At 44.9% G+C, this 115,343-nt stretch carries 115 protein-coding genes, 8 tRNA genes, 1 rRNA gene and 1 other annotated feature (1 of these 125 running past the window's edge); of the genes, 102 read left to right on the top strand and 22 right to left on the bottom strand.

Annotated elements, in window-relative coordinates:
• The 3 genes from desA to AC3AQ9_RS14345 form a co-directional block, all read left to right on the top strand.
• Window positions 1-291, top strand: partial view of a Delta(5) desaturase DesA gene (gene desA / locus AC3AQ9_RS14355; protein ID WP_488308170.1) — the 3' end only. 729 nt of this gene lie to the left of the window's left edge; 291 of the gene's 1,020 nt are visible here — the last part of the coding sequence; its start codon lies off the left edge, out of view; it ends in the stop codon at window positions 289-291.
• 97 nt (window positions 292-388) lie between these two features.
• Entirely contained in the window at window positions 389-1,525 is a 1,137-nt protein-coding gene (locus AC3AQ9_RS14350; protein WP_488308169.1) for a sensor histidine kinase, read from the top strand.
• Window positions 1,522-2,121: a response regulator gene (locus tag AC3AQ9_RS14345; RefSeq protein WP_488308168.1), complete on the top strand. Its 600-nt coding sequence runs from the start codon at window positions 1,522-1,524 to the stop codon at window positions 2,119-2,121. The genes AC3AQ9_RS14350 and AC3AQ9_RS14345 overlap by 4 nt, the downstream gene beginning before the upstream one ends.
• Window positions 2,122-2,167: 46 nt before the next feature.
• Here AC3AQ9_RS14345 and AC3AQ9_RS14340 read toward each other — a convergent pair whose 3' ends face one another.
• The gene (locus AC3AQ9_RS14340; protein ID WP_488308167.1) at window positions 2,168-2,533 is read right to left on the bottom strand and encodes a DUF2188 domain-containing protein; all 366 of its coding nucleotides are present in this window, start codon (window positions 2,531-2,533) and stop codon (window positions 2,168-2,170) included.
• A 109-nt stretch (window positions 2,534-2,642) separates the two neighbouring features.
• Between AC3AQ9_RS14340 and putP the strand changes: the two genes are divergently transcribed.
• From putP to hflX, 3 genes are all read left to right on the top strand, one after another.
• Window positions 2,643-4,136, top strand: coding sequence for a sodium/proline symporter PutP (gene putP / locus AC3AQ9_RS14335; protein WP_488308166.1), 1,494 nt, complete (start codon window positions 2,643-2,645; stop codon window positions 4,134-4,136).
• Window positions 4,137-4,303: 167 nt separating this feature from the next.
• The gene (locus AC3AQ9_RS14330) at window positions 4,304-5,026 is read left to right on the top strand and encodes a VOC family protein (protein WP_488308165.1); all 723 of its coding nucleotides are present in this window, start codon (window positions 4,304-4,306) and stop codon (window positions 5,024-5,026) included.
• A 210-nt stretch (window positions 5,027-5,236) separates the two neighbouring features.
• Window positions 5,237-6,508 carry a GTPase HflX gene (gene hflX, locus AC3AQ9_RS14325; protein WP_488308164.1) on the top strand — a complete coding sequence of 424 codons (1,272 nt, stop codon included), beginning with the start codon at window positions 5,237-5,239 and terminating at the stop codon, window positions 6,506-6,508.
• Between the two features lie 321 nt (window positions 6,509-6,829).
• Here hflX and AC3AQ9_RS14320 read toward each other — a convergent pair whose 3' ends face one another.
• A complete protein-coding gene (locus tag AC3AQ9_RS14320; protein ID WP_488308163.1) occupies window positions 6,830-8,551 on the bottom strand; it encodes an ABC transporter ATP-binding protein in 1,722 nt (573 codons plus the stop codon).
• A 265-nt stretch (window positions 8,552-8,816) separates the two neighbouring features.
• Between AC3AQ9_RS14320 and AC3AQ9_RS14315 the strand changes: the two genes are divergently transcribed.
• The 9 genes from AC3AQ9_RS14315 (at window position 8,817) to AC3AQ9_RS14275 (ending at window position 17,031) form a co-directional block, all read left to right on the top strand.
• Entirely contained in the window at window positions 8,817-9,683 is an 867-nt protein-coding gene (locus tag AC3AQ9_RS14315; protein ID WP_488308162.1) for a DUF6612 family protein, read from the top strand.
• A 334-nt stretch (window positions 9,684-10,017) separates the two neighbouring features.
• Window positions 10,018-10,968: an ABC transporter permease gene (locus tag AC3AQ9_RS14310; protein ID WP_488308161.1), complete on the top strand. Its 951-nt coding sequence runs from the start codon at window positions 10,018-10,020 to the stop codon at window positions 10,966-10,968.
• The gene (locus tag AC3AQ9_RS14305) at window positions 10,961-11,908 is read left to right on the top strand and encodes an iron chelate uptake ABC transporter family permease subunit (protein WP_488308160.1); all 948 of its coding nucleotides are present in this window, start codon (window positions 10,961-10,963) and stop codon (window positions 11,906-11,908) included. The genes AC3AQ9_RS14310 and AC3AQ9_RS14305 overlap by 8 nt, the downstream gene beginning before the upstream one ends.
• Window positions 11,905-12,666, top strand: a complete 762-nt coding sequence (locus AC3AQ9_RS14300) for an iron ABC transporter ATP-binding protein (protein ID WP_300991247.1) — start codon at window positions 11,905-11,907, stop codon at window positions 12,664-12,666. The genes AC3AQ9_RS14305 and AC3AQ9_RS14300 overlap by 4 nt, the downstream gene beginning before the upstream one ends.
• A gap of 20 nt (window positions 12,667-12,686) precedes the next feature.
• Window positions 12,687-13,640, top strand: coding sequence for a siderophore ABC transporter substrate-binding protein (locus tag AC3AQ9_RS14295; RefSeq protein ID WP_488308159.1), 954 nt, complete (start codon window positions 12,687-12,689; stop codon window positions 13,638-13,640).
• Window positions 13,641-13,728: 88 nt separating this feature from the next.
• On the top strand, window positions 13,729-14,037 hold the full coding sequence (locus AC3AQ9_RS14290) for an antibiotic biosynthesis monooxygenase family protein (protein ID WP_488308158.1): 309 nt from the start codon (window positions 13,729-13,731) through the stop codon (window positions 14,035-14,037).
• A 153-nt stretch (window positions 14,038-14,190) separates the two neighbouring features.
• The gene (locus tag AC3AQ9_RS14285) at window positions 14,191-15,258 is read left to right on the top strand and encodes an ABC transporter permease (protein WP_488308157.1); all 1,068 of its coding nucleotides are present in this window, start codon (window positions 14,191-14,193) and stop codon (window positions 15,256-15,258) included.
• 3 nt (window positions 15,259-15,261) lie between these two features.
• A complete protein-coding gene (locus tag AC3AQ9_RS14280) occupies window positions 15,262-15,939 on the top strand; it encodes an ABC transporter ATP-binding protein (RefSeq protein ID WP_488308156.1) in 678 nt (225 codons plus the stop codon).
• 477 nt (window positions 15,940-16,416) lie between these two features.
• A complete protein-coding gene (locus tag AC3AQ9_RS14275; RefSeq protein WP_488308155.1) occupies window positions 16,417-17,031 on the top strand; it encodes a phosphatase PAP2 family protein in 615 nt (204 codons plus the stop codon).
• A gap of 45 nt (window positions 17,032-17,076) precedes the next feature.
• On the opposite strand, the gene AC3AQ9_RS14270 is transcribed toward AC3AQ9_RS14275, so the two are convergent.
• Together AC3AQ9_RS14270 and AC3AQ9_RS14265 are read right to left on the bottom strand one after the other, a co-directional pair.
• Window positions 17,077-18,357 carry an ammonium transporter gene (locus AC3AQ9_RS14270; RefSeq protein WP_488308154.1) on the bottom strand — a complete coding sequence of 427 codons (1,281 nt, stop codon included), beginning with the start codon at window positions 18,355-18,357 and terminating at the stop codon, window positions 17,077-17,079.
• Between the two features lie 12 nt (window positions 18,358-18,369).
• A complete protein-coding gene (locus AC3AQ9_RS14265; protein WP_488308153.1) occupies window positions 18,370-18,711 on the bottom strand; it encodes a P-II family nitrogen regulator in 342 nt (113 codons plus the stop codon).
• A 130-nt stretch (window positions 18,712-18,841) separates the two neighbouring features.
• Here AC3AQ9_RS14265 and AC3AQ9_RS14260 point away from each other — a divergent pair, with 130 nt between their 5' ends.
• The 21 genes from AC3AQ9_RS14260 (at window position 18,842) to AC3AQ9_RS14160 (ending at window position 41,229) form a co-directional block, all read left to right on the top strand.
• On the top strand, window positions 18,842-19,486 hold the full coding sequence (locus tag AC3AQ9_RS14260) for a uracil-DNA glycosylase (protein ID WP_488308152.1): 645 nt from the start codon (window positions 18,842-18,844) through the stop codon (window positions 19,484-19,486).
• Window positions 19,487-19,585: 99 nt separating this feature from the next.
• The gene (zupT, locus tag AC3AQ9_RS14255) at window positions 19,586-20,395 is read left to right on the top strand and encodes a zinc transporter ZupT (RefSeq protein ID WP_488308151.1); all 810 of its coding nucleotides are present in this window, start codon (window positions 19,586-19,588) and stop codon (window positions 20,393-20,395) included.
• A 203-nt stretch (window positions 20,396-20,598) separates the two neighbouring features.
• Window positions 20,599-21,816, top strand: coding sequence for an MFS transporter (locus AC3AQ9_RS14250; protein ID WP_488308150.1), 1,218 nt, complete (start codon window positions 20,599-20,601; stop codon window positions 21,814-21,816).
• A gap of 161 nt (window positions 21,817-21,977) precedes the next feature.
• Window positions 21,978-22,832: a GNAT family N-acetyltransferase gene (locus AC3AQ9_RS14245; RefSeq protein WP_488308149.1), complete on the top strand. Its 855-nt coding sequence runs from the start codon at window positions 21,978-21,980 to the stop codon at window positions 22,830-22,832.
• A 221-nt stretch (window positions 22,833-23,053) separates the two neighbouring features.
• On the top strand, window positions 23,054-24,697 hold the full coding sequence (gene abc-f / locus AC3AQ9_RS14240) for a ribosomal protection-like ABC-F family protein (protein WP_488308148.1): 1,644 nt from the start codon (window positions 23,054-23,056) through the stop codon (window positions 24,695-24,697).
• A gap of 79 nt (window positions 24,698-24,776) precedes the next feature.
• Window positions 24,777-25,745, top strand: coding sequence for an ABC transporter ATP-binding protein (locus AC3AQ9_RS14235; protein WP_488308147.1), 969 nt, complete (start codon window positions 24,777-24,779; stop codon window positions 25,743-25,745).
• Between the two features lie 35 nt (window positions 25,746-25,780).
• Window positions 25,781-26,380: an ABC transporter permease gene (locus AC3AQ9_RS14230; RefSeq protein WP_488308285.1), complete on the top strand. Its 600-nt coding sequence runs from the start codon at window positions 25,781-25,783 to the stop codon at window positions 26,378-26,380.
• Between the two features lie 17 nt (window positions 26,381-26,397).
• Window positions 26,398-27,300 (top strand): glycine betaine ABC transporter substrate-binding protein, encoded by a 903-nt coding sequence (locus AC3AQ9_RS14225; RefSeq protein WP_488308146.1) that lies wholly within the window; start codon window positions 26,398-26,400, stop codon window positions 27,298-27,300.
• Window positions 27,301-27,456: 156 nt separating this feature from the next.
• Window positions 27,457-28,605 (top strand): thiolase family protein, encoded by a 1,149-nt coding sequence (locus tag AC3AQ9_RS14220; protein ID WP_488308145.1) that lies wholly within the window; start codon window positions 27,457-27,459, stop codon window positions 28,603-28,605.
• 17 nt (window positions 28,606-28,622) lie between these two features.
• Window positions 28,623-29,393 (top strand): 3-hydroxyacyl-CoA dehydrogenase, encoded by a 771-nt coding sequence (locus AC3AQ9_RS14215; protein WP_488308144.1) that lies wholly within the window; start codon window positions 28,623-28,625, stop codon window positions 29,391-29,393.
• Between the two features lie 14 nt (window positions 29,394-29,407).
• Window positions 29,408-30,556 (top strand): acyl-CoA dehydrogenase family protein, encoded by a 1,149-nt coding sequence (locus tag AC3AQ9_RS14210; RefSeq protein WP_488308143.1) that lies wholly within the window; start codon window positions 29,408-29,410, stop codon window positions 30,554-30,556.
• The gene (locus AC3AQ9_RS14205) at window positions 30,557-31,531 is read left to right on the top strand and encodes a CaiB/BaiF CoA transferase family protein (RefSeq protein WP_488308142.1); all 975 of its coding nucleotides are present in this window, start codon (window positions 30,557-30,559) and stop codon (window positions 31,529-31,531) included.
• Window positions 31,532-31,581: 50 nt separating this feature from the next.
• A complete protein-coding gene (locus tag AC3AQ9_RS14200) occupies window positions 31,582-33,213 on the top strand; it encodes a long-chain fatty acid--CoA ligase (RefSeq protein WP_488308141.1) in 1,632 nt (543 codons plus the stop codon).
• A gap of 280 nt (window positions 33,214-33,493) precedes the next feature.
• Window positions 33,494-33,726 (top strand) — a binding site (T-box leader).
• A gap of 62 nt (window positions 33,727-33,788) precedes the next feature.
• Window positions 33,789-34,781, top strand: a complete 993-nt coding sequence (trpD, locus tag AC3AQ9_RS14195) for an anthranilate phosphoribosyltransferase (RefSeq protein ID WP_488308140.1) — start codon at window positions 33,789-33,791, stop codon at window positions 34,779-34,781.
• On the top strand, window positions 34,778-35,551 hold the full coding sequence (trpC, locus tag AC3AQ9_RS14190; protein WP_488308139.1) for an indole-3-glycerol phosphate synthase TrpC: 774 nt from the start codon (window positions 34,778-34,780) through the stop codon (window positions 35,549-35,551). The genes trpD and trpC overlap by 4 nt, the downstream gene beginning before the upstream one ends.
• The gene (gene trpB / locus AC3AQ9_RS14185) at window positions 35,548-37,344 is read left to right on the top strand and encodes a tryptophan synthase subunit beta (RefSeq protein WP_488308138.1); all 1,797 of its coding nucleotides are present in this window, start codon (window positions 35,548-35,550) and stop codon (window positions 37,342-37,344) included. Before trpC ends, trpB begins: the two co-directional genes overlap by 4 nt.
• Window positions 37,341-38,111: a tryptophan synthase subunit alpha gene (gene trpA / locus AC3AQ9_RS14180; RefSeq protein WP_488308137.1), complete on the top strand. Its 771-nt coding sequence runs from the start codon at window positions 37,341-37,343 to the stop codon at window positions 38,109-38,111. The genes trpB and trpA overlap by 4 nt, the downstream gene beginning before the upstream one ends.
• A 23-nt stretch (window positions 38,112-38,134) precedes the next feature.
• Window positions 38,135-38,725: a DNA-3-methyladenine glycosylase gene (locus AC3AQ9_RS14175; protein ID WP_488308136.1), complete on the top strand. Its 591-nt coding sequence runs from the start codon at window positions 38,135-38,137 to the stop codon at window positions 38,723-38,725.
• Window positions 38,726-38,795: 70 nt separating this feature from the next.
• Window positions 38,796-39,317, top strand: a complete 522-nt coding sequence (locus AC3AQ9_RS14170; protein ID WP_488308135.1) for a type 1 glutamine amidotransferase domain-containing protein — start codon at window positions 38,796-38,798, stop codon at window positions 39,315-39,317.
• 274 nt (window positions 39,318-39,591) lie between these two features.
• Window positions 39,592-39,921 (top strand): ArsR/SmtB family transcription factor, encoded by a 330-nt coding sequence (locus tag AC3AQ9_RS14165; RefSeq protein ID WP_488308134.1) that lies wholly within the window; start codon window positions 39,592-39,594, stop codon window positions 39,919-39,921.
• 9 nt (window positions 39,922-39,930) lie between these two features.
• Window positions 39,931-41,229 carry an arsenic transporter gene (locus tag AC3AQ9_RS14160; RefSeq protein WP_488308284.1) on the top strand — a complete coding sequence of 433 codons (1,299 nt, stop codon included), beginning with the start codon at window positions 39,931-39,933 and terminating at the stop codon, window positions 41,227-41,229.
• 38 nt (window positions 41,230-41,267) lie between these two features.
• On the opposite strand, the gene AC3AQ9_RS14155 is transcribed toward AC3AQ9_RS14160, so the two are convergent.
• Window positions 41,268-42,065 (bottom strand): GNAT family N-acetyltransferase, encoded by a 798-nt coding sequence (locus tag AC3AQ9_RS14155; protein ID WP_488308133.1) that lies wholly within the window; start codon window positions 42,063-42,065, stop codon window positions 41,268-41,270.
• 341 nt (window positions 42,066-42,406) lie between these two features.
• Between AC3AQ9_RS14155 and AC3AQ9_RS14150 the strand changes: the two genes are divergently transcribed.
• The 4 genes from AC3AQ9_RS14150 to AC3AQ9_RS14135 all read left to right on the top strand — a co-directional run bounded on the left by AC3AQ9_RS14150 (window position 42,407) and on the right by AC3AQ9_RS14135 (window position 46,517).
• On the top strand, window positions 42,407-43,333 hold the full coding sequence (locus AC3AQ9_RS14150) for a manganese-dependent inorganic pyrophosphatase (RefSeq protein ID WP_488308132.1): 927 nt from the start codon (window positions 42,407-42,409) through the stop codon (window positions 43,331-43,333).
• A gap of 89 nt (window positions 43,334-43,422) precedes the next feature.
• Window positions 43,423-44,130, top strand: a complete 708-nt coding sequence (locus AC3AQ9_RS14145) for a DsbA family oxidoreductase (RefSeq protein ID WP_488308131.1) — start codon at window positions 43,423-43,425, stop codon at window positions 44,128-44,130.
• A 93-nt stretch (window positions 44,131-44,223) separates the two neighbouring features.
• On the top strand, window positions 44,224-44,853 hold the full coding sequence (locus AC3AQ9_RS14140; RefSeq protein ID WP_488308130.1) for an FMN-dependent NADH-azoreductase: 630 nt from the start codon (window positions 44,224-44,226) through the stop codon (window positions 44,851-44,853).
• Window positions 44,854-44,963: 110 nt separating this feature from the next.
• Window positions 44,964-46,517, top strand: a complete 1,554-nt coding sequence (locus AC3AQ9_RS14135) for an FAD-dependent oxidoreductase (RefSeq protein ID WP_488308129.1) — start codon at window positions 44,964-44,966, stop codon at window positions 46,515-46,517.
• A gap of 62 nt (window positions 46,518-46,579) precedes the next feature.
• On the opposite strand, the gene AC3AQ9_RS14130 is transcribed toward AC3AQ9_RS14135, so the two are convergent.
• Entirely contained in the window at window positions 46,580-47,101 is a 522-nt protein-coding gene (locus tag AC3AQ9_RS14130; RefSeq protein ID WP_488308128.1) for a YceI family protein, read from the bottom strand.
• Between the two features lie 203 nt (window positions 47,102-47,304).
• Between AC3AQ9_RS14130 and murB the strand changes: the two genes are divergently transcribed.
• From murB to AC3AQ9_RS14105, 5 genes are all read left to right on the top strand, one after another.
• A complete protein-coding gene (gene murB, locus AC3AQ9_RS14125) occupies window positions 47,305-48,222 on the top strand; it encodes a UDP-N-acetylmuramate dehydrogenase (protein WP_488308127.1) in 918 nt (305 codons plus the stop codon).
• 93 nt (window positions 48,223-48,315) lie between these two features.
• On the top strand, window positions 48,316-49,791 hold the full coding sequence (locus AC3AQ9_RS14120; protein ID WP_488308126.1) for a potassium/proton antiporter: 1,476 nt from the start codon (window positions 48,316-48,318) through the stop codon (window positions 49,789-49,791).
• A gap of 107 nt (window positions 49,792-49,898) precedes the next feature.
• Window positions 49,899-52,265, top strand: coding sequence for a penicillin acylase family protein (locus AC3AQ9_RS14115; RefSeq protein WP_488308125.1), 2,367 nt, complete (start codon window positions 49,899-49,901; stop codon window positions 52,263-52,265).
• 34 nt (window positions 52,266-52,299) lie between these two features.
• Window positions 52,300-52,653 carry a fluoride efflux transporter FluC gene (locus AC3AQ9_RS14110; protein ID WP_488308124.1) on the top strand — a complete coding sequence of 118 codons (354 nt, stop codon included), beginning with the start codon at window positions 52,300-52,302 and terminating at the stop codon, window positions 52,651-52,653.
• Window positions 52,650-52,979 carry a fluoride efflux transporter FluC gene (locus tag AC3AQ9_RS14105; protein ID WP_488308123.1) on the top strand — a complete coding sequence of 110 codons (330 nt, stop codon included), beginning with the start codon at window positions 52,650-52,652 and terminating at the stop codon, window positions 52,977-52,979. Before AC3AQ9_RS14110 ends, AC3AQ9_RS14105 begins: the two co-directional genes overlap by 4 nt.
• 44 nt (window positions 52,980-53,023) lie before the next feature.
• Here the strand turns inward: AC3AQ9_RS14105 and AC3AQ9_RS14100 are convergent, their stop codons facing one another.
• The 3 genes from AC3AQ9_RS14100 to AC3AQ9_RS14090 form a co-directional block, all read right to left on the bottom strand.
• A complete protein-coding gene (locus tag AC3AQ9_RS14100) occupies window positions 53,024-54,007 on the bottom strand; it encodes a DmpA family aminopeptidase (protein ID WP_488308283.1) in 984 nt (327 codons plus the stop codon).
• Window positions 54,008-54,202: 195 nt separating this feature from the next.
• On the bottom strand, window positions 54,203-54,622 hold the full coding sequence (locus AC3AQ9_RS14095; RefSeq protein WP_488308122.1) for a universal stress protein: 420 nt from the start codon (window positions 54,620-54,622) through the stop codon (window positions 54,203-54,205).
• A 12-nt stretch (window positions 54,623-54,634) separates the two neighbouring features.
• On the bottom strand, window positions 54,635-56,107 hold the full coding sequence (locus AC3AQ9_RS14090; protein ID WP_488308121.1) for a SulP family inorganic anion transporter: 1,473 nt from the start codon (window positions 56,105-56,107) through the stop codon (window positions 54,635-54,637).
• 254 nt (window positions 56,108-56,361) lie between these two features.
• Here AC3AQ9_RS14090 and AC3AQ9_RS14085 point away from each other — a divergent pair, with 254 nt between their 5' ends.
• Genes AC3AQ9_RS14085 through AC3AQ9_RS14075 form a run of 3 tightly spaced genes read left to right on the top strand, consistent with a single transcriptional unit; the run spans window position 56,362 to window position 59,923 of the window.
• Window positions 56,362-56,733 (top strand): ArsR/SmtB family transcription factor, encoded by a 372-nt coding sequence (locus AC3AQ9_RS14085; protein WP_488308120.1) that lies wholly within the window; start codon window positions 56,362-56,364, stop codon window positions 56,731-56,733.
• A complete protein-coding gene (locus tag AC3AQ9_RS14080; RefSeq protein WP_488308119.1) occupies window positions 56,711-58,780 on the top strand; it encodes a heavy metal translocating P-type ATPase in 2,070 nt (689 codons plus the stop codon). The genes AC3AQ9_RS14085 and AC3AQ9_RS14080 overlap by 23 nt, the downstream gene beginning before the upstream one ends.
• 24 nt (window positions 58,781-58,804) lie before the next feature.
• A complete protein-coding gene (locus tag AC3AQ9_RS14075; RefSeq protein WP_488308118.1) occupies window positions 58,805-59,923 on the top strand; it encodes a GNAT family N-acetyltransferase in 1,119 nt (372 codons plus the stop codon).
• A 53-nt stretch (window positions 59,924-59,976) separates the two neighbouring features.
• Here AC3AQ9_RS14075 and AC3AQ9_RS14070 read toward each other — a convergent pair whose 3' ends face one another.
• Window positions 59,977-60,132 (bottom strand): lmo0937 family membrane protein, encoded by a 156-nt coding sequence (locus AC3AQ9_RS14070; RefSeq protein ID WP_488308117.1) that lies wholly within the window; start codon window positions 60,130-60,132, stop codon window positions 59,977-59,979.
• Between the two features lie 162 nt (window positions 60,133-60,294).
• Between AC3AQ9_RS14070 and mntR the strand changes: the two genes are divergently transcribed.
• From mntR to AC3AQ9_RS14040, 6 genes are all read left to right on the top strand, one after another.
• Window positions 60,295-60,717: a transcriptional regulator MntR gene (gene mntR / locus AC3AQ9_RS14065; RefSeq protein WP_300991293.1), complete on the top strand. Its 423-nt coding sequence runs from the start codon at window positions 60,295-60,297 to the stop codon at window positions 60,715-60,717.
• Window positions 60,718-60,734: 17 nt separating this feature from the next.
• Window positions 60,735-61,595, top strand: a complete 861-nt coding sequence (locus AC3AQ9_RS14060; protein WP_488308116.1) for a CvfB family protein — start codon at window positions 60,735-60,737, stop codon at window positions 61,593-61,595.
• Between the two features lie 53 nt (window positions 61,596-61,648).
• Window positions 61,649-62,536 (top strand): DUF1002 domain-containing protein, encoded by an 888-nt coding sequence (locus AC3AQ9_RS14055; protein WP_488308115.1) that lies wholly within the window; start codon window positions 61,649-61,651, stop codon window positions 62,534-62,536.
• 196 nt (window positions 62,537-62,732) lie between these two features.
• Window positions 62,733-63,701 (top strand): ring-cleaving dioxygenase, encoded by a 969-nt coding sequence (locus AC3AQ9_RS14050; RefSeq protein ID WP_488308114.1) that lies wholly within the window; start codon window positions 62,733-62,735, stop codon window positions 63,699-63,701.
• 18 nt (window positions 63,702-63,719) lie between these two features.
• On the top strand, window positions 63,720-64,001 hold the full coding sequence (locus AC3AQ9_RS14045) for a GNAT family N-acetyltransferase (protein WP_488308113.1): 282 nt from the start codon (window positions 63,720-63,722) through the stop codon (window positions 63,999-64,001).
• A 385-nt stretch (window positions 64,002-64,386) separates the two neighbouring features.
• On the top strand, window positions 64,387-65,100 hold the full coding sequence (locus AC3AQ9_RS14040; protein WP_488308112.1) for a DUF4064 domain-containing protein: 714 nt from the start codon (window positions 64,387-64,389) through the stop codon (window positions 65,098-65,100).
• Between the two features lie 20 nt (window positions 65,101-65,120).
• Here AC3AQ9_RS14040 and AC3AQ9_RS14035 read toward each other — a convergent pair whose 3' ends face one another.
• On the bottom strand, window positions 65,121-65,645 hold the full coding sequence (locus tag AC3AQ9_RS14035) for a GNAT family N-acetyltransferase (protein WP_488308111.1): 525 nt from the start codon (window positions 65,643-65,645) through the stop codon (window positions 65,121-65,123).
• A 63-nt stretch (window positions 65,646-65,708) separates the two neighbouring features.
• Here AC3AQ9_RS14035 and AC3AQ9_RS14030 point away from each other — a divergent pair, with 63 nt between their 5' ends.
• Both AC3AQ9_RS14030 and AC3AQ9_RS14025 read left to right on the top strand, forming a co-directional pair.
• On the top strand, window positions 65,709-66,161 hold the full coding sequence (locus tag AC3AQ9_RS14030) for a GNAT family N-acetyltransferase (protein ID WP_488308110.1): 453 nt from the start codon (window positions 65,709-65,711) through the stop codon (window positions 66,159-66,161).
• 84 nt (window positions 66,162-66,245) lie between these two features.
• Window positions 66,246-66,611 carry a YbyB family protein gene (locus AC3AQ9_RS14025; RefSeq protein ID WP_488308109.1) on the top strand — a complete coding sequence of 122 codons (366 nt, stop codon included), beginning with the start codon at window positions 66,246-66,248 and terminating at the stop codon, window positions 66,609-66,611.
• A 218-nt stretch (window positions 66,612-66,829) separates the two neighbouring features.
• Here AC3AQ9_RS14025 and AC3AQ9_RS14020 read toward each other — a convergent pair whose 3' ends face one another.
• Window positions 66,830-67,957 (bottom strand): MFS transporter, encoded by a 1,128-nt coding sequence (locus AC3AQ9_RS14020; protein ID WP_488308108.1) that lies wholly within the window; start codon window positions 67,955-67,957, stop codon window positions 66,830-66,832.
• Between the two features lie 102 nt (window positions 67,958-68,059).
• On the opposite strand from AC3AQ9_RS14020, the gene AC3AQ9_RS14015 reads away from it, so the two are divergent.
• The 4 genes from AC3AQ9_RS14015 to AC3AQ9_RS14000 all read left to right on the top strand — a co-directional run bounded on the left by AC3AQ9_RS14015 (window position 68,060) and on the right by AC3AQ9_RS14000 (window position 71,276).
• Window positions 68,060-68,965, top strand: a complete 906-nt coding sequence (locus tag AC3AQ9_RS14015; protein WP_488308107.1) for a diacylglycerol/lipid kinase family protein — start codon at window positions 68,060-68,062, stop codon at window positions 68,963-68,965.
• A 288-nt stretch (window positions 68,966-69,253) separates the two neighbouring features.
• Window positions 69,254-70,039, top strand: coding sequence for a helix-turn-helix domain-containing protein (locus AC3AQ9_RS14010; protein WP_488308106.1), 786 nt, complete (start codon window positions 69,254-69,256; stop codon window positions 70,037-70,039).
• 161 nt (window positions 70,040-70,200) lie between these two features.
• Entirely contained in the window at window positions 70,201-70,980 is a 780-nt protein-coding gene (gene yidC, locus AC3AQ9_RS14005; RefSeq protein ID WP_488308105.1) for a membrane protein insertase YidC, read from the top strand.
• 50 nt (window positions 70,981-71,030) lie between these two features.
• Window positions 71,031-71,276 carry a hypothetical protein gene (locus AC3AQ9_RS14000; protein WP_488308104.1) on the top strand — a complete coding sequence of 82 codons (246 nt, stop codon included), beginning with the start codon at window positions 71,031-71,033 and terminating at the stop codon, window positions 71,274-71,276.
• A gap of 244 nt (window positions 71,277-71,520) precedes the next feature.
• Here the strand turns inward: AC3AQ9_RS14000 and AC3AQ9_RS13995 are convergent, their stop codons facing one another.
• A complete protein-coding gene (locus AC3AQ9_RS13995) occupies window positions 71,521-72,672 on the bottom strand; it encodes a 3-phenylpropionate MFS transporter (protein WP_488308103.1) in 1,152 nt (383 codons plus the stop codon).
• A 124-nt stretch (window positions 72,673-72,796) separates the two neighbouring features.
• Between AC3AQ9_RS13995 and AC3AQ9_RS13990 the strand changes: the two genes are divergently transcribed.
• Complete coding sequence (locus AC3AQ9_RS13990) at window positions 72,797-73,678, top strand: M15 family metallopeptidase (RefSeq protein ID WP_488308102.1); 882 nt, start codon at window positions 72,797-72,799, stop codon at window positions 73,676-73,678.
• Window positions 73,679-74,312: 634 nt separating this feature from the next.
• Here AC3AQ9_RS13990 and cls read toward each other — a convergent pair.
• The 5 genes from cls to AC3AQ9_RS13965 form a co-directional block, all read right to left on the bottom strand.
• Window positions 74,313-75,767 (bottom strand): cardiolipin synthase, encoded by a 1,455-nt coding sequence (cls, locus tag AC3AQ9_RS13985; RefSeq protein WP_488308101.1) that lies wholly within the window; start codon window positions 75,765-75,767, stop codon window positions 74,313-74,315.
• A gap of 152 nt (window positions 75,768-75,919) precedes the next feature.
• The gene (locus AC3AQ9_RS13980; protein WP_488308100.1) at window positions 75,920-76,750 is read right to left on the bottom strand and encodes a squalene/phytoene synthase family protein; all 831 of its coding nucleotides are present in this window, start codon (window positions 76,748-76,750) and stop codon (window positions 75,920-75,922) included.
• A gap of 195 nt (window positions 76,751-76,945) precedes the next feature.
• A complete protein-coding gene (locus AC3AQ9_RS13975; RefSeq protein WP_488308099.1) occupies window positions 76,946-77,665 on the bottom strand; it encodes an HAD-IIB family hydrolase in 720 nt (239 codons plus the stop codon).
• Entirely contained in the window at window positions 77,610-78,872 is a 1,263-nt protein-coding gene (locus AC3AQ9_RS13970; protein ID WP_488308098.1) for a glycosyltransferase, read from the bottom strand. The genes AC3AQ9_RS13975 and AC3AQ9_RS13970 overlap by 56 nt, the downstream gene beginning before the upstream one ends.
• Before the next feature lie 177 nt (window positions 78,873-79,049).
• Window positions 79,050-79,904 (bottom strand): MBL fold metallo-hydrolase, encoded by an 855-nt coding sequence (locus AC3AQ9_RS13965; RefSeq protein WP_488308097.1) that lies wholly within the window; start codon window positions 79,902-79,904, stop codon window positions 79,050-79,052.
• Between the two features lie 165 nt (window positions 79,905-80,069).
• On the opposite strand from AC3AQ9_RS13965, the gene AC3AQ9_RS13960 reads away from it, so the two are divergent.
• Together AC3AQ9_RS13960 and AC3AQ9_RS13955 are read left to right on the top strand one after the other, a co-directional pair.
• Window positions 80,070-81,188 (top strand): NAD(P)/FAD-dependent oxidoreductase, encoded by a 1,119-nt coding sequence (locus AC3AQ9_RS13960; RefSeq protein WP_488308096.1) that lies wholly within the window; start codon window positions 80,070-80,072, stop codon window positions 81,186-81,188.
• A gap of 15 nt (window positions 81,189-81,203) precedes the next feature.
• Complete coding sequence (locus AC3AQ9_RS13955) at window positions 81,204-82,739, top strand: aminotransferase class V-fold PLP-dependent enzyme (RefSeq protein ID WP_488308095.1); 1,536 nt, start codon at window positions 81,204-81,206, stop codon at window positions 82,737-82,739.
• A gap of 458 nt (window positions 82,740-83,197) precedes the next feature.
• Here the strand turns inward: AC3AQ9_RS13955 and AC3AQ9_RS13950 are convergent, their stop codons facing one another.
• Window positions 83,198-84,412 (bottom strand): helix-turn-helix domain-containing protein, encoded by a 1,215-nt coding sequence (locus AC3AQ9_RS13950; protein WP_488308094.1) that lies wholly within the window; start codon window positions 84,410-84,412, stop codon window positions 83,198-83,200.
• Between the two features lie 115 nt (window positions 84,413-84,527).
• On the opposite strand from AC3AQ9_RS13950, the gene AC3AQ9_RS13945 reads away from it, so the two are divergent.
• Both AC3AQ9_RS13945 and AC3AQ9_RS13940 read left to right on the top strand, forming a co-directional pair.
• A complete protein-coding gene (locus tag AC3AQ9_RS13945; protein WP_488308093.1) occupies window positions 84,528-85,823 on the top strand; it encodes an MFS transporter in 1,296 nt (431 codons plus the stop codon).
• 159 nt (window positions 85,824-85,982) lie between these two features.
• A complete protein-coding gene (locus AC3AQ9_RS13940) occupies window positions 85,983-86,840 on the top strand; it encodes an SDR family oxidoreductase (RefSeq protein WP_488308092.1) in 858 nt (285 codons plus the stop codon).
• Between the two features lie 17 nt (window positions 86,841-86,857).
• Here the strand turns inward: AC3AQ9_RS13940 and AC3AQ9_RS13935 are convergent, their stop codons facing one another.
• Window positions 86,858-88,039: an MFS transporter gene (locus tag AC3AQ9_RS13935; RefSeq protein WP_488308091.1), complete on the bottom strand. Its 1,182-nt coding sequence runs from the start codon at window positions 88,037-88,039 to the stop codon at window positions 86,858-86,860.
• Window positions 88,040-88,259: 220 nt separating this feature from the next.
• On the opposite strand from AC3AQ9_RS13935, the gene AC3AQ9_RS13930 reads away from it, so the two are divergent.
• The 3 genes from AC3AQ9_RS13930 (at window position 88,260) to AC3AQ9_RS13920 (ending at window position 89,371) form a co-directional block, all read left to right on the top strand.
• Window positions 88,260-88,685, top strand: coding sequence for an SRPBCC family protein (locus AC3AQ9_RS13930; protein ID WP_488308282.1), 426 nt, complete (start codon window positions 88,260-88,262; stop codon window positions 88,683-88,685).
• Window positions 88,686-89,042: an ArsR/SmtB family transcription factor gene (locus tag AC3AQ9_RS13925; protein ID WP_488308090.1), complete on the top strand. Its 357-nt coding sequence runs from the start codon at window positions 88,686-88,688 to the stop codon at window positions 89,040-89,042. It begins immediately after the preceding gene.
• 197 nt (window positions 89,043-89,239) lie between these two features.
• Window positions 89,240-89,371, top strand: coding sequence for an Lmo0850 family protein (locus AC3AQ9_RS13920; protein WP_300991318.1), 132 nt, complete (start codon window positions 89,240-89,242; stop codon window positions 89,369-89,371).
• 38 nt (window positions 89,372-89,409) lie between these two features.
• Here AC3AQ9_RS13920 and AC3AQ9_RS13915 read toward each other — a convergent pair whose 3' ends face one another.
• Window positions 89,410-90,597, bottom strand: a complete 1,188-nt coding sequence (locus AC3AQ9_RS13915) for an FtsW/RodA/SpoVE family cell cycle protein (protein ID WP_488308089.1) — start codon at window positions 90,595-90,597, stop codon at window positions 89,410-89,412.
• A gap of 161 nt (window positions 90,598-90,758) precedes the next feature.
• On the opposite strand from AC3AQ9_RS13915, the gene AC3AQ9_RS13910 reads away from it, so the two are divergent.
• From AC3AQ9_RS13910 to AC3AQ9_RS13880, 7 genes are all read left to right on the top strand, one after another.
• Window positions 90,759-91,529 (top strand): hypothetical protein, encoded by a 771-nt coding sequence (locus AC3AQ9_RS13910; protein ID WP_488308088.1) that lies wholly within the window; start codon window positions 90,759-90,761, stop codon window positions 91,527-91,529.
• A gap of 257 nt (window positions 91,530-91,786) precedes the next feature.
• Entirely contained in the window at window positions 91,787-92,857 is a 1,071-nt protein-coding gene (locus AC3AQ9_RS13905; protein ID WP_488308087.1) for a D-alanine--D-alanine ligase, read from the top strand.
• A gap of 13 nt (window positions 92,858-92,870) precedes the next feature.
• Window positions 92,871-94,229: a UDP-N-acetylmuramoyl-tripeptide--D-alanyl-D-alanine ligase gene (locus AC3AQ9_RS13900; protein WP_488308086.1), complete on the top strand. Its 1,359-nt coding sequence runs from the start codon at window positions 92,871-92,873 to the stop codon at window positions 94,227-94,229.
• A 91-nt stretch (window positions 94,230-94,320) separates the two neighbouring features.
• Window positions 94,321-95,019, top strand: a complete 699-nt coding sequence (locus AC3AQ9_RS13895; RefSeq protein ID WP_488308085.1) for an alpha/beta hydrolase — start codon at window positions 94,321-94,323, stop codon at window positions 95,017-95,019.
• A gap of 334 nt (window positions 95,020-95,353) precedes the next feature.
• Complete coding sequence (gene cshA, locus AC3AQ9_RS13890) at window positions 95,354-96,865, top strand: degradosome RNA helicase CshA (protein WP_488308084.1); 1,512 nt, start codon at window positions 95,354-95,356, stop codon at window positions 96,863-96,865.
• A 303-nt stretch (window positions 96,866-97,168) separates the two neighbouring features.
• The gene (locus tag AC3AQ9_RS13885; RefSeq protein ID WP_488308083.1) at window positions 97,169-97,648 is read left to right on the top strand and encodes a PH domain-containing protein; all 480 of its coding nucleotides are present in this window, start codon (window positions 97,169-97,171) and stop codon (window positions 97,646-97,648) included.
• On the top strand, window positions 97,641-99,188 hold the full coding sequence (locus AC3AQ9_RS13880; protein WP_488308082.1) for a PH domain-containing protein: 1,548 nt from the start codon (window positions 97,641-97,643) through the stop codon (window positions 99,186-99,188). Before AC3AQ9_RS13885 ends, AC3AQ9_RS13880 begins: the two co-directional genes overlap by 8 nt.
• A gap of 33 nt (window positions 99,189-99,221) precedes the next feature.
• On the opposite strand, the gene AC3AQ9_RS13875 is transcribed toward AC3AQ9_RS13880, so the two are convergent.
• A complete protein-coding gene (locus AC3AQ9_RS13875; protein WP_488308081.1) occupies window positions 99,222-99,830 on the bottom strand; it encodes a rhomboid family intramembrane serine protease in 609 nt (202 codons plus the stop codon).
• 68 nt (window positions 99,831-99,898) lie between these two features.
• Between AC3AQ9_RS13875 and acpS the strand changes: the two genes are divergently transcribed.
• The 27 genes from acpS to AC3AQ9_RS13740 form a co-directional block, all read left to right on the top strand.
• Window positions 99,899-100,249 carry a holo-ACP synthase gene (gene acpS, locus AC3AQ9_RS13870; protein WP_488308080.1) on the top strand — a complete coding sequence of 117 codons (351 nt, stop codon included), beginning with the start codon at window positions 99,899-99,901 and terminating at the stop codon, window positions 100,247-100,249.
• A gap of 19 nt (window positions 100,250-100,268) precedes the next feature.
• Window positions 100,269-101,372, top strand: coding sequence for an alanine racemase (gene alr / locus AC3AQ9_RS13865; protein WP_488308079.1), 1,104 nt, complete (start codon window positions 100,269-100,271; stop codon window positions 101,370-101,372).
• Window positions 101,373-101,470: 98 nt separating this feature from the next.
• Window positions 101,471-101,755 carry a transcriptional regulator gene (locus tag AC3AQ9_RS13860; RefSeq protein ID WP_488308078.1) on the top strand — a complete coding sequence of 95 codons (285 nt, stop codon included), beginning with the start codon at window positions 101,471-101,473 and terminating at the stop codon, window positions 101,753-101,755.
• A 4-nt stretch (window positions 101,756-101,759) separates the two neighbouring features.
• Window positions 101,760-102,110, top strand: a complete 351-nt coding sequence (locus AC3AQ9_RS13855; protein WP_036807373.1) for a type II toxin-antitoxin system PemK/MazF family toxin — start codon at window positions 101,760-101,762, stop codon at window positions 102,108-102,110.
• Window positions 102,111-102,302: 192 nt separating this feature from the next.
• A complete protein-coding gene (gene rsbRA / locus AC3AQ9_RS13850) occupies window positions 102,303-103,130 on the top strand; it encodes an RsbT co-antagonist protein RsbRA (RefSeq protein WP_488308077.1) in 828 nt (275 codons plus the stop codon).
• Entirely contained in the window at window positions 103,130-103,492 is a 363-nt protein-coding gene (locus AC3AQ9_RS13845; protein WP_036807366.1) for an STAS domain-containing protein, read from the top strand. The genes rsbRA and AC3AQ9_RS13845 overlap by 1 nt, the downstream gene beginning before the upstream one ends.
• A 2-nt stretch (window positions 103,493-103,494) precedes the next feature.
• Complete coding sequence (locus tag AC3AQ9_RS13840; protein ID WP_488308076.1) at window positions 103,495-103,896, top strand: anti-sigma regulatory factor; 402 nt, start codon at window positions 103,495-103,497, stop codon at window positions 103,894-103,896.
• A gap of 11 nt (window positions 103,897-103,907) precedes the next feature.
• Window positions 103,908-104,909, top strand: a complete 1,002-nt coding sequence (locus AC3AQ9_RS13835; protein ID WP_488308075.1) for a PP2C family protein-serine/threonine phosphatase — start codon at window positions 103,908-103,910, stop codon at window positions 104,907-104,909.
• Between the two features lie 93 nt (window positions 104,910-105,002).
• Window positions 105,003-105,332 carry an anti-sigma factor antagonist gene (locus AC3AQ9_RS13830; protein ID WP_488308074.1) on the top strand — a complete coding sequence of 110 codons (330 nt, stop codon included), beginning with the start codon at window positions 105,003-105,005 and terminating at the stop codon, window positions 105,330-105,332.
• Window position 105,333: 1 nt separating this feature from the next.
• Window positions 105,334-105,804 (top strand): anti-sigma B factor RsbW, encoded by a 471-nt coding sequence (gene rsbW / locus AC3AQ9_RS13825; protein ID WP_204893380.1) that lies wholly within the window; start codon window positions 105,334-105,336, stop codon window positions 105,802-105,804.
• Window positions 105,782-106,564, top strand: coding sequence for an RNA polymerase sigma factor SigB (sigB, locus tag AC3AQ9_RS13820; RefSeq protein WP_036807353.1), 783 nt, complete (start codon window positions 105,782-105,784; stop codon window positions 106,562-106,564). The genes rsbW and sigB overlap by 23 nt, the downstream gene beginning before the upstream one ends.
• The gene (locus tag AC3AQ9_RS13815) at window positions 106,564-107,163 is read left to right on the top strand and encodes a PP2C family serine/threonine-protein phosphatase (RefSeq protein WP_488308073.1); all 600 of its coding nucleotides are present in this window, start codon (window positions 106,564-106,566) and stop codon (window positions 107,161-107,163) included. The genes sigB and AC3AQ9_RS13815 overlap by 1 nt, the downstream gene beginning before the upstream one ends.
• 269 nt (window positions 107,164-107,432) lie before the next feature.
• Entirely contained in the window at window positions 107,433-108,197 is a 765-nt protein-coding gene (locus AC3AQ9_RS13810) for an SDR family NAD(P)-dependent oxidoreductase (RefSeq protein ID WP_488308072.1), read from the top strand.
• A 19-nt stretch (window positions 108,198-108,216) separates the two neighbouring features.
• Window positions 108,217-109,467 (top strand): MFS transporter, encoded by a 1,251-nt coding sequence (locus AC3AQ9_RS13805; protein ID WP_488308071.1) that lies wholly within the window; start codon window positions 108,217-108,219, stop codon window positions 109,465-109,467.
• A gap of 74 nt (window positions 109,468-109,541) precedes the next feature.
• Window positions 109,542-110,282 carry an SDR family NAD(P)-dependent oxidoreductase gene (locus tag AC3AQ9_RS13800; protein ID WP_488308070.1) on the top strand — a complete coding sequence of 247 codons (741 nt, stop codon included), beginning with the start codon at window positions 109,542-109,544 and terminating at the stop codon, window positions 110,280-110,282.
• A 20-nt stretch (window positions 110,283-110,302) separates the two neighbouring features.
• On the top strand, window positions 110,303-111,133 hold the full coding sequence (locus AC3AQ9_RS13795; RefSeq protein ID WP_488308069.1) for an SDR family NAD(P)-dependent oxidoreductase: 831 nt from the start codon (window positions 110,303-110,305) through the stop codon (window positions 111,131-111,133).
• Between the two features lie 102 nt (window positions 111,134-111,235).
• A complete protein-coding gene (locus tag AC3AQ9_RS13790) occupies window positions 111,236-113,401 on the top strand; it encodes a Tex family protein (RefSeq protein ID WP_488308068.1) in 2,166 nt (721 codons plus the stop codon).
• Window positions 113,402-113,489: 88 nt separating this feature from the next.
• On the top strand, window positions 113,490-113,942 hold the full coding sequence (locus AC3AQ9_RS13785; protein ID WP_488308067.1) for a SprT family protein: 453 nt from the start codon (window positions 113,490-113,492) through the stop codon (window positions 113,940-113,942).
• A gap of 94 nt (window positions 113,943-114,036) precedes the next feature.
• A tRNA-Asn gene (locus AC3AQ9_RS13780) sits at window positions 114,037-114,111 on the top strand.
• Between the two features lie 4 nt (window positions 114,112-114,115).
• Window positions 114,116-114,190 (top strand) — tRNA-Glu (locus tag AC3AQ9_RS13775).
• A 76-nt stretch (window positions 114,191-114,266) separates the two neighbouring features.
• A tRNA-Met gene (locus AC3AQ9_RS13770) sits at window positions 114,267-114,343 on the top strand.
• A gap of 4 nt (window positions 114,344-114,347) precedes the next feature.
• Window positions 114,348-114,423 (top strand) — tRNA-Asp (locus AC3AQ9_RS13765).
• A gap of 6 nt (window positions 114,424-114,429) precedes the next feature.
• Window positions 114,430-114,504 (top strand) — tRNA-Gln (locus AC3AQ9_RS13760).
• Between the two features lie 120 nt (window positions 114,505-114,624).
• Window positions 114,625-114,710, top strand: a tRNA-Leu gene (locus AC3AQ9_RS13755).
• An 8-nt stretch (window positions 114,711-114,718) separates the two neighbouring features.
• Window positions 114,719-114,795, top strand: a tRNA-Arg gene (locus tag AC3AQ9_RS13750).
• A gap of 24 nt (window positions 114,796-114,819) precedes the next feature.
• Window positions 114,820-114,893: transfer RNA gene (locus tag AC3AQ9_RS13745), tRNA-Gly, on the top strand.
• A gap of 170 nt (window positions 114,894-115,063) precedes the next feature.
• Window positions 115,064-115,343: ribosomal RNA gene (locus AC3AQ9_RS13740) — 16S ribosomal RNA — on the top strand; the annotation flags it as partial.

Genomic DNA, 115,343 nt, shown 5'->3' with positions numbered 1-115,343 from the left:
GTAAAGGCCGCTGTAGAAGGAAGCTCGTATTATAAACTTCCAAAAGTGCTTCAATGGGTGACTGGAAACATTGGTTTCCACCATGTTCACCATTTAAGCCCGCGTGTTCCAAACTATAACTTGGAAAAAGCGCATGAATCTACTCCGCCGCTACAACAAGCAACAACGATTACTCTTAAATCAAGCCTTAAATCATTGCGTTATAAATTATACGATGCAAAAAACAAAACATTTGTTACATTCGGCGACATCAAGCATTTGCTGAATGACGATAGCAAATTAGCAGCATAACAGCAATCGGAGGAAAAACCATTCGCAGATGAATGGTTTTTTCTTTTTGCCATTGTTTGGTATGATGAAGAATAATAGATGGACAAGGAGCGAAATTATGCAAAGCTGGTATCAAATTTTTCCGAAAAACCCTTGGCTGAGTGTGTATGCATGGGTCATCTTCTGTATCTTGCCTTTCTTTTTCATATTCCGGTCTTCTTCGCCTATAGAAATCACGGCAGGAATTGGGTTGCTGATTCTGTTCTTTATTGCTTACCGGCTGTCTTTTAATTCCCGTACAGGCTTTACCTATGTATGGATCAGTATAGAAATCGCCATCAACATCGGCATGACTTTTTTGTTTGGATATGTCTATCTGGCTATCTTTTTAGCTTTTTTCATTGGCAATATCCGCAATAAAATCGGTTTTTTCATTGTCTATGGAATTCATATCGGCACGACGATTTTGGCTGTGGTGCTTGGAATGATTGAACATAGCACCTTATATATATCGCAGCTGCCGTTTATCGTGTTGAGCATTTTAGGTGTTATTTTGCTTCCTTTCAACACGTATAACCGCAATAAGCGCGAGAAGCTGGAGGGCCAGCTTGAAGATGCCAATAAACGGATTTCCCAGCTGATCGTCATCGAAGAACGGGAGCGCATTGCCCGGGACTTGCATGATACCTTAGGCCAAAAACTGTCATTGATCGGATTGAAAAGCGATTTGGCCGGCAAACTGATCAATCGCGACTCCAACGCTGCATTGAATGAAATCAATGATATCCGGCAAACAGCACGGACAGCTTTAAAAGAAGTCCGTGAGCTTGTTTCGGATATGCGGGGAACGAAATTGGAAGACGAACTGCTCCGGATCCAGCAAATTTTAAAAGCGGCAGAAATTGACTTTGTCCTATACGGTTCTGCTAAACTGCATAATACTCCGCTGCTTGTGGAGAATGTACTCAGCATGTGCTTGAAAGAGGCTGTAACAAATGTCGTTAAACACAGCAAAGCAACGCGCTGCAGCATTTTAATCAAGCAAAAACCTGAAGAAGTTCTCGTGCAAGTGCAGGACGATGGCATCGGACTGGAAGGCGGCAACCAGCAGCAGGGCAATGGGCTGGCAGGGATGCGGGAGCGGTTGGAATTTGTCAACGGCACAGTTGATATCAAAACATTGGACGGAACCACTTTGAATATCCGGGTCCCCAATGTGATTCTCTACAAGGAAAAAGAGGAGGAGTTAATGTGATTCGGATTGTACTGGCCGAAGATCAGCGGATGATGCTTGGAGCTTTGGGTTCTTTGCTCGACTTAGAAGATGACATGGAAGTGGTCGGCAAAGCCGGAAACGGGGAAGAAGCGATTGCGTTGGTCGAGAAGCATCAGCCCGATATTGTCATTATGGATATTGAAATGCCTTTGAAAAGCGGGTTGGACGCAGCAGAATTTCTGAAAGACCATCTATGCAAAATCATCATTTTAACGACCTTTGCGCGCTCAGGCTATTTTGAACGAGCACGAAAAGCGGGCGTCAGCGGCTATCTGTTAAAGGATAGCCCGAGTGAAGATTTAGCGGCTTCAATCCGCACGATTGTGGATGGACGCCGTGTCTATGCTCCAGAATTGGTGGATCTTGCATATGCTGAGGCGAATCCGCTGACAGAGCGGGAAAATCAGGTGATGGAATTGATTGCCGATGGCAAAAGCACCAAGGAAATTGCCAAGGAATTGTTTATCACCACCGGCACAGTACGCAATTATATCTCCGTCATTTTAGACAAATTGGAAGTGGGCAACCGCATTGAAGCCATTTCCAAATTCAAAGATAAAGGCTGGTTCCGGTGAAAAAAGAAATCCGCTGTCTTCGGACAGCGGATTTTCTACGTTTAAACTACTGTTCATAAAGGACATCTTCAAGCGAACCGTCCTTTGTATAAATGTGCAGTTCTCCATTATTTTTGTTGGCGTAGCGTTTCGCTTCACCCATTAAATCTTCTTTTGTCTCTTCGATCAAAATCGCTTTTTTGCTGTCTTTCTTCTTGAGCTGCCAGCCTTCATCATGCACCTTGATTTCAAAGATCACTTTTTCTTCGTCGCCTTCTACACTTTTGCGTGCGCGATCAAGTGCGATAGGAATGGCGCGGCCTTCCTCATAACCATCACGCAGCAGCGCATTGGCAATTTCGATTGCTTTGTTCCTCACCTCGGAGTTTAAGTTTTTGAATGAATCCGGATAATCATTTTTGCTCCATGGCACGATCATCGCCTCCTTGTTGTTCTTTTCCCCCTTCACTTCCGGAACAAAACAAAATTTTTCTGGTAAAAAATCAAGAAGATGATAAACTAAAAAAACGGAGGTGGAAAGATTGTCAGATTCAACGTTTCAAATTATTGCATTAACCATTTATATGGCAGCCATGCTTTTCATCGGTTGGTATGCCTATCGAAAAACTGTTAACCTTACAGACTATATGCTGGGAGGACGTGGTCTTGGAGCGGCAGTAGGAGCTCTAAGTGCTGGAGCAGCCGACATGTCCGGATGGCTTTTGATGGGATTGCCAGGAGCGATTTATGTAAGTGGACTTGTGGAAGTCTGGATTGCGATTGGTTTAACAATCGGAGCTTACTTAAACTGGTTCTTCGTAGCCCCCCGTTTGCGTGTTTATTCATTCGTTACAAGTGACTCGATTACAATTCCAAGCTTTTTGGAAAACCGTTTGAAAGACACATCACGTTTATTGCGAATCGTTTCCGGAATAATTATCTTAATCTTCTTTACGTTTTATGTGTCGTCTGGCATGGTTGCCGGAGGAGTCTTTTTCGAAAGTTCGTTTGGCCTTGATTATCACCTGGGCTTAGTCATTGTTTCAGGAGTTGTTGTCGCTTATACATTATTCGGTGGATTCCTTGCAGTGAGTTATACAGATTTCGTGCAGGGACTCATGATGTTCCTGGCGCTTATTCTGGTGCCGATCATCGGGATATTCGTAACCGGTGGATTCAGTGAAACTGCAGCGAGCATTCGTGAAGTGGACCCGGCGCTCTTAAACTTCACAACAGGAGCCTCACTTATCGGGATTATTTCAGCTGTGGCATGGGGGCTTGGCTACTTCGGCCAGCCGCATATCATTGTTCGCTTTATGGCAATCAGCACGTTAAAAGAAGTGCGCCAAGCTCGCCGTATCGGCATCAGCTGGATGATCTTAAGTCTTCTTGGAGCTGCAGCAACGGCTCTCGTTGGTATTGCTTATTTCCAGCAAAATCCGAACTTGAATCTTGGAGATCCTGAAGGAGTCTTTATTGTCCTGGGGCAAATTTTCTTCCATCCATTAGTCGCAGGATTTATGTTGGCGGCTGTCCTTGCTGCGATTATGAGCACGATTTCTTCACAATTAATCGTAACTTCATCCGCGTTGGTAGAAGATCTCTACAAAATTGCATTTAAAAAAACATCAACTGATAAGCAATACGTAACTTTAGGACGTATGGCAGTATTAGCAATCGCTCTTATCGCTGCATTCCTGGCTTGGGAGCAAAATGACACGATCCTGGATCTGGTTGCTTATGCTTGGGCAGGATTCGGTGCTGCATTCGGCCCGCTAATCTTATTGTCTCTATTCTGGCGTAAGCTTACAACGTGGGGCGCATTGTCCGGAATGGTCGTTGGAGCGGCTACGGTTATCATCTGGGATAGCCTGGATGCAGACTTTGCTGTCAATCTTTACGAAATCATTCCAGGATTCATCTTGTGCTTGCTTGTAGCGGTAGTCGTAAGTTTGATGACGTACAAGAAAAATGACCAGATTGAAAAAGAGTTTACTGAAACAGAACGTCTGATCAGAGAAAAACCAGCAAATTAAGCAAAAGGCTTCACCCTTCTATAGTAGAAGGGTGAAGCCTTTTTATTATGCTGAAAAGGGATAATGGAAAAGGTGGCGAACGGTATAAAGAGAAGCTATTAATGGAACTTAGTTTTCGCTAAGCCATTGAAGCGGGTTGAATTCACCAAAAGAAAAAGAGGTGCTGTATGTTTTTGGATCATGTAGTTCATTTTATAAGCGAGTCGCCGCAAACGGCGGTGGAATATTGGAAGAAACAGGGGATGCACGCGGCTATAGGTGGCCGGCATTTGAATTGGGGTACGCATAACGCTCTTTTCTATACGAAAGACTGCTATATTGAATGGTTGGCGGTAGAGAAGCCGGAAGTGGCAGAAGCAGCCCAGCATCCGCTAACGGAACTGCTGCTCCATGATAAAACGGGATTCGGCACTATCTGCCTGCGGACAAACTCAATTGCTGAATTAAATAGCCGGTTAAATCGCGAGGGATTTGAAACTTCAGGAGTTCTGGATGCTGAACGGAGAACCGAGACGGGTGAGCTGATCCAGTGGAAGATGCTTTTCATTAAAGAGCAGGTGGCGGATCAATTGCCTTATCCTTTTTTCATTGAATGGCAGGAAAGCGATGAGCAGCGGTATGAATCTCTGCGAAAAAGAGGAGCCATTGTGCCGGCTAATGAAGAATTGGCAATTGAACAGCTTGTCTTTGGCGTGAAAGATCAAAAGGCAGCAGAAAGCAAATGGCGCAAAATTTTAGGAGGACCGCTGGAACTGCCCAATTGTCGGATTGAATTCAGGCGCACAGAGAAAAAGAAAGAGCGCCTGGAAGAAGTCGGCTTTTTTCAAGGACAGAAACGAATATCTTTTGAAAGTGGTGTTTATCGCATATCTGAACACGGGAATGTATAATAATATAAAGGCAACTAAACTGAGCGAAGATTTGCAAAAGGAGAGTGCCATGCTCTTCTTTTTTGTCTTATTGAAGGAGAATATTCCACTTGCGATAAAGGAAACTTCATTCAGCGGCGATCTTCATTCCCGCTGAGTGTTAATTGAGCCGATCGTTACTACGGTCAGTAGATCTTCTGCTTATCGAAGCGGGATAAAGGAGGAAAATGAATGGACATCTTAGTGGAAAAAGCAATTTTGGTGGGCGTTCAATTGCAGAAAGATCTTCATTTTGAGTATGAACTGGAAGAACTGCGCAATTTGGCGGAAGCCTGCAATGTTGAAGTGGTCGGCGAAGTGTATCAAAATTTGGAGCGCATCAATCCTTCTCATTACGTCGGCAAAGGAAAAGTCGATGAAATCAAAGTGTTTTATGAAGAAGCGGATGCAAATTTGGTTATCTTTAACGATGAATTATCACCGTCTCAAATACGGAATCTCGAAGAAGACTTGGAATGTAAAGTGATCGACCGCACTATGTTGATTTTGGATATATTCTCACGCCGCGCCAAAACGCGTGAAGCGCAAGTCCAAGTGGAGCTGGCGCAGCTTCAATATATGCTGCCGCGCCTCGTTGGATTGCGTGCCTCTCTTGGCCGCCAAGGCGGAAGCAGCGGCGGCGGCTATGCAAACCGTGGTGCCGGTGAAACAAAACTGGAACTCGATCGCCGGAAAATTGAAGAGCAAATCTCAAAACTCCATAAAGAGCTGGAGCAGATCCGAGCTCAGCACACGACACAGCGGAAGCAGCGGTCGAAAACAGGCACACCGGTCGTATCACTTGTAGGTTATACGAATGCGGGGAAATCTACAATCATGAATGGATTACTGACGAAGTCTGGACAGCAAGAAGAAAAGCAAGTATTCGAAAAAGATATGTTGTTTGCTACGCTGGATACATCAGTTCGCCAAATCCGTCTGGAAGACAATAAAAACTTCTTGCTGACAGATACGGTCGGTTTTGTCAGCAAGCTTCCGCATCACCTGGTGCAGGCATTCCGCTCCACACTGGAAGAAGCGCGAAATGCTGACTTGCTGTTGCATGTAGTGGATGTTTCGAATGAAGAGTACCGGTACATGATGGATGTTACCAACTCGACATTGCAGGATGTTGGGGTAGAAGGCATCCCAACCATCTTTGTTTACAATAAAGCGGATTTAGCTGGAATCCCGTATCCTAAAATCAACAGAGGAGAATTATGGATTTCGGCTAAAAGTGGAGAAGGGCTCGATGAATTATTAGAGATGGTCAAGCAGTATATCTTTGCTGACTATGTTACCTGCCGGATGATCATTCCTTTTGAACGCGGAGATGTCGTCGCTTATTTAAACGATTCTGCTACCATTCTGGAAACAGAATACGAAGAAGACGGCACTTTGATGAAATTAGAACTGGATCGCGCTGATTACGATCGCTTTGAACAATATGTGATTGGAAGATAAGGAAAGAGAGCTTGTCCGCCCGTTTTAGATGGGTGGGCAAGCTCTCTTTTTGTTTTATGAGCGACTTGGTGGTGTTTACGAGCAACTTCGGATGCAATACGAGCAACTCGACTACAGATACGAGCAACTGGCCTTTTAGGGTTAATAAAGTATAAAAACTCCGGCGCTTTTATTGGTTATGCCCAAGTTCAAGGAGGTTATGCCCGACTTTCATTCGTTTATGCCCAAGTCAGTGATGGTTATGCCCAACTTCAGGCAAGATATGCCCAACTCACTCCAAAACAAAAGCTGGCCCAGAAAATACGGGCCGGCTGTCATCTATCAAGACTGTTGAAATTGGATGCGGTGCAAATTAGCGAAAATGCCGTCATGTTCAAGAAGTTCCGCATAGCCGCCTTGTTCAGCGATGCCGTCTTCAGTAACCACAATCACCCGGTCCGCGTCACGAATAGTCGCGAGTCGGTGAGCAATGATAAGTGTCGTCCGGTTTTCGGCCAGCTCGCCTAATGCTTCTTGGATGACGCGCTCTGTTTCGGTATCGAGTGCTGATGTTGCTTCATCCAGAATAAGAATTGGCGGATTTTTCAAGAACATGCGGGCGATGGCCAAGCGCTGTTTTTGCCCGCCGGATAATTTCAATCCGCGTTCCCCGATTTGCGTCTCATAGCCATCAGGAAGCTTGCTGATGAAATCCTCCAAATGGGCTTTTTTCGCAGCTGCCAAGATTTCTTCATTGCTGGCACCGCGTTTGCCGTAAGCGATATTTTCGCGGATCGTGCCGGTAAATAAGAATACGTCCTGCTGCACGATGCCGATATGCGAACGCAGAGAATGCTTCGTCATATCACGGATATCGATGCCATCAATGGTGATCGATCCTTCTTGGATATCATAAAAGCGGGGAATCAAAGAGCAGATCGTCGTTTTCCCGGCACCGGATGGACCGACAAAAGCAACAGTTTCTCCTGCTTTTAATTTCAAATCAATGCCGTTCAAAACTTTTTTATGATCATCATAACCGAAATGGACATCATCAAATGTGATGTCGCCTTTCAAGCTGCTGATTTCCACAGCATCATCGCGGTCCAAAATATCCGGCTCCTGTTCGATCAGTTCGCGGAAACGGCCAAACCCAGCCATCCCCTTCGGATACAATTCAAGCAAGGCACTGATTTTATCAATTGGTTTGATCAAGACATTCAAGAACAACACAAAACTGACGAGTTCCCCGTAAGACAGTTCGCCTTGGAAATTCAACCAAGCGCCGTACACAAGAACGATCAGTGTCAGCAAGCGAGTCATCATGTAAATGCTGGAATGCGTCGCAGCCATGACTTTATAGGCAACCAGCTTCGCTGTCCGGAAGCGGCCATTGTCTTTTTTGAAGCGGTTGATTTCGAACTCTTCGTTCGTAAACGACTGGACAACGCGTGCGCCGGAGACGCTGTCTTCGACACGTCCGTTAACATCGGCAATTTTGCCGTACATGCTGCCCCAGGCCTGGTTCATCTTAACGTTACAGAATGTGATAAGCCAGACAAGAAACGGAATGACGATCAGCGTAACAAGCGCCAGTTTCGGATTGATCCAGAACATGATGCCGAAAGCTCCGAAAAACGTCATGATGGCAATGAAAAAGTCTTCCGGTCCGTGGTGGGCAAGTTCGCCGATATCGAAAAGGTCATTGGTGATACGGCTCATGACATGGCCGGTTTTTACATTGTCAAAAAAGCGGAACGATTGCCGCTGAACATGCGTGAATAATTCTTCACGCATATCGGTCTCGATATTGATGCCGAGTTTGTGGCCCAAGTAACTGACGATGTATTGAAGGAACGTGCTTAATAAAAACACGGCAAGCAGCAGTACGCTGACGGTCACAATCGTATTCCATTCACCGCTTGGCAGCAGTTCATCAATGAACCACTGGACGGCGACAGGGAAGGCCAGTTCCAAAATGGCGACGATGACGGCACTGGAGAAATCGATGATGAAAAGCCGCTTATGCGGTTTGTAGTACTTGAAAAATTGTCTTAATTTCACTGGAAGTCACCTCAAGAAGTTTTTTCACGCTTTGCCTTCAGCAGGAACTTCGCGAAGGGTAAAAGCCGGATTGGATCAACTAACAATAAGGGAGAGAGAACCTCACTTATCGAAATTATTCTTTGTCATATGAAAAAGTATAATGGAAAGAATGAAAATAAACGAATTTAAATTTCTAAAAGCGAAATATCTTTTGAAAAGGCTGCAATTAATTGAAACTTCTTCCAATATAAGCCGTACTATATGGAAAGACAAATTTGGAAGGGTGAGAAGTTTGAGAAAATGGATGATGATGGTTGGTGTTGGCGCATTAACGATGGGGTTAGCTGCTTGTGGAGAGGCGGCGGAACCGGCAGCGGGCAGTGAAGATAAAAAAGAGGCGGATAGTGAACTAACCTTGCAAGAAGTATTCACTAAGTCGAGTGAAGCATCTGAACAAATTAAAAGCCTTCATGCAGATTTGGTTACCAACCAGTTGATGAGCATAGAATCAGTCGGTATGGAAATGGAAATGGTGATGGATATTGCAATGGATATGACAATAGAGCCAATTGCTTTTTATCAGACAGCCGAAACTACGATGGTCTCAGAAGAAATGGGAAACCAGGAACCGATGACTATGGAAATGTATGTGACAGAAGAAGGCATGTATATGAATGACCCGGCCATGGGTTCATGGATCAAAATGCCGGAAGAGAGCATTCCGGATCTGCAGGCCATGATGGATCAGCAGACAGCAGATCCGTCCCAGCAGCTGGAAGATCTGAAAGCATTCCAGGATGATTTTACATTTGAACAAACAGAAGATGAATACATTTTAAAATTGGATGCAGCAGGGGAAGAATTCCAAGCTTTGATTCACAAGCAAATGGAACAAGTAGTGGGACAAATGGAACTGGAAGCGCAGACGGTTTTAGAGGAAATGAAAATCAACGCGGTGGCGTACGAAATTTTTATTGATAAAGAAACCTTCCTGCCAAATAATATGAATGTCGATATGGACATAGACATGAATATTGAAGGGGACACAATGAGCATTAAATCGGATGTAGAAGCTGCTTACAGCAAATACAATGAAATTGAAGCCATCACCGTACCGGAAGAAGTACTTGAACAAGCACAAGAAATGTAGTTTTAGTTGAGAAAAGCACATACTGCGGTATGTGCTTTTTTATGTGTGTTCCGCTTCGCTCGAGACGGACGCTTTTCGCAGGGGTGACCCCAAACTTCTTCACTCGCTTGGCACAAAAATAACAGAAAACACCGGCCCAAACAATCCCGCATTCTCTTTTAAATATGTCAAAGTTATTAACAATTCTTTTTATTCTCAGCTAGTTGAAAATAATTCTCATTTATTCATTGACTCTTCTCATCAAAATGCTATACTAAAACTTGTGAGTTAAGTGATAATCATTATCACTGTTTGATTAATCAATAGTTTTATTGAACACGAATGAGGGACAGTAATGAAAAAAAGATATTTAATACCAGCACTGATCATACTGTCAGTTATTTCGCTGTTTGTCGGAGTAAGCAGTATCAGTATCACCGATCTGCTTGACTATCAATCGGAAGAAACACAAATTTTCTTAATCAGCCGTCTGCCAAGGCTGGTTGCGATTCTGCTGGCAGGTGCTGGAATGAGTATGGCAGGACTCATTATGCAACAGTTGAGCCGCAACAAATTTGTGTCTCCTACGACGGCAGGTACATTAGATGCTACACGGCTTGGGATTCTCGTATCGATGTTATTGTTTGCCAATGCATCGATGCTCGAGAAAATGACGGTAGCTTTCGCTTTTGCGCTTGCCGGAACGTTCCTTTTTATGCAAATTCTTGACCGCATCAAATTCAAGGATGCTATATTCATTCCTTTAGTCGGTTTGATGTTCGGAAATATCCTATCTTCAATCACTACCTTTTTCGCTTACCGGGCAGACGTTATTCAAAACATGTCTGCTTGGCTGCAAGGTGACTTTTCGATGGTGATGAAAGGGAGTTATGAACTTCTTTACATCAGTGTCCCGGTGTTTATCATCGCGTACATTTATGCCAACCGTTTTACGGTTGCCGGGATGGGCGAGGATTTCTCCAAAAACCTGGGATTGAAATATCGGAGCATCGTCAATATCGGCTTGGTGCTTGTCGCTTTGATTACAGCGACGGTTGTTTTGACAGTAGGCGTTATACCGTTTTTAGGGCTGATCATTCCGAATATCGTTTCGATTTTCAAAGGTGACCACCTGCAAAAAACTTTGCCGCACACAGCTATGCTTGGAGCAATTTTCTTGCTGATGTGCGATATCTTAGGAAGAGTTTTAATTTACCCGTATGAAATTTCCATCAGCTTAATGGTCGGTGTCATCGGAAGCTTTATTTTCCTCTTCTTGTTGTTTAGGAGGAAAGCATATGCGTGATCTACATAAGATGCTCATATTGGCGGCCTTAGCTTTGACTGCTTGTGGGTTATATCTATTCCAGGATCTGAACGGTAGTTTCGATTACGCATTGCCGAGGCGCGGAGTAAAAGTGTTCGCCATGGTCCTGACGGGTGTCGCGATTGCGTATGCCACGGTGGTTTTCCAGACCATCACCCATAACCGCATTTTGACCCCGAGCATCATGGGACTGGATTCGCTTTACATGCTGCTTCAGACATTGCTGATTTTCTTCCTTGGTTCAGACCACATCACCATTCTGAATAAACAAGTGAATTTCATGCTATCGATTGCCGTTATGGTTATCTTCGCATTGTTGTTTTACCGGCTGCTCTTTAAAGGGGACAAGCCAATCTACTTCTTATTGCTGATCGGCATCATTTGCGGCACATTTTTCTCAAGCATCTCCACATTCCTTCAAGTGCTGATCGATCCGAATGAATTCCAGGTTGTGCAGGACCGGATGTTTGCCAGCTTTAATAATGTGAACTCCGATCTTGTCTGGACGTCGCTTGCAATTGTGGCAATTCTGATTGCATTTGCCTGGAGGCATAACGGGTCGATGGACGTCTTATCGCTTGGCCGTGATACAGCGGTCAACTTAGGCGTCAACTATGATTCGCTTGTCAGGGGGATGCTGGTGCTTGCTGCAGTCCTTATTGCGATTGCAACAGCGCTGGTCGGACCGATAACATTTTTCGGTTTGATTGTCGCCAACTTATCTTATCAATTCTTTAAGTCATATAAACATTCGGTTCTTATTCTCGGTGCTGCTGTCATTAGTATAATTGCGTTAGTTGGTGGACAGTGGGTAGTGGAACGGGTTTTCACGTTCAATGCTACCTTGAGCGTCATCATCAACTTTATCGGTGGAGTTTACTTCATCTACCTACTATTAAAGGAGAGTCGATCTAAATGATCCAAGTACGTGAATTGACAAAGCTGTACGGCAAGAAACAAGTTGTGGAAAATGTCTCCGTTGATATTCAGCGCGGCCAGATTACCTCTTTCATCGGGCCGAACGGAGCAGGGAAATCCACGCTTCTTTCCATGGTCAGCCGTTTGTTGGATGCGGATACAGGCGAGGTGCTTATTGACAAGACCAATACGAAAAAGTTGAAGTCCAATGAGTTCTCGAAACGTGTATCCATCCTGAAGCAATCCAACTACATGAATGTACGCTTAACAATTCGCGAACTGGTGTCATTTGGCCGTTTCCCTTATTCAAAAGGGCGCCTTAATGATGAAGACGAGAAAATGGTCGATCAAGCGATTGGCTACATGGATTTAAAAGAGCTTGAAGATTCTTATCTGGACGAATTGTCCGGAGGGCAGCGCCAACGCGCGTTTATCGCCATGGTTATTGCCCAGGATACGGATTATGTCTTGCTGGACGAACCATTGAATAATTTGGATATGAAACACTCGGTCCAAATTATGAAAATCCTTCGCCGGTTAGTGGACGAACTTGGCAAAACCGTCGTCATCGTCCTTCATGATATCAACTTTGCATCGGTTTATTCCGATCGCATTGTGGCCTTGAAAAATGGCCGCGTTGTCAAAGACGGAACGACAGAAGAAATTATTCAAAGCGATGCATTAAAAGAAATCTACGATATGGATATTCCGATTCAGCAAATGAACAATTGTCGAATTTGCGTTTATTTCAATTCATAATAAAAGGAGCTCAAAATAATATGAAAAAATGGTTATTAGTAGCATTCACATTGATGATGGTTGCTTTTCTAGCGGCTTGTGGTTCAAAAGAAGAGGCAACTGAAGCGGATACAGCAAGTGCAGAAGAAAAAGAAACAATGACTGTCACTCATGAACTTGGCGAAACAACTTTTGATAAAAATCCTAAAAAAGTAGTAGTATTCGACTTTGGTGTTCTTGATTCAATCGACAAATTAGGCGTTGATTCTGTTGTAGGCGTTCCACAAGAATCATTGCCAGCTTACCTTGATAAATATGGCGACACAGAAAAATACGAAAATGTAGGAACGTTGAAAGAAGCGGACTTCGAAGCGATCAATGCATTGAAACCGGATTTGATCATCATTTCTGCTCGTCAAGCTGATATGTACGAAGAGTATGCGGCTATCGCCCCAACTATCCACATGGCAGTTGACACAACTGATTACATGGGGTCTTTCAAAAGCAATATGACGACTCTTGGAGAAATCTTCGGTAAAGAAGATCAAATGAAAGAAGAATTAGCTGCAATCGATAAACAGATTGAAGACGTAAAAGCAACAGTTGGTGGATCTGATGAAAAAGCTTTAATCGTATTAGCGAACGAAGGTAAAGTAAGCGCATATGGAGCTGCTTCACGTTTCGGCCTCATCCATGATGTATTCGGTGTCAAACAAGCTGATGAAGGAATCGAAGCTTCGACGCACGGGCAAAGCATCTCTTTTGAATACATCCTGGAAACTAATCCGGATATGATGTTCGTAGTTGACCGCAATGCAGCAGTGGGCGGAGACGCAAGTGCTAAAGATTCTCTTGAAAATGAATTGGTGCAAAAAACAAACGCATATAAAAATGACAAAATGATTTACTTGGATCCGGATTACTGGTACCTGTCAGGTGGCGGATTGCAATCTGTAAGCCAAATGGTAACGGATGTCCAAACTGCATTTGAATAAGACAGCAGTTGTTCATTAATTTCCACTCCCGCTTTTTATAAAGCGGGAGTTTTAATTAGCAGCTAAACAACAGTGGAGGAGCGAAAACATGTTTGTACAGATGAAACGAATTGTAGTAAAAGAAGGATTTTCAGATTTAGTGTTAAACCGTTTTTCGGGTGAAGGGAAATTGGAAAAACAGCCGGGTTATATTGACCGTACCGTGATGAAGAAAAATGTACGCCGCGGAGATGAAGAAGTGATCGTCTATGTGCGCTGGGAGTCGGAAAGTGATTGGAAGAACTGGGAGAAGCATCCCGACCATATCGCAGGCCACAAAGCGAATCTCGGCAAACCGAAGCCTGAACATATCATTGAAACTTCCCAAAGCACTTACCACGTCCATGCAGTAAGATAATGAAAGGCGAACCGTCACTGGTTCGCCTTTTATTTTTGGGGTTCCAGGGATAAAATAAAATGCTGTGGGTATATAAATGATGTATAGGTTTTGTATAAGTTATTTGGTAAGATAAAAGCAAAGGCTGCATATTAAAAATCAGGAAGTGATCAGATGTTTTTAGCATGGAATGAAATACAAAAAAACAAACTGCGTTTTGTTTTAATCATCGGCGTGTTAATGCTTGTAGCGTATCTGGTGTTCTTTTTATCCGGTCTGGCCAATGGATTAGCCAGCTTGAACCGCGAAGCGGTAGATAAATGGGAAGCGACTGCCGTGGTGCTGACCGAGGAATCGGATAAGAGCCTTGTATCGTCTTCAATGAGCATTGAGGATGCGGGGCAGATGGCAGTGGACGAAATAGCCGTTTTGGGCCAGATCAACGCCATTGCCAGCAATGAAAATCAGAAAGCCAATGTCTCCATTTTCGGCATCAAAGAAGATGAATTCATCATGCCGGAAGTGGTGGAAGGTGAAGCATTTGCTGGCGGCAATGAAGTTATTGCAAGCGATGCTTTAAAAGAAGATGGTTTTAAATTGGGGGACGAGTTGAAATTATCTTCAACTGAAGAAACCTTAAAAATCGTCGGATTTACCGAGGATGCCCGGTTTAATGCCGCGCCGGTCCTTTACGGAGACTTGCCGACTTTTCAGCGGGTGAAATTCGGCGAAGCAGCTGAAGTGAACGAAGACCAGATCAATGGTGTAGTCGTACGCACAGACGATATCACGGCTATCACAAATGATGAAGAGCTGGATGCGATTGAAGTGGAGACTTTTATCGAAAGCTTGCCGGGCTATACCGAGCAAAGTTTGACCTTAAACTTCATGATTTATTTCCTGTTCGTCATTTCATCCGTCATTGTGGCGATTTTCCTTTACGTCTTAACGGTCCAAAAAATAAGCATGTTCGGTGTCATGAAAGCGCAAGGGGTTCCGAGTGGGTATTTGGCGCGTTCCGTCATCGCGCAGACTTTCATTCTGGCGGCCATCGGCGTAGCCATAGGTTTTGTGCTGACGCTTGCAACAGGAATCTTCCTGCCGAGTGCTGTGCCAGTTGCATTTGATATTCCAACCATGCTGATCTACGGTGCAGTTTTGATTGCAGTAGCGATAGCAGGAGCTGTCTTCTCGGTATGGACCATTGTAAAAATAGATCCGTTAAAAGCGATTGGAGGGTAAACGATGGCGGTATTGGAATTAACTCAAGTGAAGAAAACATTTGGCAGCGGCCATAAAAAAGTGGAAGCTTTAAAGCCGACCGATTTCCATGCAGAAAAAGGCGAAATGATTGCTGTCATTGGGCCGTCCGGTTCAGGGAAAAGTACGTTTCTGACGATTGCGGGCGGCTTGCTGTCGCCGACTAGCGGTGAGATTATTATCAATAACGAAAACATCACTTCGCTAAATGAAAAAGAACGTTCGAAAATCCGCTTAAAAGAAATTGGGTTTATTCTGCAGGCATCGAATTTAGTGCCTTTCCTGACAGTTGAAAAGCAAATGAAATTATTGGATAAAGTGAAAAAAGGCAATATGAATAAGGGTGAGATGGAGCAGCTTTATAAAGATTTGGGAATGGGTGACCTCCGGAATAAGTATCCTTCAGATTTGTCAGGAGGCGAGCGGCAGCGCGTGGCGATTGCCAAGGCGCTTTACAGCAATCCATCCATTGTTTTAGCGGATGAACCGACCGCGTCGCTCGATTCCGACCGCGCTTATGAAGTGATGCAATTACTGAAAGATGAAACGAAAAATAAAAACACTACGACCATTGTGGTGACACATGATACCCGCTTGATCGAGTATTGCGACAAAGTGTATAAAATGGTTGATGGCGTATTGGGGCTGCAGGCTGCTCAGTAGCAATCTTGGTGGAATACGACCAGTAGTAGCTGAAATACGACCAGTTAAGTTAGGAATACGACCGGTAGCAATAAAAATACGACCAGTAAACTGAAAAATACGATTCTGCGGCAAAAATGGGTTCAAATTATGCCTGTTTCGCCTTGAAAATAAGTTGAGGCAAGCTAATGGGCGTTTCAATCTTCTTCACTTAAAAAACCACCATCATTGGTGGTTTTTTTGTTGGGTTGATTACAGAAGAACATTCCGAATTTCCAAATTAAGGATTTACTTCCTTTCCGAACGAAAATACTATCTGTCCGACGTGAAATACTTTCTTTTCCCCTACATTTATTTCCCTTTCAACATGAAATACTTTCCTAAGCTTTGCGCACTCTGCTGGATGCCTTGTTTTGCTGACTTAAATAAAGTGTTTTTGAATCAATGGAAAATTTAGACTATAATAGACGGAGGAGCTCATAGAAAGAAGGTAGGGCTATGAAACGTCTATTATACTTGCTTGGGATCATTGCTTTAATCGGCTTTATAGGAATTGGAGCCACTTTTGAAAACGGGACATTTGAAGAATTAGACCGGCAAGCTGCAGAGGCATTAAGAGGTATTGGGTGGCTTGATAGCTTGTCGGTTCTAGCGGATGAAATCGTTGTATTTATTGTGGGAATGGCTATGATGTTGTATTTGTGGCTGCACCGGAGAGATTACCGGGGGATGCTTTTTGTCTTCTTGACAGTCGGTGCAGGACGGGCGTTGAATCAAGGGTTAAAAAACCTTTTCGAGAGACAGCGCCCCGATTTTGCGCATGGGCTTGAAAGTTACGGCTTTCCTTCCTGGCATGCGATGGGTGCGGTCCTTTATCTTTTTACAGCTGCTTATTTTATTGCAGGACACCTGGTTTCCGGAACTGCTAAATGGCTTGTTTGGGCGGCGGCTGCCGGACTGTCAATCATTATCGGATTGTCGCGGGTTGCCGGAGGCGAGCAATATTTCTCGGACGTTTTGGCTGGATGGTTCGCAGGAGTTGCTTTGTTTGCGGCTGTTGTTTTTTGGTACGAGATAAGAGAACGCTCATTTAAAAGAAATCATACATTATAAAAAGCATGGACTGTGAGACAAGTCCATGCTTTTTAATTTTCTCTTTTAAGGTTTTTGGGGGGCAGGGTGTTCGCCCAATTGATTTAAGCGCTGTGCAAAAGATTCGTTTGATGGAGCAGCACCGCTTAAAACATCTTGCATTGCATAGGCTTGGGAAGCATGCTCAGAGAAATCCAATCCACTTTCTTCATCCTCAGCGGTGACCCGGAGCGGGACGATCGAGTTGACAATCGCAAGAACAATAAATGCTGACACGGTCGTCCAGGCAATCACAGCTAAGATGCCGATGGTTTGAATGCCGAGAATCTCTGCGCCGCCTCCGTAAAGAAGGCCGCCTGTCGTATCGAAAATGCCAAGTGCCAATGTTCCCCAAATACCGGTAACTCCATGGACAGCAATGGCGCCGACTGGGTCATCTACCCGGATTTTCGCATCCAATAAATGGACTGCTTCTGTCATGATGATGCCGGCAAGAAGACCGATAATGATAGCTCCTGTAAACGATACATTAGCAGCGCCAGCTGTAATCCCGACAAGGCCGGCAAGCGCACCATTCATGGTCAGAGACGGGTCAATCCGGCCATAGCGGAAACGAGTATACACTGCGGTAGACAGCACAGCCGCTGAGGCTGACAACAATGTGTTCAAAATGACCGGCGGCACTAATTCAGGATCTGCTGCCAAAGTGCTTCCGCCGTTAAAACCGAACCAGCCAACCCAAAGGATGAACACACCCAAAGCGCCGAGCGGCAAATTATGTCCTGGGATGGAGTTGACGATTTTTCCGCTGTATTTTCCAATGCGGGGGCCAATTTTCCAAGCCGTAATAAAAGCGGCAGTAGCTCCGGTCAAGTGGACAACAGTAGATCCGGCAAAATCAATAAAGCCGATTTGCGATAGCCAGCCGCCGCCCCATACCCAGTGGCCGACAACTGGGTAAATAACGGCAGTCATGCCGATCGTAAGCATAAAATAAGCTGATAATCTCATTCGTTCAGCTACTGCTCCTGAAATGATGGTGGCACAAGTTGCCGCGAATACCGCCTGGAATACGAAGAACCCGATGTCATCGCGCCCTGTCAGTAAAAAGCCATCTGTTCCAAGAACCCCGAAAGCTGAAGTGCCAAACATAAGTGCGAATCCGACAAAGAAATAAAGAATAGAGCCAATAGCAACGGTTATCAGGTTTTTCATTAATATATTCAAGGTATTTTTAGAACGGGTAAAACCTGTTTCCAGCATGGCGAATCCGGCATGCATAAAGAATACGAGAATGGTGCCGAGCATGACCCACATCATATCGACTGAACTTTGGACTGCTTCCATTAAATCTCCTCCTTATCCGATGGCGATAACGCCGCGTTCTTTTGTTCTGATCCGAATCGCTTCTTCAACAGGCAGAATGAAAATTTTGCCGTCTCCGACTTCTCCAGTGGATGCATATTCAAGCAATGCCTCTACGATGTCTTCTACTTTGGAATCCTCCACCACCATTTCAAGTTTTAACTTTGGAGAAAACTCCATCGTATAGGCGTTGCCTCGGAATAATCCAATCCGGCCTTCCTGTTTGCCGATTCCTGCTATTTCCGTGACACTTAAGCCGTCGATTCCTTCAAGAGCCAAGGCTTGGCGGACATTCGCAAAAACTGATGGACGAATGATGGTCTCAATCTTTTTCATAGTTCCTCCTCCTTAATGTTAGGTTTGTTAACATATTAAACAATGTATTCTGAAAAATCAAGTTATTTTTAAAAATAATGTTAGAAAACCTCACATTATGTATATGTTAAAATGAAAACGAGGTGATAGTATGTATAAAATATCAGATGAACTGGTTCAACTAGGGCTGGAGAGAATAAAAGACTTCCCGGTAGAGGGTTTTGTTCGGGGAAGCGGTCCTGCAAATCCTGCGATTATGCTAGTTGGGGAAGCGCCGGGAGAAAATGAAGTGGAAACCGGAATTCCTTTCACTGGCCGTGCCGGCAAGGAATTAATGGCATCGCTTGAAAGCGTTGGACTGGCGAGAGAAGATGTGTACATCACGAGTGCGGTCCGCAGCCGGCCGTATAAATGGGGGGCCAAAAAAGAGCGTGATGGAAGCCTGACGGAGCGGAAGTACAACCGCGCGCCGACGAAAAAGGAAATCATTGCACATGCGCCAATCCTCGATACAGAAATTAAAGATATCCAGCCGCCGCTGATTGTCACGTTAGGAAATATCGGCCTGCAGCGCCTTGTCGGAACGAAAGCGAAAGTGACGCAGCTTCATGGTGTTTTGATGGAAACGCCGATTTTGAGATGGGATGAAGAAAAACAAACCTTTACAGAAACAGAAGAACTTTATCATATATTTCCTACTTTTCACCCAGCCAGCGTTTTTTATAACCCACCAGTGCGCGATTTGAAAAATGAAGACTGGAGAAAGTTAGGGGAATTGTTGCGCATCAGGAGATGAACGAATAATGGAAAAGCTTTCTTTGTTGAAGAAAGTTGCTCTAAGGAAACTTTTATCGTACAATAACCATAATCACTGGAACGGAAGGAAGTCGGGATTATGGACAGTACCGTATTATTTGCTCTCGGATTGACGCTTTTTGCCGGATTAGCAACTGGAATCGGTAGCTTGATTGCCTTTTTTGCTTCCCGCACTAATACTAAATTTCTTTCAATTTCACTCGGATTTTCAGCCGGCGTCATGATTTATGTATCGTTGATTGAAATTTTTGTGAAAGCAAAAGATGCATTGACGAATGCGCATGGCGAATCGCTCGGATATTGGCTGACGATTGCCGGTTTTTTCGGAGGAATGATTTTTATGGCTGTATTAGATAGGATTCTGCCCCAAATGGGAAATCCGCATGAAGTTCGTACGATTGAAGATATGGACGAAGGGCCGACCAACGCCGAATACGCCCATCTCCGAAAGCTGGGCATCTTTACAGCATTGGCAATCGGGATTCACAACTTTCCGGAAGGAATTGCTACTTTCATGTCAGCGATTCAAGATCCTGCATTAGGGGTAGCCATTGCCATCGCTGTGGCGATTCACAATATACCGGAAGGAATTGCAGTGTCAGTTCCGATTTATTACGCTACAGGCAGCCGGAAAAAAGCCTTTCAATACAGTTTTTTATCGGGGGTTTCAGAACCGGTCGGTGCAATTGCGGCTTGGCTGATTTTAATGCCATTCCTTAGCGATACCATGTTCGGCATTATTTTCGCTGGAGTAGCCGGCATCATGGTTTTCATTTCATTGGATGAGTTGCTTCCGGCTGCAAAGAGATACGACGAGGCTCACCTGTCCATTTATGGATTGGTCGCTGGGATGGCCGTAATGGCTGTAAGTCTTGTGCTTATCGTATGACGATGAATTTTCCGCCTCCAAACCCTTTCCCAAAGGGTTTGGAGGCGTTTTTGTAATTGCCAAGCCAAAGCGTCAGGCAAAAAGTCGTGTATGAATTATCGGAAAACTCCAACTTTAATAGGTGTCTTGTCACCTTTAAAACGAAAGCGTATAGTAATGGTGTAAAGACATTAAGTTACAACTGTAAAGACAGGAGAGTTAGGATGGCTACTTTAACGGAGAAAAATACCGTGCCGCTTTCAAGAAATAAATTGCTTGGCGTGGCAGGGTTGGGATGGCTTTTTGACGCGATGGATGTAGGGATTTTATCCTTTGTCATTGCGGCTTTGCAAGTGGATTGGAATTTGACTACTTCCCAAATGGGTTGGATTGGCAGCGTCAATTCAATCGGGATGGCGGTAGGTGCTTTCGTCTTCGGTATTTATGCAGACAAAGTCGGGCGGAAGAAAATTTTTATTATTACCTTGCTGTTATTTTCGTTGGCAAGTGGAGTTTCGGCGTTCACTACATCGCTTGCTGCATTTATGCTGCTTCGATTCTTTGTCGGCATGGGCTTGGGAGGAGAGCTTCCGGTAGCATCAACCCTTGTTTCTGAAAGCGTGCCAGCTCACGAACGCGGTCGCGTAGTCGTTTTGCTTGAAAGCTTTTGGGCTGGTGGATGGCTGATTGCCGCTGTTATTTCATACTTCGTTATTCCATCGTTCGGTTGGCGCGTGGCGTTATTGCTGACGGCGCTGCCTGCGTTATATGCACTTTATTTGCGGGTCAAATTGCCGGATTCTCCGCAATTCTCAGCGAAAAAGGATGTGCTGCGGTCCGTCTCCACAAATATAAAAGATGTCTGGTCTAAGAAATACCGGAGACCGACATTGATGTTGTGGATCGTTTGGTTTACCGTGGTCTTCTCTTATTATGGCATGTTTTTATGGCTGCCAAGCGTCATGGTGTTAAAAGGGTTTACACTCATACAGAGTTTTGGGTATGTCCTTATTATGACCCTCGCTCAATTGCCAGGTTATTTCTCAGCAGCGTGGCTGATTGAAAAAGTAGGACGGAAATTCGTTCTTGTCACGTATCTGATGGGGACAGCCGCTAGTGCCTTAGTATTTGGAAATGCTGAAACCATTGAGATGCTGATTGCCGCAGGAGCCTTCTTGTCATTCTTTAACTTAGGAGCTTGGGGAGCGCTTTACGCGTATTCACCAGAACAATACCCGACAGTTATCCGGGGAACCGGAACAGGGATGGCTGCATCATTTGGCCGGATTGGCGGAATTCTAGGACCTCTGCTGGTAGGGTCTATGCTGACGGCTGGATATGGAATCGGCTGGATTTTCGGGATATTCTGTGTCTCGATAATTATTGGTGCTTTAGCAGTTGCTTTCTTAGGTACGGAAACAAAACAATTGGAACTTGAGTAAAAACCAAAAGCCCCCTTCGCCCAAGCGAAGGGGGCTTTTGGTTTCTTCAAATTTGAGAGCTGAAAATAAATTTATTAAAAAGGAATATTCATGCAGGATATTTTTCCAGGTTTAGCAAATATCTTATAGTCAGAGACAATCACAGAAATGAGTGAGCAAAAATGGATTGGATTGTTTATGCAAATTCTTCTGCATTTGCAGACAAAGTAGAAAAGCTGCTGTACAAAAATGAAGACATCTATAGCTTGTTTTTAGGAATACTGAATCAGATACAAGAAGGGCGCTATGAAGATTATTTTTTAGCAACATTGGAAGAAGAAGGGGAAGTTGTGGCTGCCTGTTTAATGACTCCGCCACATCCTCTGCAGCTGATTGTCTTTCGGGAACTTCCGGATATTGAAAAAGAAATAGCCCGCCGTTTATTGACTTCAGGAATCGTCGTGGACGCAGTGGTTGGAGATCAGGAAACTGCCCATCGCTTCGCCGAAGCCTGGATTGCCAAAGTCGGAGGCGAAGTGCGCGTGCTGATGCATCAAGGGCTCTACCGGGCCGATTCTGTGAATACCCGTTTGGAGAAAAGTCCAGGCACTTGGCGCGTTGCCAATAAAAGAGACGCTTCTCTCTTAGAGGAATGGATTCTGCTTTTTGAGCAAGAAACCGGTATCGCTATGTCGACACCGGCTGAAGCTGCACGTAAAATCGATTCTTTTATTGAGCTAAAAGAAGTGTATGTCTGGGAAGTGGGCAATGAAGTCGTTTCGTGCATGAAAAAGTCCCGTCCATCGAAACACGGAATCACGGTGTCGTTTGTCTATACTCCAAAGGAACATCGCCGCAAAGGCTATGCGCGGTCATTGGTGGCGGAAGTGACAGAAGAGCTGCTTGGTGAATACGATTTTGTCATGCTGTATACCGATTTGAAAAACCCGACTTCCAACAAAATCTATAAAGAAATCGGCTTTGAGCAGATAGCAACACCTGTCCATTTGAAAATTGATGAAAAAATTTCTGAATAATGTGATACAATATAAACATTAAATTGAAGGGAAGATGGGTGGCCGATGGATAACTGATCCTATTTCTACGCAACCGGAATTTTGGTGTAACAGAAATTGGATTCGTCTGCCCATTTTTAACGAAATGAAACGCCTGTATAGAAACAGGTTATTTGGGCTTGCGAATTCTTCCGAGTACTACGCGGAGGAATTTTTTATTTCTCCGGCAAGGAGGAATGGCTATGACCATCAGAGGAAAAGTAAACAGCTTAACAATTGGCTTTGGCGAACGGATTGTCTTAAAAGAAGTGCGGGCCGATATTCCGAAAGGCGCGCGCATTGCCATCATTGGCGCTAACGGCACGGGAAAGTCATCGCTGCTCGACGCCATTGCAGGAGGAGAACCGGCGATACAATGGCTTGGTTCAAAACCCGATATTGCTTATATGAAACAGGAAGTCAGTGTATTGGATACCGATTCGGAAGCGGCCGAAAGCCGGAAGCTTGAGAAGAAATGGCATGTTCCGAAAATACGCACCCGCTTAAGCGGAGGAGAAGCGATGAAAATGCGTTTGGCTCAAACGCTGGCCCAAAAAGCGGAAGTGCTATTGCTTGATGAACCGACCAACCACTTGGATTCACAAAGTGTCCAATCGGTCATTGCGCAGTTAGCAGATTATGAAGGAACTTTGCTTGTGGTATCACATGACCGGCATTTTATCGATCAATTGGCAACTCACGTTTGGGAAATCGAAGATCAAAAATTGATGGTTTATAAAGGGAATTACAGCGCCTCTAGAGAAGAAAAAGAACATCGCCGCCATACTCAGCAAAAAAAGTATAACAAACAGCAGACGAAAATCACTCGCGTCGAACAGCAGCTTTCCGAATTGCAGTCCTGGTCGGGGAAAGCGCATGCAGATTCGACGAAACAAGATGGCTTTAAAGAGTTCTATCGTTCAAAAGCCAAGCGTATGGATGTTCAAATCCGCAGCAAAAGAAAGCGGCTAGAAGCCGAACTTGAAAAGGAGTTAGTTCCTGAGCCGAAAGAAGAAGCGGCTGTCAAATTTGAAATCAGCGGAGCAGCCAAAAAAGGGAAACGCGTCATGGAGCTGAAAGGTGTAAGTAAAACTTTTGGGGACCGTCTTCTTTTTGAAGGCGCCTCTTTTACCGTGCAGCATGGTGAACGTATTGGATTAGTGGGCAATAACGGCAGTGGAAAATCAACTTTTTTCAGCATGCTTCGAGAAGAAACCGGCTACACAGGTGAACTGTGGACGACGGCCGGAATGAGAATCGGGTATTTAAGCCAGAACGTTTTTGATTTGCCGGAAGAAAAAACAGCTTCTGAATTATTTGGAGCTGAAAGTTATGAGCGCACAGGACAGCTGCGCACGTTGATGATGAATCTAGGGTTTGAAAAACATCATTGGACGGAGCCTATTAGGCATCTGAGCATGGGGGAAAGAGTAAAGCTGAAGCTGATGGAATTCATGGTGGCGGATTGCAATGTGCTGTTGCTTGATGAACCGACCAACCATTTGGATTTGCCTTCCCGGGAGCAATTGGAAAAAACTTTGGAGACATTTACGGGAACTTTGATGATTGCGACCCATGACCGCTTTTTTATGGAAAGATTAGCGGATAAATTGCTGGTTTTTGACAATGGCAAATTAATTAAATACGATGGAAGTTATGCTGAGTGGCTGAATAAGTCTGCTGATTCTTTGGAAGTTGATCTTTTGCAATTAGAAACTGAACGCCAGGCAGTCCTTGGAAAACTTAGCTTTATGCAGCCAACTGCTAAAGAATACAGTGAACTGGATCGCCGGTTTAATGAATTGACCGCTGCCATTAAAGCCGCTTCTGCTGACTCGATAAAGTAATTGATGATCATGAGTAAATGCTCGGAGTTAAGGGTAAATTAAAAAGTAGGCTGAAGAGAGATGGAAAGGAGTGGATGCAGTGATTCGGTTTGACAACGTCACTAAACATTTTCCGGACGGCACGGAAGCGTTAAAAGGAATTTCACTTGTGCTTCCAGCCCACCAGCTGACGGCTATTATTGGCCCGAGTGGCTGCGGAAAAACCACGCTCATGAAAATGATAAATAAACTGGAAAAGCCGACCGGAGGAGTGATTTCCATAGATGGGAAACCGATTATGGAATTAGATGAAATTGAGCTGCGCCGTTCCATTGGATATGTCATACAGCGGATAGGGCTGTTTCCGCATATGACTATAGCAGACAATGTCTCACTCGTACCAAAGCTATTGGGCTGGAACAATGAAAAAATCGATACGCGGATCCGTGAATTGCTGCAACTGACCGGTTTGGAGCCGGAAACCTATCTTCATCGTTATCCGCTGGAACTAAGCGGCGGGCAGCAGCAGCGGGTAGGAGTTGTGCGGGCTTTGGCAGGAGATCCAAATATCATTTTGATGGATGAGCCTTTTTCCGCACTGGACCCTATCAGCCGGGAGCAATTGCAGGATGAATTGCAGAATTTGCAGCAAAGCATCCGCAAAACGATTGTCTTTGTTACCCATGATATGGATGAAGCGCTGAAAATTGCTGAGACAATCATTGTGATGCGTGACGGACAAGTTGAACAAATTGGAACTCCACAGCAGTTAGTTGCTGAACCGGCCAATGATTTTGTCCGTAATTTTATCGGTGCCGAGCGCATTAGCCGGCAGCGATCATTCAGCGAAAAGAAATTGAAAGAATTCATTCCGTTATTCGAACAGGATTGGCGGGGAGACGCTCAAAAAGTTCCATCCGGCACAAGCATTGGCGAAGCGGTGGACTTATTGTCAGAAAGTGCACATGACCGCTTGGCGATAACGGAAGATGGACATGTTATTGCTTATGCCAGCGAACATGATTTATTGAAAGCAGCCCTCCAAAAGGAAGTGGGTGCATCGTTTTGACTAATGTCATCGATACTTTTATTAGCCGCCAAGAGATGATCCAGACTGCATTCCTGGAGCATATTTATTTATCTTTTATAGCTGTAGGAATCGGGATTGCGATTGCCTTGCCGACTGGCGTCTTGATTGCACGTTATCGCCGCTATGCCGAACCTGTAATAGGAGTCACAGCTGTTTTTCAAACGATTCCAAGTTTGGCTTTGTTCGGATTCTTAGTGCCGATTTTGGGAATCGGTTCCCCTACAGCTCTGGTTGCCCTTATTATTTACGCGCTTTTGCCCATTCTCCGTAATACATATACCGGCATTACAGGAGTTGACGGGTCAGTTATCGAAGCGGGGCGTGGCATGGGTATGACCAAAGGACAAATTTTACGGCAAATTGAATTGCCTCTCGCCTTGCCTTTTATCATGGCGGGAATCCGTACAGCAACTGTCCTAACAGTTGGAATTGCTACGTTAGCTACATTTGTCGGCGCCGGTGGTCTTGGAGATATTATCTACCGGGGCCTGCAGTCTTATAATAATGCTCTAGTTTTAGCGGGTGCACTGCCAGTGGCTTTACTTGCTATCGGATTTGACTGGATTTTGAAAAGAATTGAGAAACGCATGACACCAAAAGGCTTGAAACTTTAGATGGGAGGAAGAGAGCGATGAAAAAAGCAGCAATGGGGATTTTATTGGCGGCGTCTATTGTTTTAGCTGGCTGTGGGGCGAGTGGGGAGGGATCCGAACCGATTGTCATCGGAGGCAAACCATGGACAGAACAGTACATATTGCCGCATATTCTGGGGCAGTATATTGAAGCGAATTCCGAATATACCGTAGAATACGAAGATGGACTTGGTGAAGTGTCCATTTTAACTCCAGCACTTGAAAAAGGGGATATCGATTTATACGTCGAATACACAGGCACCGGTTTGAAAGATGTCCTGAAAGAAGAGTCGAAGCCAGGGCAATCATCTGAAGAAGTGCTCGAACGTGTGCGCAAGGGATATGAAGAAAAATTGAATGCCACTTGGCTGGAACCGCTGGGATTTGAAAATGGTTATACATTGGCGTTTTCAAAAGACAGCGGTTTTGATGCCGAAACTTATTCGGATCTGGCGGAGATCTCCAAAACCCAAGATATGTCGTTTGGTGCGCCCCATCCGTTTTATGAGCGCAAAGGAGATGGATATGATGATTTAATTGCCACCTATCCATTCGAATTTTCAGCGACCGAAAGCTTCGATCCCGCCATTATGTACGAAGCGGTAAAAAATGGAGAAGTCGATGTGATTCCGGCATTTACGACTGACAGCCGGATCGGGCTGTTTGATTTGGAAACAACGGAAGATGATTTATCGTTTTTCCCGAAATATGATGCAGCACCGGTGGTTCGCTTGGAGACACTCGAAGAATATCCGGAACTGGAAGAAGTGCTGAATGGACTTGCTGGGAAAATCTCGGAAGAAGAAATGCTTGCCATGAATGCAAGGGTGGATGTTGACCAAGAAGAAGCGAGTGAAGTAGCGCGTGATTTTCTTATAGAAAAAGGGCTTATAAAAGAATAAACGAAAAATCCCACAGAAAAAATCTGTGGGATTTTTTTATAGTAATTAGGTGGGAACTCTTGTACAATAATTTCAATGAGTGAATAGTCATTCAATTCTATTAATTGAAAGCGATTACATTATAATAGAAGTAAAATAAAAAAACGGGGTGAAGAAATGAGAGAAGTAGTCATTGTAGAAGGCGTCCGCTCGGCAGTTGGAAGAAGAAAAGGGATGTACGCAAACACCCGGGCGGATGAGCTGGCAGCTCTCGTATTGGAAGAATTGGTGAACCGTGCAGGCGTAGAGAAAAGTAAAGTGGAAGACATCATTTTAGGCTGCGTTTCCCAAGTTGCTGAGCAAGGCGGAAATGTAGCCCGGACAGCGGCATTGATTGCCGGTTTTCCGGATTATGTGCCGGGGGTGACAATTGACCGGCAATGCGGGTCGAGCCAGCAAGCCGTCCATTTCGGAGCACAAGCCATTATGGCGGGCGATATGGATATTGTAATAGCCGGAGGTGTGGAAAGCATGACGCGCGTTCCGATGTTCTCCAATATGCAAGGGGCTAAACCGAGCAAGAAATTGACCGATCAATACGAGATTATCAACCAAGGGCTGTCAGCTGAACGCATTGCTGAGCAATGGGGTTTTAGCCGGGAACAGCTGGATGCTTATTCGGTACAAAGCCACGAGCGGGCGCAGCGGGCTATACAGAATGGCCATTACGAACAAGAAATTGTGCCGGTCGAAGTCGAAAGTGAAAACGGAGAAAAACGCCTCGTCTCTGTTGATGAAGGCCCGCGTCCAGGGACGACTCAGGAAGTGCTTGCTGGGTTGAAGACTGTGTTTGATGAAAATGGTGTAATCACTGCGGGAAATGCCAGTCAGATGAGCGACGGTGCTTCAGCGGTATTATTGATGTCCCGTGAAAAAGCGGATGAGCTGGGCTTAAAACCAAAAGCGCGTATTGTGGCGCGTGCAGTGGTTGGATCGGATCCAACATTGATGCTGACCGGCCCAATAGCCGCAACCCGCAAAGTACTGGAGAAAGCGGGACTTGAAATCGGGAATATGGACCGCTACGAAGTCAACGAAGCGTTTGCCCCTGTGCCGCTTGCCTGGCTGAACGATATCGGGGCGGATCCTGAAAAGCTGAATGTAAACGGAGGAGCCATTGCCCTTGGCCATCCATTAGGTGCAACCGGAACCAAATTGCTGGTATCGCTTCTCCATGAACTTGAACGCAGCGACGGACGCTATGGATTGCTCGCAATCTGTGAAGGGATGGGCATGGCGAACGCAACAATCATCGAACGATTATAGGGAAGTGGAGGCTGGATATGAAAATACCAGAAATGAAAGCAATTGTGACTGGCGGGGCATCGGGTCTCGGCGAAGCGACTGTGCGCCGCGTAGTTGAAAATGGAGGAAAAGCCGCCATTTTTGATTTAAACGAACAACGTGCTCGATCAATCATTGTTGAATTAGGGGAAGAAAACGTCTGCTATTTTGAAACAGACGTTACAGATGCCGAGCAAGTAGAACGCAATTTCGCAAAAGTGATTGATAAATGGGGTGATGTTACCGGTGTGATCAATTGCGCGGGCATCGGGACACCGGGGAAAGTCGTCTCAAAAGGCGAGCCGATTCCGCTCAGTCAGTTTGAAAAAGTCATCCAGGTTAATTTGATTGGCACATTCAATGTTATCCGGGTTGCAGCGGCGGCCATGCAACAAAATGAGCCCAATGTGGAAGGAGAGCGTGGAGTGATTATTTCAACAGCATCTGTTGCAGCTTATGAAGGCCAGATCGGGCAAGCTGCCTACAGTGCTTCAAAAGGAGGCGTTGTGTCGATGACGCTGCCAATTGCCCGTGAACTCGCAAGAGACGGCATCCGCGTGATGACCATTGCGCCAGGGCTGATGCAAACACCGATGTTTGATGGCCTGCCGGAAGCAGCGGTAAAGTCTTTATCTGCTTCAGTGCCATTTCCTGCACGCTTAGGGCGGCCTGATGAATATGCGCAGCTTGTCCAAAGCATCGTTGAAAATCCTATGTTGAATGGTGAAGTCATCCGGCTGGATGGTGCCATTCGCATGCAGCCGAAGTAAGGAGGGAATAAATAATGGGGAAATACCGATTTGAAGAAGAAGAGCATGAACTGTTCCGAAAATCTTTAAGGAAATTCCTTGAAAAAGAAGCCGTTCCGCAATATGAAAAATGGGAAAGGGATCATATCATTCCCAAAACATTTTGGAAACGCCTCGGAGAAATGGGGTTCTTATGCCCCCAAGTAGAAGAACCATACGGCGGTTTGGGTTTGGACTTTCGCTACGCTGTCATTATCGGCGAAGAATTGGAGCGTGTTGGCACCAGTTTGACGGGAGTTGGGCTTCATAATGATATCACCGTGCCCTATATCGAAGCTTACGGAACCGAAGAGCAGAAACAGCGCTGGCTGCCGGGGTGCATCAGCGGAGATTTTATCACAGCGATTGCTATGACAGAACCTGGGGCAGGCTCAGACCTCGCCAATATTTCAACAACAGCTGTCCGCGACGGAGACCGTTATATCGTCAATGGACAAAAGACTTTTATTACCAATGGCATTAACTGCACCCATGCATTGGTGGTCGTGAAAACAGACCCGAAAGTGGAACCGAAACATCGGGGCATTTCGCTTTTGATGATTGAGGAAGGCATGCCTGGATTTACAAAAGGCCGGAAACTTGATAAAGTCGGCCTTCATGCGCAGGACACTTCTGAATTGTATTTTGAGGATTGCGCGGTGCCGGCAGCAAATTTGATCGGCGAGGAAAATAAAGGCTTTACATATTTGATGGAAAAATTGCAGCAAGAACGCCTCGTTGTCGCAATTGCCGCCCAGACCGCTTCAGAGGATATGCTGGAAATGACACTCGATTACGTCAAGTCGAGAAAAGCGTTCGGCAAACCGATCGGTTCATTTCAGAATTCGCAATTCAAGCTTGTGGAAATGGCAACTGAAATAGAGCTCGGCCATTCATTTCTGGAGTCTTTAATTGAAGACCATATGGCCGGAAAAGACATTGTTTCCAAAGTGTCGATGGCGAAATACTGGCTGACGGATACGGCGAAAAAGATTGCGGGCGAGTGCATGCAGCTGCACGGCGGCTATGGCTATATGGAAGAGTATAAAATTGCCCGCCGTTACCGGGATACTCCGGTTGCTGCCATCTATGCCGGGTCCAATGAGATCATGAAAACCATCATCGCCAAACGGATGGGCTTATAGATGGAAAAGGCGCTCAATGGAATTCGGGTATTGGATGTCACGTATTATTTGCCTGGCCCTTATGCCAGCATGCGCCTGGCAGAGATGGGCGCGGAAGTGATCAAAATCGAACCGCCAATGGGTGACCCGGCGCGTTATATGGGCGGCGGCTATGTGCATGAAGCAAACAATAAAGGGAAAACCATCATTCAGCTGGATTTGAAATCGGAAGAAGGGCGCGGCCGGATGTTGGAATTAGCTGGAACGGCAGACGCATTGATTGAAACATTTCGGCCGGGGGTCATGAAGAAACTGGGGCTGGACTATAAAAGCCTCAAAGCGGTAAAACCGGATTTGGTGTATTGTTCGCTGTCGGGATACGGGCAAGTAGGGCCTCTAGCGGAACTGGGCAGCCACGACTTGAATTATTTAGCGTTATCGGGAGCCTTGGAACAGCTGGCTGATAGCGATGGCCGCCCTGTGCATCCGGCCAATACATTTGCCGATTATACAGGAGGTTTATTGGCATCTGAAAAAATTACGGCAGCGCTGCTGCAGAAATTCCGTACCGGTGAAGGAGCCTATATAGACATCGCCTTGGCCGGAGCAATGGCTGAATTTCAAGGCAATCATGATATTTATCATGAAGCGGGCGTGTCGGACTGTGGAATCCCTGAAATTTCAGGAAGCCGCATCAGTTACGCAATCTACGAAACAAAAGATGGACGTTACGTCACATTAGGGGCACTTGAAGAGAAATTCTGGCATAAATTTTGTGAATTGGCGGAAAAGCCCCATTGGCAAAGCTGGAGTGCCAAGCCGGCAGGAAGTGCCGAACACGCAGAAGTAACAGCTTTTTTCAAAACCAAAGAATGGCAGGAATGGTATAGCCTATCAATAACAGTCGATTGTTGCCTGGCTCCGGTCTTAAAAGGATATGAACGCCATCAACACCCGCATTTTAAGGCTCGCCAACAAGCAGTGAAATCCCGCTAAGCAAAATTAAGTGAATCCAAAATTGCAACGAAAAAGGAGCTTGATGTCCAATGATGAATGCACCGCTGCTGTTATCTTCTTTTGTAAAACGTGCTGAGCAGTATTTTCCGGAAAAGCTGATTATTTCACGTACAGGAGAGACGATCCACCGCATTCCGTATAAGGATTTTGCCAAACGGACGCGCCAGTTGGCAAGTGCACTGGAAAAAATCGGAATGGAACGGGGGACCAAAGTCGGCAGTTTTGCCTGGAACCATCACCGGCATCTGGAGCTGTATTTTGGTGTTCCGGGTGCAGGGGCAATTTTGCATATGATCAATATCCGGCTGTCTCCTGAACATATCATTTATGTCATCAACCATGCGGAAGATGACATTTTGCTGGTGGACCATGATTTGTTTCCGCTGATTGAAAAAATCGCACCGCAGCTGAAAACGGTCAAGCATTTCATCATCATGAAAGACGGCATAGAGCTTCCTGAAACTTCTCTGAAAAACGTCCATTCATACGAAGCGCTGATCGGCGCTGAAGATGGCAGCTATGAGTTCCCGCAAGACCTGGACGAGAACACACCAGCCGGCATGTGCTATACATCAGCGACTACAGGCAATCCGAAAGGTGTAGTTTATTCGCATCGCGGGCTTGTGTTGCATAGTTTTGCACTCGGAATGAGCGATTCAATGGGATTGTCCGAGCGCGACGTTGCGATGTCGATTGTTCCGATGTTCCATGCCAATGCATGGGGTCTGCCGTTTGCGGCGGTGCTGTTTGGAACGACTCAAGTATTGCCGGGTCCGGGATTTGCACCAGGCATGCTCCTTGACTTGATTGAACAGGAAAAGGTGACATTGACAGCTGGAGTACCGACCATCTGGCTCGGTATATTAAAAGAGCTTGAAAGCAATCCGCGCAATTTAGAGACGCTCCGGATGATTATCTGCGGCGGTTCGGCTTCACCAAAAGGGTTGATCCGGGCATTTGAAGAAAAATACAATGTGCCGTTTGTCACCGGCTATGGCATGACCGAAACTTCGCCGCTCGTCAGCCTGGCAATTACAACTTCAGCGATGGCAGACTTGTCAGTGGAAGAACGCATCGAGCGTCGTTCAATGGCTGGGCTTCCTATGCCAGGCCTTGAAGTCCGGATTGTTAATGAACAAGGGGAAGCGCCGTGGGATGGGCAAACAATGGGGGAACTGAATGTCAGAGGCCCATGGATTGCCGATGAATATTACAAAGACGACCGTACAGCGGACGCTTTTCGGGATGGCTGGTTGTATACAGGTGACATCGCGGTTATTGAACCGGATGGCTACATCAAACTGACTGATCGGACGAAAGACTTGATCAAAAGCGGAGGAGAATGGATTTCTTCTGTCGATTTGGAAAATGCGCTGATGACGCATGAAGCGGTATTTGAGGCGGCAGTGGTGGCGATTCCTCATGAGAAATGGCTGGAGCGTCCGCTTGCTTGTGTGGTTTTGAAAGAGGGCTACGAAGGAAACGATCAAACAAAAGCAGAGCTGCTGGCTTATTTGGAAAAACAATTTGCCAAGTGGTGGGTGCCGGATGATGTGGTGTTTTTGAAGGAAGTTCCGAAAACATCCGTCGGAAAATTCCTGAAAGCTGCGTTGCGTAAAGAGCTGAATCATCATTATCAACAACAGAGAAGTTTTGATTGAGCGCTGGAGTTGATGCATTTGCAGGATGCCGCTTCGGATAAGGCAAAGACGGGTGTTTCTGCATTGCACCTGCATCGCTGCGCTAGCTTCGGTGCATGAAAAACCTCCGCTATGCTAATTTCTTGGCGGAATATCAGTAGAAAAAAGATGTATACAAATTATTTCGACTAATAAGACTTGACAGAATATACGAAACGATTGTAATATAAATGTCAACTTGTTGAACGAGTAACAAGTCTATTTGAGAGAAGAGCCTAGAAGAGATCAGAATAGAAGAGTGTTTAAATCGAGGATTGAGACGAGTAGGCAGGAGAATCCATTTTAGAGAGTCAGCGGCTGGTGGAAGCTGATTGGGTTACTTGCGCGAATGGACTTAGGAGAGCTGGCCTGAAAGCGGAAGCGAGTAAGGGAGACGTAGGCCCTGCGTTAAAGGGAAAGGCGAAGAGCCTGTTTTAAGTGAGTGCAAAATTGCATTAATGCGTGGTGGTACCGCGGTTTAACCCCGTCCCCGCAACCGGATATCCATCCGGTTGCGGGGATTTTTGCATTTAAATACGAGCTGAGGAGAGAAGAGCATGAGAAAAGCAGAGAATTTAACAGAGCAGAGCATGTTGGAAAAATCGTTGGATGTATTGAGTGGAACGGTAGGGCAGGAAAGCATTAAGCAGTTTCTGATTGAACTTCATGAAAAAGGCGAAACCGCTGATGAATTGGTAGGCATGGTCAAAGCCATGAGAAAAAAAGCAGTGGCGCTTCCAAAAGTAAGCGGCGAGCTAGTCGACGTTTGCGGAACTGGTGGCGACCGTTCATATAGCTTCAATATCAGTACCTTAACGGCATTTGTTCTCGCAGGATGCGGGATGACGGTGGCTAAGCATGGCAACCGCAGCGTCTCGAGCAAAACTGGGAGTTCCGACGTTCTAGAAGAACTCGGCATTTCCACTAAAGTGGAAGTGGAGCGGATTCCGGAAATGCTGGACAGTACGGGAATTGCGTTTTTATTTGCTCCGGCCATTCATCCGGCGCTTGGAGGTCTTCGTGAAGTGCGCAAAAGCATCGGTACGCCAACGATTTTCAATCTAGTGGGACCTTTGGCCAATCCTCTCCCAATTACCATCCAAATGACCGGCGTTTACCGCCGCGATATGATGGAGCCAATGGCAGAAGCAGCGATGCGCCTTGGCAGGACACGCGGAGCCATCGTCCACGGAGCAGGCGGATTGGACGAATTATCATTGGCGGGCGTAAACGAATTAATCGTTTTTAATGAACACGGCAAACAAAATATGACGATTCACCCAAATGAAGCAGGGCTTGATACGGCGCCGATTGAAGCGATTCGCGGAGGAGAACCGAAACGCAATGCAGAAATTTTCCTGGAAGTGCTTGCCGGGAAAGAAAGCCCATATTTGGACACCGTGGCACTCAATGCAGGGACGGTGCTTTATGTAAGCGGACGGGCAAAGTCCATAGCTGAAGGCGTGCATCAAGCGCGGAAATCAATCGTGTCTGGGGAAACCGCAAAAGTGTTTGAACTGCATCGTTTAGCTTCGGGGGTGTTGGTGTGACAATTCTGGATAAAATCATTGAAACCAAACGAACAGAAATTAAAAATTACGGGAAAGTGGAGCCGAGCGGCCAAATTTTTCCTGGGAAAGCAAAGTTGGCTGATCGCTTACGAAATAAAAAAGGGGTCATTTCTGAAATCAAGCGAGCTTCACCTTCAAAAGGAGATATCCAGACAGAAGTGGATATTGTCGAGCAGGCCCGGAAATATGAAGAGGCCGGTGCAGCAGCCATTTCGGTCTTAACGGATGAAACTTTTTTTAAAGGATCAATCGACGATTTGCAGGAAGTTGCAAAAAGTGTATCGATTCCTGTTTTGTGCAAGGATTTTATGATTAGTGAAATCCAGATTGATCGTGCTAAAAATGCCGGCGCAACCATTATTTTACTGATTGTTGCTGCGCTTGAAAAAGAAGAATTGCACCGATTGTTTGAATATGCAGAAGGCCTCGGACTTGAAGTGCTGGTAGAAGTGCATGACGAACAAGAACTTATACGCGCGTTGGAGCTTGATGCCGAATTGATCGGCATCAATAACCGAGATTTAAAGACGTTTGAAGTGTCCTTAGAACGCACAGCGGAACTGGCTAAAAGCTTTCCGTTTGGCGGCAAGAGCTTGCTGATCAGCGAAAGTGGACTGCACTCTAAAGAAGATGCATCATTTGTTTTTAGCTGCGGAGCTTCTGGCATATTGGTTGGAGAAGCATTGATGCGTTCTGAACATCCAGGCGTTTGGATAAGGGAAGCGACAGCTGAGGAGGCAATCAAATGACGAGAGTGAAAATCTGTGGGCTTATGGAAGAACAACATGTCGAGGCGGCTAAACAAGCCGACGCTATAGGATTCGTTTTTGCACCGAGCAAGCGTCAAGTAACCATTGAAAGGGCTGCAGAACTGGCAAAGCATGTTCCGGCAGGAACTGAAAAAGTAGGGGTTTTCGTAAATGCGCCGCTTGAAGCGATACAGGAAACAGTACGAAAAGTGCCTTTAACGATGGTTCAATTGCATGGCGATGAGCCGGATGAATTAGTTCAGGCGATTGAGGTGCCGGTCATTCAGGCATTTTCAATTCGCAGCAAAGAAGATGTAAAAAAGCTGGAAAATTCAGCAGCTGATTTTATTTTAGTGGATGCACCCGGTACAGATTACCGGGGCGGCAGCGGCCATGTGTTTGACTGGACCTTATTGCAAGGAGCGCAGGTTGATCCGTCCCGGCTAATTGTAGCAGGAGGATTGAATCCAGGGAACGTCCAGGCAGCCATTAGCCAAACCAGCCCTTACATGGTGGACGTGTCTAGCGGCGTGGAGACAGAAGGCAGAAAAGATGCGGTGAAAATACAGCAATTTATTCAGCGGGCAAAGGGTGATTTGATGCAGCAGACAGTAGAAAAAAACGGTTTTTTTGGCAAATACGGCGGACAGTTTGTTCCGGAAACATTAATGAAAGCGGTCAAGGAATTGGAAGAAGCGTATGCGAAAGCCAAGCAAGATCCTGAATTCATAAAAGAATATCATCATTATTTGTCTGAATACGTCGGCCGGGAACAGCCGTTGACATTTGCAAAACGCTTAACAGAAGCATGGGGCGGACCGAAAGTGTATTTGAAACGTGAAGACTTGAACCATACAGGCGCCCATAAAATCAACAACGCAATCGGTCAGGCGCTGCTTGCCATGCGCATGGGCAAACGCAAAATTGTTGCAGAAACCGGAGCCGGCCAGCACGGTGTAGCAACGGCGACGGTCTGTGCACTGTTCGATCTGGAATGCGTCATTTTTATGGGAGAAGAAGACATCAAGCGCCAACAATTGAACGTGTTCCGCATGAAATTGCTCGGCGCCCGGGTTGAAAGTGTCACAAAAGGCAGTTCGACTTTAAAAGATGCGGTCAATGAAGCGCTGCGTTATTGGGTGACCAATGTTGAAGACACGCATTATCTCATCGGTTCGGCACTCGGACCTCACCCTTTCCCTACAATGGTACGCGATTTCCAGAGCGTTATCGGTGAGGAAACGAAGCGGCAGATGTTGGCGCATGAAGGGCGCTTGCCGGATACGGTCCTTGCTTGCATTGGCGGTGGCAGCAACGCTATTGGCATGTTCTACCCGTTTATAGAAGATGAAGCGGTTCGCCTAATTGGAGTGGAAGCGTCAGGGGAAGGGCTCGATACGGAAAAACATGCAGCGACAATGGCAAAAGGAAAAGAAGGGGTGCTGCACGGAGCCTTTATGAAATTGCTGCAGGATGAAGCAGGGCAAGTACTGGAAGCCCACTCGATCTCAGCGGGATTGGATTACCCGGGGGTTGGCCCTGAACATGCTCATCTGGCTGAGATCGGGCGAGTAGAATATGTATCCATTACGGATGCTGAAGCTCTGGAAGCTGTTGTCACGTTTTCCCGTCTTGAAGGAATCATCCCGGCTCTTGAATCGGCACATGCCATTGCGCAAGCTGAGAAAACGGCTAAAGAAATGAAGCCGGATGAACTGTTGGTCATCTGTGTTTCCGGACGCGGCGATAAAGATATGGCGACATATGCGGAAAGATTGGAGGGCTTGTCATGAAAAGGTTGAAAGATTTGAAAGAATCCGGTGGCAAAGCCTTTGTGGCGTATATCATGGCAGGCGACGGTGGGCTGGGACGCCTGAGTGAACAAGTGCAGTATCTGCAGGCAGCGGGCGTTACAGCCATCGAAATCGGCATTCCGTTTTCTGATCCTGTTGCTGATGGACCGACAATCGAAGCTGCGGGCAATCGGGCATTAAAAGAAGGTGTAACGCTGCAAAAAGTGCTCGATGAGATGAGCAGCTGGAAATTTGAAGTAAAAGTGCCCTTGCTCATTATGACGTATTTGAATCCAGTCTTTCGGTATGGCGTTGAAAGGTTTGTAAAAGATTGCAAAAAAGCAGGGGTTTCCGGTTTGATTATTCCGGATTTGCCTTATGAACACCGGCTGCTAGTAGAACCCTATGCGAAGAAAGAAGCGATTGCGCTGGTCCAGCTCGTAACGTTGACAACGACAGAGGAACGGCTCAATGCCATTCTTAGCGAGGCGGAAGGATTTGTATACGCGGTTACGGTAAAAGGGATCACAGGAGCACGCGCGGAGATGCCAGAAGAAGTTCAGGCTTTCATGCGGCGTGTCCGCGAGAAAAGTCCGGTGCCGGTCTATGCCGGTTTTGGCATATCAAAGACGCAGCATGTTGACATGCTGCGTGAAGATGTTGATGGGTTTATTGTCGGAAGCGCCATTGTACAAGCTTTCCAGGACGGTACAATCCGGGAAATTGAACCGCTCATACAGGCAGTAACCGCTCTTAATCCGGTATAATACGGATTAGGAGGGATGTATCTATGTTTACGCCAGTCTCGGCCAAATTTTTTGAAGCTCCGACCCTTGAGCTGTCCCGAAGCCTTCTCGGCCAAATTCTGGTACACGAATTGCCGGAAGGAATCGTCGCAGGGCGCATTGTGGAAACAGAAGCGTATATGGGGGCGGAAGACCGCGCCGCACACAGCTTCGGGAATCGGCGCACCAAACGCACGGAAGTGATGTTCGGCAAACCCGGACTTGTTTATACGTATCAAATGCATACCCATACATTGATCAATGTGGTCAGCGGCCCGGTGGATACACCGCGGGCGATTCTGATCCGGGCAGTAGAGCCGGTCGAAGGAATTGATTTGATGGCACAGCTTCGCGGCAAGCATATGCCGATCAAGCAATGGACGAGCGGCCCTGGAAAACTGACAAAAGCGATGGGCATCACCATGGACTATTACGGCCATCATTTTACCGAACGTCCGCTTTATATCGCTGAAGGCGATCCGGTCCACGCAATAGCAGTTGGTCCGCGCGTCGGCATCGGCAATTCACAGGAGGCTGTCCACTATCCATACCGTTTTTGGGAAAGCGACAATCCGTTCGTCTCGAAGTTTCGGTAGGCTCCGTGTTTAATCTTTTTTATGTGTGGAATACTAAAAAAGAATACTTACACAGAAGGAGTGAAAGATAGTGGCGAAAATTGCAACACTGATCACAGATATGTTTGAAGATGTAGAATATACGGATCCATCAAAAGCATTCAACGATGCAGGCCATGAAGTCTTTACGATTGAGAAAGAAGCTGGAAAAGAAGTGACCGGCAAGCAAGGTGAAGCCGTTGTGACGATCGACAAAGGAATCGATGAAGCGAATCCGGATGAATACGATGCCTTATTCCTGCCAGGAGGCTTTTCTCCGGATCAATTGCGTGCCGATGACCGCTTTGTAACATTTACGAAAGCCTTTATGGATGCGAAGAAACCAGTCTTCGCGATCTGCCATGGTCCTCAGCTGCTGATTACGGCGAAAGCGCTTGAAGGCCGCGACGCAACCGGTTATAAATCGATTCAAGTTGATATGGATTATGCTGGTGCAAAAGTGGTCGACAAAGAAGTGGTGGTCTGCCAGAATCAATTGGTGACAAGCCGCCAGCCGGACGATATTCCGGCATTCAACCGTGAAGCATTGAAAGTTCTGGAGCAATTAGCTTAATCTATTAAAATGAAGTCTCCGGCAGTTTTAGCTGCCGGGGCTTTTTTGTGCGGAAAATGCCTCCGCCTTTACTTAAGTTGACAGCTATGGGCTGAAGCTGTGCCCGCGGAAAGCGTCCGCCCTGGAGCGAAATGAGAAAAGGCTATCGAGAGTTTCTCGACAGCCTGATTCTGCAAGTGATCTTCAGTTTTTCCAAGTGAATCTGAACTACCCTCTTGAATCAATAAGCAAACACTTATATAATTAGCAAGACTAAGCCGAAGAAGGTGGAATAATGGATTATTTACAGATGGAATCATATTTAAAGGCAATTAGTGATCATAATCGGATGCTTATTTTGAAATACTTGATGAAAGATTCGCTGTGCATTTGTGAATTCACAGAGCTTCTGGATATGACACAGCCTGCCATCAGTCAGCATATGCGCAAATTAAAGCAGGCGGAACTGGTTACCGAAGAAAAGCGGGGACGTTGGACTATTTGGGGGTTGAATATCCGGCATCCCCAATATCCGATACTGATTCATTTATTAAGCCTGCTTCCTGAACCGGAACGTACGGTTGAAACATTGGTTGCAGAAGGGAAAAAAGTGGTTTGTGAATAAGGAGAGGGAATAGTGGAAGTTTGGTTAGCAGGGTTTATTTTTATTGTTACGTTATTTTTTGTCATTGCCCAGCCACGGAATCTGTCGATCGGGTGGTCGGCGATGGCAGGGGCTGTTATTGCGCTGCTCGTGGGAGTAGTGGATTTAGGCGATGTTTGGGATGTTACTGGAATCGTCTGGAACGCCACGTTGACGTTTGTGGCGCTAATTATTATTTCGTTGATTCTCGATGAAATCGGCTTTTTTGAATGGGCCGCATTACATATGGCGCGTTTTGCCAAAGGCAGCGGATTGCGCATGTTTTTCCTGGTTATCGTGCTCGGGGCCATTGTAGCGGCATTATTTGCCAATGACGGAGCGGCGCTGATTCTAACGCCGATTGTCCTTGCAATGGTGCGGGCTTTGAAGTTCAAAGAAACCATGATCTTGCCATTTATCATGGCATCCGGATTTATCGCGGACACGGCTTCATTGCCATTTGTCGTGAGCAATTTGGTCAATATCGTATCGGCCGACTTTTTCGGCATCGGCTTTACTGAATATGCCCTTCATATGGTGGTCCCGAATCTGTTCAGCATCTTGGCCAGCATGCTTGTATTGTACTTGTACTTCCGTAAAGACATACCGAAGCAGTTTGACTCGAGTGCTTTAAAAACACCGGCTTCGGCAATAAAAGACCTGAAATTGTTCCGCTTATCCTGGGCAGTACTCGCAGTATTGCTAGTCGGTTATTTCATCAGCAGCCCACTTGGCATACCGGTATCCTTTATCGCAGGTGCGGTCGCAATTTTGTTCCTGGCCATTTCACGCAGAAGTGAATCTGTCCATACGAAAGCGGTATTGAAAGGGGCGCCTTGGAACATCGTCTTTTTCTCGATTGGTATGTATGTCGTGGTTTACGGGCTCCGGAATGCAGGATTGACGTCGGTTCTGGCATCTGCTATCGAATGGACATCGAGCCATGGCCTTTATGCTGCTACAATCGGCATGGGCTTTATAGCAGCGATTTTGTCGTCTGTCATGAACAATATGCCAACGGTCATGATCGATGCACTCGCTATCGCAGAAACGAACACCACTGGGGTCATGAGGGATGCATTGATTTATGCCAATGTGATCGGATCGGATCTTGGACCGAAAATTACGCCGATCGGTTCGCTTGCTACGCTTCTTTGGCTCCATGTTCTAAAAGCAAAAGGAGTTACAATCAGCTGGGGCTATTATTTCAAAATCGGCATCATATTAACGGTTCCAACTTTATTTATCACATTGACGGGCCTATACTTGTGGCTGACTATATTAAATTAAATATCTCCAAATTAAAAAGCTCGCAGCTGCGAGCTTTTTTAATCCAAAAATTTAGCCATATAGATTTCATCGTAAGGTTTGTCGTCGATAATCAATGACTTTCTGCGGACACCTTCTTTTTCATAGCCGGACTTATCATAAAGCTTGCGGGCTGCCGTGTTTTCTTCCACAACGGTCATTTCCAGGCGGGTAACACCTTTTGTAGCCGACCACTCTTCTGCTCTTTGAAGAAGAGAAGTAGCGATGCCTTTATTCTGAGCGCTTTTTTGGACGCCTAATACAAGCTCTGCCCGATGCGATGCACGTTTAGCGCCATTTCCGATAATCATTAAATAGCCGACATGTTCGCCGTTCAAAATAGCGATAAAAATAGTGGAGTGGCCTTTCTGTTTCCAGTCGATTATTTGTTTTCTCATGCTTTGGGTGGATTGGATGCGTTCGTCTTTTCCGTACAGCATAAAATCAGATTCCGATTCAACTTGGCGCTGCAAGGTGACAAGTGAGCGGGCATCTCCGTGTTCAGCGGCACGGATCAGCAGGATATCCTCATTGCCGGCATTGGCATTGTGGGCTCCAGAAGCATCTGTCCGTTCAAAAGTGACGTAACGATTTGTGATAATGTCACTGACGTGATAACCCGCGTCCATCCAGGCGTGAAAATGTTTGGCGGGCGGTTTTGTTTTTTTCCACCAGCTTTTATTCAAGTAGGCGGCATTCGGCAATTGCTGGCCCATGATCTGTTCAATTTCGTTGAATGACAAAGTAATCTTAGGTGAAGACGCAGAGGCGAAGTAGTCAGCGAGAGGAATGTATTTTTTTTCCAGAATTATGGTCATTAAATTCGCTCCTTTTTTGGAAAGCAATAAATTAGTTATGGGAATTATATCATTTGTCCTATTAAAATGTATATAATTATTTCTATTTTCTAAAAACTTTTTTTAATAGTGGAAAAACAAGGGTGATTATTAACTATATATTCTAAATAAAAAGTGCTTTTTACCTAATTGAGTTAAATGGTAGAAAGTAAATTGAATATTAAAACAATTTTATAGTGATTCGTTTTTCCAAAACAGAAGGGAAAGGAAAATAAGAAATTAGCGGAACTGGAAAAACTCATTTGTGTAAAGTTGTGTTAAAATTATCACGGAAACCAACTTCATTCAGGAGGCTATTAATTATGTCAAACGTTTTTGTACTTGGGCATAAAAATCCGGACACGGATTCTATTTGCTCAGCCATTTCATATGCTTACTTAAAAAATCAGATCGGAATGACTGCAGAACCGATCCGTTTAGGTGAATTGAACAACGAAACGATTTTCGCATTGGAGAAATTCGCTTTTGAGCAACCAAGACTGGTTGAACGCGTATCGGAAGAAGTGTCGCAAGTTATTCTTGTTGACCATAACGAACGCCAGCAAAGTGCTGAAGACATTAGTGAAGTTCAAGTCATTGAAGTAATCGACCATCACCGGATTGCCAATTTTGAAACTACGGATCCATTATATTTCCGTGCTGAGCCAGTGGGCTGCACAACAACGATTCTATTGAAATTGTTCAAAGAAAACGGTGTAGAAGTTCCAGCCAATATTGCCGGCCTTATGCTGTCAGCTATTATTTCGGATTCGCTTTTATTCAAATCACCAACTTGCACACCCCAAGACGTTGCTGCAGCGGGTGAACTTGCAGAAATTGCAGGGGTGGATGCACAAGAGTACGGTCTGGCTATGCTGAAAGCAGGAGCAGATTTAAGCAATAAAACCCTGGAAGACTTGATGTCTTTGGATTCCAAGGAATTTGAAGCTGGCAATCATCGTTTTGAAGTGGCCCAAGTTAACGCCATCGATGTCAATGACGTGATTACGCGCCAAAAAGAATTGGAAGTCTTGATGCAGCAAGTAATCGGCAAAAAAGGATTGGATTTGTTCGCCTTCGTCGTAACAGATATTCTGAACAATAATTCTGTGGCGATTGTTCTTGGGAAAAGAGCCGACATCATTGAAGGAGCTTTCCGATCAAGTGTCGTTGACAACCGGGTCCTTCTGCCAGGCGTTGTGTCCCGCAAAAAACAAATTGTACCGGTCATCACGGAAGCACTTAGCTGACTCCTTTTGGAGTCAGTTTTTATTTTTTCAAGCAAAAAAATTGAGGCAGGCTTCTTTCGTTGTTATAGTAATGCCAAGAGGTGGATAAAATGAAAATAGAGATTTGGTCAGATTATGTGTGCCCATTTTGTTACATAGGCAAACGAACACTGGAACAAGCTTTAAAAAAATCAGGATATGAAAGCCAAGCGGAAATTTCATTCAAAGCCTATCAGTTGGACCCGAATACACCGCTCAACTCAACAGTTTCCACGTATGAGCATCTAGCGAAAAAGATGGGGCGGACGGTAGAACAGGCAAAAGAAATGACCAAAGGCGTTTCCGAGCATGCGCGCACAGTAGGCCTTGAATATAATTTTGATGATATGGTGGAAGCCAATACATTTGCAGCTCATCGCCTGGTTAAATGGGCTGAAAGTTTAGGGAAAGATGCAGAGCTGACAGAACAGCTGCTGCACAGTTATTTTATCGAAGCGAAGAACGTTGGAAATCACGATGTTTTATTGGACACTGCTGAACAAGTAGGACTTCCGCGGGAAGAAGCGCAAGAAATGCTTGCTTCTGATCGATTTACAGCTGAGGTGCAGGAAGATATTACAGAAGCTCATCAAATTGGCGTCCAAGGCGTTCCATTTTTCGTCATTAATCGGAAATATGCAATCTCCGGTGCCCAGCCATTAGAGGCATTTGTCGATTCGCTCATTCAAATCGGCGAAGAAGAAGGCATTCGGCCGGCCCTTAAACCGATGGGCAGAAAACAAACGACTTATTGTACAGGAGATTCCTGCGATGCATGAGCAGAGTGATAGACTTTCACTCTGCTTTTTGTTAAGCTGAAAATGTCTCGAAATAGAGAGTTATAAAAATAGTGTAAAAGGGGTTTTAAAAGAATGAATGTATTAGTTGTAAAAGCCAATAACCGTCCAGCTTCTGAAGGCATTTCAAGCAAAATGTATGAAGTTTTCATGAATGAAATTGGAACTGACCTTGATATAAAAACATTCGATGTATTCAAAGAAGATATGCCGTATTTCGGACAGGACTTTTTTGATGCAATGCAGAAATCGGCTCAAGCCGAACCGATGTCTGAAGTGGAACAACGCATTTTGACGGCATCTGCTAAAGCAATGGATGCGTTCATGGAAGCAGACGTTGTCGTATTTGCCTTCCCATTATGGAATATGACAATTCCAGCAGCTCTTCAAACGTTCATCGATTATATTTACCGTGCCGGTATGACATTCAAATATACTGAAAACGGCCCAGTAGGCCTAGTGCCTGATAAAAAAGTCATCATTTTGAATGCACGCGGCGGTGTTTATTCCACTCCGGAAATGGCTCCTGCTGAAATGAGTGTTACGTATGTGCGCAATATTATGAACTTCTTTGGCATCCAAGATATCAATGAAGTTATTATCGAAGGCCATGCACTTGATCCAAATGCAGCACCAGCGATCATTGAAGAAGGCTTGGAGCGCGTAAAACAAGCAGCTCGCTCTCTTCAAGGCATAAAAGCATAATAACTATCCAAAAGCCCAAACGCGGAATTCCGCGTTTGGGCTTTTTCTTATTGGTTAAAAGTTGGAAGGAGAGGGTAGTTATCTTATAAAAAGATTGTAGGAGGGATGGCATGATACAAGAAGAGAATTTTAGTCGTGTTCCGGAGCAGCTTAGATCGTATTGGAGAGAATTTAAAGATATTCGCAGTTTTCCGGCGCTTCAAGGAAATGAGTCAACAGATGTTGGAATAATTGGCGGTGGGATTGTCGGTATTATCAGTGCTTATTTGCTGGCAAAAGCGGGACGGAAAGTTACATTGATTGACGCAGGGAAATTGGTGGATGGCGTTACAGGCCACACAACTGCAAAAATTACCGCGCAGCACGGGGTCTTTTATTTCCCGCTCATTAAAATTATGGGACAAGAAAAAGCCCGATTGTATTATGACGCCAATATGGCGGGATTGAATTTCATTAAAGATACGGCTTCCGAATTGGGAATTGACTGTGATTTTGCTCATCAAAACGCATTTGTCTATGCCAATACTGCAATCGGTGCAAAGTTGATCCAGAAAGAAGCAGAAGCTTACGATCAATTGGGAATAGACGGGGGATTGGCGAAAGACCAAGTGGAATTGCCGTTTGAGGTAAAGGATGCCATTATTATGCGGAACCAGGCTCAGTTCCATCCAGTGAAATTCCTGGCAGCATTGGTCGATGAAATTGAACGGCTGGGCGGTAAAATTTATGAACAAACACGCGCGGTCAAAATTCTCAGCAAAAATGATCCGGTTATCCAAACAGAGAACATGTCTCATCTTTCCTGCAATAAAGTAATAGTGGCAACGCATTACCCGTTCAATAGCTCAGATGGTTTCTATTTCACTAGACTTAATATCAGCCGTTCTTACGTGATTGCAGCCCGGACAACCGGGGAAATACCAAAGGATATGTATGTCAGCGCGGATATGCCTTCACGTTCTTTGCGTTATGCGACAGATGAAAATGGCGGAAAGCTGCTGTTAATTGGTGGAGACGGGCATGCGACTGGGAAAAGCAAAACGCCGACGATGCAGCATTATGAAAACCTTGAGAAATTCGGGGATAAGTATTTTGGGGTTACGGAAATCCCTTATCGCTGGTCTGCCCAAGATTTGACTACACTTGATAAAGTGCCATACGTTGGAACGATTACTGCGGGATATGATAATATCCTCGTTGCTACAGGGTTCCATAAATGGGGAATGGCGAACGGAGCAGTTTCAGGGATGATGTTATCTGATCAAATTCTTGGAAATCCGAATCCGTACGCTGAACTTTTCAACCCAACCCGTACGAAGATGAAAGCGGTCGATGCTTTGAGCTTTTTAAAAGATAATGGCGGAGTGGCGAAAGAACTGGTCAAAGGAAAATTGAAGATGCCGTCGAAAACGGTCGAGACACTTGGGAAAGGTGAAGGCGGACTGGTCAAATACGGCAAAGGGAAAGCGGGAGGCTACAAAGACCAATACGGCCAAGTGCATTTGGTGGATACGACTTGCACTCATATGGGCTGCGAAACTCATTGGAATGACGCCGAACGTTCATGGGATTGTCCTTGCCACGGATCCCGTTTTTCTTATACGGGAGATGTATTGGAAGGGCCAGCGGTAAAACCGCTTAAAAAAATTGAGCAGGAGTATTAAAAAAGCAGTACGGAGAGTTTTCTCCGTACTGCTTTTTGTTTTTCGCTTCCGCTTTTCAACTATTAAGCAGGGTTAGCTTCTAGTTCTAGTGAGATTTTGATGTCTTCGCCGACCATAACGCCGCCAGTTTCAAGAGCTTGGTTCCAAGTAAGACCGAAATCTTTGCGGTTCACTTTACCTTCTGCGCTGAAAGCAACAACTTCTACGCCCCATGGGTTAGTGCCTTTGCCGCCGTATTCTACTTCAAAAGTAGCGGGGCGAGTGATTCCTTTGATTGTAAGGTCACCAGTCAATTCGTATTCGTCGTCTTTTTTCGTGATTTCGTTCGCTGTGAAAGTAATTTCCGGATATGTTTCAGCATCGAAGAAATCAGCGGAACGCAAGTGGTTGTCACGGTCTGCGTTGTTTGTGTTAATGCTTGCTACGTCGATTTTGAAGTCAATCAAAGCCCCATTCAAGTCTTCTTCGTTCGCTTCAACTGTTGCGTCGAATGAAGTGAAAGAGCCTTTTACTTTAGAGATCATCATGTGTTTTACTGAAAAGCCGATTTCTGAGTGAGCTGCGTCAATTGTCCATTTTTTCATATGTAATTCCTCCTAAAATTTTCTATCTAATTATTACTATAGCGAAATAAAATCTTTATGTCAATCATTTTTAATTAAGTATTCTCGAATTCGAGACATTATTTTTATCGGTCTTTAGAACGGAAGATACTGCTTTTGCTTGTCAAAACTTCAATAAAATTAGATACTAATAGAAGCGAAAAGTTAGAAGGGATTTGCTTTGGATGACGAAAGAACAATGGTTAAGTGATTTGCGCCGTTTTTTGGCTGAAGATCACGTGAAAATGGATGAGCCGCTACACCTGCATACATTGACTAGAATGGGTGGGCCTGCTGATATATTTGTAACACCAACTACTGAAGATGAAACTGCTTATACAGTAAAATATGCACATGAAAACAAAGTTCCATTATTGTTGCTGGGCAACGGGTCCAATATGGTTGTCCGTGACGGAGGCGTGCGAGGGATTGTACTGAACCTGAAAAGCCTGCGTACGGTCCGTATCGATGGAATGACAGTTTACGCACAAGGCGGCGCCAATATTAAAGAAGTGTCGAAAATAGCTGCTGCCAACCGGCTGACAGGGCTGGAGTTCGCTTGTGGGATTCCCGGTTCAATCGGTGGCGCAATGGCGATGAATGCCGGCGCCTATGGAGGAGAGATTAAAGACATTATCCATCAAGCCACCGTATTGACGCGTGAAGGTGAAAAACTGGTGCTGTCAAAAGAAGAATTAGAACTTGGCTATCGCAAAAGCATCATCATCAAAAAAGGTTATTATGTTTTATCGGCTGAGTTTAACTTGGAACACGGCAAACAGGCCGCCATTGACGCTAAGATGAGTGATTTGACGTATCAGCGGGAATCCAAGCAACCGCTAGAATTCCCGTCAGCGGGCAGTGTTTTTAAACGGCCGCCCGGAAACTTCGCCGGCAAGCTGATCCAGGAAAGCGGGCTTCAAGGCAAAGGGTTTGGAGGAGCGGAAGTTTCGACAAAACATGCCGGTTTTATCGTCAATAAAAACAATGCTACGGCGAACGATTACATTCAGACAATTGAAATGGTCAAGTCAGCCGTCCATGAAAAATTCGGCATTGATTTGGAATTGGAAGTAAAAATTGTTGGAGAAGATTTGGTTTAATCCTAAGCGTGGGCTCTTTTACAGAGCCACCGCTTTTTTTTATGCGAATAAAATATGGTATACTGAATTATCAAAATAGAGAAGGGGCAAAGTATGATAGAATTTTCGACAAATGGACTCATTCTTATGGGCGGGATATTCCTTTTAGCCGGCGTACTTATGACCAAAGTATCCTCGCGTGTAGGCGTCCCTTCTCTTGTGCTGTTTATGATCATTGGTATGGCTCTTGGCAGTGACATATCCGGATTGATTGACTTTACTAATGCGCAAATAGCTCAATTGGTTGGAATCGTCGCTCTGATCTTTATCCTGTTTGAAGGGGGATTGCAGGCGAATTGGAAACATATCCGACCGGTTCTTGGAGGTTCCCTTGCACTCGCAACTGTAGGGGTTATAATCACCACCGTCATCGTTGCAGTCACAGCAAATTATATTCTTGATATTACATGGCTTGAAGCGTTTTTGTTAGGCTCTATTGTAGGGTCGACTGATGCTGCAGCTGTGTTTTCTGTCCTTGCTGGCCAAAACATCAAATCAAAAATATCCTCTACTTTGGAAGCGGAGTCTGGCACCAATGATCCGATGGCTATGTTTTTAACCATTGCTTTTATTCATTTAATCCAATCGCCTGAGGTATCAGTGGGGTCTATGGTCGGCACTTTTGTGCTTGAAATGGGGCTAGGGGCCATCATCGGATTGGCTTTGGGCTTTTTAGCGTCCTGGACGCTTAATCGCATCAAGCTGAATACATCCGGCTTGTATGCTGTTCTGTCAGCAGGTTTTGCGGTTTTCATCTACAGCTCCGCTGCCATGCTTCATGGCAGCGGATTGCTGGCAGTTTACCTGGCGGCCTTAGTGATTGGAACACGGCAACTGACGCAGAGCTACTCTATCGTCAGCTTCCACGGAGCAATGGCTTGGCTGATGCAAATTATTATGTTCGTTTTACTTGGCTTATTGGTATTCCCAAGCCAATTGGCGGAATGGGATTTGATCTGGAGAGGATTAGTGCTGTCATTCGTGCTGCTATTGATCGCACGTCCAGTTGCAGTTTTTGTTTCAACTTTATTCTTTAATTACACCATAAAAGAAAAACTATTCCTGTCGTGGGCTGGGTTAAGAGGGGCCGTTCCCATTGTGCTGGCCACTTTTCCAATGCTTGCAGGTATTGAAAACAGCTATTTATTCTTCAATATCGTCTTTTTCATCGTGATTACTTCTGCTTTGCTGCAAGGGTCGACGATTCCATTTTTTGCTAGGAAGCTGTCATTGAATGGACGGCCATCTCAAAAGCGGATTCATTCGCTGGAGCTTATCTCAATGGACAGGGCAAATGCCGAAATGCTGGAAGTGGAACTGACAGATAAATCGCCGTTTGCCGGCCAGCTGGTGCAGACAATTGGCTTGCCGAAGCAGACCTTGATCAGTGCCATTATCCGCTCTGGAAAACTGGTCATGCCTACTGGCACGACGAAATTGAAGGCCGGGGATGTGCTTTACGTATTGACCGAGAAAAAACAAGTAAGCAAAGTCAAGATGGTGCTTGGAGAAGAATACATTGTCCGATAGCCCGCGAATAGCGGGCTTTTTGTTTTGCCTTCATAAAGGAATTTTCCGCTTGCCAGTCGAAAAGGATACTTTAAGAAAAGAGCTGGAATTGAAGGAGGGATCGGCAAATGGGGAAAAAAGTGAAGAGCAGGAAATGGCTGAAATGGTTTTTAGGGATATTAGGCGTCCTCTTGGTAATCGCGGTAGCGGCGCTCGTTTTTGTAAACGTTTACATAAGTAAATCCAATCCGCAGATTGAAGGCCAAATGGCTGTAGACATACTCGACAACGATGTCAAAATCACACGGGATTCAATTGGTGTCCCCCATATAGCAGCGCAGTCCGATGCCGACTTGTACCGGGCGCAGGGTTACGTGCAGGCACAAGACCGGATGTTTCAGATGGATTTATCACGCCGCCAGGCAAGCGGGAGATTAGCGGAAGTGGTAGGTGAAGCGGCCATTGATACCGATAAGTTTTTCCGGACATTCAGTTTGCGCGATGCTGCTGAAAAATCATGGGAAGGCTACGGCGATGAAGCAAAACAAGTGCTGGAGTGGTACGCCGAAGGAGTCAATGCTTATATGGAAGAAGCGGAAGCGGAAGGAACTTTAAGCTATGAGTTTGCCTTGCTTGGCTACAAGCCGGAGCAATGGACGCCGGTCGATTCACTGACCATCGGCAAATTTATGGCCTATGATCTTGGAGGCAACTGGTCGACGCTTGCCATTCGCCACTGGGCACTGAACGAATTTCCGGAAGACAAAGCACGCGAATTGTTCATCAAGTATCCGGAAAATGCCTCGTCCATCATCGAGGCGAATTTAGAGCAGCGGGTGAAAGTGGCTGGTGAATTTGAGGCCTCGGTTATTCCGCCAGAATTCAATGGCAGCAATAATTGGGTAGTTTCTGGAGATAAGACCGCAAGCGGAAAGCCGCTGCTTGCTGATGATCCGCATCTCGGGCTCAGTACGCCGTCGATATGGTACCAGATGCATTTGGAATCTCCTAAGCAAAATGTCAGCGGAGTTATCTTTGCAGGAGTTCCAGGGATTATTCTTGGGCATAACGAAAAAATTGCTTGGGGGGTAACAAACGTGGGTCCGGACGTACAAGACCTTTACATCGAAACGCCGAAGCCGGACGATCCGACTCAGTTCTTGTATGAAGGCAACTGGGAGCAGGCAGAAGTGCGGAATGAGCCGATCAAAGTAAAAGACGGGGAAACCGAGGACTTTGAAGTATTGGTGACTCGCCATGGACCGATCATCTCCAATGTGCTGTATGAGGAAGAAGCTCCGGATGCCTTATTCTCCATGCAGTGGACAGCTTTGGAGCCGACACTTGAATTGCAGGCGGTACTGGGCTTCAATAAAGCCTCTAATTGGGAGGAGTTTGAAGTGGCATTGGAAGATTTTCAGGCGCCAGCCCAAAACTTTGTGTTTGCCTCAACAGACGGCACGATCGCCTATAAAGCGAATGGCCGAATTCCTTTGCGTAAATCTGGAGATGGCCAACTGCCTGTTCCGGGAGATTCTGAAGAATACGGTTGGGACGGCTATGTGCCGTTTGATGAATTGCCGACTATCGTGAATCCGGAAAATGGATTTATTGCCACAGCGAACAATCGGGTGGTCGACGATTCCTATCCTTACCACATCACCGATTTCTGGGCACAGCCGTACCGCTACGACCGGATTGCGGAAGTGCTTGAAGCGTCAGACAATCTGACACCAGAAGACATGATGGCACTTCAAATGGACCAGAAGAATTTGTATGCCGCTGAATTTTTGGATGAGATGATAGCGGCTGTCCAAATTGAAACGGATGACTATGATGAAATGTTCGAGATGATGAAGGCCTGGAATCAAGTGGACAGCCAGGACCAGGCAGCACCGCTTATTTTTCACAAATGGATGAAACAATTGCCGAAGACTTTATTGGCAAAAGATTTTCCTGAAGATGTTTACGAATTGCTGCCCGGGAAAAACCACATCACTGACCAGATGATGCGGGCTGCTTTCAGCGGAAAAGAAGGCGCATGGGTAACGGAATACGGCGGCACGAGTAAATGGCTGACGGATGCGCTGGAAACGGGCTTAGGAGAAATCGAAAAGGAATTTGGCAGCGACTTTAAAGACTGGAAATGGGGAGACGGCCATCAATTGACATTCCCGCATCCTTTAGCTGGTGCTTCTCCGATTTTTGCTCAGTTCCTGAATCCGGATCCAGTTCCGATCGGCGGTTCCAATATTACCGTCCAAGCAGCTGCTTTTGATCTAGAAGGGAATGTGGATCACGGGGCGTCGTGGCGATTCGTAGCCGATTTAAGCGATTTATCGAGGGCCTATCATATTGTTGGTCCAGGGCTAAGTGGCCATATGAAATCGGATTACTTCCATAATCAAGTGGATGACTGGGCTGAAGGAAAATATCATGAAACGGAAATTGAAGAAGGCGTGAAAGGGACGACATTAATTTTGTCAGCGGATTAAGTTATACTGAAAGAAAAGGATATGGGGCGGTTTTTTGAAACGACTATTAGCAGTCGGCTTTGGGGGGATGATCGGGTCACTGCTCCGAGCCGTTGTTTACGGGGCGGTGTCTTCGACCATAGGGCTATGGACGGTCAACTTGCTTGGCAGTTTGCTGATCGGTTTTATCGCTGGCTGTTTCTGGAATAAATCCGCTGAATTCAGGTTGTTTGTGTCGACTGGACTGATTGGTTCTTTTACCACATTCTCCGCTTTTTCGGCTGAATGGTTCCGGCTAATGAATAAGGAATTTCTTTCAGGAATCGTATTCGCCGTCTCCATGACGGCATGTTCAGTCGCAGCAGCTGCTATCGGGTTATGGATTGGCAGAAGGCGGGGTGTCCGATGATTGCAATTGCGATCGGCGGTTCTTTAGGGGCAATTGCCCGGTATTGTTTTTACTGGATAGTTGAAAGCCGCTCCAAGCATCCGAAATTGGCAACTTGGTTCGTCAACAGCAGCGGATCATTTGCCATAGGTGCTTTAATAGGGACGGGCAATCAGTCCGCATTCTGGCTGACCGGATTTCTGGGAGCGTTCACGACTTTTTCAACCATGGCGCTTGATGCGGTAAAAGACTTTGAAGACGGCAATTGGTTCCGGGGAATCGGATATCTTGCGATAACTTTGATTAGTGGAATTGTGTTATTCAGTGCAGCCTTTGCGTTGTTCTAAAAAAGGAGTTGGCCCATGCAAATCGGGGCCAACTCCTTTTTAAATTAAAATTCCCCTTTTTCAACAACCCGGCCCAAACGGCCAGTGGTCGTTTCAGCATGAAAAAGCGATTGAAAAATTGCTTCTTCCGTGGCTTCAACGGTCGCCTGGAACAATTCATTCATCAATGGATGGTCATCCCTTAAGATTTCTGAACGGTAAAAGGCGTCACCGGCCTGATGAGGGATGTACTGAGCATTCGAAAAAGCGATAATGATATCGCCGCTGCCATTACTGATGGAAGTGCCGGTGCGCCCGAGGCCGATAGCTGCCCGTTTGGCCAGGCGCTTCAACTGGCGGCTGTCGACCGGTGCATCAGTGGCAACTACAATGATTACGGAACCATCCGGCTTATCGGGAGCGGGTGCATCGGTTTTCCAGTTAATGATAGCGAGGTCTTCCTTACGCCCGAAATTCGTCAAGGCCAGCACTCCGACTGTAAATTCTTGATCTTCGATTCGTGCAATGCGTGAAGAAGAGCCGATGCCGCCTTTGACGCCATAGCAGATCATGCCTTTGCCAGCTCCTACTGCGCCTTGCTCAAATTCTTTCCGGGCATTGTCAATGGCTTGTTCAGCATGGAGAGGGGTGACTGCCATCCGGCGCATCGAATTTAAATAACTGTCGTTGCACTCACCGACGACTAAATTGAGCGAGCTGGTCGAGTCTCCGATTGCCGGATTTTCACGCAGCATCCAGTTCATCGTTCCTTGCAGCACAGCAGCCACACTGAACGTATTAGTCAGCATGATCGGTGACTCCAGAAGACCAAGTTCATCGACTTGGACAAGGCCGACCGTTTTCCCGAAACCATTCAAAACAAAACTTGCAGCTGGCACTTTCTCTTCAAACCAATTACCAGCATGCGGCAATATGGCCGTGACTCCGGTGCGGATCGCTTCCGTTTCCGACACATCTTCTTCTAGGGTGATATGACCAACGGTTACCCCTTCCACATCCGCAATTGAATTGAACTTTCCTTGTTCCAATGACATCACCATCTCTTTTTTGTTTGATTATACCAAAAAGAGCTGCTCCGAATTGCTTCGGAACAGCTCTTTTTACTGTCTAGTCTCCAGCTCTGGTGCCTGGCTCAACGGGGTCTTAAGTCAGCTCGCTGCGGCGACAGCCTCCTCGCGGTCCGCTTTAAGCCTGTCGGAGCTGGAAAGGCACCTGCGCTTTTCTTATTTCACTATGATAACCGGTGCCTGTACGCGTTTCGCCACTTTATGGCTGACGCTTCCCAGCACCATCTCCTGCAAGGAATTCAAACCGCGGCTGCCGATAAAAACAACATCGTAGCCAACTTCATTGGCGTGCTTCACAATGGTAGGCCCTGGCGTACCGTGCAAAGTCTTCGTTTCAAAGGCAACTCCGGCTGACTGGAAAATTTCTTCGAGCGGCAATAAATGCTTGCGGCGTTCAAAATGGACTTCATCACTGCTTTGTCCGTGAAGAATTTCAGTCCGGGCCTTTTCGTAATCAATTACGTAAAGAATTGTCACGACAGCATCCGGATTTGATTTTGCCATCTTGACCGCTTCCTGGGCGGCCCGTTTTGAATGGTCAGAACCGTCTGCGGCAACAAGAATTTTCTGGTACATCCGAGTCCCTCCTTAATGTTGGCTTGAATTTTCTTCAGTATGGCCAAATGTGGCCAATGTATTAACAAGTTTTTGGCTTGATGCATTCAGTCCAATAATTTCAATAGTTTTCGCTTTCGCTTGTAAGCGTCCCATGACCCGGTCAATGGCCCCTACACCTGATTCATCCCAGACGTTGGCATCCGAGAAATCCAGGACAATGCGGTCAGCCGGTTCTGCTTGGTCGAAGGCTGAAACAAAGTCTTGAGTGGAAGCAAAGAACAATTGGCCGTGTATGGTATAAATATTCGACGCATCCGTATCCATTCCTTTTTTGCGGACTTCCACTTTAGAAATTTTAGCTGCGAACAGCAAGGCGCTTAGTATAACCCCGGCGAAAACACCTTTCGATAAATCATGTGTGTACACGACCACAATTACTGTCAATAGCATGACGATGGCATCTGATTTAGGGGCGGTCGCCACATATTTGAATGAACCCCAATCAAATGTTCCAATGCAGACCATTACCATAATTCCGGCGAGGACAGGCATCGGGATCTGGACGACCCATTCTCCAAGGACGATGATCAAAAACATCAGCACAACGCCGGAAACAAAAGTCGATAAACGCCCACGTCCCCCGGAACGGACATTGATGCCGGACTGGCCAATCATCGCACAGCCAGCCATGCCTCCGAAAAAGCCGGTAACAAAGTTGGCGATGCCCTGGCCGCGTGCTTCCTGGTTTTTGTCTGAATCCGTTTCTGTAGCATCATCGAGAATGGAAGCAGTTAATAACGATTCAAGCAAGCCGATGATGGATAACGCCAAAGCAGTCGGGAAAATGATTTGGAGTGTTTCAAAATTGAATGGAACATCCGGAATGAAGAACGTCGGCAAGGTTTGTGAAATGGTGCCGAGGCTTCCGACATTTTGCATGTCGATGCCGGTATACATGACAATTCCGGATAATACCAAAATAGCGATAAGCGGTGCGGGAATGGCAGTGAAAAACCGCGGCAGGATATAGACAATGGCAAGTGTTACGGCGACAAAGACATAAGTCATCGTATTCACTCCGAAAATAAATGGCACTTGTGCCAGGAAAATCAGGATAGCGAGTGAATTGACGAAGCCGATCATAACGGCATTGGGGATGAATTTCATGAAACGCGCGATTTTCAATACGCCGAAAATGACTTGCAGGATACCTGTTAGAATGGTCGCGGCCAGCAAGTAATCCAAGCCATGGTCACGGACGAGTGCCACCATGGCCAGCGCCATGGCGCCAGTTGCTGCTGAAATCATAGCAGGGCGGCCACCGACAAAAGCGATAATGACGGCGATAGAGAAAGAAGCATATAAGCCGACCATTGGATCAACTCCCGCAATGATGGAAAAAGCGATTGCTTCCGGTATGAGCGCAAGGGCAACAACGATGCCGGAGAGGATATCTCCGCGGATATTGCCGAACCATTGCTCTTTGTAGGATAGGGTGTTCAAAAATTCCACTTCCTTTATATATGTTTTTTGTTTTAAGCTTCAGCGCTTGTCGGGCCTTTCAAGGCACCTCCGCTTTTCTTGATGACTTCCCACTCTCAGAGAAGTCCCGGGCATTGGCAATAGCTAAAACTTTAGCACTTTTTTTGAAAGGTGTAAATATGACAACATTCAAATGCGTGTTTGACTATAATTGTCGGAAGATTTATACTGTAAGTAACAATCAAATGGTTATTTGAATGAAAGTGGGAAGAGGCATGAGAGAACTATGTGAAGTCACAAAAGTCCATCCCGAAGTGGTGGAGAACGTTCAAAATCATATGACCGATTTAGTAGAAGTCGCAAATTTGTTCAAAGCACTTGCCGACGAAACAAGATTAAACATCGCATATGCTTTGACCATTGAAGAAGAAATGTGCGTGTGTGATATTGCAGCAGTGATTGGTTCTTCAACAGCCACTGCTTCCCATCATTTGCGTTATTTAAAAGACCGCGGATTGGCAAAATCGGTCCGCAAAGGAAAGCAAGTGTATTATTCGTTGTCCGATAGCCACGTATTCCAGCTGGTTACCATTGCCCATGAACATGCGAAAGAGGGTGAGCAGGATGCAAAAGACATATCGTCTTGAAAATTTATCGTGTACCAGCTGTGCAGCCAAGTTCGAAAAAAACGTCCGGGCTTTGCCGGAAATCAATCATGTCAATTTGAATTTCGGTGCCTCCAAAATAACGGTCGATGGCAATGTATCCATTGATGATTTAGAAAAAGCGGGGGCGTTTGACCATATCCGCGTTTTTCCGGAAAAAGAAAGAGTTGAATATATCCCATTCTACAAGCGGCGTCAAACGATTGAGACCATTATTTCGCTTGTCTTGCTGATAGCAGGTGTTATTGTTTCTTTTCAAACATCGGAAACAGATCCTTTGGCTATAGGCTTGTTCGCCGGGTCAATATTGGTCGGCGGCTACGAGATGTTCTGGACGGGCTTTCAAAATTTAACGAAACTCCAGTTTGATATGAAAACGCTGATGACGATAGCCATCATTGGAGCAGTCATCATCGGAGAATGGCGGGAAGGGGCGGTTGTGGTCTTCTTGTTCGCAGTCAGTGAAGCGCTTGAATCTTTTTCGATGAACAAGGCACGCCAGTCGATCCGTGGCTTAATGGACTTAGCACCGGCTCGTGCCCTCATCCAGCGCAAAGGTGAATTGCTGGAGATGGACACTGAAGACATTCGAATAGGCGATGTATTGATTGTTAAGCCAGGCCAAAAAATCGCTATGGATGGAACAGTGTTAAGAGGTATCAGTTCTGTGAACCAGGCAGCCATTACAGGAGAATCGATTCCTGCAGCGAAACAAATTGGCGATGAAGTATTTGCGGGTACGCTAAATGAAGAAGGGGCGTTGGAAGTCACCGTCACTAAACGGGTGGAAGACACAACCATTGCTAAGATCATTCATTTAGTAGAAGAAGCCCAAGCTGAAAAAGCGCCTTCCCAAAAGTTTGTCGATCGTTTTGCTAAATATTACACACCGGCAATCATCGTTATCGCATTTTTAGTAGCGATCGTGCCCGGTTTTATTACTGGCAACTGGGAACTATGGGTCTACCAGGGGCTTGCGGTACTTGTGGTCGGCTGTCCGTGTGCGTTGGTCGTATCGACTCCCGTAGCAATTGTCACGGCTATTGGAAACGCTGCTCGCCAAGGTGTTTTGATCAAAGGCGGCATCCATCTCGAAGAGACAGGACGCATCAATGCAATTGCGTTTGATAAAACAGGGACGCTGACAAAAGGCTATCCGGAAGTGACAGATGTCTTAGCGGAATCCGGCTATACGAAGGAAGAAGTCTTGAAAATTGCAGCGTCTGTCGAAGCGATGTCTCAGCATCCTTTGGCTCGTGCCATTACGCTCGAAGCGGCGGAAGTTTATCCGTATGCTGATTTCGGTTCAGTAACCGGAAAAGGCGCGCATGCCGTTGTTAACGGTTTGCGAATTTATGTCGGCAGCTTTAACTGGGCAGAGGAATTCGGTTTTATAGTTCCTGAAAACTACCGCCAATTGCAGAAAAGCGGCAAATCCGTGATGGCAGTCTTTTCGGACATGGAACTGATCGGTGCAGTAGCAGTAGCCGATGCCATCCGGACGGACAGCCCGGAAATTATCCGCAAATTAAAAGAGATGGGCATAGAAGAAACGATTATGCTGACAGGGGATCACCCAGTAACAGCCCGAGCTATCGCTTCTCAAATCGGCGTTAAGGACGTGCGTGCAGGACTGATGCCGGAAGACAAATTGTCGGCTATCAAAAATCTCCAACAAAGCTATGGCCGAGTAGCGATGGTAGGTGATGGGGTCAATGATGCGCCGGCTCTTGCCGCTTCCACAATCGGTATTGCAATGGGCGGAGCAGGTACCGATGCAGCACTTGAAACTGCTGATATTGCGCTGATGGCCGATGATTTGGAAAAACTGCCTTATACAATTCGACTCAGCAGGAAGACTTTGCGTATAATAAAAGAAAATATTGTTTTCGCATTAGGCTTAAAAATCATCGCGCTGCTTCTGATCATTCCGGGCTGGTTAACACTATGGATTGCGATATTCGCAGATATGGGTGCTACGCTGCTGGTCATTATGAATGCTCTGCGGCTCGTGAAGATTCAGAAGTAAGCAAATAGCTTGGGGGATATTGTAGTGAAGTTGACAGAGTGGTCGATGGAAGAGCAGGAACAGCTCATTGAATTTATGACAAATAACTCCTGGCCTTTTCATGGCCAGGAGCATCCGGTTCGCGCATTAATCGAGAAGACGATTGTAGAAGGCGGTTATAAATCGGATCAAGTAAGAACGTTTTGGATTGAAAATGATGAAGGTGAACAAGTAGGAGTAGTAAAGATTTTTGACTTGCAGGACGATATTCCGCTTTTTGACTTGCGAATTGCCGATCCATACCGAGGCAAAGGATATGGTCCAAAAGCGCTTAAAATGATTGCAGATTTCGTTTTTTCACTGCCCGAAAAGAAAATCCGTTTGGAAGGCAATACGCGCCATGACAACTTTGCCATGCGCAAAGCCTTTGAGCGCACGGGGTTTGTTAAAGAGGCCCATATTCGCCAAGCCTGGTTCTCGCCGCGGGAAAACCGCTATTACGATGCGGTGACTTACGGCATGACACGGGAGGACTGGGAAGCGGGCATCATTACGCCAGTTCATTGGGACGATGAGATATTGGAAGAGAAAAAATCACATTTTAATCCTTTGCTGTTTGATTTCCCGAGTGAATTCGAATCAGAGCGTCTGTTGATCCGTGCACCAAGAAGAGAAGATGCAGCGCATATTTACGAAGCTGTTCTCCGGTCAATGGAGTCGCTGCGTCCGTGGATGCCTTTCGCTCAGAAAAAACCAGTCCTATCGGAAATGGAATCCAATTTAGTGGAAGCTGAAGCAGACTTTAAGATGCGCAAAGATTTGAGGTTGCACTTCTTCTCAAAGCAGACAGGGGAATTCATTGGATCTTCCGGATTGCATCGCATTGACTGGGAAGTGCGGAAATTCGAAATCGGATATTGGGTGGATCATCGTTTTGAAGGGAAAGGCTATGTTTCAGAGGCGGTGGAGCGCATTACCCGTTTCGCATTTGAAGAACTTGGAGCGAACCGAGTTGAAATCCGCTGTGATCCGGAAAATGTGAGAAGCCGTGCTGTGGCAGAACGCCTGCAGTTCGAACTGGAAGGCATACTTCGCAATGATTCAATTTCAAGAGTAGATCATAAGCTGCGGGACACTTGTGTCTACGCTAAAATTAAACAATAAAAAAGCCGGGGACCTCTGTCCCCGGCTTTATTTATGGTATCTAGCTTTTTTAGCTAAACGCCTCTTCTGCCTGAAATTAAGTTAATAACTAAGATGATAGCTGCGATGATTAACAAAATGTGAATCAATCCGCCGGCGACGTCCATTAAAAATCCGATTAACCAAATAACGATAATAACTGCTAAAATAATCCAAAGTATGCGTCCCATGTTCCTCACCTATCCTTTCCGTTCAGATAGTAATAAGTACCCCTAACAATTTCATATCAAACATCCAGAAAGTTGGAATAATTTTAAGCCATCGGAAGGCAAGTTGTTTCAACTGTTGGGGTATAGTAAACTTAAAGGAGTTACGTTAGGGAGGAACCGACTTTGCCTACTCCAAGTATGGAAGACCATATCGAAATCATTTATTCATTAATCGAACAAAAAGGATATGCGCGCGTGTCTGATATTGCGGAAGCTTTATCTGTTTTGCCTTCTTCGGTCACGAAAATGGTCCAAAAGCTGGATAAAGATGGCTATTTGATTTATGAGCGCTATCGCGGACTTGTTCTGACGCCGCGGGGACAAAAGCTGGGGAAACGTTTGTTGAAGCGGCATGATTTGCTTGAGCAGTTTCTTCGCTTGATCGGGGTTGATGAAGAACGCATATATGAGGATGTTGAAGGTATCGAGCATCATTTAAGCTGGAATTCAATTAACCGAATCGCTGATTTGGTTCAAGTGCTGGAAGAAAACCCGGATTTACTAATGAAACTGGAAAAGTTAAAGAACGAACAAAAAGAGAGTTAATTGAAGGAGGCTTCACAATGGCATTGCACCCAGGAGAAAAAGCAACATTAAGTATAATAGACCGGTCAAGTTCACAGTGGATTTTAACGAACAGTTCAGGTGACGAAGTCTTAATGAATGCATCTGAATTAGAAGAAGGGCAGGAAGTCGGAGAAGAAATCGAAGTGTTTTTATACCGCAACCGCCAAGGTGGAATATCTGCCACACCAATGATTCCGCATATTCTTCCTAGCATTTATGGCTGGGCAAAAGTGTTGAAGGCATCAAAACGCGAAGGGCTGGTAGTGGATATTGGAACCACAAGGGAAGTATATGTACTTCCTGCTGATCTTCCGCAGATTGAAGAACTATGGCCACAGCAAGGCGACCATATTTTCATGACACTTCGGACAGACCGTTACGGCGATTTGTATGGCCGTTTGGCAACGGAAGAGAAAGTACAGGAACTTAGTGTTCCTGCACCTGAAGAAGTGTTTAATAAAGATTTGAAAGCACGGGCATACCGTTTGCTCCCGGTCGGCACTTTTATGTTGTCAGTTCCTGAAATGTACCGGATTTTCGTGCATGAGACAGAACGGACAGAAGAACCACGTTTAGGAGAAGAAAAAAGCGTTCGAATCATCGGTGTGAAGGAAGACCGAACGTTGAACGGTTCACTACTGCCGCGTAAACAAGAACGTTTATCGGATGATGCAGAAATGATTCTAAGCTATTTGAATGAATCAGGCGGACAAATGCCCTTTACAGACAAATCATCACCAGATGAAATTCAGGAGATATTCGGCTTGAGCAAAGCTGCCTTTAAGCGTGCCCTCGGCCGTTTATATAAAGAACGCCGGATTGTCCAAGAAGAAGGCTGGACAAAATTAACCCGTTAATGCAACCTTTTCAAATCAAAAGCGTATTAATTTGATGAAGGGAGCAAATAACTATGAAAAAAATAATTACTGGCATTACATTGATTTTTGCTTTGGCTTTTATGCTGCCGCAGACCGGTTCAGCAAATGTAGGGATAAATGAAAAATTTGGTTTGCCGATTGTTGTTTACGGCGGAAACTTGTCCGATGCTGAAAAAGAAAGTGTTGCTAAAGATTTAGGCGTGGCAGGGGAAACTGAAGTAGAAGAAATCGAAGTGACAGGCAAAGACTTGGTCACTTACATAAAAGACGGCGACTCCAGAGCCCGTATGTATTCTTCTGCAAAAATTACACGCAAAGATGCAGGTGAAGGGCTGGTTATTGAAATTGTGACGCCTGACAATATTACGCAAGTAACAAACGAAATGTATGCCAATGCCATGCTGACAGCTGGGATTGAAGATGCAACGGTAGAAGTGGCTTCGCCGAAACCGGTAACAGGCCATTCTGCTCTCGTCGGAATCTATAAAGCATACGAAGTGAACGGCGAACAGCTGGATCCTGAACGTACGGACGTTGCCAACGATGAATTGACAGTGGCAACTGAAATTGCAGACAGCGGCGTGGACGATGCAAAAGTCAGCGAACTTTTGACAGAAATCAAAAAACAAATTGCTGAACAAGATCCCGCTACAAAAGAAGAAGTGCAAACGATTGTAGAAGAGCAATTGACCAAACTTCAAATCGAATTAAGTCCTGAAGATCGCAAATTGCTGGTGGATTTGATGGACCGCATTCGCCAATTGGATATTGATTTTTCTAAATGGTCGACTCAACTGGAAGACTTGAGCAAAACAATTGAAGATAAAATTGGCACGGTTGTAAACGATGAAGGTTTTTGGCAAGGTGTGAAGGACTTTTTCAACAAACTGATCGATGGAATCCGTGGCTTAGTAAGCTAATAATGTAAACAGGTGAACCGGTGGAAACATGGTTCACCTGTTTTTTATATGGGTAAACTTACTAGGGAAAGTATTTACAGCAGAATTTGCCTTTTGCCTAACAAGAATCAGTTCCAGTTTCTTGCACGAGTAAATAAAACGTGCTAGTATGAATTTAATATCTCGAATTCAAGATAATTTAAAAGGAGGCTGTCAAATGAAGTTAGAAGGTATCCACCATGTATCCGCAATTACTGCCAATGCGGACAAAAACCATGATTTTTTCACTCGCATCCTAGGTATGCGGCTAGTAAAGAAAAGCGTCAACCAAGATTCCACTTCGTCGTATCATTTGTTTTATGCAGATGCAGTCGGCACGCCCGGAACCGATATGACGTATTTTGATATCCCGATGGCAGGAAGAACTTATCCTGGTGTTTCAAGCATCAGCAATACTGCTTTACGGGTGACAAGTAAAGAAGCACTTCAGTACTGGATTGAACGCTTTGAAGAACACGGTGTCCCTCATGGGGAAGTGGAAGAACTGTTTGGCCGCCTTACGCTGACTTTCCAGGACTTTGAAGGATCTCGTTTGATGCTGGTAGTGGATGATGGGTCAGGAATTGAGTATGGCATCCCTTGGACGAAAGCAGGTATACCAGAACAATTCGCTATTGTTGGATTGGGGCATGTGCGATTGACGGTCCGCAGAAAAGATAAAACTGCGAAAGTGCTGACAGAAATTTTACGATTTGAGCAAATTGGCTCCTACCCTTCAAAAGTTGAAGGCATGAAAGATATTTTAGTATTTTCAACAGGAAAAGGCGGACCGGCTGGCGAAGTACATTTAGAGGAGCGCACAGACTTGCCGCCGGAACGTCCGGGCAGAGGCAGTGTCCACCATGTAGCCTTCCGTGTTAAGACGTACGAAGAATACAGTAAATGGAACGAATATTTGCGATCAAACGGTTTTATGACGTCCGGAGAAGTGGACCGCTATTATTTTAAAGCGATTTATTTCCGCGAACCAAATGGCATCTTGTTTGAACTGTCAACAGACGAACCAGGGTTTGCTACAGATGAGCCACTGGAAAGCTTAGGGGAAAACTTGGCTTTGCCGCCTTTCCTAGAGCCAAAACGTGCGCAAATTGAAGCGTCGTTGCGGCCGCTAGCTATCAATAAATAATCGTAAGGAGGAAGTAACGTGGATTTTGAACTAACAGAACTAGGGCAAGATGAATTTGCTTATCGACTGGAAGATAATGGTGTGGTAAAGGCTGAAATTACATGGACGCAAATGGCAAATGTGATGGTTATTGAACACACATTTGTTGATGAGTCCATGAGAAACCAAGGGCTTGCGAAAAAGCTATTGGATAAAGCAGCAGATTATGCGCGTGACAATCAGTATAAAATGGAGCCTGTCTGTTCGTATGCAGCAGTTGCTTTTGAACGCTACAAAGAATACGATGATGTCAAAGTATAAAACAACCTCAGCAACCAAGCTTTATCTTGAAACAGGATAAACAATACAAAAAGCAATCCTCCGAATTTAAATAGGGGATTGCTTTTCTATGTTGAAAATATGTAATTATTCATCAATAACCTCCATATTATAGAGCTGTCATAAAGAATACGATAGCTGTTAATAAGGATGCTCCACCAATGCCATACATAAAGTCTGCTTGATTAAAAATTAACTTATTTTCCATTTTATAGAACTCCTTTCAAAACTTTGATAATAATAAAATACCCGCATTGACTAAATATAAACAGGTTTTATTAATTTTATTAGGGGAATGGAATAGATGAAAACAAATATCTCCCTTAGTAAGAGTCACTATGGAGAATTTTGGAAAGAGGTGAATTGAATGAACGGACAAAGAGATGTGAGCAGAGGCGGGGAAAAAGCGCTTGGCATCATTGGCATTGTTTTTAACATCTTGACTATTGCACTTATCGTATTTTCTATTCTAAATTTCGGCAACGTCCAGAATAATCCGGAATTTCGTCAGTATTTGGAAGAACAGATGATGAATGACCCGGCATTATCCGCAAATCCTGCAGAAGTTCAAGTAGTGATTGATGGATTAATGGCAAGCTTCGGAGTAGTAGGCTGGATTCTTGTGGGACTTTTAGCGATTAGTACGATACTTGCATTGCTTGCGATTGCGAAACTTGGAAGAAACCGAAATCCTAAGTTAGCTGGGATTTTCTTTATTATTGCCGGTTTATTTGCCGGGTTGTTGTCTCTTACATCGATTCTCTTCTATATTGCGGCGATCATGTGCTTTGTGCGCAAACCACGCGATACTGGCAGAGAAGTTCGGGATGAGGAAACGCTGCGCCGCGAAAATGAGCGGCTGCGGGACGACAATCAAAACCTTCATCATGATGAACAGCGGCTTCGTGAAAAAGAGGCTCAGCTTCGCGAAAAAGAAGAACAACTTCAGCGAGAACGACAAGCACGCCAGACAGAACAACGCCTGGCGGAAGAGGATATGGTGCAGCGCGAAGATTTAAAACGCCGTGCAGATGATCGTCTCCGAAAGGACAACGACGATACACCGCGCCGCCCTTTATAAAGAAAGGAAAACACCCGCTTTTATAAAGCGGGTGTTTTTAAATCGTAGACATATTTAGCCGTCAGCAAGGGATGGCCTTCAAATAATTCTTCAAATTCCTCGACAAGTTTAAATCCGTTAGCTTCATAAAACTTTCTGCCTTTTGTATTTTCACTTTCTACATAAACAGACAACTGTGAGCCATCGAGCAAATAAGAAAGGCCGCTGTTCAATAGCTGTCTGCCGTATCCAATTCGCTGATATTCAGGCTTCAGGTAAAGTGCGATTAATTCTGAATCGCCATCTTGGTCGACTTTAGTAAAGTTAGCAAAACCGATGGGTTCGTTTTCATGCATTGCTAAAAGTACAATCGTCTTTTTTATACGCATCTCCATCATGGGAGTCGAATAGGATTTATCTAAAAAACTTTTTTGGACGGGAGAGGGAATAATGCCTTTATACGTATCATTCCAGCTGACATAAGCTATTTCCTGGACAGATGCTATATCTTCAATCGTGCCTGCACGAATCAATGTGATCACCTCTAAAATTCTTTCCGTTATCATATCAAAAAATCACCTGAATAGCCACTGATGTGGAATAATGGAAAGAAAGGGAGGAGATAAGTTTTGAACTGGAATACCTATCATTTTGACGAATTGACTGCCGGAAAACTTTACGAATTACTAAAACTGCGTGTTGATGTGTTTATTGTGGAACAGAACTGCCCGTATCCGGAATTGGATGATTTGGATCAAGAATCAATCCATATAGCTTATACAGAAAATGATCAAACTCTGGCCTATGCGCGGCTTGTCCCGGCTGGAGTGAAGTATGAGCTGCCTTCAATCGGACGTGTGATTGTCCACCCTTCAGCAAGAGGACGCGGGTTGGCAAAAGAGCTGATATCAAAAGCGGTGGACTATATATTGGCCGAATGGCAAGCAAACGAAATTCAATTGCAAGGCCAAGTATATTTGCAAAAGTTTTATGAGTCATTTGGATTCATGCCAATTTCAGAAGCTTATGATGAAGACGGGATTCCTCATGTGGACATGAAATTTACAAAAAACAAAATGTAATACTTTTGACATGTTTTTTTATGCATAATTTAATAAAATCAGGGTATACAAAACAAAGCAAGAAAAAGCAAAGGAGTGGAGCGGATGGCAAGAGGTAGAGGATTATTGATTGCAGGATTGGCAGCTGGGGCATACACATACTTCAAGAAACCGGAAAATCGGGAAAAAGCAACTGTAGCTTTTAATAATGCGAAAACGAAGGTGAATTCTTTTATGGAATCCCAAAACTTGGACAAACTCAATAAATCAGAGGCAGTACTGAATACTACAGATTCGCGCGAAGATGAAAAAGTGACTGAAGTATCAAAACCGAGCGTTCAATATTACAATGAAGACGCGCAAGATGTAGACGTGAATACGAAGTTGTCTTCCAACGATACTAGCCGTGAAAAATCGGAGAATACAGATTCAATAGCTCCGGAGCAACGAATCAGTACAGATAATATATAAAGAGAAACTCAATCAGCGGGGTTCTTCACTCCCTGCTGATTGTTAGTTGAACCAATCGGACTTTTACAGTCAGTGGGATCTTCCGCTTAAAGAAGCGGGAGTCTTACTGACTGTTAAAGCGGGATAAAGAGAAACTCAATCAGCGGGGTTCTTCACTCCCCTGACCGTTACAATGGGCCTCAAAAAGGATGATTTTCGGACCATCCTTTTGAGGCCTATTATTTTTTTCTGAAAATGACAGCGACTGCTGCCACGGTAAGCAATAATCCTCCGCTTACCATAAACCCTTCATTTGGATTCAATTCCAGAGCTCCTGTAAAACTGGATCCTCCCACGACGCCCAACGAGAAAAAGGCGTAAAAATAACCATAAGCTTTTCCGCGAGAATGAAGATGAGTTGAGTCAATCAGCAGTGAATTGATAGAAGGAAATAAGAAGGCGAACCCGATTCCATAGATGCACATCGCAGCATACATCCATAACGCTTCAGAAACAGCACTCAGCAGAAACAGGGAACCACCCATTAACAAAAATCCGGAAATAAGGGTGTGAAGCGGGTTGATTGCATCAAAAATCCGATTAATGGGCAGTAAAAACACAAGAATAGCCGAAATGCCGAAAGCACTCAATAACAAGCCACTCATTTCAGTGCCAAAATGCAGGCTTTCCACTTTCAAGGGCAGCATATACGCCAGGACACCTTGTGAAAACATCAGGAAAAAAGCTCCTGAAAAAGCTAGCAGCAATCCGCGGTTCCAAACCACTTGAGCATTGCTTACGGACTCTGCCAGCTTTGTTTTTTGCGCGGTTCTTTGTTTCTTTAAAAGGAAAAAAGCTGCCACACCGAGTGACAAAAGCAGCACGCCGGTGATGGCCATCATGTCCGGAGTACTTGTGCGGCTTGCATAGACAGCACCGAAAGCAGGGCCGATAATGGCGGCAAGCCCTACAAAAGCTCCTGATATGGCAACACTTTTGCCGCGTTTGTGCTGTGCGGTGTTATTAGCCAAATAAGTAAATGCAGCTGGAACCGTCAATCCGGCAGCCAAGCCGTGAAAAAAGCGGATGGCAAGCAAGCTATAAGGGTCATTCGCTAAGCCATAGGAAAACAGCACGAACCCAGTCGATGCCAAACCAGTTACCAAAATAACATAAGGACCTCTTTTGTCAGAAATTATGCCAGACAGAACATTTCCGATGATATTGGACAAGGAATACATGCCGACCGCAATACCGGTCAAAAAAGGCGTAGCGTCTAAGGAAACGGCGAATGGGCTGATGATGGGCAATTGAGCAAAAAGATCAAAGAAAGTGAAGAAGATGATGATTAAGATAAAAAAACGCACTGCGGTCCCTCACTTTCAAAAATATAAATCGTTATGGATTAAACTTACCCTATGCAAGGGTAAAGATAACTATGTTCATATTATAGCACCGGAGGTAACTACATGAAAAAAGCCATGTTTATACTAAATCCGTCTTCTGGAAAAGAAAAGGCATCCGAGTATCGCGAAGATGTCATTCTCACATTAGAAGCGATGGGATACCAGGTGGATACAAGAGAGACCGAAAAGCAGGGGGATGCCACATTATTTTCAAGGGAAGCGGCGGAGCAGAAATATGATTTTGTTGTTGCAATGGGAGGGGACGGAACGATAAATGAGGCAGTGTCAGGACTCGCTGAACAACCCCATCAGCCATTATTCTCTTTGATTCCTCTTGGGACAGTAAACGACTTTGCCCGCGCTCTCGGGATATCACTGGATCCCCCAGAGGCAATCGAAGCATTGAAGAGCGGTTCGGAGAAATGGGTGGACATTGCCAAGGTCGGCAGCCAGTATTTCATGAACATACTGGCGCTGGGACAAATTGCCGAATCGACTTATGAAGTGTCTCCGGAGCAGAAAACAAGGCTCGGTGCGTTTGCTTATTTTATTGAAGGGATTAAAGCGGTTACTTCAGAGGCTGAAGAGTATTTTACAATCGAGCATGATCACGGATACTGGGAAGGCGAAGCCAAACTGGTATTAGTGGCGCTGACCAACTCGGTTGGAGGTTTTGAAAAATTGGCGCCAGAAGCGTTGACGGATGATGGATTGCTGCATGTCTATATTGTTAAGAATGCGGCTTTGCCGGCATTTATCCGAATTGCTGGTGCCATGATGATAGGTAAGCTTGAAAAAGATCCGGCTGTTGAGGTCATCCATACCACAAAAGTGTCAATCGATACGCATGAACCGATGTCCTGCAACATCGATGGCGATGAAGGCTGCGCTACCCCATTCCTGATTGAAGTGCTTCCACGGCATATCCGGGCTCTGGTGCCGCCTGACAAAGAAGAATTAAACGCATAACGGAAAAGTGGCCAGCCATTCTCCACAGAATGGCTGGTTTTAAATTTTATTTTTAAAAAATGGTAATTACATAGTCATTTCGTAAAACTTTTTTAGCATTTATACGTTATATATAGTATACTTTTAGGGAATATATTTCCTATAATAAGGTAATATAGGTAAAAAAATATTACTGTTTATTACATAAATTTTTAAAAAATATGGTAAGAACTATGTTATTCTGTGCAGTTTCAGTATATAGTGGAAATAATGGCTGCAAAAACTTGTACAAAGAAAGACGGGGAAAAGATGAATATTATCGCAGTGCCAACAATCCAAGAAACGATTTCCAAAATTTTCATGAATGAAAATGAAACTTTAAACCAATATGAAGGGGTAGAAAAGTTTTACGAAATTGAAACACAATTGATTTATGAAATACATCATTTGGAAAAAGAGCGCGCTAAGCAAACCTTGAGAGTGCTAATCGATTTAATTGCTGTACGTTCTGGAAAAGACACGATCCGCCAAGTTCGAAACTACTATATTGTGCTGTCTTCAGTGATGGCTCGTAAATTGTATGAAATGCGGGTGCCGCCAAAGAAAGCGTTCGCTTTTAATGTGGCGTGCGTAGAGCTAGTGGAAAAGCATATGAATGATTCAGAGTTTCTGTATGTAGCGGATGAATTGATCGAGTTCTTTACTTCTATCATTTCTGAACGCAAACAGCCTTCTTTCGGCCATCAGACAGTAAACAAAGTCGTGATGTTCATTAATGACGAAGTGGAGCGCGATTTGTCAGTGGAAGATATCGCAAAGCATTTCAATATTTCTACAAGTCATCTGTCCCGCATTTTCAGGGAACATGCAGGCATTACGTTGGTGGAATATTTAAATGTTCGGCGTGTTGAAGAATCACAATATTATCTGCGCCATTCGGACAAAGGAATTTCTGATATCTCCAAGCAATTCCATTTCTGCAACCAAAGCTATTTCACGAGAATCTTTAAGAAGTATACGACGGTTACACCAAAGCAGTTCCGTGATAGCCAGCATATCCCATACTTCCGCTATAACTTGCCGAATGCAAAATAAGGAGAAGCAATTCTCCTTTTTTTCTTGCAGTTAAGGCACGGAGAAAAGCCGTAATTTTGTCACAAGTGGCAAGAAAGTATAGCTGTTTAGAGTCGCTGATTGAATTTTACTCGTCTTATAGGTATACTTCTTTATAGTTGAAAAAGGTGAAGGTGACTAACGTGAAAAAGAAAATAACATTACTGTTCTTGCTGACAGTGGCAGTTCTCGTATTAAGTGGCTGTTCGGCCGTGGAGAACAAAGAAGGGTTTTTCTATACGATCTTCGTGGCACCATTTGATTTTTCCCTTGATTATTTAGGGGCTCTGTTTAATGGAAGCTATGGTTTGGCGATTGTAGCCATTACGGTGATTATCCGTTTAGTGCTAATGCCGTTTATGCTGCGCACATACAAGCGCCAGCAAGGAATGAAAGTAAAAATGGATCGCTTGCGTCCTGAGATGGAAGATATCCAAAAACGTTTAAAAGAAGCAAAAGACAAAGAAGAGCAAATGAAAATCCAGCAGGAAATGATGGGTCTTTACAAGAAGCATGACGTCAATCCGCTGAATATGGGCTGTTTACCGGTGATTATTCAAATGCCGATTATTATGGGCCTTTACTTTGCGATTTTGTATTCTCCTGATGTAAAATCCCATGAATTCCTTTGGTTCAATCTAGGGTCTCCGGATGTTCTGATGACATTGATTGCGGGAGCAGTTTATTTCTTCCAAGCAAAAGTGTCGTTATGGACAATGCCAGAACAGCAGCAAAAACAAATGAAGCTATTTATTTATATCTCGCCGATCATGATCATGTTTGTGTCATTTACTTCGATGGCGGCATTGCCAGTTTATTGGGCAGTCGGCGGTATCCTGTTGATCATCCAGACATTCATCGGACGCAAATTCTACTCAAATCATCCTGAAGTCGCACTGGAATCTGTGGAAGAGAAAAAATAACAAGGAGTAGCCGGCAAACTTGCCGGCTTTCTTTTTTGGAGTTGAAAACATTGAACAAAAAAATAATGCAAGGATTAGCGATAGCTGCACTTAGTGTGATCTCGCTCGTATTTCTGATTATGGGGAATTTGGAAGTAGCTGTCCTTTTTATGACTTTGCTTTTCGTATTGACGAATAGTTTCCGCTATCGCCAAATGAAAGAGCGGGGAATGGAACGGGAAGCAAAATGGATGCTCGGCATGGCTTCCATCTTTGCGGTATTGTTTGTAGTCGTCTTAGTCATGATTCTGATCTGAATTTCAGCAAAAAGCAGCACCAGCCGAAAGGGCCAGTGCTGCTTTTTGCTGAAAACTTTTACCCTAATGAGGGTTATTTTTTATAATCATATTTTTCTTTTTGTCGTTCTTCTAATAATACATCCAATTGGCGCATGAGATTGAGGATGTCTTTTTCTGAAATTCGCTTCAAATTACCCAGCTCCTTATAGCAGTTTATACATAATCATTCGTATATCTTGTAAGGCTTTTGGGGGTCGGAATATTAATAATGAAATTTTTTGCGAGTCAATAAAACAACAAGAATGGCAGGCACTGAAAAACTGGCCATGCCTAGAAATGAAAGACCGGGTGAAATTTCATACAGGAAGCCACCGGCTACAGTCAATAAGGCAACACTCAAACTCATTGCGATTGCTGCATACATTCCTTGCGCCGCTGAAATTTGGGACGGGGCAAGTTTTTGGAATATATACTGGATAAACGCAAAATGTGCCGCTCCGAATGACAAAGCATGAAGCACCTGTGAAAAAATGAATACCCAAACCGAAGGGAATAGAAAAATTAAAATCCAGCGTAAAGTAGACCCGGCGCCTGCCAGCAGCAGCATTGAAGATACCGGCCAGCTCTTAAACAAAGTATCCGCTTTTGCAAAAAAAACAATTTCAAACAAAATGGCGATATTTAAGATAATGCCGATATAAAAACTGTTGACGCCTACATCTTGTAAATAAAGAAATCCGTAATTATAATAAGCTGCATGTGCTCCCTGAAGCAATGTGGCAACGGTCAGCAGCGTCAAGAAGGATTTGGATTTCAATAATTGAGTGCCTGCCACTTTGCCGTCTGGATTTTTGGGCTTGGGTTTGATTTGCAGAGGAGCCGGAGAAGTGGCTGATAAAGACATAGCCATAAAAGTCAGTCCCGCAAGCATGACCCACAATATGGCGCTTTCCTGCCAAAATGCAGTAGCGCCGCCTACAATCAATAGAGCAATTGTGTATCCGAGCGAACCGTAAGACCGGCTTTTTCCGTAATGGATCCCTTCCGTTTGCATCAAGACGGTTGCCCCACTTTCCATTCCCGGCAATATATTGGGATAAACCATATTGAAAGCAAAAGTTATGGCGAAAAGCGCAAGATAAGAATTGGCAGGTATGTATAAAGCGAGAATGGCAACAGAAGCAATGGCCATCAGCTGCATCAGCCGCCTTAATGACAGGATGCGTGTCAGTAAAGGGAAGAACAGTAGAGTCGAGAAGGCACGTGCAATCATGCCAGCTCCGAGAATAATGCTTGCAGCTGAAACGCTCAATCCTTTTTCATTGGTTAACCAAGCGGTCCAATAAGGCAGAAAAACCCCCCAAGTGAAAAAGAAGGCGAAAAAATTAAGGGACAACCATTTTTGATTGTTCATGCGTATTTACCTCGTATCCATTTGAAAGTCTATTTAAAGTATAACGAATGTTTGTGTGTTTTTGGAGAATTTCAAGCCCGGTAATGATAGAATAAGAAAGAACTTGAGAGAAAGAAGGCAGGCTATGCAATCCCGTTATTCAACGAATCAGAAGAACAAAAAATCATATATAAAATGGACTGCCATCGGCGTGCTAGCGTTGCTGATGATCGCTGCTGCTACGTGGTTATATGCCCATGACTGGGATACAGAACGTGCATTCAGTTCTTTTAATCCATCTGAAAGTCAGCAAACAAAAGCCCCTGAAGAGCAGCCTGAGAACCCGGAAGACGAGGTCCAAAAACCGGAAAATCCAGATGTTTCAACTGCTCCAGCGGAAGAGATGCCGGAAAAAACAGTCCCGGAAACGCCTAAAACCGACAAACCGGCTAATGGTGAAAAGACAGATGCCACTCAGTACCCTGAAAATCTTGCGCTGCCGATGGAACCGACAGTCATCAACAACATTTTGTTGGCCAATAAGCAGCATCCATTACCGGAAACGTATGCGCCCGGAGAAGTGAAAGAAGCACGGGCCGCTTTTGAAGCGATGCGGGCAGATGCGCTTAAAGCGGGGATCGATCTGACAGCGTTCAGTACATATCGCGATTTCGCCCGCCAAAAACAGTTGTATACAGGCTATGTGGCGAAAGACGGACAAGAAGCTGCTGACCGGTACAGTGCCCGTCCGGGATTTTCTGAGCATCAGACAGGGCTGGCTTTTGATATTGGTGAGTCTGGCCAGGAACAGCACTGGGCTTCAGCATCTTTTGGAGCTACCAAAGGCGGGAAATGGCTGAAAGAGAACGCCCATAAATACGGATTCATCCTGCGTTACCCAGAAGGCGCCGAAAAAATAACAGGCTATATGCATGAATCATGGCATTATCGCTATGTTGGAAAAAAAGCCGCCACAGAAATTTATACTAAAGGCATTACGTTAGAAGAATATTTAGGTGTAAATTAAAAAAGTCTCCCAAGGGAGACTTTTTTTAGGCTGTTGAGAAACTCTTATTCTCTTTTTTCATTTCGCTCCAGGACGGACGCTTTCCGAGGGGTGCGGCCTGAGCCTCCTCAGTCGCTAGCGAGAACCTTGTGCTCCTGCATCGCTGCGCTAGCTTCGTCGCAAATGAATGGGGCAAATTACTTTTGCCCCATTCATTCCCTGCGGGGTCTCAGGACTCGCCCTACTCCCTCAGGAGTCGCCGCCTTCCGCTGCTTTCAGCATTCTTTTGTCACCTTTAGAGAATCTCTAAAATCGTAATTGTCTGAGTAAATTCTCTTTTATTGTTTCCTGCTCTCCAGATATGGAGCCAAAAAGCGGAGAAAACCGTACTGCTCCTGCAGTGCTGCGCACTTCGTCGCAAAGACTTGCCCTCGCAGGCGTCGGCCAATGTCTTGCCTGCGGGAAAGCGAGACAGCCGAGACCCTACAGGAGCACAGCGACGAAGCGGCTTGGCGCTCGCCCGCGGCAAGCGCAGCTGGTTGGCGGAATATCGGTTAAGGGATAATTACTAATACAAGTTTTATCTTGCTCAACAAGCTGTAAAAAAGTCTCCCAAGGGAGACTTTTTTTATGTTCGATTTAACTTGGACACTCCTTATAAAATAGGTGACAGCAATCGGGCGATTGACTCTTTTGTCTTGATCAGTCGGGTTCTTGCCAAATAGAGGCCGAGTGTCAACTCTTCTGAAAGCTCCATGTCCTGATAGAATAAATCGGCAAGTTCAGCGGAAACTTTGTGGTCGTAAATAAAAGCGTTCACTTCAAAATTCAATTTAAAGCTGCGTACATCGATGTTGGCAGTGCCGACCGTTGAAACTTTGTCGTCCACCACAATCATTTTCGTATGAAGAAACCCGTTGTCGTAGATAAATACCCGGGCTCCGGCTCTCAGCATTTGTCCTGCGTAAGAATAAGTCGCCCAGTAAACGAAAGGATGGTCGGGCTTGTTCGGAATCATGATGCGTACATCGATTCCTGACAATGCAGCAATCCGGACGGCATCATAGAAACTGGGATCCGGGATAAAATAAGGCGTTTGAATATAAACATACTTCTCCGCCATATTGATCATCTTTAAATAACCGTCTTTTATTTGTTCCCACTCTTCGTCGGGACCGCTTGATACAATCTGCATCGTCGTATCGCCTTTTCTGGGAATAGCCGGAAAATAGATTTCATCGTATTCAATGTCGTTCCGTGCGGAGGCCTGATTCCAGTCCAATATAAAACGTGTTTGAAGCGGATGCAGAGAGCTCCCTTCCAAGCGGAGATGGGTGTCGCGCCAATAACCGAATTTCCGGCTCAAGCCGAGGTATTCTTCGCCCACGTTAAAGCCGCCGATATAACCGACCCGGCCATCGATAACCACGATTTTCCGGTGGTTCCGATAATTGAGGCGGGGATTGATCAAGGGCCAGATAGAAGGGAAGAACGTTTCCACTTCTCCCCCAGCTTTGATAAATTCTTTGAAATGCCTTTTGCTCAGACGGCGTGAACCCATATCATCGTAAAGCAGCCGGACTTTGACTCCTTGCTTAGCCTTGGCAGTCAGAGCATTCATAATACGGATGCCCAGTTGATCCAAACGGAAAATATAATATTGGATATGTATATGATTTTTCGCTTGTTCAATATCATGGAGCAAAGAGTTGAATTTTTCGCGTCCATCGTTGAAAATCTGGACGGCATTATCCTGAGTCAAAACGGCGCCGTTGTTTCTTAAATGCAGATACACTAAATCTTTATAATCATTTACATGAGGATCTACAAAATGAAACTCCTCATCGTGCACCGCATTCATTTGGTGGGCGATTAAATTCTCGATCCCGACACGCTGGCGGCCTTCCCATTTGAAAAGCGTTTTTTTTCGGAGTTGTCTTCCCAGTAAAAGGTAAACCAAGAATCCGAAAATGGGAATGAAAAATAAGACCAAGAGCCAGGCCCAGGTGGAAGTGGCATCGCGGCGTTCCAGAAAAATGAGCGTGATGGCCAAGAAAATATTGAGAATGAGAGTAACGGTAGTAAATATACTGAAAATGGAAATGGTCATCTTTTTCCCTCATTTTTTAAAAAATATCTGTACAACCAGTATAGACTATTTGAACGAAATGAAGAAGAAAAGAGCAGTTTCATCTAAGCAACTTTGCCTAGTAGAGACTAAAAATAAAAAACACTCAACGCAATGTTGAATGTTTTTACTTGTTATTCTATGTTTTCTTCCTGCTTCAGCTGCTCCACAATGCCTTCCACTTCTTTGCGGGTAATTTTTTCTTTTCCGGATTTCAAAGCTTTCAATGTGCTGTGGGCAAGAGCAAGAGGCACTTTGCAGAACATGAGGATACGCTTGTTTTTGATGGATTTGACATATTCATCCGCTTTTGCCAAGTTATCATTAGCGTAATTAAACATATCGTTCCGGTCCCAGCCGTTTGGTACAAAAGTGACGCCGCGTTCAAGGTCCTCATCGTAATTGCGGAGCATATTAACAGCTTGAAGCCCGCGTCCAAATGCAATGGCAAGTTCAGGATCTGTTTCAGTATTATCGTGCCATTTCCATAAATCGGAGAGCATCGTGCCGACCAGCCCTGCAACATAATAAGTATAATCATCTAAGTCTTCTTTTGTTTCGATAATCCATTTCTTTTCTACCCATTTGGCCATTCCGCCTGCCATGATGGCTGTGGATTCGTTTATTTTACCTACAATTTCTGGAGGACAAACGCTGATCCAGTCAGCTAGACGCTTGGTGACGGGGGGCAAAATATGCACATAAGGCTGGATTAAGGATTGATAATGGTCCCTGTCAAATGTCGTATGTAACATTTGGCTGACAGCGAGCAATAAGTGCTGTTTTGCTTTGTCTTCTAATTCAGGGTGGTCTTCAATTTCGTCGATTGCTCTCATACAAAGGTATGCAGAAGCAACGGTCTTTTTCAAAGTCGGTTCTAGAAAATTGATTGGGATGAAAAAAGTCCGGCTTGTTTCTTTTAACATGACCATGGACTCTTTTTGCAAATTTGCGACTTTACTCATCTCAATTCCTCCTGTTCATAGGCAAGACATAAGCTTCGCACACATCATGTAGTAAAAGGATATTATAAAAAAACGAAACTGCCTTTCTACTTAATATAAACCAAATAACTAAAAAAACAAATGTTTACTCGAATCGGTAAAATTGTTAAGCAAAAAAATAACCTTCTTCAGCCACTATCAGATGGCTGGAGAAGGTTATTCAGAATGGAAATGGGCCCATGCTTCGTGAATGCCACCGGCAAATCCTTTTTTAGCACGGAAAATCAGTGGATGTGCCTCGCTTTCCAAAAGTTCAGGCTGAGCATTGCCCACTATGACAGATGGAAACCCGAGCGTCAGCATTTCCAGGTCGTTTCCGGAATCTCCGGCGACCAGCAGTTTTGGATCTTCGATGTTGTATTTCGTTAGAATATATTGAAGAGCTTGTCCCTTGCCACTATCCCTAGGGACGATGTCTACATCTTTTCCTCCGCTAAAGACAAGTTTGTGGGGAATAGTTGAAGCAGCCAATTTGTGTTTGAATTCTTCGACTGGCTGAACTTCTGACACGTAATAAGAGCAGCGGTTTTCTAAGCGCATTGGCTGTTTCGTCAAACCGGGAATGGATGAAGCAATCGCATCGATTTTGTCTGGCATCCAATTTTCTTTCATTAGCTTTTCCCATTCAAGGTCTTTCTCAAATTTTTCACCAATATAGATGCTGGTTCCGACATCTGTAACTAAAATATCAGGAATCGGCAGGTTTTCCGTTTCAATGAGTGACAAAGCGGAATCGTAATAACGGCCGGTAATGTAAATCAATGAAACGTCATAAATTTGTTCGTCGTAAAACTTCAGTAATTGCTGCAACCCTTCCGGATCACCAACCAGCGTCCCGTCCAGGTCGGTTGCTAATATATGTTTTGCTTCCTTCATCCAAAATCACCTCATACATTGAATTGACACGATTTGAAATAGATGCCCAGTCAAAATCGCGGTTGGCAATACGCACTGCCTGACGGCTCAGGCGTTCTACCAGTAACGTGTTCATTGATAGGACTTCCATTGCGATGGCGAGGTCTATTTCGTTCTTCGTCTCAACCAAAAGCCCTGTAATTCCATCTTGTACAACATTTTTTAACCCGCCTACATCAGATGCAATCACCGGGCTTCCGCAAGCCTGTGCTTCAGCCGCGACCATACCGAACGATTCGTAATAACTTGGCACAATCGTTGCAGTAGAGATGTTGAATAACAAAGCAAGCTGTTCTTGGGATTGCGGTCCTAAAAATTCCACATGTTCTTCAATCCCTTTGACCGCTGCACGCAATTTCTCGTCATGGGGCAGGCGAGTCACGGGATCAATGGCATCTTCTTCGCCTCCAGCAATCAAAAGCCGTGGAGTAAAGCCGGTATTTCCTTTTTGGACAAGCAATTGAAATGCTTCCAATAAAGTGAAAATGCCTTTTGTTTCTTCAAGTCTGCCGGCGAAAACAAAGAGGGGGGCGTTGTAACCGGATTTTCTTCTTAGGTGTGTACGGATTCCACGCACTTTGAATGCTTGGTCAACCCCAATGGGGATCACTTTTATAGGAGAAGGTGAATCGACATTTTCCTGGATCAACTGTTTTTCGTTGTTGGTTGTAGCTAACACTTGGTCAGCAGCTTTTAAAATCGCTTTTTCAGCTTTCATGCGGCGTGCATCGCGGATTCCTGTCGCTTTTGCTTTCGCCCATCCTAAAGAGTGAGAAGTGTGGACAAATGGCAGTCCAAATTCTTCTTTTAACCTTTTTCCAATCAATCCCGACAGCCAGTAATGCGTGTGGACCATGTCATATGAAGAAAGGGATAAGGTGCTTTTCATTTCTGTGTAGAATGAAGGAAGCATCGTGAACATTTCATCTTTTGATACAAAACCTTTGTGGCCCGCTTCTATGCGAATAACACGGCAAGCAGTCCCGAATTTCTCAATTCTTGGTGCTGAAGCATCGCACCAATGTGTGACGACATCTATTTGCCAACCTTTTTTTTCAAGGGCAAGAGCTAATTGTTTAACATAATTATTTTGGCCACCGGCTTGTTTCCCGCCTAGTTTTGCCAGCGGATCTCCGTGGTCAGAAACAAATAGCGCTTTTTTCATCATTGTGCTCATCTCCATTCCTATTATTTACAGTATCTAAAAAAAACTAGACTGGATTATTTGTATACCCGAAGCTGGAATTATCGAAACATTTAAATTGTAATTATTTCCTCAGGTATTTAAGAATGCTGAATAGGCCGTGAAAAACCCCTGACAGCAACGCTTTCAGGGGAAAGGCGTTTATTGGGCTTTCGGCTGGTCTACAAATTTACCGTATTTAGGGACAGCGACTTCCTGAAAATTATTCGCCAAGTTCACCAAACCTTTTGCTAAGGCAGCGCCTCGCATCGGCTTCCCGTGGCCCGTTGCGGCAATAGAGGGACGCAGATCCACAAGTTTAACAACGGATTCCCATGCGGCCCGCCAGTCCGGCGTAAAGTAGACGGGAGGACCATGGACTTCTCTTTTTTGAGTCAGCACTTTATAAAGTGAATCCTGTTTGACGGTGACAAACGCGTCGCCAGCAAGCAGCACCCGCCCATATTCACGGAAAAGAGAGACGTGGCCTTCCGTATGCCCTGGGGTATGGATCCATTTCCAGCCCGGCATATGCGGAACCGTTCCATCTGCAGGCAATTGGTGGAGATGTGCTGAAATATCGATCGCTTTATGCGGGAACTCCCATGACATTTTGGCAACCGTTCCGCCGTCTACTTTATAATCAGGTTCCGGATAATCCGTAATGCCTTTTAAATAAGAAAATTCGAGAGGATGGGCATAGACGGGAACTTTATGAGCTTCTAAGACATCGATCAGGCCTCCCACATGGTCAAAATGCCCGTGCGTTAAAATGATGGCTTTCAGCTTATGGTCAGGGCCAAAACGGTTTTCGGCTTCCTTTAGAATCCGGTACCCCGAACCTGGCATTCCGGCATCGACCAGAACCCACTCGCTGCTGATAGCGGGATTGCCGATAAAAAAGACATTTGCTATTTGAATGGTGTAGCAATAGACGCCTGGAACGACTTCAATGCCGGATCCATCTCTGATTGATGTCACCGGTAATACTTTTTCAGTTGAAGAACTTCTCTCCATACAGATTCCTCCTTCGAATTCCTCATATCGTTTCTATATAATACTGCTTACCCCAAAAATGAATTTCAAATCACTGTCCAAGTGCTTTTAGAGCGGCCATATTTGAGTAAAGGCTCTATCTCCAGTAAAATGAAGGTACAAAAATATAGGAACTGGGTGTTATGCATGAATTCAATAATTATTATCGGCTCCGGTATTTTAGGGGCTTCCGTTGCTTATCACGCAGCAAAATCCGGAGCAGATGTTACATTGATCGACCGGGAAGATGCCGGACAAGCGACCGGTGTGGCAGCGGGCATCGTCTGTCCGTGGATTTCACAGCGCAGAAATAAGGCATGGTATGGATTGGCCAAAAGCGGTGCTGCTTATTATCCTGATTTGATTTCTGAACTGGAGCATCTTGGAGAAAAAGATACAGGCTATAAACAAGTCGGGATTGTCAGCATCCACGAGGAAAGCAAGCTCGATAAAATGGAAGAAAAAGCTTATGAACGCCGGGAAGACGCTCCGGAAATGGGCGAAATTTGCCGGCTTTCTCCTGTGCAGACAAAAGAATTATTTCCTTATGCATCGGATGAATACGGATCGCTTTTTGTCAGCGGCGCAGCACGTGTGGAAGGACATGCAGTAAGAGATGCATTAATCCGGGCAGCCTTGAAGCTGGGAGCGAAAAAAGTCAGTGGCAATGCCCGGTTTATCATAGAAGGAGCCGCAGTTGTCGGTGTCCGGACAGAAACAGAGGAGTTTTTTGCTGACAGCATCGTTTCAGCTGGAGGCGCATGGGCTGCTGAACTCTTTGAACCGCTGGGATTAGCGCTCGACATCGTCCCGCAAAAAGCCCAGATTCTTCATATGCATGTAGAAAGCGAATCCATCATCGATTGGCCCGTCGCAATGGTGCCATTCGGTTTGTATGTAGTTCCTTTTTCTGGAGGGCGAATTATGGCAGGGGCCACGCATGAAAACGATGCTGGATTTGATACAAAGCTGACAGCAGGTGGGATCCACCATATTCTTGACAAGACATTGGACGCGATACCCGGGCTGGCAGCTGCCGAAGTTACGGGAGCAGGCACAGGGTTCAGACCGTCTACACAAAGCGCATTGCCGGTGATCGGACAAGTTCCGGGTCATCCGAATGTATTTATGGCAAACGGCCTTGGCTCTTCAGGATTGACGGCTGGGCCATACTTGGGAAGGGAATTAGCGAAACTGGCGCTTGGGCAACCTATAGACATCGATTTGAGTCTTTATAGAATAGAAGAAGTGTTTCGGGAGAAGTAGGAGGGGGAGGAGCTCGTGTATTGGTGCAAAATCGCTCGAACTCAAAGTGAATTTGATGAAATTGCTAAGTTGAATTACGAAACGTTTGTGGAAGAAATTCCGCAGCATGAGACACATCCTTCCGGTACACGAGTAGACCCATTCCATGAACAGAATAAGTATTTGATTGTTTTGGCGGATACGGCCATTGTCGGGATGATTGCCCTTCGGGAGGAACGGCCTTTTTCATTGGACAAGAAAATCGGTCCAGTGGAAAATTTTCTCCCGGATATTGAAAAGATGTGTGAAATCCGGTTGATGGCTGTCCGGAAAGAGCATCGAAATGGCCGGGTATTTTTCCTGCTTGCCCGGGCATTGTCGGATTACTGCTATGAACGAGGCTACGGGGCAGCTGTTATTTCTGGAACCACACGTCAACTGAAACTCTACGGACAGATTGGTTTTCATGCTTTTGCGGAACCGATCGGATATGGAGAAGCTATGTTTATCCCGATGATGACGACACGCAAGCAGTATGGACAATCCGTAGCCGCACGGCTGCAGACCAAGAGAAAACTATTTCATCCGGGGCCGGTGCATCTTACTAAAGAATTAGCTGCTCCTTTTATAGAAGAATCTGTCTCTCATAGGTCCTCAACATTCCAAGCGCTCTATGAAGACGTAAGGGATCGGCTTCGGAAACTGGCTGGGTCTTTGCCGCATTTGCTGGTTGGCAGCGGCACCTTGGCGAATGAAGCTATGATTGCCCAGTTGAAAAAAGAGAAAGCAAAGGGCTTGATTTTGGTGAACGGGGAATTTGGCAAAAGGCTGAAAGGGCAGGCTGCAAGATGGCAGCTGGATTTTGAAGCCCTAGAAATGGAATGGGGCCAAGCTTTTTCATTGGAGAAAATCGTCCAAGAGTTAGAAAAAGGAGAATATGGCTGGGTATTGATGGTGCATGGAGAAACTTCTACCGGCATGCTCAATGATTTGGGGGCGCTCGCTGATTTATGCGAAATCTACAAAGTGAAATTATGCGTTGACGCGGTCAGCAGTTTTGGAGCTGTTCCTTTTTCTCTAGAGAAAGTGTGGCTGGCAACAGCAGTGAGCGGAAAAGCGATTGGCACGATGAGTGGAATCGCTATCGTTTTTTCCCATCACGAAATAGAGGCAGATCCGGAACTGCCAGCTTATCTGGATTTAGGCCTGTATGAGAATAAGATTCCATTCACCTTATCCTATCCTTTGTTGAAAAGCTTTAAGCAAGCGCTTGATGCTTATCCTGAACGGTATTCGCTTTTAAGCGAACGCTTCGAAATTTTGAAAAGCTCCACACACGATTGGCCATACTTAACTGCGGACTATCCGGTTCTTTTGACATTCAAAGCAGAAGCGGAATTTGAGCATTTTCCGCTTGATGCCCATCTCTCAGGTTATGAACTGCATGCCAAAAGCGGCTATTTAAAAGACCGGAATCTATTTCAAGTGTCATGCATCCAGCCTAACTTTGAACAGGACTGGCAGGCGTTCATGAAATTCCAGGAAGCTTATAGCAGGTATCATCTTACATAAAAAACCCGCCATTTGGCGGGTTTTTTATCGACTTGTTGAGAAATTTAAAACTTGTATTAGCCATTATTCCTTAACCGATATTTCGCCAAACAGCTCCGCTTGCCGCGGGCAAGCACCAAGCCGCTTCGTCGCTTTGCTCCTGTTTCTGTCTCTGCATCGCTGCGCTAGCTTCGAGACATGGAAAAGCGTTGCAGGAGCAGTACGGTTTTCTCCGCTAGTTGGCTCCATATCTAGAGAACAGAACCAAACAAGAGAAGTTTCTCTTGAACAGTCACTCTTTGAGGGAGCCTCTAAAAGTGACAAAAGAAAGTTGAATGTAGCGGAAGGCGGCGACTCCTGAGGGAGTAGTGCGAGTCCTGAGACCCCGCAACGAGCGCCAGCGAGTGAGGAGGCTTAGGCCGCACCCCTCGGAAAGCGTCCGTCCTGGAGCGAAATGACAGAAGAACATACAAGTTTTTCTATTCGGCAATCTGCCGGTATACATCCAGAATAAACTTTTTATAGGGCAGATCCGGCATCGGTTCAATATTTTCTTTAGCAATTTCAGCATGTTCAAGCGCCAAGTCATGCTGGCCTTGCTGCTTATAAATCAATGCCAGATAAGCGTCTTTTTCGTAATTCATCGATAAGTCGTATGGGTGGTGCAGATATTCTGAAGTCCGGTGCCGCTTTAGCCAGTAAAGTGCTTCATCAAATTTGCCCATGCCGTATAAGGCCTTTCCTTTTTCCAAATAAAATTGAAAATTGTCTTCATCTTTATATTTTTCAAGATTGATGTCTGCGATGGCATTGGCTTTCGCATATTCATGCGTAAAAGAATTCGAATAATGAGCTTCCAACAAATCAAGAGTCAGATTTATTTCTTCGTCTTCTGAGAACTCGGCAAACAGCCGTAATTTGCCTCCGTAATAATCCTTCCTTTCAAAGTCTCCAGTGAGTAGGGCATGAAAACTCATCACCCGGTAAAGATCATTGATCTTGTAATAAATCTGATGTTCTTTTGAATAATCAATGGCTCCCTTTAATACCTGCAGTGCTTTTTCATCTTCGCCAACGGCAAAATACAGAATCGCTTCCAAAAAGTCATAATCCAGTATTTTTAAAGAATCAATGACGGCATCCCGTTCTTCAAATGATTTGCGGGAACCTTGGAGCATTTTCAATGCTTCTGCGTATTTATGTTCTTGAAACTTGATCATTGCCCGGAACATTTGGATATCTGCACTATTGTTCACGAGATGCAATGCCTCATATATTTCCTCTGCTTTTTCCAGTATCGGCTGCCAGCCAGCATATTTAGCGTAATAAAGGCAACGGCTGTAGATTTCCAAAAGCCTTGCTGATTCGTAGCGGTAAGGCAGCTTTTCCACATAGGGTTTTATTTTTTCGATGATGGGCTCGAAATCGTTCGAATCATATTTATCCTTTTTATAAAGCTTTTCCACATCCTGAAGTAATTCCCTCAACTCAGCTGCCGGAACTTCTTCCAGCAGCTCTTTTGGATGGACTCCGAGCTGCTCTGCTATATATGCCAAGCTTTCCATAGAAGGTTTGGCTTTATTGTTTTCGATCAAGCTGAGCATTCCTTTTGTCATAGCGTCTCCTGCGAGCGTCTGCAATGTAAGGCCTTTTTCTTTGCGCAGTTTCTTGATGCGTTCCCCCAAAGTATCCACTCAATCACCTCATTTGATATTAGTTTAATTATATTAAACTTCCGCTTGCAAAGTCAATTTCAGCGTGATATATTTTGTTTAATTAAATTAAACATCGGTGAAGGGAATGAAAAAAATGAGCCAAGCAGCAAGCTTAAAACAAGCCACATATCACTTGTACACGTTCAGCATCAGTAAGCTGATATCGACCTTCGGAAACAGTGTCTATACATTCGGGATCAGTTTGTATGTTCTGGCACTGACCGGTTCTGCAGCAAGCTTCGCCATCAATTTGATTTGCAGCATTTTGCCAAGAACTATTCTGGCGCCTTTTGCCGGCTATGCAGCGGATAACTATTCAAAGAAAAAAATCGTTATTGTTTCCCAATTGGCGACGGTTTTGTCTGTCAGCGGATTATTGCTTTATAGTTTGGCCGAGGGGCTGTCGCTGCTGGCCATTTACATCACCACAGCACTTCTTTCGCTAAGTTCGATGTTTACGAGTGTCACTTTTTCATCTTCCATTGCGAACTTGATTGATTCGGAGCGCATCCAAAAAGCGATGGGCTTTAACCAGTCAGCTATGTCCGTTGCGACGATTGGCGGACCGGTCATCGGCGGCATGCTGTTCGGTTTTGTCTCCATCAATGTGTTCCTCGTTATTCAAATCGTTGCTTACACAGTTGCGGTGTTGCTTGAAGCTACGATGAATTTCAAATTATTCACGGATAGAGCTGCCGAAAAGGCAGGAGAAGCAAGGCAACCCCTACTTAAAGGAATGAAAGAAGGCTTTGTTTACTTGAAAAGCCACCGGGTCATCATGGTTATTGTAACGGCAGCAATCGGTCTCAATTTCTTTTTCTCTGCATTGATGATCGGCCTTCCGATCATCGCTGTGCGGCAATTAAAAGTGGAAGCTTCTCATTTCGGGATTATTGAAGCAATGGTTGCTGTAGGAATGCTGCTCGCTTCCATTTACTTTGCCATGAGGAAAGAAGTGAAATTTCCACTGCTTATGTCGAAAAGAGCGATTTTCGTGATGTCGTTCATTTTGGCAGGCATGGCATTTCCGCTTGTCTTGGATCTGTCTTACGGAATGAATGTCTGGTTCTTGATTGTTCTGATGTTTGGATTTGGATTTTCGAATGTCTTCGTCAATACACCAATCGGGGTCATGATGCAGAAAGATGTAGCCGAAGAATACCGGGGGCGAGTCTTTGGCATACTCGAATCGATGGCGATGGCCATGATGCCGCTCGGGTATCTGATCTTCGGTTTGCTGTATGATGTAGTCCCGGCCCAGTACGTGGTGTGGGGAAGCAGTGTGTGCCTGATTGTGCTGATCGCGTATATGGTACGGCCTTCTGTTCTGCAAGAAGCTTATCCTGAGCTTGGAAGCAGCGTTCCACAAGGGACAATAATGCAAAAATAACAAAACTTTTAACCAATCCGCCTCAATGAACAGCTAATAATAAGTGGAGATGCTTCATTTCTGCTCATTATTGGCTTTTCTTTATTTTGTTCCAGGTTTATGTTGCCAGACAAAGGGAAAAATGCCAGAGACATGAAAAATCAGAAAGGATGAAGCGAAATGGAAAAAGATAAACCGGAAAGCTTGCCCGCGCAAGAACAGGAACGCCAGCCAGGCTTTGAAACAGAAATGACGCCGGAACCGGAATTCACCGGCAATCTCGCAGGCAAAGCGCAGCGCCTCCCAGAAAAAACGGCTTTGATTACCGGAGGGGACAGCGGCATTGGACGCGCAGTAGCGGTGGCATTCGCAAAAGAAGGGGCAGACGTTGCCATTGCTTACCTTGATGAACATGAAGATGCAGAAGAAACAAAGCGGCACGTTGAAAAAGAAGGAAGACGCTGTCTCTTGATTGCGGGAGATATCGGGGATGAAGCCTTTTGCCAAGGGGCGGTGCAGCAAGTGATCGATGAATTCGGCAAGCTGGACATTCTGGTCAACAATGCTGCCGAGCAGCACTTGCAGGATTCGTTAAAAGACATTACGGCGGAACAACTGGAACGGACTTTCCGCACGAATGTATTTGGCATGTTCCACATGACAAAAGCGGCGCTGGATCATTTAAAGCCTGGAAGTTCGATTATCAATACCACTTCCATCACGGCTTTCCAGGGCATGCCGACATTAATCGATTATTCTTCCACCAAAGGGGCAATTTTGTCGTTCACACGAGCCTTATCGGGATCACTCGCAAAACAGAATATCCGCGTCAATGCCGTAGCGCCAGGACCAATCTGGACGCCGCTCATTCCGGCTTCGTTCCCTGCGGAACAAGTGGAAAGCTTTGGCAAGAATACGCCGCTCGGACGCCCAGGCCAGCCGGATGAACTCGCGCCAGGCTATGTTTACCTGGCATCCGACGATTCGTCATATGTTACCGGGCAAGTTCTGAATATCAATGGCGGTACGCCTGTATAAAGAAAAAAGCAAGCGCCTCAAGAAGAGGGGCTTGCTTTTTCAGTGGTCCGCAAAGTTTTGCCGGAACTTTTATAAATCAGGATCAATCCGATGCTGAACAAGGCCAATGTACCCGAAAGGTAATAGACCGCCCCGGATTGCAGTGTTAACAGCCAAGTGAAAAACAGCGGTCCGATGATGCGCCCCATATTATCCATAGAGTAAGTCATGCCGGCGGCGGTGCCGTACTTTCCGCCTGACTCCTTTGAAGTAAGCGACACCAATACGGTCCGGGCAAGTGCGTTGCCGGCTGTAAATATGCTAAGGGCAATTCCGGCAAACACCAGGCTCGAAGTGAATGGCAATAAAAAAAGTCCGGCTGCTGTAATGATTTGCGCACCGATGATCCATTTGGTTTCGGTGCCGTCTTTGACGCGGCGCACGACTCCGCCTTGAATCGCTGCATCCACAAAACCGCTTGCCATAAAGAGATAACCAAGCTGTAGCGGCGTAATTTCAATTTGATCGATTTGGAATAGCTGAAACGTTGATTCCAAGCCGGCCAGCAGGAAAGTGACGGTAAACGAGAACAGGAACAAGTAGCGGATCCGGTATTGCCAAAGCATGCTGGCTCCTTTTGGCAGCAGTTTCCGTTTGACCGCTTCACCATGGCGCTCCGGTTCTTTCAAGACGATGCCGGCATAGCCCATCAGCAGCAAGACGAGAACGGCTGACGCGGTAAATGGCAGTGAGAGCGAAACTGCACCAAGAAGACCGCCGATTGCCGGGCCGAAAATAAAGCCGAGGCCAATCGACATGCCGAGCAGGCCCATATATTTATTGCGTTCTTCAGAAGTGGTGATGTCGGCAACGTAACCGGTCACTGCTGTATACAGAGCGCCGGAGAACAAGCCGCCGATGATGCGGGACAAATACAGTAAAACTAGATGATCCAGAAACAGCGAGAACAAAAAGAAACTGAGGCTGAATCCGGCCAAGCCGATCAAAATCAGTTTTTTGCGGCCGGTATTATCAGATAGACGGCCCCAAAGCGGTGCTGTGAAAAACGAAGCAAGGGCATAAATGGTGATAAGTCCGCCTACATGGATATCTGCATAGCCTTGCTGAACAATAACTTCCGGCAGCACCGGTATGATAATGCCAAAGCCCAAGTAAACAAAAAATTGAACAGACATCAGCAATAAAATGGTTTTTTTCATAATAAACTTTCCTGCTTTCTAAAAAGACTATGGTGCCATTTTACCTTTGTTAAAGGAGAACGACAATGAAGGAAATAAAATGGATCGTTTTCGGACTTCTATAAAAGAAGGAGCTGAAGGTTTCCGGAGGGCGATTGACATGAAACCTTAAGGTGTTATATCATTCTAGGTGAAACCAAATGGTGCTATTTTATTTTAAAGGAGAATGTTCATGGAACCGATGGATCAAGCAGTACTGGAAGACATCAAACACGTCATTATAATCGATGCTCCTGTCCGGAAAGTATGGGACTTCGTAGCGACTTCGGAAGGGATTGCTTCCTGGTTTATGCCAAATGATTTTCAGCCGGAAGAGGGAAATGAATTTCATCTGCAATCACCGTTCGGCCCATCACCTTGTAAAGTAATTGAATTTGATCCGCCTAATCGCCTTTCATTCACTTGGGATACAGAAGGCTGGATCGTTTCTTTTCTTTTAAAAGAAATCGAAGGCAAAACCGAATTTACTCTTATTCATGGGGGATGGAAGCATCCTGAAGCTATTCTTCCAAAAGCAAACGACAAAAGTTTTATTATCCGTGACCGGATGGATCATGGTTGGGAAGGGATTGTCAGAAAACTAAACGAAAAGGTAGTTGAAGCTTAATTGTCTTCAGCAGCTAAAAAGCATGATGTCTTTCAAGCGATTGCAGATCCGACCCGGAGAAAAGTGCTTCACTTATTATCGGAAGGAGAACTGCCCATCTCAGCAATCAGTTCCCATTTTACCGTCAGCCGCACAGCAATTGTGAAACACCTTCATATCTTAGCGGAAGCCGAACTGATCAGTGGACGAAAAGAAGGCCGGGAAAAAATCTATAGCCTCCAGCCGGAGTCCTTTGAAGAGCTAAAGCAATGGCTGTCGTATTTTGACCAATTCTGGCATAACAAGCTATCGATTCTCAAGCACGTGGTCGAAAATGAAGAAGAAAATAAAACCATAAGAAAACGGCCGACTGAATGAGTCGACCGTTTTCTTATGTTCTAGAGAAAAGAATTTACAATTTTTTCACTTTGTCATCAAAATGAAAAGTTTAAAGTTCGTAAAAGATGGTATTATATGCATAGACACAGAAAAGTCAACTATTTACCCCTCTGAATGAAACTGATACCAGTTCCAAACGTCAATAATAGTATGAATAATATAAAGAGGTGATCTGGATGGCGAAAGACGTTGAAATTCGCAAAATCGTTTCCAATCTATCGAAACTGGGGATCCAAGCAAATATCACAAAATCTCGTGTAGAATTATTGAAAGCACTGGCTTTGCCCCAAACACCGCAAATACAATAATAAATGCAAAAAACTCCGACGCCAAGCGTCGGAGTTTTTTAATCAACTTCTTTATCGTTGCCGAACATATAAGTGCGATGGTGGAATTTCATGCTAAAGACGATTCCGATGGCCAGCATATTGCCGATCAAGGAACTTCCGCCATAACTGATGAACGGCAGCGGAATACCGGTAATCGGCAGGAGCTGAATCGTCATGCCGATGTTTTGGAAGACGTGGAATGTAATCATCGCAATGATTCCGGCGCAAACATAGGTGTTGAATGTGTCTTTTAGTTGTAAAGTAATTTTCGTCAAATGATAAATCAGCATGAAGAACAAGATGATGACTGCACTGGCCCCGACAAATCCGAAATCCTCCGAAATAACCGTAAAGATGAAGTCGGTATGATTTTCCGGAACATATACTTGTCTGCCTTGATAACCTTTACCAAACACTTCCCCAGAACCAATGGCATTCATGGCGGCAATCAAGTTATAGCCAGCTCCGTCTGCATAGGCATACGGGTCCAGCCAAGTATAAATACGGGCAAATGCGTAAGGCTGAATGCCAAAAGTATCCGTTAGGAACTCTTGCATATTGACGGCCATCCAAAGCAGCGTCACGCCAATGACTGTAACACCGCCGAAACTTGGCAATATGATTTTCCATGAAATTCCGGCCACTACAATAATGGCTAATGTAATAGCGATAAAAACAAGCGCTGTACCCAAGTCAGGCTGTTGAAGGATAAACAACAGCGGGATGAGCAGCAAAAAGCCGATTTTTCCTAATAGAAGTAAATCTGTTTTTATCGTTTTTAATGGAAGTTTTTCATGATGGGAAGAAATCATTTTCGCTAACGCCAGGATATAAAAGGTCTTCATAAATTCAGCAGGCTGGATATTGACAAACGGTGTATGAAACCAAGCTTTGGCACCATTGACCCTCTGCCCGATTTGGCCTACTCCTTCAGGTGCAATCATCAAAGCCACCAAAAGCAATATTCCGAAACCGTATAAATAATAAGACATCTTTTTATATTGTTCTGGATCAAAGTACATAAGAACACCAATCATGCAGATTGAAATAAAATAAAACAGTGCTTGTCGCGGTACGAAGTTTGTCAAATATTGTCCGGAAGTCTGCGCTGAAGAAATAGCGATCAAAGAGACCACGAAAAATAAAAATAATATAAAAGCGAGCGGCCAATCAATGCGATCAGCAATGCTCTTGTTTGTTTGCATTTGCGTTCACCTGTACTTTTTTAGGATTGAGAGTAGGTTTATATTATAGCGTATTCTCATAGAATGTGCCTATACCAAAAGTAATGACGCAAATAGAGCAAGGATGTTTCATATTTCATTAGAATGGTCGTATAATGTAAAAGGAGAATGGAGTGGGGGATATGGTCAAAAAACCGTTGAACGCGGATTATTATATACAGCATTTATATATTTATTTAAATGACGCCGATCAGTTTGCTCTTTTCAGTGGGTTGACCTTTGCTCAATTTCTGGACGCCATGAAAATGCCCAAAAACCTCTTGTTGCTAAAGCATCCATACGAAGATGCCTCGTTTAATATGCATACTTATATGGAGTTTGTCGGACAGGAAGATTTTGTGCAGCTTAGGAAAGCGCTTCAAAATAAAAAAAGTGAATTCTGCTGGATTGATTTCAAAAATGAAAGACAATTGAATTCTTTGACCCCCCAAGAGCAGGCTGAACTATTGTATATCGGCCATAAAAAAGAAACTGTGCGACTGCCATTTTATGCTGCTTTGCAAAATGAATTCGTTTATTTATCAAGTGAAGAGGAACAGACGACGAAGATTTATTTCCGGCACTTGGAACGGCTGAATGAACTGGTTGGCAATTATTTTACCCAGTCCATCCGCAAAGAAGCGAATGGACAAAACTTTTGGCGGCGGAAGTCAAAAGATTTAATTCCGGAATTGCCTTATGAAATACTGGCTTCTTTAAAAAACGATTACCGGGAAGGGGCCTTGATATCGCTGGCTGATCCGGAAAAGACGAAAAACACGATTGAGCTGCATATTCGTTCAGTTGAGGAAATCTCTTTCCTGGATGAATTTTGGTCTGACATCCGGGATTATACAAAACAGGAAGTCGACCGCAAAATCATCTTTGACCGCAAATTGAAGCAATGGAAATAATACTCGGAAACGGGTGTTATTTTTTTTGCCGTAAAATTTCACGGAATAATGTTGCCGATATTCCACGATTCATTTGCAGGAGCGCTCACTTTATCCGCATATTTCAACTGCAGCAAATTTTAATTTTTCCAAGACTGGCTGGGAAAAAATTTTTCGTCTTTCCTTGTTCGTGATAAACTAAGCATTATGCAAAACGAAATTATTAAAATGAAAAGCGCCGAAGGACTCGGGACTGGACATTAGCGGAGGTTTAAGGGATGAAAAAACGAATCGGTTTATTATATGGAGGCAAATCTGCAGAGCATGAAGTATCGCTTTCCACTGCCCATGCGGTTACACAAGCATTGAATTTTGAGAAATATGAAATACATCCAATCTATATCACGCAAGAAGGTGAATGGAAAAAAGGGTCGATGCTTGAAGGGCCGACTGAAACAATTGAGCAGCTTCAGTTGACCGATGGGCCGACCAATCCAAACGATATTTCAGGCTTCCTTCCTGCAGAAGCCGAACAAAGCCTTGAAGTGATTGTTCCATTATTGCACGGACCAAACGGAGAAGACGGCACGGTCCAGGGGATGCTTGAAGTGATGAATTTACCGTATGTCGGCAATGGCGTATTGGCGTCTGCAGCAGGGATGGACAAAGTGGTCATGAAGCAGCTGTTTGAAATCGCAGGATTGAAACAAACGCCTTATGTCTATTTTATTCGTCAAGAGTGGAAGAAAAACCAGGATTTCTGGGTAAACAAAGTAGCAGCCGAGCTAAAGTGGCCGGTTTTTGTTAAACCTGCGAATTTGGGATCGAGCGTCGGCATAAGCAAAGCGGATAATGAACAGGAATTAATTGCGGCAGTTGAAGAAGCGCTGAAATTTGACCGTAAAATTGTGGTGGAACAAGGCGTCACGGCGCGTGAAATTGAAATCGGGGTGTTAGGGAATGATGTACCGGAATGTTCGGTAGCCGGTGAGATCAAACCCTTGAAGGCATTTTATGACTACGAGGCGAAATACAAAGACGGCAATACCGCGATGATCATTCCGGCTGAATTGGATGAAGAGGTATACGCGGAACTTGTGGCTGCAGCTAAAAAGGCGTTTAAAATATTGGACTGTTCTGGGCTGGTCCGCGCAGATTTCTTCGTTACTGCTGCCAATGAGATTTTGATCAACGAAGTGAATACATTGCCTGGCTTTACTCCATACAGCATGTTCCCCTTGCTTTGGGAAAATACGGGGCTGCCATATCCGGAATTGATCGAGCGCTTGATTGCGCTTGCGATTGAGCGTTATGAAGAAAAGCAAACCTTGCAAGTAAAAATAGATTGAGTGGAGAAATTTAATGAAAAAACCTATTGAACAATTGGCTAAATGGCTGGATATAAAAACAAGTTTAAAAGGAATTGAAGTCACAGGAGTTTCGATCAATACGAGAACGTTAAAGCCTGGCGATTTATTCATTCCGTTTCGTGGGGAAAACGTCAATGGGCATCAATATGTCCGCCAGGCTATCGAAGCAGGAGCAGCCGCCTCGCTGTGGCAGCGGGATGAACCGGATCCGCCGAAAGATCTGCCTTTACTGATTGTTGATGACCCGAAAACCGCTTTGCAGGAAATGGCGAGAGCATACCGCAATGAGTTGTCGACGATGGTGATCGGCATCACGGGATCAAACGGCAAAACCTCAACAAAAGATTTAGTGGCAAGCGTTTTGAAACCATATTTCAAAGTGCAGAAAACACAAGGCAATTACAATAACGAAATCGGGCTGCCATTGACGATTCTGTCGCTGGACGAAGACACCAAGTTTGCAGTGTTGGAAATGGGCATGAGCGGCTTCGGTGAAATCGAATTTTTATCCGAGCTGGCCCGCCCCGATTATGCCATCATCACGAATATCGGTGAAGCCCATATGCAGGATCTTGGCTCCCGTGAAGGCATTGCCAAAGCGAAATTTGAGATTACTGCTGGTTTGGAAAGCCATGGCAAGTTATTTTACGATGGCGATGAGCCATTGCTTGTGCCTTTTGTCGAGAATTTTCCGCAGGCCGTATCATTCGGCTTTGACACCAATAATGAATTGGCCGTTACGGATATCAAAGCGACGGAAAATGGCAGCAGCTTCCAAGTCAGCGGCATTATCGACGCAGCGTTCACGATTCCGGTACTGGGCGAGCACCAAGTGAAAAATACCTTATCGGCAATTTTAGTGGCGCTCGAAGCTGGCTTGTCGGAAGAAGACATCCGCCGGTCGCTGAAAGATGCGGCATTGACCGATATGCGCATGCAGATTATCCATACGGAAAGCGGCGCTACGTTCATTAACGATGCTTATAATGCAGCTCCTTCTTCGATGAAAGCGGCACTTAACTTTATTCGGGAAACAACGATGAAAGAAGATAAATGGCTTGTTCTAGGCGACATGCTGGAACTTGGCGAAAAAGAACAGGAATATCATGAAACGCTCGAAACATCCATATCGGAGAATATCGCTGGCGTCTGCTTGTTCGGTCCTCGTATGAAATGGCTGTATGAGAAGATGAAAGATTCCTATAAAGGTGAACTGATTTGGAGCGAAGATGATTATGCTCCGATCATCAATTTTTTACAGGACAAGATTACAGCAGAGTCGCTTATCCTTGTTAAAGGATCACGCGGTATGGCGCTTGAACGGGTCATCGAACCTTTTGTCAAGATTTAACAGCCTTTAACTAAACAACAATCAACAGAGAATTTTCATCTCTGCTGGTTGTTGTTTCTCTATATCTCAATAAGAAAGTAGGGGAAGCCGTTTGAAGACAGGAGTTCTGTGCATTCACGGCTTTACAGGCGGACCTTATGAGGTTCAGCCGTTTGCCGACTTTATGGAAAAGCATACAGATTGGATTGTTAAAGTGCCGACACTTCCGGGGCATGGCAAAACCTTGAATCTCCGGAAAATGAAGGCGGAGCATTGGATGATGGAAGCGGAGCTGGCGTTGCGGGAATTGAAAAAAGAGACGGACCGCATCATTATTGTCGGGTTTTCAATGGGTGGATTAATTGCCATGTACTTGGCTTTGCGTTATAAGTTGGACCGGCTGGTTCTGTTAAGCGCTGCTGCCAAATACATCAGTGCCACTCAGCTTCTTGAGGAAATCAAAGAAACCATGGCAGATGCAGTGAAAAGGAAGCTTGGGGACAACGAGTTTTTTCAGCAGTACAAATATAAGCTGACGCACACGCCTATATTTTCTACAGCTGAATTTTTGAAAGTGGTCAAAATGGTTGAACCTCATTACCGGCAAATAAAAGTGCCTGTGTGCATAGTTCAAGGAAGAAAAGACGGGATAGTTCCAGTTTCAGCTGCTGAACATATCTACAACAGTATTGGTTCGGACGAAAAATACATCATTCATTCTGATTCCGGGAAGCACTTGATTTGCTACAGCGATGATTGCGACGATTGGTTTATGCAGGTCCTTGGGTTCATGAGGAAGGGCGCAGAGTAAACTGATTATTATAACCTTTGCGTATTGATTGCAAGTACTTGGAAATCGTGCTATTCTAATGAAAGCAATGGATACATTTTTGAGACACTCTTCCCTGTGAAGAGTATTTTTTTGAGCAAAACGGTTTGTTCTACTTACTGGGCATCAAAACCCGCCGATCAGACCGCTCGGCAACGCCCGAGCTTTTTCTGTTCACACATCCCCTCTGACTTAAAACTACAGAGTATGATTTTCGACGTGAAACTTCCTCATAAAGGCTCGATCTTTGTCACGAATTCATCTAAAATGTACACCATTTGTAAATAAGATGAAGACAAAAGGAGATTGAAAAAATTTGGTAAAATTTTCAGAGTTAAATATTAGCGAAACAACTTTAAAGTCCGTACGACGCATGGGGTTTGAAGAAGCAACACCAATCCAGGAAGGTACGATCCGTCTTGGAATGGAAGGAAAAGACATCATCGGACAAGCTCAGACAGGTACTGGTAAAACAACTGCGTTTGGTATTCCGTTGATCGAAAAAATCGACACTAAAGACGGCAACGTCCAAGGTTTAGTTATCGCACCGACTCGCGAATTGGCTATCCAGGTTTCTGAAGAGCTTTACAGACTGGGCCAAGATAAAAACGTGCGTATCCTTTCAGTCTACGGAGGCCAAGAGATCGGCCGTCAAATCCGTGCACTTAAAAACCGCCCGCAAATCATCGTTGGTACACCTGGACGCCTATTAGACCATATCAACCGCCGCACGCTTAAATTGGACAATGTAAACACATTGATCCTTGACGAAGCTGACGAAATGTTGAACATGGGCTTCATCGAAGATATCCAAACAATCATGTCAAGCGTTCCAGAAGATCGCCAGACATTGTTGTTCTCAGCAACTATGCCGGATGCTATCCGCCGCATTGCAGAGAAATTCATGAAGACTCCAGAAATCGTTAAAATCAAATCAAAAGAAATGACTGTTGAGAACATTGAGCAGTTCTTCGTTAAATCGGTAGAACGCGAAAAATTCGACATCCTTTCACGTCTTTTGAACGTACAACAACCAGAACTTGCAATCATCTTCGGACGCACAAAACGCCGGGTTGATGAATTGGCACATGCTTTGAATATCCGCGGCTATGTAGCTGAAGGAATTCATGGTGACCTTAGCCAAGCGAAGCGTATGTCTGTGTTGAAGCAATTCAAAGCAGGTAAAGTCGACATCTTGGTTGCAACTGACGTAGCAGCTCGCGGACTTGATATCTCAGGCGTATCACACGTATACAACTTTGATATTCCACAAGATCCTGAAAGCTATGTTCACCGTATCGGGCGTACTGGCCGTGCAGGTAAAAAAGGAGTCGCAGTCACGTTCGTAACACCACGTGAAATGGGCTACTTGAGCATCGTTGAAAGAACAACTAAGAAGAAAATGGAAGCTTTGATTCCTCCGACTGCTGACGAGGCTGTACTTGGCCAAAAACGCGTAGCTATGGAACAATTGCAAGAAATGACTGAGAAAAACAACTTGGGCGACTACCGCGTATTTGCGAAAGAAATGCTTGAGAAGTTTGATGCGGTTGATTTGATTGCAGCAGCTCTTAAAACAATGACGAAAGAGCCGGAAGATGTACCGGTTTCTATTTCTGAAGAACGCCCGTTGCCAGCTCGCGGAGGCGGCGGTTATAAAGGAAAAGGCGGACGCAGCAGTGGAGGCGGCGGTTATAAAGGCAGCCGTTCTACAGGTTCAGGCCGTCCATCTTCAAGCCGTTCAGGTTCTGGTGCAGGCCGTCGTCGTGAAGGCGCAGCAAGCAGCACTGGCGGACGTCCAGGACGCACTCGCCGCCACGAGTCTTAAGAAAAGCGGGAGCGTCTGTTCAGTCCCGACAGGCTTAAGGTGACCTGTGCCGGAAATCTTGATTTCCAGAACAGGGCGACTTAAGACCCCGAGGGACTAGACGCTGCAGCTAGACACTAAGAAAAGCGGAAGTGCCCGTGTAGATTCGACGGGCACAACATGCTTCATAATAGAAGGCGGATACGAAACAGGAAACTGTTTTCGTATCCGCCTTTTTTGCTTGGCTGTTATCAGGTACAATTAAGTAAAGCACTGCAGCTTGAATTGTGTAGGTAAGCAGGAAACGGGAATGGAGAGAAGCGAATGGAACATCAACCGAAAAACCAGATTTCCAGAAAAGGATTAACGGTTTGGCGATTGTACGGAACAATCCAAACCGCCATAATTGCTGTTTTTATTATTGGAGTGGGCGTGCTTACTTACTTTTTTGACTGGCCCCAATGGCTGTATGCCCTTTATGCCGGAATCATTACTGTATTTGGAGTTTTGCTGATTTATTTATTTCCGAAAATCCGTTGGGAGCGATGGCGCTATGAAGTACGGGAACAGGAAATTGAATTGCAGCATGGCTTATTCATCGTAAGGCGGACTTTGGTGCCGATGGTAAGAGTGCAGCATGTTGATACAGAACAAGGGCCGATTTTGAGAAAATACGATTTAGCCGAAATCTCAATCTCCACAGCTGCTACCACGCATATAATTCCCGCACTTATTACGGCGGAGGCAGATGAATTGAGAGCGAGGATTTCTGTGCTGGCAAGGGTGGCGGAAGACGATGTCTGAAACTTACTATAAACTTCATCCTGTTTCTGCGCTTATAAACTTCATTAAAGGGTTAAAAGAACTGATTGTTCCTTTTCTCGTTGTTTTTGGCGTTAATCTTTTCAGAGATGGTGGAATCAGCGCAATGTTCAATCAAGGCTGGCAAGGATTGCTTCCTGTGTTGATTGGATCAGTGGTGCTGGTATTTGTGCTGATTGCCGGAATCATAAAATGGAAACGGTTTGTGTATTGGTTTGAAGAAGGTGAGCTGCGCATCGAGTACGGATTATTCGTCAAGAAAAAGCGTTATATTCCATTTGACCGAATCCAGAGCTTGAATTACACCGAAGGAATATTCCATCGTCCGCTTGGCTTGGTGAAAGTGAAAGTCGAAACTGCAGGTTCAGGGAAAATTGGCCAAGCGGAAGCGGAATTGACGGCTATTTCCCGGGAAGATGCGGATCGCATTGAGCGCAAAATGGAAGAAGCGAAGCGCGGCGTTTGGAGAGAGACTGAAATGGCCGCGGACATAGCCGTCGCGGAAGAACCGGCAGTGGAGGAGAAGAAAGAAACCAAGACTCTTTACCGGATGACGATGAAAGAATTGCTTGTTCTGGCTACGACATCCGGTGGAATTGGAGTAGTGCTGTCGGCGACAGCTGTCTTCTTTTCTCAGTTTTCCGAATTGATTCCTTATGATGCAATTTATGAGGAAGTCATGCTGTTCTTGCGGTTCGGATATTTAATTGTGGCATTGGTCATTTTTATCGGGCTTTTGATCGCCTGGATTATCTCTGTCATATTAACGATTTTCGCGAACTATCATTTCACGATTCAAACGGATGAGGGCCATATTTATCTTACTCGGGGCTTGCTGGAGAAAAAGAAAGTCTCCGTGCCTTTCAAACGGGTGCAGGGCATAAAAATCTCACAGAATCCTTTGCGGGAGCTGTTCGGCTATGCGACTGTGACGGTGGAAAGTGCGGGAGGATCTATTGGGGATAAAGATGAAAAAATCCGGCTGTTTCCACTCGCTAAAAAATCCGCTATCATTCCGGTGCTGAACGAGTTGTTTCCAGAAATGGATTGGGAACCGGAATTGGCAAAAGCGCCAAAACGCAGTGTCCATTTTTATTACCGCCTCGATTTTATTTGGCTGGCACCGTCCATTGCCGCGCTAGGCTACTTTTTCTATCCTTATGGCCTTATAGCACTGGTGGTTGTGCCGGTTATTGTATTGCTGGCGTTTTGGCAGCACCGGACAGCCGGCTATGCCTTATCCGGCAAGCAATTGACCATGCAGTTCCGGGGAATCAGCAAGCACACTTCCTACATGATGAAAAGAAGGATACAGGCCATCGATGTTACGCAAAGCTATTTTCAGCGGCGGCGAAACCTTGCTTCTATTCAATCGACGATCAAATCCGGAATGATGGGAGCCGTAGCAAGAATCGAACATATGGAAAAAGAAGATGCCAGCCGAATTTTGGCATGGTATGAACCCTCTGATCAAAAAGCCGCCAGCCATGAAAAAAGTCAGCCGGAATTATTTTCCGGCTGACCCTTTCTTTATGTCTGGAACCCAGAGCGAGTGTTATTTTCTTTTCTTCCAGCTGACAATCCGTTTCGGGTGGAAATAGCTGAGTCCGATCAGGAAACCAGTGGCCATTCCGGCAATATGCGCGGTTGCATTGACGTTTGGCGTCAAAAAAGTCATGATTATACTGATGACGATAATTGGAAGAATGATTTGTCTAAGTTGAGGGAGTGCCCGGCGTCCGTAATACAATAAGGCCGCAAATGCTCCAAAGATGCCGAAGATTGCTCCGCTCGCACCAACGTGCAGGTAATCCAGTGGCTGCAGCAGGTAAGTGACAAGTGTGCCAAAAAATCCTGACAATACATAAATGGTGATGAACCGGACTTTCCCGGTCAGCCTTTCAAGTTCTGGACCGAATAAAAACAAAGAAAACATATTAAAGAGCAAGTGCATTATTCCGCCATGCAAAAACATCGGCGTGAAAAATCTCCACCATTCTCCTGCGTTAATCAAATAATTGGAGCCGACACCAAACCTGAAGATCTGCCCTCCAAGGATTGGAACCCAGGTGAGGATGTGCACCAGTAAATTGAGTGCGATCAAAGTCGACACGACAGGATACAGCCGTAAATATTGGGAGAAGCTTTCTGTACGAATAAACATTTTGTCACCTCTATTTCATACATGTTATTATACCTGTTTAGTGTTTGTGATTGAAAGGAGAAACAATTATGATCATTGGAATCGGTCTGGATATAGTTGAACTTCATCGAATCCAAAGGCTCGATAGCAGGTCTTCCAAATTCCGGGAACGAATTTTGACCCAACGGGAGCTTTCCGAGTACGCCTTGCTGTCTGAGAGACGGCAAGTGGAATTTCTCGCTGGACGTTTTGCGGCGAAAGAGGCTTTTGCCAAAGCCAACGGTACAGGCATCGGTGAATTTTGTTCTTTTGAAGATATTGAAATACGAAAAGATGAAAAAGGCAAGCCGAGCATTTTTTTTCGGCAGCAGGAAATCGGACTTGTTTCTATTACACATACAAAAGAATATGCTGCGGCACAAGTTCTTTTGCAATCTTAAAAGTAAGTGGGGATATTAAATGACAGTGAATTATCGGCCAACAAAAGCAGTTATTGATTTAGGCGCTATCGAAAAAAACCTGGTTTCTTTTCGCGAACGCAGCAATGGTGCTGAAGTGATAGCAGTAGTAAAAGCGGATGCCTACGGACACGGGGCAAAAGCAGTAGCTCAGCGAGCGGTAGAGACAGGCGTCAACTTTTTGGCCGTCGCCACTCCTGATGAAGCACTATACCTCCGTGACAACGGTTTTAAAACAAAAATTTTGGTAATGGGCGCAACTCCAGCAGCCTTTGTTCCGGTTGCTCAAAAAGAAGAAATTGCAGTCGCTGCTATTTCACTTGAGTGGCTGGCAATGGCGGCTGCTTCTGTAGAGCCGGGCCTCCCGCCGTTAAAAATTCATTTGAAAGTCGATACAGGTATGAGACGGGTCGGAGTAGCGACAGGAGAAGCGGAAGAAGCTATTGAGTTCATTAAACAGCAGCCGTTCGAATTTGCCGGCATCTTTACGCATTTTGCTACAGCTGATGAAGAAGTTGGAGGATTGTTTGAACAGCAAGTGCGCGAAATGAAAGCCGTTGTTGAACAAGTGGACGATCCTGAAGTCATGGTCCACGTTTCAAATAGCGCCGCGGCAATTATGCATCCGGACCTGGCGTATGATGCTGTACGCATTGGCATTTCCATATACGGCATTGCGCCTTCTCCTTATGTCGAACAAGAAATGCCTTTTGAACTGTTTCCGGCTTTAAGCTTGGAAACAGAAATTATCCATGTGAAAAAAGTGAAGGCAGGAGAAACTTTAAGTTACGGCGCGACTTACCGTTGCGAACAAGACGAATGGATTGCGACGCTTCCAATCGGATATGCTGATGGCATGCTGCGTGGACTGCAAGGCCAGGATGTGTTGATCCGTGGGGAACGGATGCCGATTGTCGGACGCATTTGCATGGATCAGTGCATGGTCCGCCTGCCGGAACAATTGCCGGTCGGAGAAAAAGTGCAGCTGATCGGCAAGCAAGGCAAGGAGCAAATCCGCATAAACGAATGGGCTCAGAAACTGGACACAATCCCGTATGAAGTACCCTGCATTTTAACAAAAAGAATCCCGCGTTTGTATTCTTAATCGCTTTGATTCCCAAAAGGCCCTTTTCACCGCACGGCTTCAATGTTAAGATGAAGGGGTGAGAAAAGAGAAGTACGGTATTATTGGAGGTGTCGGCTGTGTACGAGAGGTCAAAGACAAAAAAAGTGGTAGTAAAACTGCCAAAAAAATTGCTATCAGAGTTGACTACTCATTCAGATGAACAAATTCAAGAGCGCGGTGACTATGTTTATGTTTCCACGCAACGGGTAATAAAAAATGTATACGATTCACATCATATTCGAGAAGCAATGATCAAGGGCTACGTGGAGATGTCACAAATCAATTTATCAATCGCTTGTGAATGTTCTCATGCCGAGTACGAAGCGGAGCACACGACCGTGCGACTTGTAAGCGGAGGGTGACAATTTGATTGTAAAACGTGGTGACGTTTTTTTTGCAGAACTTTCACCAGTTGTCGGGTCTGAGCAGGGAGGGACCCGTCCTGTACTGGTGATTCAAAATGATATAGGGAATCGGTTCAGTCCAACTGTTATCATAGCAGCGATTACTGCGCAGATCCAAAAAGCGAAATTGCCGACTCACGTTGAAATCAATGCTAAAAAATATGGTTTTGAACGTGATTCGGTCATCTTGCTTGAACAATTGCGGACAATTGATAAATCACGTTTGACTGACAAAATTACCCAGCTTGATGACGAGTTGATGGAAAAAGTAGATGAAGCTCTCGAAATCAGTGTCGGCCTTGTAAAGTTCTAAGCATACATACTCCTAAAACACTTGAAGTTCTAAACTTCAAGTGTTTTTTTATTGCTTGGGAGAGAAACTAAGGCGTCAGCCGATAAAATAGATGTTAAAAAAACGGTTTTCCGATACAATAAAAGATAGAGTATATAAAAACCAATACACAGTATGAGTTTTATGGTGGTACAGGGAGGGTTCTAGAAAATAATGAATAAAAAAATGGCCGGATATATTCAGGAAAATTCCACGGAAATAATATCCAAATGGCAAGAACTGATGAAGAATGAGAAAGATGAGCGTTCTTTTCAAGTAATGCCTACGGATTTAATGAACCAAACGAGCAGAGAATTTGCGGATTTAATGTTGTCGAATTTATTGGAGAGCCACCAGGCATATGAAAATCGCTTAAATGATTTTGCTGAAAAAGTGGTGCGCCTTGGCTGGTCCATTACATTTGTGACGAAAGCAATCAACCATTTTTCGGAAGTTGTATTCGAAGGGATGGAAGAAAAAGGAATAATAACGAAGGAGAACTTCCGTGATTTCTATAAAGAATTCAATAATTGGATTATACCGATTCGGGACAGTACCATTGATACATATTCAAAAACATGGGAACGGACTGTAAGCCTGCAGAAAATTGCGCTCCAGGAACTTTCTGCGTCGCTTATTCCTGTCTTTGATAAAGTATCGGTCATGCCGCTTGTCGGAACAATTGACACAGAGCGTGCTAAACTAATAATGGAAAATTTGCTTGAGGGTGTTGTGAAACATCGTGCTGAAGTCGTGCTGCTGGATATTACCGGTGTTCCGGTTGTTGATACAATGGTGGCGCATCATATTATTCAAGCAGCAGATGCAGTGCGTTTAGTAGGTGCGAAATGCATGCTGGTCGGAATTCGGCCGGAAATCGCACAGACGATCGTGACCCTTGGCATCAATTTAAATGACTTTACAACTACTAGCACATTGCAGCGTGGAGTTGAACAAGCGCTTGCTTGGACAAATCGTCAAATCGTGGAGGTTGAAGAATAATGAATTTTCGAATTCCGATTTTAAAACTGAGAGATACATTAATCGTCTCTATCCAATGGGAACTGGATGATCAAACGGCCATTCAATTTCAAGAGGATCTGCTGACAAAACTGCATGAAACAAGTGCGCGCGGAGTGGTGATTGATTTAACGTCAATTGATTTCATCGACTCATTTATCGCAAAAGTCCTGGGAGACGTCATTAGCATGTCAAGCCTAATGGGAGCGCGAGTGGTTATTACCGGTATCCAACCAGCAGTGGCTATCACTTTAATCGAGTTAGGAATTCGACTTGAAGATGTTATGACAGCACTGGATTTAGAAAATGGTTTGGATAAACTTCAACTGGAATTGGAGGCTTAAGAATGAGCAACCAGTCTTCGGTGGAAATATTGACGGAATGGGATATTGTTGCCGCAAGGCAGCTCGGGCGCAATGTTGCGAAAGAGCTGGGCTTTGGCACAGTAGATCAGGCTCGTATAACTACTGCTATCAGCGAGCTTGCTCGTAATATATACCTCTATGCAGGACAAGGAAAAATTGAAATCCAGCAACTTATGGAAAATGGAGTTAAAGGGATTTTGATTATTGCAGCAGATCAAGGGCCAGGAATTCCAGACGTACGAAAAGTTATGGAAGATGGTTTCTCGACTTCAGGCGGATTAGGAGCAGGGCTTCCGGGAGTCAAACGGTTAATGGATGAATTTAAAATTGAAACGATCCCAGGTGAAGGGACGGATATAAGAGCTACAAAATGGCTTCGATAGGGGGAGCAAATATGGTCCACAAAATCGAAAATCAATACAAAGAAATTCTGAATCAATACATGCAGCGGCAATCGGAGCAAAATCTGTATGTTGGCCAAAATTTCAGCCGCCAGCTGATTTCTGAAAATATTTCTCCAGAAGAAGTAATCAGCGTCCATAAAGCGGCAATGCAGGAAATTTATAAGGATCTGCCGGATGTTGTCTGGCACTCCTTTGATTTTCTGATTGAAATGATGATTAATTACGGCTTAGCGCTTCAGGAGCGGCAAAGCCTTTTGCAGCGCCAGGAAGAGATACGGGTAGAAATGGACCTGGCAGCAAATGTCCAGGAAACATTATTGAAAACAAAGTTGCCTGCCTTAAAAGGGTTAGATATCGGGCTGCTTTCTATTCCTGCGCGTAAAATGAACGGAGACTACATATACTTTATAAGTGATGAAGACGGCCACGCCGGAATAGCGGTTGCCGATGTAATCGGCAAAGGGCTCCCGGCGGCGCTTTGTATGTCCATGGTGAAATTCGGCATGGACAGTCTGAATAATTCTCCAGCCAGTCCGACTGAAGTGCTGGGAGTGATTAATCGGGTCGTTGAGAAAAGCATTGATGATTCCATGTTTGTGTCTATGTTTTATGGACGGTATGATGCCCGGAGTGCTTCATTGACTTATGGCTCTGCAGGCCACGAACCGGCCATTTTATACCGGTCAAAAACAAAGGAATTTGTTGAGTTGTATGCCAAAGGGCTGCTCCTTGGTGTTTCACCGGCAGCGACATATGAAGAGCACACGGTCCAGCTTGAAGATCATGACATGGTCATCATGATGACCGATGGCGTAACCGAAGGCCGTACTGATGAAGGCTTTATCGAACGCGACGTAATTTTTGAAATGATTGAAAAGAAAAAAGACGAACCGGCTCAAGCGATTGTCCAATACGTCTACGACGAGCTGGAACGCATGCAAAATGCAGAGCTGCGGGATGACTTTACACTAGTGATTTATAAAAAAGTCTAATCCTAGGTTTAAGAACCACTCTATAGTGGTATTTAAACTTACGATGGCTTTTTTATGTTGAACCGAATTAAAGAAAAACGGGGTGTCAAATAGATGAATATTCAAGTGGAACTAGAAGAAACGGACAATAAATTAAAAGGTTTTATACGCGGGGAAATTGATGCGCATACAGCGCCGGTTCTTCGGGAAAAGTTAGAATCATACCAAAATCAAGAAGGCATAAACGCAGAGTTGGATCTCTCTGACGTTAATTATATGGATAGTACAGGATTGGGAGTTTTTGTGGCATTCTATAAATCAGTAAATGCCAAAGGCGGCCATGTGAAGCTGACAGGGCTCTCGTCTCGTTTAAAACGATTATTCGACATAACTGGTTTGGGCGACATTATGGACATCGAATCAGTTGGAAAAGGTGGTAATTGACATGCGTCCTTTCGATTATGTTGAAATGAGGGTACCTGCTAAATCGCAATACGTAGGAGTTGCACGCTTGACGATTTCTGGATTGGCAAGCCGTATAGGATTTACTTTTGATGACATTGAAGATTTGAAAATTGCTTCAAGCGAAGCGGTGACAAACGCTGTTCAACATGCTTATGCAGAAGGCGAAGAAGGCGAAGTTGTCATTGGATGTGCACTATATGGAGATAAAATTGAAATAATGGTTGCCGACCATGGGCAAAGTTTTGATTTTGAGGAAACAAAAGCGAAAGTAGGTCCTTACCATGACCAGGAAGAAGGCGCTTTTCTTCGTGAAGGAGGTCTTGGCCTATACTTAATCGAAACCTTAATGGATGAAGTAAAAGTCCATCATCAAGAAGGCGTTACAGTCTTCATGACAAAGTATGTTGGAGGAGAGCAGGTGGAAGAGGATGTCGAAACGATCTCATCCTAATCAGCCAACCAAAGAGCAGGTGCTTGAGTGGATCGAGGCTTATCAGAAAAACGAAGATGAAGAAGCCCAAACAATGTTGGTTATGAATTACAAGCGGCTTGTAGAATCGATTGCGCGCAAATATTCAAATGGTAAATCTTACCATGAAGATATCGCGCAAGTGGGTATGCTCGGGCTCCTTGGAGCAATACGGCGTTATGACCCTTCGTTCGGAAGAAGCTTTGAAGCATTTGCGGTACCCACCATTATTGGAGAAATTAAACGTTTCCTCCGGGACAAAACATGGGCAATCCATGTTCCTCGCCGAATTAAAGAATTGGGGCCACGAATTAAATCGACCGTTGAAGTCTTAACGCGTGAACTGCAACGTTCGCCACAAGTGTGGGAAATCGCTGAGTATTTGGATGTCGATGAAGACGACGTACTAGAAGCAATGGAGATGGGCAAAAGTTATCAGGCTTTATCCATGGACCATTCACTGGAAGCCGATTCGGATGGCAGTACAGTGACTTTATTTGACGTTGTAGGCCAGGAAGACGATGGGTATGAAAAAGCGGATCAGCGCATGCTTGTAGCAAATGCGATGAATGTGCTTTCTGAACGGGAAAAGCAAATCATCCAGTATACCTACATAGAGCAGCTGAGCCAAAAAGAAACCGGGGACAAACTCGGAATTTCTCAAATGCACGTCTCCCGCTTGCAGCGCAAAGCAATTAAAAAACTTCAAGAAGCCATTTTGGCAGCCGGCGGAGTGTCGTAGTGGAAAAAATACAGCATAGTTTTGTTGATGCTTTTATTTTCAATGAAGCAAAAAAAGGAAATTATGAATCTGGCGATAGTTATCATACGGTATTGACAGATGATTATTTCATTTGCTCCATAGCCGATGGCCTAGGCAATGGTCCTGTGGCGCGGGAATCCTCACAGGTCATTCCTCAAATTCTAGAAGAGTATCACCATGAAACGATTGACCAGCTGATGAAGCGGTTCAATGATTTGATGGTTCAAAAACGGGGAGCAGCTGTAGCGATTTTTAAAGTGGATTTTAAGAAAAAGACGCTGGAATACAGCTGCGTTGGAAATATCCGGTTCTATTTGTACCGGAAAGGGACAGACGAAATGATTTATCCATTGCCTGTAATGGGCTATTTGTCTGGACGTCCGCAAAAATTGCGAACCCAACTTTACACTTATGTGGAAGATGACTTGTTCCTGATCCATTCAGATGGAGTGGAACTGCGAAATCCGAAAGCAATGATGCGCCAAGCTGGAATTCCCGAACGTTTATATTATGATATTTTGCGTTCGATTCAAACCGGAGATGACGCAACGTTTATAGCTGGAAGCTTACTCAAATGAGTTGGCTTCTTTTTTTTTTGCTTTTTTATTGCCGAAAGACTTTATTTAAAACCAATAAAATTTATTTAAAATTCTGACAAAATAGAGTGGTTTTACTTCTATATCTTGAAAGCGCTTTCTCATAAACTTCTATATATCATCGAGTCCCGGATATGGCCAGCGAAAATGGCTAATCGTCCGCAGGCACTTGCAGCTGCAAAAAACTTTAGAGAAATGGGGAGAGGGAAAAGCAGGATTCAGACGAAGAAACAGCGGATAGGAGGACGGGGATGGGACGATTAAACGGGAAAATTGCCATTATAACTGGAGCGGGAAATGGCCAGGGACGTTACGAAGCGGAGTTATTCGCTAAAGAAGGAGCCAAAGTGGTCGTGACAGATATTGACTACGAAGCAGCCAGGCGCACTGCATCGGCGATCAAACAAGAAAATCGGCATGCATTTGCCCTGCAGCATGATGTAGCCAGTGAGGGGAATTGGAAAACGGTCATTTCCAAAACCATTGAAGAGTATGGCAGTGTAGATATTTTAGTCAATAATGCCGGCATTCATGCTGAAACGAAAATGGCTGATATCTCATTGGATGAGTGGAATGCCATGCTCAATGTCAATCTCACCGGAACGTTTTTAGGGATTCAGGAAGTTATTCCAGTCATGAAAGAAAATGGTGGAGGCTCTATCGTCAATATCGCTTCTATTGCAGCTTTAAGAGGAGGGAGTTTTGCTCACTATAGCGCAGCTAAAGGAGGAATTCGCTCTTTAGGAAGAACAGCGGCCATTGAATATGCCGAAGATAAAATTAGAGTCAATACTGTTTTTCCGGGATTGATTGCCACGGATCTAGTAAAAGAAGCTCTGGAAAACGAACATACCCGAAAAAATCTGTTTGATCAATTGCCGATGAAACGGATTGGGAAAATTGAAGATGTGGCATACGGGGTCTTGTATTTAGCGTCCGATGAATCAGGATTTGTCACGGGATCGGAACTGGTTATCGACGGAGGCACAATGGCCGGTGCAAAACTAATCGGATAAACGAGGAGGATTGATGGAGATGGGTTTATTAAAAAACGGGATTAAGTACGAAACAAAACTGGTTATGCTCTTTTTCGTAGCTTGGGGCTTTTTGTATTTGGATAGACAGGCCATATCGATGTTAATGCCAATGATCATTGAAGACATCGCACTTAATAATACTAAAATCGGTCAAATCAACATGTGGCAAACAATCGGCTTCGCCATTTCTGCACCAATATTCGCCATACTTTCAGACCGGTTGGGGCATAAAAAGCAAATCTTGTTTTGGGCCACACTTATCACTTCAATTCTAGCCCTGATTACCATGTTCGCGGGTTCTTTCAATTATCTGTTGATCGTGCGAACTTTACTTGGAGCCAGTGAAGGGATAATCCTACCAATCTCGATCTCGATGTTAGCTGCAGTTTCACGCCCGACTACCCTTGGCAGAAATATGGGGCTCGTCTATGCAGGAGCAGCGGTGATCGGTGTCGCTATTGGGCCGGTTGTCGTCACGCAATTAGGTGAACTGTTTGACTGGCGCTATGCATTCTTATTTGTCAGCTTGCCCAGCTTTATCGCAGCCTTATTGATGCTGAAAATTGTCAAAGAGGTGGAAATTTCTCCAATAGTTGCTGCAGGAACAAACGCAGTTACAGTCAGCACCATTTTAAGCGGCTTGAAAAATAGAAATATCCTGATTTGTACCCTCATTAGCGTGTTCTGTATGGGCGCCATGTGGACATTCAATTCATTCCTGCCGCTTTACTTGACTCAAATCAGCCAGTTATCCATCACGCAAATGGGAATAGTCTTCTCGCTATTCGGAGTGCTTACAATCATTTGGCAGATTTTCATCCCTTATTCTTCTGATAAAATCGGAAGAAAGCCGGCAATGACAGGGTACTTGGCAATGGCGATGGTTACGCCGCTTGTACTTTTCATCTTCCCAAATTCGGCAGCAAGCTTGGTGATCTTGGTTCTATTCGGCGGGATTATCCTGGCAATGAATACCATCTACCAAAGCATCATTCCGGTTGAAAGTGTTTCTCCTTTAGTCATGGCTTCCGCTAATGCACTCATTATGGGAGTTGGAGAATTGATCGGTGCTTTCTCGATTGGGTTCTCAGGCGTCTTGGCGGATGCCTATAGCCTAACAGCAGTTATGCTCGTCATCCCGATTTCTTATTTTATCGCTTTCCTGATTTCTTTCGGCTTAATCGAAACGTTAAGAACGAAATCAGCTGCTAAAGAACAGGAATTGGTAAAAGTGACTCCGGAAGCGTAAATTCTTCAAATTAAAAAGAGGTTGCTGTGTCCTTCTGGCAACCTCTTTTTATAATACTGAAAGAGGTGAAGGCATTGAGGCGTTTAAAAGATAAAGTGGCAATCGTAACAGGCAGTACATCCGGGATCGGTGAAGCGACAGCCAGGTTATTTGCGGAAGAAGGCGCAAGAGTAGTGGTTGCCGGGCGCAGACAAGAAAAAGGTCAACAAGTGGCAGCGGAAATCCGAAAAAACGGCGGGGAAGCCGTTTTCATACAAACTGACATGACACAAGATGAAGACATCCAAAAGCTCGTCGTTTCCTCTATTGAAGCTTTTGGAAAAATAGACATCCTCGTGAATAATGCTGGCCGGATCATCGAAAAACCTTTCATTGAACTGACGCGTGAAGACTGGGATCAATTCGTCGCACTTGATGCGTTTTCTTATTTCAGAATGATGCAGCTTGTGCTGCCCCATATGGAGAGGCAAGCGTCCGGAAATATCGTCAATGTGACTTCGCTGGCAGCCATCAGCGTCATGCCGACGCATGCTTTATATAGTTTTGTCAAAGCGGGCATTACTCATATGTCAAAAGTGGTGGCTGCAGAATATGCGGATAAAGGAATTCGCGTGAACTGTTTGTTGCCTGGAGTCGTTTACACAGAAATGATTGCAGACAACCCGAATACGCCCCATATGGAAAAAATCATTCCGATGGGCCGGATGTCGACTTCAGAAGAACAAGCGAAATCGATTTTGTTTTTAGCATCTGAAGAGTCTTCCTATACGACGGGCACTTCGATGGTAGCAGATGGAGGCATTCGAGGAATTTAACTAACTGAGGGGGCGAAGGGATGTTATTAAAAGATCAAGTAGCGCTAATTACCGGAGGAGCAAAAGGGATGGGAGAAGCGACGTCCAAACTATTTGCAAAAGAAGGAGCAAAGGTTATTATTTCCGATCTGGATATTGATTCGGCAAAAGAAGTGGCGGCAGCTATTAAACAAACGGGCGGTACAGCCCGGGCTTATAATAAAGTTGATGTGACCGACAAAAACAGCATCAGGCAAACGATTGAAGCGGCAATTGAAGAATTCGGCAAGATCGATATTCTCATCAATTGTGCAGGTGGCACGATTGGCGGAGGGAATGGAAATACAGAAAACTTGGATATGGAAGACTGGGAAAAAACAATGCATTTGAATTTGAACGGCACGCTTTATCCGATTCTTGAAGTATTGCCTTATATGAAAAAACAAGCGTTTGGACGGATTGTTAATTTTTCATCAATGGGTGCCTTTGATGCCTATACAGTGGTTCTTCACTATCACGCTGCTAAAGGAGCGGTGGAAAGCTTAACGCATAATTTGGCATTCGAACTTGCTCCAGCGGGGATAAATGTAAATGTCATTTCACCTGGTCCTATTATGACACCGTTTTGGGAAGAACTTCTTCCGGCGGGAGAGGCCAGAGACCAGTTTTTCCAAGATTTATCAGCAAAAGAAGTGCCGATGAAGCGGATGGGAACAGCTGAAGATATCGCTGGTGTCTGCTTGTTTTTAGCCTCCAGCCTCTCGAATTTTGTCACTGGCCAGAAAATTTATGTGGGAGGTGGAATGGGCAATATTCTGTCCCATAACTCGACCTTCCTAATGACCAGTGAAAACTCAATCGTGAATAAATAACTTGAAACGCTTAAAGCGAATGAAACGGGTAGAAGCTAGCTCAAACGAGTTGGCTTCTTTTTTCTGTGTTAAAATAAGGAGCAAACGAAGGGAAGTGTCATTATGGAAATGCAGAAAATTCATGCGTTGATCGCCAAAGAAACGGGGGTTAGGCCGAATCAGGTTGGGCAAGTTATTGCTTTGATCGAGGATGGCAATACAGTTCCGTTTATTGCGCGTTACCGGAAAGAAGCGACGGGATCGCTCGATGAAGTACAGATAAAAGCCATCGATGACCGTTATACATATATCCAAAACTTAGAGCAGCGGAAAATAGAAGTGGTCCGTTCCATTACGGAACAAGAAAAAATGACCGAAGAACTGGAAAAGGAAATTATGGGCGCTACGGTTTTGCAGCGTGTAGAGGACTTATATCGCCCTTATAAACAAAAGCGCCGGACCAAAGCGACGATTGCCAAAGAAAAAGGACTGCAGCCGCTCGCCGACTGGCTGATGGAATTCCATAAAGAAAAGCCGCTGGCAAAAGCGGAAGCGTTTATCAATGAAGAAACCGGTATCCAGACAGCAGAAGAAGCGATTCAAGGAGCGCAGGATATCCTCGCTGAATTATTTGCGGACGATCCGGATATCCGGGAAAAGGTTCGGTACATGACCCGTAAAAACGGAACCATCGCCACCGTCGCCAAAAAGAACCACGAAGACGAAAAACAAGTGTTTGAAATGTATTACGAATACGAAGAAGCGATCCAGAAAATAGTGCCTCATCGGATTTTAGCGATTAACCGCGGAGAGAAAGAAGACGTATTGAAAGTATCAATCAATCCGCCAATCGACCGCATTTTAACTTTGATGAAAAACAAGTGGGTCAAAACAACTTCAGAAACAGGCGAGATTGTAGCAACTGCTATTGAAGACAGCTATAAACGACTGATCCAGCCCTCAGTCGAGCGTGAAATCAGAACAGAGCTGAGTGAAAAAGGGGAAACACAAGCCATCCATATTTTTTCTGAGAACTTGCGCAATCTGTTATTGCAGCCGCCGATGAAAAACAAGATGGTGCTGGGGGTAGACCCGGCATATCGCACGGGCTGCAAACTAGCAGTGATTGATGAAACCGGTAAATTACTCGAGGTGGCTGTCATTTATCCGCATGCTCCTAAAAACGATCAAGCAGGAGCGAAAAAAGTGATGAAGCAGCTCGTTGCGAAATACCCAATTGAAATCATGGCCATTGGAAACGGGACGGCTTCCAGAGAAACCGAGCAATTTGTTGCCGACTTCATTTCTGAATCCGATCAGGATATTTCTTATGTAATTGTCAATGAAGCAGGAGCGAGTGTGTATTCCGCTTCTGACATTGCCCGTGCAGAATTCCCGGATCTGCAAGTGGAAGAGCGGAGTGCCGCATCGATTGCACGTCGCCTGCAGGACCCTTTATCAGAATTAGTGAAAATTGATCCGAAAGCTGTAGGGGTAGGACAGTACCAGCATGACGTGTCACAGAAGAAATTAGCGGACCAGCTAACATTTGTTGTGGAGACAGCAGTTAACCAAGTTGGAGTGAACGTGAACTCGGCATCCGCTTCTTTATTGCAGTATGTGGCAGGGTTAAGCAAGACAGTGGCGGAAAACGTCATTAAGGTGCGTGATGAGAACGGCCGGTTTACGTCCCGGGCCCAGCTAAAAAAAATTCCGCGGCTTGGCGCGAAAACCTATGAACAAGCCATCGGGTTCCTACGCATTCCAGAAGGCAAAAATCCGCTCGATGCAACCGGCATTCACCCGGAAAGCTACGCTGTCGCGGAAAAACTATTAAATTTGGTTGGAGCGGATAAGAAAGATGTCGGAAAACCGGGAGTAGCGGAGAAACTGGAAGCTCTTTCCCTTTCAGAGCTGAGTGGACAATGGGATGTCGGTGAAGTGACACTGAAAGACATTGTTGATGCATTGAAAAAACCGAACCGTGATCCGCGTGATGAATTCCCGCAGCCATTATTGAAGAACGACATTTTGAAGATGGAAGACTTGATGCCGGGCATGGAAATGCAAGGGACGGTGCGCAATGTTGTGGACTTTGGTGCGTTCGTAGATATTGGTGTGAAGCAAGACGGGCTCGTCCATATCTCGAAATTGAAAAAAGGCTTTGTAAAACATCCGCTGGAAGTTGTAGCGGTGGGAGATATTGTTACCGCGTGGGTGGAAAAAGTCGAAAAAGACAAAGGGCGCATTGCGTTAACCATGCTGCCGCCAAAAGAACAAATCGAATAGGGTTAAGAAATGCCCATGCACAGACAGCCGCTTCTTGTTAAAATAGAGGCGGCTGTTTTTAATTGAGAAAAGAAATAGGTGAGTAAGGATGACCAATAATGAACTGACAGAACTGATAAAAGAAATTTCCCATTCTGTTTTCCATAAACCATTCCGCCATGAAGGGATTTTCAATGCGCGTTTACGAACGACGGGTGGAAGATACCTGTTGCGGTCGCACAATATTGAAATCAATCCGAAGTCGTATGAGAAATTTGGTTTTAGCGAGCTTGAAGGAATCATCAAACATGAATTATGCCATTACCATTTACATATAGAAGGAAAAGGCTACAAACACCGGGACGCGGATTTTAGGATGCTGCTAAAAGAGACCGGTTCTCCACGCTTTTGTTCTTCTGTAGAGCCTAGATCAGAAAGAAAGCCGGCGAAACGCTACATTTATGAATGTGTGGCATGCAATACAAATTACGTGCGGAAAATCCGCATGAATGTGGAAAGATATCGTTGCGGAAGGTGTTCTGGAAAGCTTTCTCTGAAATAATAAAAAAGAAATGCAAAAAGGTGTTGACGTTTCTTCAAGACCTCTTTATAATAGAAAAAGTCGACAAGTACTTAAACAGTGCTTGAAACACTATTCCGAAGTAGCTCAGTGGTAGAGCACCGCACTGTTAATGCGATGGTCGTAGGTTCGAATCCTACCTTCGGAGCCATTAAGGCCCCTTGGTCAAGCGGTTAAGACACCGCCCTTTCACGGCGGTAACACGGGTTCGAATCCCGTAGGGGTCACCAATCATTTTAAAAGCAATTGAGTTTAATTGTTATTTTGAAATACATAATCAGTTGGTTTTGATACTTATAATATTGTCGCGGGGTAGAGCAGTTCGGTAGCTCGTCGGGCTCATAACCCGGAGGTCGCAGGTTCAAATCCTGCCCCCGCAACCAAAATGGTCCCGTGGTGTAGCGGTTAACATGCCTGCCTGTCACGCAGGAGATCGCCGGTTCGATCCCGGTCGGGACCGCCATTTTATTGGGGTATAGCCAAGCGGTAAGGCAACGGGTTTTGATCCCGTCATGCCCTGGTTCGAATCCAGGTACCCCAGCCATTTTTATTCCGAACCAAATGAATGTAACGCAATAATTATTAAAACGGAAAAATTATAAAAAGATATTGACATTAGAGTGTCAAAGTCCTATAATAGAATTTGTCCCTAAAATAATTTTATGCGGTCGTGGCGGAATGGCAGACGCGCTAGGTTGAGGGCCTAGTGGGAGAAATCCCGTGGAAGTTCGACTCTTCTCGGCCGCACCATACGCAATGCGCCCGTAGCTCAATTGGATAGAGCGTCTGACTACGGATCAGAAGGTTGTGGATTCGACTTCTGCCGGGCGCGCCATATTTTTTCTTATAACTTTTATATGCGGGTGTAGTTTAGTGGTAAAACCTCAGCCTTCCAAGCTGATGATGAGGGTTCGATTCCCTTCACCCGCTCCAAAATTTTAAAACATGAACCTTGAAAACTGAACAGCAAAACGTCAACAAATTAGCGACGGCCGCGCAAAACGGCCGAAGCAACGTACTGATCAGGGTTACCAGATCAAGCGACTCGTGCGTTCTTCGGAACGGCGAGACGCCAGCAGAACATTGAGCAATCAATTTCTTCTATAATGGAGAGTTTGATCCTGGCTCAGGACGAACGCTGGCGGCGTGCCTAATACATGCAAGTCGAGCGGAACCAGAAGAGCTTGCTCTTTCTGGTTTAGCGGCGGACGGGTGAGTAACACGTGGGCAACCTGCCCTGCAGATCGGGATAACTCCGGGAAACCGGTGCTAATACCGAATAGGTTGGCGCCTCTCCTGAGGCGCCACGGAAAGACGGCTCACGCTGTCACTGCCGGATGGGCCCGCGGCGCATTAGCTAGTTGGGGGGGTAACGGCCTCCCA

This window comes from Planococcus sp. VCh962, assembly GCF_057748275.1.
Note: the sequence above shows the minus strand (reverse complement) of the source record. Positions and strands in the feature narration are given on the sequence as shown.

Coding starts and splice junctions, on each gene's coding strand:
- AC3AQ9_RS14210 (WP_488308143.1), top strand. CDS start 29,408: ATGGGGAAATACCGATTTGAAGAAGAAGAGCATGAACTGTTCCGAAAA.
- AC3AQ9_RS14250 (WP_488308150.1), top strand. CDS start 20,599: ATGGCTACTTTAACGGAGAAAAATACCGTGCCGCTTTCAAGAAATAAA.
- AC3AQ9_RS14175 (WP_488308136.1), top strand. CDS start 38,135: ATGTTTACGCCAGTCTCGGCCAAATTTTTTGAAGCTCCGACCCTTGAG.
- AC3AQ9_RS14300 (WP_300991247.1), top strand. CDS start 11,905: ATGATCCAAGTACGTGAATTGACAAAGCTGTACGGCAAGAAACAAGTT.
- AC3AQ9_RS14290 (WP_488308158.1), top strand. CDS start 13,729: ATGTTTGTACAGATGAAACGAATTGTAGTAAAAGAAGGATTTTCAGAT.
- AC3AQ9_RS14070 (WP_488308117.1), bottom strand. CDS start 60,132: ATGGGACGCATACTTTGGATTATTTTAGCAGTTATTATCGTTATTTGG.
- AC3AQ9_RS14025 (WP_488308109.1), top strand. CDS start 66,246: ATGGCAAGAGGTAGAGGATTATTGATTGCAGGATTGGCAGCTGGGGCA.
- AC3AQ9_RS13840 (WP_488308076.1), top strand. CDS start 103,495: ATGAGCAACCAGTCTTCGGTGGAAATATTGACGGAATGGGATATTGTT.
- AC3AQ9_RS13945 (WP_488308093.1), top strand. CDS start 84,528: ATGAGCCAAGCAGCAAGCTTAAAACAAGCCACATATCACTTGTACACG.
- AC3AQ9_RS14115 (WP_488308125.1), top strand. CDS start 49,899: ATGGGGAAAAAAGTGAAGAGCAGGAAATGGCTGAAATGGTTTTTAGGG.
- AC3AQ9_RS13790 (WP_488308068.1), top strand. CDS start 111,236: ATGGAAATGCAGAAAATTCATGCGTTGATCGCCAAAGAAACGGGGGTT.
- AC3AQ9_RS14270 (WP_488308154.1), bottom strand. CDS start 18,357: ATGGAAGCAGTCCAAAGTTCAGTCGATATGATGTGGGTCATGCTCGGC.
- AC3AQ9_RS14050 (WP_488308114.1), top strand. CDS start 62,733: ATGAAGTTAGAAGGTATCCACCATGTATCCGCAATTACTGCCAATGCG.
- AC3AQ9_RS13930 (WP_488308282.1), top strand. CDS start 88,260: ATGGATCAAGCAGTACTGGAAGACATCAAACACGTCATTATAATCGAT.
- AC3AQ9_RS13880 (WP_488308082.1), top strand. CDS start 97,641: ATGTCTGAAACTTACTATAAACTTCATCCTGTTTCTGCGCTTATAAAC.
- AC3AQ9_RS14060 (WP_488308116.1), top strand. CDS start 60,735: ATGGCATTGCACCCAGGAGAAAAAGCAACATTAAGTATAATAGACCGG.
- AC3AQ9_RS14310 (WP_488308161.1), top strand. CDS start 10,018: ATGAAAAAAAGATATTTAATACCAGCACTGATCATACTGTCAGTTATT.
- AC3AQ9_RS14295 (WP_488308159.1), top strand. CDS start 12,687: ATGAAAAAATGGTTATTAGTAGCATTCACATTGATGATGGTTGCTTTT.
- AC3AQ9_RS14215 (WP_488308144.1), top strand. CDS start 28,623: ATGAAAATACCAGAAATGAAAGCAATTGTGACTGGCGGGGCATCGGGT.
- AC3AQ9_RS13875 (WP_488308081.1), bottom strand. CDS start 99,830: ATGTTTATTCGTACAGAAAGCTTCTCCCAATATTTACGGCTGTATCCT.
- AC3AQ9_RS14280 (WP_488308156.1), top strand. CDS start 15,262: ATGGCGGTATTGGAATTAACTCAAGTGAAGAAAACATTTGGCAGCGGC.
- AC3AQ9_RS13915 (WP_488308089.1), bottom strand. CDS start 90,597: ATGCAAACAAACAAGAGCATTGCTGATCGCATTGATTGGCCGCTCGCT.
- AC3AQ9_RS14260 (WP_488308152.1), top strand. CDS start 18,842: ATGTATAAAATATCAGATGAACTGGTTCAACTAGGGCTGGAGAGAATA.
- trpB (WP_488308138.1), top strand. CDS start 35,548: ATGACGAGAGTGAAAATCTGTGGGCTTATGGAAGAACAACATGTCGAG.
- AC3AQ9_RS13910 (WP_488308088.1), top strand. CDS start 90,759: ATGGTCAAAAAACCGTTGAACGCGGATTATTATATACAGCATTTATAT.
- hflX (WP_488308164.1), top strand. CDS start 5,237: ATGGACATCTTAGTGGAAAAAGCAATTTTGGTGGGCGTTCAATTGCAG.
- alr (WP_488308079.1), top strand. CDS start 100,269: ATGACAGTGAATTATCGGCCAACAAAAGCAGTTATTGATTTAGGCGCT.
- AC3AQ9_RS14095 (WP_488308122.1), bottom strand. CDS start 54,622: ATGTACCAGAAAATTCTTGTTGCCGCAGACGGTTCTGACCATTCAAAA.
- AC3AQ9_RS13795 (WP_488308069.1), top strand. CDS start 110,303: ATGTTATTAAAAGATCAAGTAGCGCTAATTACCGGAGGAGCAAAAGGG.
- AC3AQ9_RS13940 (WP_488308092.1), top strand. CDS start 85,983: ATGGAAAAAGATAAACCGGAAAGCTTGCCCGCGCAAGAACAGGAACGC.
- rsbW (WP_204893380.1), top strand. CDS start 105,334: ATGCGTCCTTTCGATTATGTTGAAATGAGGGTACCTGCTAAATCGCAA.
- sigB (WP_036807353.1), top strand. CDS start 105,782: ATGTCGAAACGATCTCATCCTAATCAGCCAACCAAAGAGCAGGTGCTT.
- AC3AQ9_RS13935 (WP_488308091.1), bottom strand. CDS start 88,039: ATGAAAAAAACCATTTTATTGCTGATGTCTGTTCAATTTTTTGTTTAC.
- zupT (WP_488308151.1), top strand. CDS start 19,586: ATGGACAGTACCGTATTATTTGCTCTCGGATTGACGCTTTTTGCCGGA.
- AC3AQ9_RS13965 (WP_488308097.1), bottom strand. CDS start 79,904: ATGGAGAGAAGTTCTTCAACTGAAAAAGTATTACCGGTGACATCAATC.
- AC3AQ9_RS14105 (WP_488308123.1), top strand. CDS start 52,650: ATGATTGCAATTGCGATCGGCGGTTCTTTAGGGGCAATTGCCCGGTAT.
- AC3AQ9_RS14010 (WP_488308106.1), top strand. CDS start 69,254: ATGAATATTATCGCAGTGCCAACAATCCAAGAAACGATTTCCAAAATT.
- AC3AQ9_RS13805 (WP_488308071.1), top strand. CDS start 108,217: ATGGGTTTATTAAAAAACGGGATTAAGTACGAAACAAAACTGGTTATG.
- AC3AQ9_RS14220 (WP_488308145.1), top strand. CDS start 27,457: ATGAGAGAAGTAGTCATTGTAGAAGGCGTCCGCTCGGCAGTTGGAAGA.
- AC3AQ9_RS13970 (WP_488308098.1), bottom strand. CDS start 78,872: ATGATGAAAAAAGCGCTATTTGTTTCTGACCACGGAGATCCGCTGGCA.
- AC3AQ9_RS14145 (WP_488308131.1), top strand. CDS start 43,423: ATGAAAATAGAGATTTGGTCAGATTATGTGTGCCCATTTTGTTACATA.
- acpS (WP_488308080.1), top strand. CDS start 99,899: ATGATCATTGGAATCGGTCTGGATATAGTTGAACTTCATCGAATCCAA.
- AC3AQ9_RS14350 (WP_488308169.1), top strand. CDS start 389: ATGCAAAGCTGGTATCAAATTTTTCCGAAAAACCCTTGGCTGAGTGTG.
- AC3AQ9_RS13885 (WP_488308083.1), top strand. CDS start 97,169: ATGGAACATCAACCGAAAAACCAGATTTCCAGAAAAGGATTAACGGTT.
- AC3AQ9_RS14330 (WP_488308165.1), top strand. CDS start 4,304: ATGTTTTTGGATCATGTAGTTCATTTTATAAGCGAGTCGCCGCAAACG.
- abc-f (WP_488308148.1), top strand. CDS start 23,054: ATGACCATCAGAGGAAAAGTAAACAGCTTAACAATTGGCTTTGGCGAA.
- AC3AQ9_RS14140 (WP_488308130.1), top strand. CDS start 44,224: ATGAATGTATTAGTTGTAAAAGCCAATAACCGTCCAGCTTCTGAAGGC.
- AC3AQ9_RS14035 (WP_488308111.1), bottom strand. CDS start 65,645: ATGATAACGGAAAGAATTTTAGAGGTGATCACATTGATTCGTGCAGGC.
- AC3AQ9_RS14135 (WP_488308129.1), top strand. CDS start 44,964: ATGATACAAGAAGAGAATTTTAGTCGTGTTCCGGAGCAGCTTAGATCG.
- AC3AQ9_RS14130 (WP_488308128.1), bottom strand. CDS start 47,101: ATGAAAAAATGGACAATTGACGCAGCTCACTCAGAAATCGGCTTTTCA.
- AC3AQ9_RS13845 (WP_036807366.1), top strand. CDS start 103,130: ATGAATTTTCGAATTCCGATTTTAAAACTGAGAGATACATTAATCGTC.
- AC3AQ9_RS14080 (WP_488308119.1), top strand. CDS start 56,711: ATGCAAAAGACATATCGTCTTGAAAATTTATCGTGTACCAGCTGTGCA.
- AC3AQ9_RS13900 (WP_488308086.1), top strand. CDS start 92,871: ATGAAAAAACCTATTGAACAATTGGCTAAATGGCTGGATATAAAAACA.
- AC3AQ9_RS14205 (WP_488308142.1), top strand. CDS start 30,557: ATGGAAAAGGCGCTCAATGGAATTCGGGTATTGGATGTCACGTATTAT.
- AC3AQ9_RS13835 (WP_488308075.1), top strand. CDS start 103,908: ATGGTCCACAAAATCGAAAATCAATACAAAGAAATTCTGAATCAATAC.
- AC3AQ9_RS14150 (WP_488308132.1), top strand. CDS start 42,407: ATGTCAAACGTTTTTGTACTTGGGCATAAAAATCCGGACACGGATTCT.
- AC3AQ9_RS13810 (WP_488308072.1), top strand. CDS start 107,433: ATGGGACGATTAAACGGGAAAATTGCCATTATAACTGGAGCGGGAAAT.
- AC3AQ9_RS14275 (WP_488308155.1), top strand. CDS start 16,417: ATGAAACGTCTATTATACTTGCTTGGGATCATTGCTTTAATCGGCTTT.
- AC3AQ9_RS14200 (WP_488308141.1), top strand. CDS start 31,582: ATGATGAATGCACCGCTGCTGTTATCTTCTTTTGTAAAACGTGCTGAG.
- AC3AQ9_RS13785 (WP_488308067.1), top strand. CDS start 113,490: ATGACCAATAATGAACTGACAGAACTGATAAAAGAAATTTCCCATTCT.
- AC3AQ9_RS14040 (WP_488308112.1), top strand. CDS start 64,387: ATGAACGGACAAAGAGATGTGAGCAGAGGCGGGGAAAAAGCGCTTGGC.
- AC3AQ9_RS13960 (WP_488308096.1), top strand. CDS start 80,070: ATGAATTCAATAATTATTATCGGCTCCGGTATTTTAGGGGCTTCCGTT.
- AC3AQ9_RS13995 (WP_488308103.1), bottom strand. CDS start 72,672: ATGAACAATCAAAAATGGTTGTCCCTTAATTTTTTCGCCTTCTTTTTC.
- AC3AQ9_RS14230 (WP_488308285.1), top strand. CDS start 25,781: ATGATCCAGACTGCATTCCTGGAGCATATTTATTTATCTTTTATAGCT.
- AC3AQ9_RS14285 (WP_488308157.1), top strand. CDS start 14,191: ATGTTTTTAGCATGGAATGAAATACAAAAAAACAAACTGCGTTTTGTT.
- trpD (WP_488308140.1), top strand. CDS start 33,789: ATGAGAAAAGCAGAGAATTTAACAGAGCAGAGCATGTTGGAAAAATCG.
- AC3AQ9_RS13920 (WP_300991318.1), top strand. CDS start 89,240: ATGGCGAAAGACGTTGAAATTCGCAAAATCGTTTCCAATCTATCGAAA.
- AC3AQ9_RS13830 (WP_488308074.1), top strand. CDS start 105,003: ATGAATATTCAAGTGGAACTAGAAGAAACGGACAATAAATTAAAAGGT.
- AC3AQ9_RS14155 (WP_488308133.1), bottom strand. CDS start 42,065: ATGACCATAATTCTGGAAAAAAAATACATTCCTCTCGCTGACTACTTC.
- AC3AQ9_RS14055 (WP_488308115.1), top strand. CDS start 61,649: ATGAAAAAAATAATTACTGGCATTACATTGATTTTTGCTTTGGCTTTT.
- murB (WP_488308127.1), top strand. CDS start 47,305: ATGACGAAAGAACAATGGTTAAGTGATTTGCGCCGTTTTTTGGCTGAA.
- AC3AQ9_RS13975 (WP_488308099.1), bottom strand. CDS start 77,665: ATGAAGGAAGCAAAACATATATTAGCAACCGACCTGGACGGGACGCTG.
- AC3AQ9_RS13905 (WP_488308087.1), top strand. CDS start 91,787: ATGAAAAAACGAATCGGTTTATTATATGGAGGCAAATCTGCAGAGCAT.
- AC3AQ9_RS13980 (WP_488308100.1), bottom strand. CDS start 76,750: ATGAGTAAAGTCGCAAATTTGCAAAAAGAGTCCATGGTCATGTTAAAA.
- AC3AQ9_RS14305 (WP_488308160.1), top strand. CDS start 10,961: ATGCGTGATCTACATAAGATGCTCATATTGGCGGCCTTAGCTTTGACT.
- AC3AQ9_RS14225 (WP_488308146.1), top strand. CDS start 26,398: ATGAAAAAAGCAGCAATGGGGATTTTATTGGCGGCGTCTATTGTTTTA.
- AC3AQ9_RS14245 (WP_488308149.1), top strand. CDS start 21,978: ATGGATTGGATTGTTTATGCAAATTCTTCTGCATTTGCAGACAAAGTA.
- AC3AQ9_RS14265 (WP_488308153.1), bottom strand. CDS start 18,711: ATGAAAAAGATTGAGACCATCATTCGTCCATCAGTTTTTGCGAATGTC.
- AC3AQ9_RS14165 (WP_488308134.1), top strand. CDS start 39,592: ATGGATTATTTACAGATGGAATCATATTTAAAGGCAATTAGTGATCAT.
- AC3AQ9_RS14085 (WP_488308120.1), top strand. CDS start 56,362: ATGAGAGAACTATGTGAAGTCACAAAAGTCCATCCCGAAGTGGTGGAG.
- trpA (WP_488308137.1), top strand. CDS start 37,341: ATGAAAAGGTTGAAAGATTTGAAAGAATCCGGTGGCAAAGCCTTTGTG.
- cls (WP_488308101.1), bottom strand. CDS start 75,767: ATGACCATTTCCATTTTCAGTATATTTACTACCGTTACTCTCATTCTC.
- AC3AQ9_RS14015 (WP_488308107.1), top strand. CDS start 68,060: ATGAAAAAAGCCATGTTTATACTAAATCCGTCTTCTGGAAAAGAAAAG.
- AC3AQ9_RS14120 (WP_488308126.1), top strand. CDS start 48,316: ATGATAGAATTTTCGACAAATGGACTCATTCTTATGGGCGGGATATTC.
- AC3AQ9_RS13990 (WP_488308102.1), top strand. CDS start 72,797: ATGCAATCCCGTTATTCAACGAATCAGAAGAACAAAAAATCATATATA.
- rsbRA (WP_488308077.1), top strand. CDS start 102,303: ATGAATAAAAAAATGGCCGGATATATTCAGGAAAATTCCACGGAAATA.